This window comes from Pseudomonas sp. S44 (assembly GCF_016624805.1).
GTDB lineage: Bacteria > Pseudomonadota > Gammaproteobacteria > Pseudomonadales > Pseudomonadaceae > Aquipseudomonas > Aquipseudomonas machongensis.
Map to the genome: position 1 here is coordinate 1 of NZ_JACVTY010000008.1, position 115,343 is coordinate 115,343.

The window sequence follows — 115,343 nt, forward strand, 5'->3', positions numbered from 1 at the left end:
CTCCCGCCCCCTCGTCCTCGCCGCCCTGGCCATCCTCCTGCTGATCGCCTTGACCGGTTGGCTGCGCCTGCGCCAGGACACGCCTGCCCCACGCGCGCAAAACGCCGTGCCGGTGAGAGTGGTCAGCGTCACCCAGCAGGACGTGCCGCGCTTTGCCAGCGCCATCGGCTCGGTGCTGTCGCTGCACAGCGTCGATGTACGCCCGCAGGTCGAGGGCATCCTCACCCAGGTGCTGGTCAAGGAGGGCCAGTGGGTCAAGGAAGGCGATCTGCTCGCCACCCTCGACGACCGCGCGATCCGTGCCAGCCTCGAGCAGGCCCGCGCCCAGCTCGGCCAGAGCCAGGCCCAGTTGCAAGTGGCCGGTGTCGACCTCAAGCGCTACCGCCTGCTGAGCAGCGACGACGGCGTCTCGAAGCAGACCCTCGACCAGCAACAGGCGCTGGTAAATCAACTCCAGGCCACGGTCAAGGGCAACCAGGCGGCCATCGCCAATGCCGAAGTGCAGCTGTCGTACACCCAGATCCGCTCGCCGGTGACCGGTCGCGTCGGCATTCGCAATGTCGACCCCGGCAACCTGGTGCGCAGCAGCGACACCCAAGGTCTGTTCAGCGTCACCCAGATCGACCCGATCGCCGTCGAGTTCGCCCTGCCCCAGCAGATGCTGCCGACCCTGCAGACCCTGCTCAGAGCGCCATCGCCGGCGCTGGTCGAGGCTTACATGGACGCCGACGGCGAACGCAGCCTGCTCGGCCAGGGCCATCTGGCGCTGATCGATAACCAGATCTCGGCCAACACCGGCACCGTGCGCATCAAGGCCGAGTTCGACAACAAGGATGGCCTGCTGTGGCCCGGCCAACTGGTGACCATCCGCCTGCGCACCGCTGTCGATGAGCAGGCGCTGGTGGTGCCGCCACCGGTGGTACAGCGCGGCGTCGATGGTCATTACGTCTACCGCCTCGATGGCGACAAGGTCGCCAGCGTGCCGGTCAAGGTGCTCTACCAGGACAGCGACCTGAACATCGTCGCCGGGGTCAAGGCTGGTGATCGCCTGGTGCTCGACGGCCAGTCACGCCTCAAGCCCGGGGCACGGGTCGAGGTCGCCCCCGACGTGCCTGCCAGCCCCGAAGTGGCTGACCGCCGGAGCCAGCCATGATCACCCGCAAAGGCGTTTCGGCCTGGTGCATCGACCACCCCATCGCCACCCTGCTGCTGACCTTCGCCCTGGTGCTGCTGGGGGCCATCGCCTTCCCGCGCCTGCCAGTGGCGCCATTGCCCGAAGCAGATTTCCCGACCATCCAGGTCACCGCACAGCTTCCCGGCGCCAGCCCGGAAACCATGGCGTCCTCGGTGGCCACGCCGCTGGAGGTGCAGTTCAGCGCCATCCCCGGCATGACCCAGATGACCAGCAGCAGCGCCTTGGGCTCCACCACGCTGATCCTGCAGTTCACCCTCGACAAGTACATCGACACCGCCGCCCAGGAAGTGCAGGCTGCGATCAACACCGCCACTGCACGCCTGCCGCAGGACCTGCCCAGCCCACCGACCTGGCGCAAGGTCAACCCGGCCGACAGCCCCGTGCTGGTGCTGACCGTCAGCTCCGAGCAGATGCCTGGCAACGAGCTCAGCGACTACACCGAAACCCTGCTGGCACGCCAGCTCAGCCAGATCGACGGGGTCGGCCTGATCAACATCACCGGCCAACTGCGCCCCGCGATTCGCGTGCAGGCGCAGCCCGAGAAGCTCGCGGCCATCGGCCTGACCTTGGCCGATATCCGCCAGGCCATCCAGCAGACCAGCCTGAACCTGGCCAAGGGCGCGCTGTACGGCGAACACAGTGTCTCGACCATCGCCGCCAACGACCAGTTGTTCCACCCCGAAGACTACGCCCAGCTCATCGTCAGCTACCGCAACGGCGCCCCGGTACGCCTGCAGGACGTGGCCAAAGTGATCGAGGGCGCCGAGAACGCCTATGTCAAATCCTGGTCCGGGGACAAACCTGGGCTGAACCTGGTGATCTTCCGCCAGCCCGGTGCCAACATCGTCGACACCGTGGATCGCGTGCTCGACGCCCTGCCGCGCTTGCAGGAAATGCTGCCGGCCTCGGTGGAGGTGTCGGTACTCAACGACCGCACCCAGACCATCCGCGCCTCGCTGCATGAAGTGGAACTGACGCTGATGATCGCGGTGGTACTGGTGATTGGGGTGATGGCGCTGTTCCTGCGCCAGTGGTCGGCAACCCTGGTCGTCTCCAGCGTGCTGGGGGTATCGCTGATCGCCAGTTGTGCACTGATGTACGTGGCAGGCTTCAGTCTCAACAACCTCACGCTGGTGGCCATCGTCATCGCCGTGGGCTTCGTGGTCGACGACGCCATCGTGGTGGTGGAAAACATCCACCGTCACCTGGAGGCCGGCGATGACAGCCGCACCGCAGCGATCAAGGGCGCCGGCGAGATCGGCTTCACGGTGATCTCGATCAGCTTCTCGCTGATCGCCGCGTTCATTCCGCTGCTGTTCATGGGCGGCGTGGTCGGGCGATTGTTCAAGGAATTCGCCCTGACGGCCACCTCGACCATCCTGATTTCGGTGGTGGTATCACTGACCTTGGCCCCGACCCTCTGTGCCTTGTTCATGCGCAAACCGCCGCAGGAACACCACGACGGCTTTGGCCAGCGCCTGATGCGCTGGTACGAAAAGGGCCTGGACCGCGCCCTCGCCCACCAACGCCTGACGCTGGGTGTGTTCGGCCTGACCCTGGCGTTGGCAGTGATCGGCTATGTCGCCATCCCCAAGGGTTTCTTCCCGCTGCAGGACACCGGCTTCATCCTCGGCACCAGCGAGGCCGCAGCCGACGTGTCGTATCCGGCGATGATCGAGAAGCACAAGGCCCTGGCAAAGATCATCGAAGCCGACCCTGCGGTGCGCGCCTTCTCCCATTCCGTCGGGGTCACCGGCAGCAACCAGACCATCGCCAACGGCCGTTTCTGGATCAGTCTCAAGCCCCGCGGCGAGCGCGATGTATCGGCCAGCGAACTGATCGACCGCCTGCGCCCGAAACTCGCCCAGGTGCCCGGCATTGTCCTGTACCTGCGCGCAGGCCAGGACATCAACCTCAGCTCCGGCCCGTCGCGCACCCAGTACCAGTACGTGCTCAAGAGCAACGATGGCGTGGCCCTGAACCTGTGGACCCAGCGCCTGACCGAACGCCTGCGGGAAAACCCGGCATTGCGTGACCTGTCCAACGACCTGCAACTGGGCGCCAGCGTCACCCACATCGACATCGACCGCCAGGCCGCCGCACGCTTCGGCCTGACCACCACCGACGTCGACCAGGCGTTGTACGACGCCTTCGGCCAGCGCCAGATCAGCGAGTTCCAGACCGAGACCAACCAGTACAAGGTGATCCTCGAACTCGACGCCCGCCAGCGCGGCAAGGCCGAGAGCCTTAACTACTTCTACCTGCGCTCGCCGTTGTCGGGCGAGATGGTGCCGCTGTCGGCCCTGGCCCATGTCGCACCGCCCAGCACCGGCCCGCTGTCGATCGCCCACGACGGCCTGTTCCCGGCCGCCAACCTGTCGTTCAACCTCGCCCCCGGCGTGGCCCTGGGTGATGCGGTGCGCATCCTCGAACAGACCCAGCGCGAGCTGGGCATGCCCGACGCCATCGTCGGCAGTTTCCAGGGCGCGGCACAGGCGTTCCAGAGTTCGCTGTCGAGCCAGCCGTGGCTGATCCTCGCCGCACTGGTGGCGGTGTACATCATCCTCGGTGTGCTCTACGAGAGCTTCGTGCACCCGCTGACGATCATCTCCACCCTGCCCTCGGCGGGGCTTGGTGCCCTGATCCTGCTCTGGGCCATGGGCCAGGACTTCACCATCATGGGCCTGATCGGCATCGTGCTGCTGATCGGTATCGTCAAGAAGAATGGCATCCTGCTCATCGACTTCGCCCTCGATGCCCAGCGCACGCAGGGCATGACACCCGAGCAGGCGATCCACCAGGCCTGCCTGACGCGCTTCCGGCCGATCATCATGACCACCCTCGCTGCCCTGCTCGGCGCTGTGCCGCTGATGTTCGGCTTCGGAGCCGGTGCCGAGCTGCGCCAACCGCTGGGCATCGCGGTGGTCGGCGGCCTGCTGGTCAGCCAGGCGCTGACGCTGTTCACCACCCCCGTCATATACTTGGCCCTGGAACGTGTGTTCCACCGCCGCACGGTCGCCAACGCGGCCGCGACTGCCAGTTGAGACAAACCCATGCGTGTGCTGATCGTCGAAGACGAAGAAAAAACCGCCGACTACCTGCATCGTGGCCTGACCGAGCAGGGCTTCACCGTCGACCTGGCCCGTGATGGCATCGATGGCCTGCACCTGGCGCTCGAGGGCGACTACGCGGTGATCGTGCTCGACGTCATGCTCCCGGGCCTGGATGGCTACGGCGTGCTGCGCGCCCTGCGTGCGCGCAAGCAGACGCCGGTGATCATGCTCACCGCCCGCGAGCGGGTCGAGGACCGCATTCATGGCCTGCGCGAAGGTGCCGACGATTACCTGGGCAAGCCGTTCTCCTTCCTCGAACTGGTCGCCCGCCTGCAGGCCCTGACCCGTCGCAGCACCAGCCACGAGCCGCTGCAGATCCAGGTCGCCGACCTGTGGATCGACCTGATGGCGCGCAAGGCCAGCCGCGCGGGCCAGCGTCTGGAGCTGACCGCCAAGGAGTTCTCGCTACTCAGCGTACTGGCCCGGCGTCAGGGCGAGATCCTGTCCAAGACCGCCATTGCCGAGCTGGTCTGGGACATCAATTTCGACAGCGACGCCAATGTTGTCGAGGTCGCGATCAAGCGCCTGCGCGCCAAGCTCGATGGGCCGTTCGACAACAAGCTGCTGCACACCATTCGAGGCATGGGCTATGTCCTGGAAAACCGTGCGGGCTAACTCCCTGGCCCTGCGCCTGTCGCTGCTGTTCACGCTGGTGGCGCTGGCGGTGTTCGTGCTGATCGGCAGTGCGTTGTACCGCCAGGTCGACCGCAGCCTCGACCTGCTGCCGGCAGCGGAGCTGGATGCGCGTTTCAGCGTGCTGGAGTCCACCCTCAACCGCTTCGGCACCCTGGAACACTGGGCGAAGATCCACAACAAACTCAACCTGCTGGCCGAAGAAGACCGGCGCATCCGCTTCTGGGTGGTCAGCGATGATCCGCGCTTCGAGTACGGCCACCCCAACGAACAGTTGCGCCGCTTCGCCCAGGGCCCGGAAGGCATGCGCGACCTGCGCCTGGCCGACAACCCCTACCCGTTCAAGATCCTGGTCAGCCAACTGCCGGCACTGGGTGAACGGCCGGCGGTACGTTTCATGATCGGTATCGACACCCAAACCTTCTGGCAGGCCCAGCACAGCCTGCTGGTGGCCATTATCGGCCTGGCCGTACTCGGTGTGCTGCTGGCCTCGCTGTTGGCCTACTGGGTCGCACGCATCGGCCTGCGCCCACTGCTGGCGCTGTCAGCCGAGGCCCAGGCGCTGGCCCCACCGCGCCTGGACGGACGCCTGCGCACCCAGGACCTGCCGCCGGAGCTGGCGCAGTTTGCCGAGGCCTTCAACGCCGCGCTCGACCGGGTCAGCCAGGCCTATTCGCGGCTCGAAGCCTTCAACGCCGACGTTGCCCACGAACTGCGCTCGCCGCTGACCAACCTGATCGGACAGACCCAAGTGGCCCTGACCCGCGGGCGCAGCGCCGAGCACTACTTCGAAGTGCTGCAATCGAATCTTGAGGAACTCGAACGGTTGCGCAGCATCATCAACGACATGCTGTTTCTCGCCAGCGCCGACCAGGGCAGCAAGGCCACCGCCCTGACCCAGGCGTCACTGGCCGAGGAAGTGGCGACCACCCTCGACTACCTGGACTACATCCTCGAAGACGCACGCGTCAGCGTCGAGGTCAGCGGCGATGCCCAGGCCCCGATCGAAAAGGCGCAACTGCGCCGCGCGCTCATCAACCTGCTGAACAACGCGGTACAACACACTGCGCCCGGGCAGGTGATCCAGGTGCGAATCGACGTTGAGCAAGAGCGGGTCAGCCTCGCCGTAAGCAACCCCGGCCCGGCTATCGATGAAGCGCACCTGCCGCTACTGTTCGAACGCTTCTATCGGGTGGACGCCGCGCGCAGCAACAGCGGCGGTGGTAACCATGGGTTGGGGTTGGCGATCGTCAAGGCCATTGCGCTGATGCATGGCGGCAGTGTTTTTGTACGCAGCGAAGGGGGCGCCAATACTTTCGGCATCAACCTGCCGAGCGCTCAACTACGCGGGTTCAGGGTAAAAGTCTGAAGACCCACGCAGTCATTCTTACTTTTTGCGCAAGAGTGATTATCCTCTGCGGTGCTGTTTCAAGTGCCTCTTCAGGACTAACTTAGCCCTGTCTTCACTCACACTTGCCACGCAAGAAGGTTGTTTCAAATGTCCAACAGTATGGGTATTGCCAGCGTCTTCGTCCTGTCGTCCCTGTTGTTGTCGCCCCTGGCCATGGCTGAGGAATCGCCGGCCTTCGTCGCCCGTAACGCAGAGATCGCCGCCACCCTGCAACAGTCGCAGGACGCCTATGCCGCGCAGCACCAAGGTGCAGTAAAAGACGCGCAACAGACAGCTTCCAAAGTCACGAACGATGACAGTGCCGACAGCTGATCGGCAGCCGGAACACGCCCTGTTTTCCCCCGGCTACGCCATGGGCAGTGCCTGTGTCGATATGTTAGCCTTTTAAAGCCGCTGCGCATCAGCGGCTTTTTTTATGCGCTTTAATTATCAGCCGGTTTGTAACGTCCCTCATAAGAAACTGCAATTCCGACAATTAGAAACTGCCTCACTGTTAGACCAAAGGAGCATTTACTCGTGTCCCTCGCTTTCCGTTTCACGCCTCTGTTCGTTGCATTGGCCGCAACGATTCCCCATGCCGCCCAGGCGGACGACGAAAAAGCTGATGGTTTCATCGAGGGTTCGTCGCTGAACCTGCACTTTCGCAACGCCTACTTCAACCGCAACCAGCTCAACCAGGGTGTGCGCGACAATCGCGAGTGGGGCCAGGGCGCCGTCGCCCGCTTCGAGTCGGGCTATACGCCCGGTGTGATCGGTTTCGGTGTCGATGCCCACGCCATGCTGGGCCTGAAGCTCGATGGCGGTGGCGGCCACGCGGGCACCAGCATCCTGCCGACCCACCAGAAGAACGAAGACGAACTGGGCGCCGCGCCGCATTCGTTCTCCACCGCAGGCGCCGCGGTCAAGCTCAAGGGCTTCGACACTGAACTGAAAGCCGGTGACCTGTTCCTCACCAACCCAGTGATCGCCGGTGGCGAGACGCGCATGCTGCCGCAGACCTTCCGTGGTGTGGCACTGACCAACACCAGCGTCGAAGGGTTGCTGCTCGAAGGCGGCCAGGTGAGCTTCACCAAGCCCTACAACCAGAGCGGCCACCGCCGCATCGACACCTACTACAGCCAGCAGACCGACGACCAGCGCAGCAAGCACCTGTCGTGGGCTGGCGCCGCGTGGAACGGCACCGAGAACATCACCGCCAACCTCTATGCCGCCGAACTGAAAGACATCTGGAACCAGTATTACGCCGACTTCGACTACACCTACGCGGTCAATGATCTGGTCAGCCTCAACCCGGGCGTGCACTTCTATCACACCCAGGACACTGGCCAGTCGAAACTGGGCAAGATCGACAACAACACCTACAGCCTGCACTTCACCGTGGCGGCCGGTCATCACAGCGTCACTGCCGCCTACCAGCGGGTCAACGGCAATACGCCATTCGACTACATCAACCTGGGCGACAGCATCTACCTCGACAACTCGCGCATGTACTCGGACTTCAACGGCCCTAACGAGCGCTCCTGGAAGCTGCAGTACGACTATGACTTCGCCGGGCTCGGCATCCCGGGGCTGACCTCGTCGCTGTCGTATTCGCGCGGCAAGCTGGACCTCACCAAGGCCGATCCGAACAGCGTCGGCTATGGCCACTGGTACAGCGAGGACGGCAAGGATGCGCGCCACTGGGAACGCGACCTGGACGTGAAGTACGTGTTCCAGGAAGGCCAGTTCAAGGACCTGTCGGTGCTGCTGCGCTATGCCAGCCATCGTGGCAGCCAGGGGTACTCGGCTGTGGATAACGACAACGACGAGTTGCGTGTGATCGTCGACTATCCGCTGAACGTGTTCTGATCGGCCCTCTCTCAGCGGATGGCACCGGCGTTGCCGGTGATCGCGGGACGAGCCCGCTCCTACAGTCCTGTAGGGGCGGGCTCGTCCCGCGAACCCCTGATGCATTTCCGACGGACTAATCTTGTCCGACAATTGCCACTTCCCTAGAATATCGCCGCCGCTTTATAGCCCTACCCTCACGGAAAGAGGGGCCTATGCAGTAGCGAGCCCGATGTTGCACACCCGATCCCCGCGCCCCATCCTCCCCAGGCCTCACCCCGAGCTGATCCTCAACCTGGGCAGTTGCCTCGCCGTGCTCGCGATTGTAGGCATCGTCAGCTATCTGCTCGGCCGCGAACGGGACAGTGTCGAACAGTCCTCCATCCGCGCCTCGAGCAACATCGTCCAGCTCATCGAAAGTGACATCCTGCGCAACGCCGAACTCTATGACCAGTCGCTCAAGGGACTGATCTGGGCGGTCGGGCGCAGCGAGCTGCCGAAGGTGCCTGGCCCGTTGCGCCAACGCCTGCTGTTCAACCAGGCCTTCGTCGACCGCAGCCGCGGCGATGTGCTGTGGCTCGACGCCCAAGGCGATGTGGTGGGCGACTCCACCAGCATCATTCCACGCCAGGCGAACTTTGCAGGCACGGGGGTGTTCAAGGCCCACCAGGCCAACGCCAACCTCGGTCTGCTGGTCGGCCCACCGTTCAAGGCGCGGCTTGGCGATCTGGACTGGTGCATCAGTTTCAGCCGGCGCATCCCCGGCCCCAACGGTGAGTTCGCAGGCCTGGCCACCGGCGCCCTGCGCCTGTCATATTTCAACGAACTGTTCCAGCGGCTGGACATCGGCGAGCACAGCAGCATCAACCTGCTCAACACCAGCGGCCAGTTGCTCGCTCGCGAGCCGACCCGGCCACAAGACCCAGCGATCGGCAGCGACTTCAGCCAGCAACCCAATTTCCAGCGCATTCTCCAGGAGCACAGTGGTAGCTTCAGCGCGCACTCGAACCTGTTCGACGAGCGGCGCATGTATACGTTTGCGCGCGTGGGCGAACTGCCGCTGATCGTGCTGGTGGCGCACTCTTCTTCCGAAGTCTTCCAGGCCTGGCGGCGCACGGCGCTGATCGTCGGCCTGGCCACGGGGGTGCTGTGCCTGGGCATACTCTGGCTGACCGTGCTGCTGGGGCGCGAACTGCGTCGGCGCCACGATGCCGAGCAAGGCCTGGCCACGCTGGCAGCCACCGACAGCCTCACGGGCCTGGCAAACCGACGTCGCCTCGATCAGGTCCTGCGCCAGGAATGGGCGCGCGCGCAACGCAACCGCTCGGCGCTGGCGGTACTGATGGTGGATGTGGATCACTTCAAGGCGTTCAACCAGCGCCACGGTCATGCCGGCGGCGATCATGCCCTGCGTGAGGTGGCGCGCACCATCAATCGCTGCATTCGCAGGCCGGCCGACCTGGCAGCGCGTTATGGTGGCGAGGAGTTTCAGGTGGTGCTGCCGGAAACCGAACTGGCCGGCGCGTTGCTGCTGGCCGAACGCATTCGCCTGAGTGTCGAGGCGATGCCGCGATTCGGGGCCGATGAGCGACCGATCACGGTCAGCATTGGCATCGGCCTTTACCAACCCGGCACCCAGCACGACCTGACAGCAGTGCTGGGTGCCGCGGATGAAGCTCTTTACCGGGCCAAGGCGGGGGGCCGTAACCGGGTAGAAGGGCCTGTCACGCCTGTTGCTTAGGAGCGGGCGCGGGCAGCGTCACGCAGCACTTTCACCTGGTCGTGATTGCGCTGTACGCCTTGCAGCTGCTTCTCCACCAGCGCATAGGTTTGATCACTGGCGCCGCGGCCGAGTTTGACCAGCTTCTCGCGAGCCTCTTTGTAGGCCTTCAGCGCATGGTCCTCGCCCCGCTCCACTTCGTTGAGCACCGCTTCTTCATCCTTGCCGGTCACCATCGACTTGAGGTTGACCCAGCCACGGTGCAGATCGCCGCTGAAGCTGGTGGAGGTTTCCGGGTCGCCACCGAGACGGCGTACTTCGCTCTGCAACTCGCCTGCGGCGCTGGCGCATTCGCCGGCACGCTGGACGAAGAAGGCCTTCAGTTCAGGATTCTTGACGTCATCGGCCGACTCCTTGAAACCCTTCTCGCCATCCTTGCTGTACTCGATCAGGTTGTTCAGCACGTCGATCACGTCTTTGTTGGGGTTGCTCATGGGGTAACTCCTTGGCAGGTGATAGTCCCTATGACAGGAGCAGTCTTCATGCCAAGCCTGGAAAATATAAAAAATCCTTGAGAATCATATAGTTATTTTTTAAGCGCAACGGCAGGGAAGCGGTGTTCTGCATGATTGCCGCTTGCGCGCTCGTGCAGATTGCAGGGTGGATGCGCGCAGCGATTGCTGTATGGTCGGCGTTTTCAGCGCACCAGGTTCACCGAATGAAACCCGAATCCCTGCAACTGCTGGTCACACGGACCATGCCCTTCGGCAAATACCAAGGCCGGATCATCGCCGATCTGCCGGGCGACTACCTGGCCTGGTTCGCGCGCAAGGGGTTTCCGCCCGGAGAGCTGGGCGGGTTGCTGGCATTGATGCATGAGATCGACCACAACGGTCTGGGGGAGTTGTTGGTGCCCTTGCGGCACAAACGTTGAGATCGTTGATGGAGGCCTCGCGGGCACGCCTGCGAAGCCTCCACCATTGCCCCCAGGGCGATCACTTGGCCGGGGCCACCACCATCTCCACCCGCTCAGCCTTCTTGATCAGCGCGTACACCACCGCCGTCACCAGGCTTCCGGCCAGGATCGCCAGCAGGTACAGCAGCGCATGGTTGATCGCGTTGGGGATCAGCAGCACGAACAGGCCACCGTGCGGCGCCATCAGCTTGCAGCCGAAATACATCGACAGCGCCCCGGTCAGCGCACCGCCGGCGATGCTCGCCGGAATCACCCGCAACGGGTCCTTCGCAGCAAAGGGAATCGCGCCTTCGGAGATGAAGCAAAGCCCCAGTACCAATGCCGCCTTGCCTGCCTCGCGCTCGCTCTGCGCGAACTTGCGCCGGGCCAGGAAGGTTGCGATTCCCAGGCCGATTGGCGGCACCATGCCAGCGGCCATGGTCGCCGCCATCGGCGCGTAGCTCGACGAGGCCAGCAAGCCCACCGAGAAGGCATAGGCCGCCTTGTTGATCGGCCCGCCGAGATCGATGCACATCATCCCACCCAACAGCAATCCGAGCAGGATCGCGTTGGTGGTACCCATGCTGTCGAGAAAGCGCGTAAGCCCCTCGAGCATGGCCGCCACCGGATGACCGACCACGTAGATCATCACCAGCCCGGTGAACAGGCTGGCCAGCAGCGGAATGATCAGGATCGGCTTGAGCGCTTCGAGGCTGGCGGGCAGACGCGCCCAGCGGCTGATGGCCTTGGCGCTGTAGCCGGCAAGAAAGCCCGCGACGATACCGCCAATGAACCCCGCCCCCAGGGTGCTGGCCAGCAGGCCACCGATCATGCCTGGGGCCAGGCCCGGGCGGTCGGCGATGGACCAGGCGATATACCCCGCCAGCATCGGCACCATCAGTTTGAATGCCGCCTCGCCACCGATCTGCATCAAAGCCGCAGGCAAGGTGCCCGGTTCCTTGAACGCCTCGATGCCGAAGACGAACGACAGGGCGATCAGCAGCCCGCCCGCCACCACCATCGGCAGCATGAACGACACACCGGTCAACAGGTGCTTGTAGACCCCGGCCTTTTCACTTTTCGCGGGCGTATCGGCCGTGCCTCCGGCGCTTTCCTGCTTGCCGTCGGCCAGCGCTTTTTCGAGGGTCGCCCGCGCCTGCTTGAGGGCGATGCCGGTGCCGCATCGATAGATGCGCTTGCCCGCAAAGCGTGCCGTCGGCACCTCGATGTCGGCAGCCAGCAGCACCACGTCCGCCTGGGCGATGGCATCGGCCGACAATGGGTTGCGGGCGCCCACCGAGCCCTGGGTTTCGACATCGAAGCCGTAGCCCAGCTCCCGGGCGGCCTGCTGCAGGGCTTCGGCCGCCATGAAGGTATGGGCCACACCGGTCGGGCAGGCGGTGACCGCCACGATACGCGGCGCAGCGCTGCGACCAGGCGTATCGGCGACGCTCGCCTCGAGCACCTTGGCGTTGGCCGCGGCTTCATCGAGGAAACCTTCGCGATCAGCCAGCGCCTGGGCGGGGGTGCTTTGGTACACAGGCTTGCCGACAAAACGGCTCAGGTCTACCGAACCGGTACTGACCACCAGCACCCAGTCGGCCTCGGCGATCTGTGCAGGGCTCAGGCGCCGCTCGGGGTGCTCGGCATCCCACACCTCGACACTGGTACTCCAGCCCCGACGTTGGGCCGCGGCGGCCAGCAAGCGCGCACTCAATACACTCGACACCTGGCCATTCGGGCAGGCGGTGACGATCGCAATGTTCATCGGCGAGCCTCTTGTTGTTGTTCTGTCAGTTGCACGGCGGCTTCAAGGCGCGACAGCTGTTCGCGGTCGTCGATGCCGAAGCCCACCTGAGTCACCGCCTGGGCGGCGATGGCAGTGGCGCGGCGCAAGGTTTGCCCGGCACTCTCGGCCTGCAGCAGGCCATGAACCATGCCCGCCACCAGCGAGTCGCCCGCGCCCACGGTACTGGCGATGCACACCTTGGGCGGCTGGGCATGCAGCGCCAGGTCAGCGGCGAACCAGTTCACCCCGCGCTCGCCCTGGGACACCACCACGTGGGTGACGCCGCCGTCGAGCAAGCGCTGGGCGGCATCACGCTGCTCGGCAAAAGCCTGCACGGTGATGCCGAACAGCTCGCCTAGCTCATCGGTATTGGGCTTGACCAACCAGGGCGCACTTTGCAGACCGGCGCGCAAGGCATCGCCGCTGGTGTCCAACGCCACCTTCAGGCCCTGGGCGACCAACTGGCCCAGCAACTGGCAGAACCACTGCGCGCTGACGCCACGTGGCAAGCTACCCGCTACCACCACCACGTCATGCCCAGCCGCCCGTTGCGCCAGGTACTCGAGCAACTCGGCCTGGGCCGCGTCGTCGACCTGAGGGCCCAGGCCATTGACATCGGTGACCCGACCATCGGCCTCGACCAGCTTGATGTTGGTGCGGGTTTCGCCTGGCACGCGAACGAACCCGTCGTCGAAGCCGCGACGGGCAATCAGCGCTTCGAAAGGTTGCAGGTTATCGCGCCCCAGAAAACCGCTGACCGTCACCTGATGCCCAAGGTCAGCCAGCACCTGGGCAACGTTCAGGCCCTTGCCGGCGGCGTGGCTGCACTGTTCATGAGTGCGATTGACCTCGCCTGCGCGCAGCTGCTCGAGGGTGACCGTGAGGTCGATCGCAGGGTTGAGGGTCAGGGTGAGAATCTTGGCCATTTCAGTCACGCTCCACCAGCGCCCGTACCGCCTCGGCGCTGTCCTGTTGCAGGGCCTCGCGCGCCAGGGCGCGGGCCGTCGAGTAATCGGCCTGGCGCACCAGGGCCTTGACTTCGGCGACACTGCGCGCCGCGACGCTCAGTTCGTCCACCGCCAGCCCCAGCAGCACTGGCACAGCCTGCGGATCGGCCGCCAGCTCACCGCACACGCCCACCCACTTGCCTTCGGCATGGGCGGCGCGCACGGTCATGTCGATCAGTTGCAGCACTGCCGGGTGCAGACCATCGGCCTGGGCCGACAGGCTCGGATGGCCGCGGTCGATGGCCAGGGCGTACTGGGTCAGGTCGTTGGTACCGATGCTGAAGAAGTCCACCTCCCGGGCAAGTTGCGGGGCCAGCAGCGCAGCCGACGGCACCTCGACCATGATCCCCACCTGCAGGTCATTGACCGGGATCTCCTCACGCAGCCGCTCGACCATGGCCTTGGCCGCGCGCCACTCGTGCATCTGGCCGACCATCGGGAACATGATCCGCAGTGGCCGGTCGTCGGCCGCCCGCAGCAAGGCGCGCAACTGCTCCTCCATGACCTGCGGACGCTGCAGGGTCAGGCGCACGCCACGTACGCCGAGGAAAGGGTTGTCTTCGTCGGCGATCGGCCAGTAGGGCAAGGGTTTGTCACCGCCCACGTCGAGGGTGCGCACCACCAGCGGGCGCCCCTGCAGGCCATCGAGCACGCGGCGATACTCCGCTTCCTGGGTGGCGACATCCGGCAGTTGCGGATGGGCCATGAAGATCAGTTCGGTGCGCAACAGGCCGACACCTTCGGCGCCAAGCTCCACCACCTTGTCGATGCCACTGCTGTCACCGATGTTGGCGAAGACTTCGACGGCATGGCCATCGCGGGTCACGGCCGGCTCGTGGCGATTCGCCCAGGCGGCCTGCAAACGCTGCTCACGCTGATCGCGTTCGGCCAACGCACGCTGCAGCTCATCGGCAGCTGGCGCAACGCTGACCTTGCCGCGCTGGCCGTCAAGCAACAGCGGCGTGCCCGCCTCCACCAGCAGGATCGCCGCCCCGACACCGACGACCGCCGGAATGCCCAGGGCGCGGGCGACGATGGCACTGTGTGCGGTGGCCCCTCCTTGCGCGGTCACGATGCCAGCAACCCGCTCCGGGTCGAGACGCGCCACATCGGACGGCCCGACTTCAGCCATCACCAGCACATAGGGCTGTTGCGGCTCGGCCTGCTCGGCGACGCCACACAGCTGCGCCAGCACCCGTCGGCCAATGTCGCGCAGGTCGGCGGCACGTTCGGCGAGCAACGCATCGCGCAGCGCCTCCTGCTGGCTGGCGGCCGCCTCGATCACCGCCATCCACGCCGCTGCGGCACTTTCGCCCTGGGCCAGGCGCAGATCCACCTCATCGCCCAGTGCCGGGTCGGCGAGCATCTCCTGGTGTGTGATGAAGATCTCACCGATGGCCTTGTCGCTGCGCTGCACCAGTGTCTGCAGCTCGGCGTCGACCGCCGCCAGGGCAGCACGCAGCCTGGCACGCTCCTGTGCACAGGATTCGCCGCGCAGCGGATAGTCGATCTGGCGCTCAATGCGCACATGGGCCGGCCCGCTGGCGATGCCTGGCGCTGCACCGACGCCCTGGACCTGGCTACCGGGCAGCGGCGCTTGCAAGGTTTCGCGCACCACCTCGGCGACCGGCAGGGCAAGCGCCGGCAACGGTTCGACGTCCTCGCCCAGGCCCTGTTCGATGGCTTCCAGCAACACCGGCAGGGCATCACTGGCGATGGCCGGCTCGGCGATCAGCTCCAGCTCCTGCCCACGCCGGGCCCCTAGTGAGAGCAGGCGACTCAGGCTTTTCACCGACACGCCGGGATGGCCGCTGTCGGTCAGGCGGATGCGGATTTCGCCCTCGAAGCCCTTGGCCAGTTGGGCCAGCACCTTCGCCGGGCGGGCATGCAGGCCATGGGGGTTGGCCAGTATCACGCGCACGCTGGGCCAGTCGGGCGGCGCCTCGCCGCCCAGCACCTGCAACACATCGCGGCTGCTGGTGGCCTGGTAGAGGGTCTGCCCGCGCCCTTCGATCAGCACCTGACAGAGGCGCTCGAGCAACGCCTGGTGCGCAGCACCAAGGCTGGCCAGGCAGAACAGACCATTCAAGGGCTGATCGCGATGCCGCAGGGGCTGCTGCGGGGTCACGAACGCCAGGCCCGGCTGCAGCACCTCGCGCTCGCTGTGCAACCACCACAATCCCTCTCCCAGCGGAAGTGGCTCGGCCTGCTGCAACAGCGCTGCGAAACCACTGTCCACGCAGCCGCCACGCTGTAGCAGGCGCGCACCGCGCCAGGCCAGTTCAGCGAAGTCTTCGGCGGGCAGGTTCAGACCGATCAGTTGTGCATCCAGCGCCAGTTCGCGCGGCGCCCCCTGCAACAGCTTGAGCAGTGCGTCGGCAGAGCTGGCGCGGCGCAGCGCCTCGGCCAGGTCGGTTTCACCCAGGGCGCGCGTCAGCAGTTGCAACAGGCGCAGGTGTTCGTCAGAGCGTGCGGCGATGCCGATCGCCAGGTAGACGATATGCCCGTCGCCCCAGTCCACCCCTTCGGGAAACTGCAACAGCCGAACACCGGTGGCAAACACCAGGTCGCGGGTCTGCGGGGTACCGTGGGGGATGGCGATGCCTTGGCCGAGAAAGGTCGAGCCCTGCGCCTCGCGCGCCTCAAGGCCCTGTAGGTAACCCTCGGCGACCAGACCGTCGCTGACCAGCCGATCGGCCAGCAAGCGCAGTGCCGCCGCTTTATCGCTGGCGACCTGGCCCATGGCTATCTGCTCTCTCGCGAGCTCGAGCATGACCTTCTCCTTTTGCAGTACCCGTCGCTCGGGACTGAGGTTATTGTTGTGGGATTCAACGCGTTTTTTCACCCGCGGGCTCAGGGGCAGTTCCCGTTCAATCGGATGCTGAAACGTTTAATCTGACCAGGCGGCCACGTTACTCGATAATCTGCGTAGGAAAAAGCCCCAGTTTGTCGGAACAATTGCGACAATGGTCGCCTGCACTTGGACACAATTCTGAGTAAGACTACCCGATCAGGCGCCCCTGGCCGCCCCGGTAATAACAAGGAAAATGCGGTGAAACTCAGCGATATCGCACGTCTGGCCGGTGTTTCCGTGACCACTGCCAGCTACGTCATCAATGGCAAGGCCGAACAGCAGCGCATCAGCAACGCCACCGTCGAGCGAGTGCGCGCGGTGGTCGAGGCCCACGACTTCACGCCCAACCCCCAGGCGGCGGGCCTGCGCAGCCGGCACACACGCACCCTCGGTTTCATCCTCCCGGACCTGGAAAACCCCAGCTACGCACGCATCGCCAAGCAGCTCGAACAAGGCGCGCGCGCCCGTGGCTACCAGTTGCTGATCGCCAGCAGCGATGACCAGCCCGAAAGCGAACGCCAGCTGCAGCAGTTGTTCCGCGCTCGCCGCTGCGATGCGTTGTTCGTCGCCAGTTGCCTGCCGCCGGAAGATGACAGCTATCGCGAAATGCAGAGCAAGGGCCTGCCAGTGATTGCCATTGACCGTCGCCTCGACCCCGCGCACTTCTGCTCGGTGATCAGCGACGATCGCGAGGCCAGCCGCCAACTCACCGAAAGCCTGCTGGGCAGCAAGCCTCGCAGCATCGCCCTGATCGGTGCGCGTCCGGAGCTGTCGGTCAGCCAGGCCCGCGCCGGAGGATTCGACGAGGCCCTGCAGCGTTTTGATGGCGAAGTTCGCCGTTACGAAGGCGACGCCTTCAGCCGCGCCTGTGGCCAGCGCCTGATGGAAACGCTGATCGACGAGCTCGGCGACCTGCCCGATGCCCTGGTGACGACCTCCTATGTGTTGCTGCAAGGCGTCTTCGATGCCCTGCAAGCCCGTGCCAGCGAGCCACGCGAGCTGCAACTGGGCACCTTCGGCGACAACCAGTTGCTCGACTTCCTGCCGCTGCCGGTCAACGCCATGGCCCAACAACACGGCCAGATCGCCGCCACCGCACTGGAGCTGGCCCTGGCCGCTATCGAGCAGAAGACCTACGCCCCCGGCGTACACGCCGTGGCGCGAACCTTCAAGCAGCGCATCTCGGCCTGAACATGCGCCTGATCGACACCCACACCCACCTGGATTTCCCCGACTTCGACGCCGACCGCGAGCGCCTCCTGGCCAACGCCGCGGCGCTGGGGGTCGAGCGCATGGTGGTACTGGGGGTGGATCAGGGCAACTGGCAGCGAGTCTGGGACCTGGCCTGCAGCGACACACGCCTGCCAGCCGCCCTCGGCCTGCACCCGGTGTACCTCGAGCAGCATCAGCCCGAACACCTGGCGCAACTGCGTGCGTGGCTCGAACGCCTGCGGGGCGACCCGCGCCTGTGTGCGGTCGGCGAGTTCGGCCTGGACTATTACCTGCCCGAGCTCGACAAGGCACGCCAGCAGGCCTTGTTCGAAGCGCAATTGCAGATGGCCTGCGACTTCGAATTGCCTGCGCTGCTGCACGTACGCCGCAGCCATGCCCAGGTGATCGCCACGCTCAAGCGCTACAAGCCCGTACGCGCAGGCATCATCCACGCCTTCGCCGGCAGCTACGAAGAAGCACGCGAATACATCAAGCTCGGATTCAAATTGGGCCTGGGAGGCGCCGGCACCTGGCCGCAAGCCTTGCGCCTACGCAAGACCTTGCCGCGCTTGCCACTTGAGAGCGTGGTACTGGAAACCGACGCGCCAGACATGCCGCCGGTGATGCACCCCGGTGCGCGCAACAGCCCCGAACATCTGCCCGATATCGCCCGGGCGCTGGCCGAGATCATGGGCGTGGAGTGCACCGCGCTGGCCGCGGCCAGTACGCGCAACGCTTGTGAGCTGTTCGGCTGGTAGCCGTGCAGGCGGTCACTCTTCGAACAGGGTGCAGGCCATCACCAGGGCGTCTTCACGTCCGCCAGCGGCCGGGTAGTAATCCCGACGCCGACCGATTTCGTTGAATCCGTAGCGTTCGTACAAACGATAGGCCGACTGGTTGCTGGCACGTACTTCCAGGAAACACTCGCGCCCATTGAGCTGCCAGGCCCGCGCCATCAGGTGGTCGAGCAGCCGCAAACCCAGGCCGCGCCCCTGGTTTTCTGGCTTGACCGTGATGTTGAGCAGGTGCGCTTCGTCGATGATCACGTTGATCACGCCATGCCCGACCTGTTGCTGGCCGTCGAACATCAGCCACACTTCGTAGGACTTGAGCGCATCCTGGAAGATCCCGCGGGTCCAGGGGTGGCTGAAGGCGGCATATTCGATCTTCAGCACGCTATCCAGATCCGCCTCGGTCATCGGGCGGAAACTGATCGAGTCACTCATTCAACGCTCTTCCAGCGCGCCATCAGCTGGCGCATCGCTTTCCAGACGTCCGCCTTGCGTTGCGGCTCGTCCATCAACAGTTCAAGACCCGGCAACACCCAGACATCGCCCAGGCCATCGATCTTCAGTGCTTGGTAGTAGGCCTGGGCATCGGCGTCGCCGGCAAAACGCACCGCTGGCAGGCCGATCAGCCACAGGCAGGTGCAGGGGGCCTCTTCGAGGCGGGCCTGGATGAAACCCTGGACGAAATCACGCGCTGCCTCCGGCCCCTGCTCCATGTTGCCGCGCACGAACAGCGGCCAGCGCACCGGCTCGCCGATGATCTGCGGCGCGTCCGGCAGGCCGGCGGCGCGCAGCATGTCCTTGAGCAACAGGTAAGAAGGGTCGCGGCTCTGGAACGGCTGGCCGGTGGCGAGTTCCACCAGCAACAGGCACGTGCCGGCACGCAGCAGCTGCAGGGCGAAACGCGGCGGCGGCACCGGGGCTGGGCGTGCGGCCTTGGGGGCTTCCTCTTCGCGCTCGACCGGCTTGGCAACGGGCTTGGGTGTGCTGCCGGGGCGTGGGATCTCGATTTTCGGGCGTTCGCCGGAGCGGGCATGGGTCGGCGCCGCTTCGCCCTGCGCAGGCGCCTGGCGCACAGGCTGCGCCTCGACATCCAGATCCTCGACCGGCGCCACCGGCAACAGCAGCTCGGGGCGCGAAGGTGCGGCGAACGGCAGTTCGGCACGCGGCAGCCAGTGCACCACTTGCATGGCGGAAAGGTAGGCGCGGCGGCGGGGTTCGGTCAGCAAGGCTCGAGTATCCGGGGGTTTGGTTCAGTCGGGCATTCTAACGCTGTTGGCGGCGGCGTGCCGCAACAGGCTGGCGGAAATTTATTGCCTCTGTCGGCCTCTTCGCGGGCAAGCCCGCTCCCACGGGGCAGGCGCTGTATCTGTAGGAGCGGGCTTGCCCGCGAAGAGGCTGGCACAGATCAACGCAAATCCCGGACCAAGGGGTGAAATCCTCCCCCCCGTATGCAGTACAATCGCCCCTTTTATTTGGCAAGAGTCGACCCGCCAATGATCGAACCCAAGCGCGTCCTGCGCGCCCTAGCCGAACACTGGGCCCTGATCGAGCCGCTGTGCGAGCGCTTCGACCAGGGCACCCTGAGCCTGGTCGAGCTGCGTCAGCAACTGGCCCGCCAGCAGGTGGAGAGCACGCCGCAGGACATCACCCAGCTGCTCGACGTGTGGATTCGCCTGGATATCCTGGTCCCGGTGGCCAAGAGCCCGAACCGCTTCGAGCTCAACGCGCAGATCCACGACTTCCTCGCCTACCTGCGTCGCGAGCACCGCCTGGGCCTGTGCCTGGAGATCGAAGCCTACCTGCGCCACCTCGAGCGCCTCGCCGGGCACATCCAGGACGCCTTCGACAACCGCGACAGCGACGACCTGGCGCGCCAGTTACGCCTGCTCGACATGCGCGTGCGCGATGTGCTGAAGAAGCTCGACAACGACGAACAGGCGCTGGTCGCGGTGGCCGAACGGGCCAAGACCAGCAACCGCCAGATCCCGCTGCGCCAGCGCTACGCCGAAGTGCTGGCGACCTGGGACGAATACGTCGAGCCGATGATCCAGCTGGTCAACGCCGACGGTGCCTTCGAGCAGGGCGTACGCAAGGTCGAGACCGTGCTGCTGCGCCTGTTGGGCGAGCAGGCGCGCCTCGGCCACTTGGTCGATGACGACATGCTGCTGCGCACCCACGCGCGCATCCTCGAGATGCAGACCAGCGCACAGCTCACCCTGCGCCACGCGCGCGAGCTGCTGCTGCCACTGCGCGAGGAAGCGCGCCGGCACAACGCCGTCACCCGCGGCGCGGCACTGGCGCTGTCGGTGATCCGCAAGAAAGGCATCGATGCCGTGCCGCAGGCGGCCATGCCGATGTTCACCCGCCCGCAGAGCACCTTCCTCGGCAGCGCCAGCCAGGTCGAGGCCTATGTCTATGCCCTGGCCCGCTTCGAGCCCAAGCCTGCGCGCTTCCCCAAGGCGCACAAGACCCACAAGGGCCCGCTGCCACGCGCGCCGCGTACGGTCAAGGAAATGCTCGAGCGCTGCGAAGACGCCCTGCCGCTGCCTGACCTGATGGTCTGGCTGCTGGAGCAGGAACCCGAAGGCGCCACCGACGAGTTGCTGTACTGGTTCTCGCGCCTCTCGCGCGAGAAGCGCTTCAGCCGCGAGCGCCTGCAGCGCCAGGACTACACCACCCGCGAACACCTGGTCAGCCTGCGTTCCTTCGCCCTGACATCCAGCCGCGAACAACAACCGGCAGCCACCGAATCCACCGCGAGCCCAGCCAATGCATCTTGATCTTTCCGAACTGTCCCAGCTCGCGCCGATCTTCCGCGAGCTGTTCAAGGGCTTCCACGTCAGCCGCCGCGACCCGGAACTGTACGCCCAACTGTCGAACTTCCAGGACCAGTACCGCACCCTGTTCAAGGCGCTCGGTTTCGAGTTGGTCTGCGACACCCGTGGCTTCTACTACTTCGTCCCCGAACAGGCCGCCGCGCAGGTCAACAAGACCGCCCAGCGCCTGTCGCTGTTCACCTTCATCCTGGTCGAGCACCTGGCCGACCAGGGCCGCGACCCGATGGCCGTGCTCGACGGCGGCAGCATCGGCCGCGACGAGTTGCCCTCGCTGCTGGAGAAATACCGCGACCTGTTCCTGCAGGCCGAAGTGCAGACGGTCGAGGAGCTCGAAGAGAAGATCCTGCGCCGCATGACCCAGCTGGGCTTCGCCCATGAAGAAGGCGGCATCTACCGCTTCCTGCCGCCGATGCACCGCTTCCTCGATGTGTGCCTGTCGGTCCAGCAGGACCGCGACCTGGCCGCCACCCTGCACAGCGACCTGCCGCTGCCGGTCCCGGTGCTGGTCGAGGAAGAAACCCCGGAACAACTCAACCGCACCGACGATCCGCTCGACCTCACCCCCTTCGAGGGCGAAGAGAGCGAAGAGGACGCCCTGGCCCGGGCCATCCGCGAAGAGCAACAGGAGATTGACGCATGAGCCAGGAACGCTACGGCATTCGCCGCTTCGCACTGCTCAACACCGCCGGCTACAGCCTCGGCCTGTTCCCGCTGGAACATCCGCTGTCGGTCTATGGCGCGAACAACCTGGGTAAATCGGCATCGATCAACGCCCTGCAATTCCCGATCCTGGCGCGCATGTCGGACATGAGCTTCGGCAAGTACAGCCTGGAGCAGTCGCGGCGTTTCTACTTCGCCAGCGACACCAGCTACATCCTCTGCGAACTGAACCTGCCCCACGGCCCGCACGTGATCGGCGTGGTCGGGCGCGGCCCGGGCGGCGGCTTCGGCCACCAGTTCTTCGCCTACCAGGGTGAGCTGGACCTGGCTCACTACCAGAAAGACGACACCTGCCTGCGCCAGAAAGAGCTGTTCACCAACCTCGAGCGCAACGGCCTCAAGGCCTACGAACTCAAGCCGGACGAACTGCGCCGGCTGCTGGTCGGCGGCCACACCTCGGTGCCGCTGGACCTCACCCTGATCCCGCTGCGCTCGACCAGCGAGCAGAGCCTGAAGACCTTCCGCGCACTGTTCATCAACCTGCTGCACATGCGCGAGATCACTGCCGCCAAGCTCAAGCAGCTGTTCCTGGATGCCTTCGAGCACAGCCTGCGCTCGGGCAGCGTCGACTACATTGCGGCTTGTGAAGAAGCCTTCCGCGACGTGCGCCGCATGGAGCAGGACTACAACGCCCTGGTCGCTGCCGGCCCGCTGGTCGAAGCACTTGCCGGCGGCGTGGCCCAGCGCGACATCCTGCGCGGCAAGCTGCACCGTCTCTCCCCCCTGCTCGACAGCCTGCTCGGCACCTGGCAGGACTACGCCATAGCGCGCAAGGAAGAGCTGGTGATCCAGGCCGAGCACTACCGCGCCGAGCAGGATGGCTTGCAGAACGACCAGCGTGGCGGCACCCAGGAGCTGATGCGCCTGGAACGCGAGATCACCGGCATCCAGCGCTGGCTCGGCGAGCTGTCGGTGCTCAAGCACCGCTTCGCCCTGGTCGATGACGTCAAGGTCCTGGAGCAGCAACTGCTCGCCGCCAAGGACGCCCACGACGAGCTGGCCGGCGCCCTGGCGCAGTCGCGCCAGTTCTCCGCCGAAGACCTCGACGAGCGCGTGCGCGACCTCGAAAAACGCGTCAAAGCGGTCAAGCAGCAGCTCGAACACGCCGACAACAACAGCTACGCACGCCTGCGCGAAGAGTTCTCGCAACAGGACGTCGACCGCCTGATGCGCCTGTTCAACGGCGCGCTGTTCAGCCTGCCGCTGGGTGATCGGGGCATCGAACTGGACGACAGCGACCTGTGGGTCAAGACGCTTGAAGGCGTGCTCGACAGATTCAAGGGCGAGCGCTTCGAAGTGCCGGGCCTGTCCATCGACCTGTCGCACATCGAGCCGCCAGCGCTGCAGGCACTGGCCGACCGTGCGGCCCTGCGCGACCAGAAAGAACGCCTGGAAAAGGAGCTCAAGCAGCTCAAGACCCAGCAGGCCGTGGCCCTGGACCGCGCCGCGAGCAAGGCCCAGACCGAGGCGCTGTACCAGCAGGTGCTGGATGCGCAGAAGGCCCTTGAGGACTTCCGCCGCACGGAGACCCTGAGCGCCGAAGAGCCAGAGAAGATGGAGCAACTGGCGCAGTTCGAAGCCGCCCAGGACGAGCTCAAGCGCTCCAGCGACGCCTTCACCGAACGCGTCCAGCAGTTGTCGGCCAAGCTGCAACTGGTCGGCCGCCAGATCGCCGACATGGAAGCCAAGCAGCGCACCCTGGACGATGCCCTGCGCCGCCGCCAGCTGTTGCCGGCCGACCTGCCGTTCGGCACGCCGTTCATGGAGCCGGTCGACGACTCGATGGACAACCTGCTGCCGCTGCTCAACGACTACCAGGACAGCTGGCAGGCGCTGCAGCGCGTCGACAACCAGATCGAGGCGCTGTACGCCCAGGTGCGCCTGAAAGGTGTGGCCAAGTTCGACAGCGAAGACGACATGGAACGTCGCCTGATGCTGCTGATCAACGCCTACTCGCACCGCACCGAGGAAGCTCTCACCCTGGCCAAGGCGCGCCGCGCGGCGGTCACCGACATCGCCCGGACCCTGCGCAACATCCGCAGCGACTACGACAGCCTCGAGCACCAGCTGGCGCTGTTCAACCGCGAGATCAACAAGCGCCAGGTGTCCAACCTGGAGAGCTTCCGCGTGGTGCTGGCGCCGAACAAGGAAGCGCTCAAGCACATCGACCAGATCATCCACAGTGCCGGCCAGTACGAGGAAGGCGAAACGCTGTCGGTGTTCGATCTCACGCAGAGCGCCGAGCAGGATCACAAGAACGAAGAGGCCAAGGAGTACCTGGCGCGGCTGGTGGCGGCCAATCACAACCAGCTGGGCCTGAAAGACCTGTTCGAGCTGGCCTTCGAGATCACCAAGATCAACAGCCAGCCGGTGATCCACGCCGACATCGACGGCGCCGCATCCAACGGCACCACCATGACCATCAAGGCGCTGACCAACATGTACCTGTTGCTGCACCTGATGGACCGCGACCTGGCCGGGCGCATCCGCCTGCCCTACTACCTCGACGAAGCGGCGGACATCGACGAACGCAACCAGGCGGCGCTGCTGGAGACCAGTCAGCAACTGGGCTTCGTGCCGATTCTGGCGAGCGTGAAGCCGCAGGTGTCGGCGCGCGTGGCGATCGACCTGGAAGGCGGCAGCGGGCCGAACGGGATCTACATCGACGAGGCGGACTGGAAGTACATCAGCCGCCGGGATGAAGTGAAGGCGATCGTGCGTGAGGATCAGGCCGAAGAGCTGGCCTGAGGCAACCGCGGCCCATTCCTGTAGGAGCGGGCTTGCCCCGCGATAGGGCCCGACTTGGCAACCTCGCCGCCAGGTCGGGCCCTATCGCGGGGCAAGCCCGCTCCCACAGGGGGAGCTGCGTCGTTTATTGGGCATGCGCCCAAGGCAGGATCGGAATCGCCGTCACCGCATTCTGCGGGCTACCTTCGACTATCCGGTCGCTGTACACCAGGTACACCAGCGTATTGCGCTTCTTGTCGAGAAAACGCACCACCTGCATGGTCTTGAACACCAGCGAGGTGCGCTCCTTGAACACCTCCTCGCCATCCTTGAGCTCACCCTTGAAGTTGATCGGCCCAACCTGACGGCAGGCGATCGATGCCTCTGCGCGGTCCTCCGCCAACCCCAACCCACCCTTCACGCCGCCGGTCTTGGCTCGCGACAGGTAGCAGGTCACACCTTCGACCTTGGGATCGTCAAACGCCTCGACCACGATGCGGTCGTTGGGCCCAAGGAACTTGAACACGGTGGACACCTGGCCGATTTCCTCGGCGTCGGCCAGCATCGGCAGCATCAGCGCTGCCACGGCAAACATCCTTTTCAGCATGGGCGTCTCCTTCAGACCAGGACCAGATTGTCGCGGTGCACCAGCTCGGGCTCGGCGCTGTAGCCCAGCAGGCTTTCGATGGCGTCCGACGGCTGACCGATGATCTTCTGCGCCTCCAGGGCGCTGTAGTTGGCCAGGCCACGGGCCACTTCCAGGCCATCGGGTCCGACGCAGACCACCATCTCGCCACGGCGGAAGCTGCCCTGCACAGTCTTCACGCCGACCGGCAACAGGCTCTTGTTCGATTCGCGCAGGGCCTTCACAGCGCCAGCATCGAGCACCAGGGTGCCGCGGGTCTGCAGGTGGCCAGCCAGCCACTGCTTGCGCGCAGCGAGCATGCCGCGCTCAGGCGACAGCAAGGTGCCCAGGCGCTCGCCGGCCTTCAGGCGGTCCAGTACACGCTCGATACGGCCACCGATGATGATGGTATGGGCACCGGAGCGCGCAGCCAGGCGTGCGGCACGCAGCTTGGTCTGCATGCCACCGCGCCCCAGGGCGCCACCGGTACCGCCCGCCACGGCGTCGAGCGACGGATCGTCGGCGCGGGCTTCATAGATCAGTTGGGCTTCAGGGTTGTTGCGCGGGTCGGCGTCGAACATGCCGTCGCGGTCGGTGAGGATCACCAGCAGGTCGGCCTCGACCAGGTTGGCCACCAGCGCGGCCAGGGTGTCGTTGTCGCCGAAACGGATCTCATCGGTGACCACGGTATCGTTCTCGTTGATCACCGGCACCACGCCCAGGTCGACCAGGGTGCGCAGGGTGCTGCGGGCATTGAGGTAGCGCTTGCGGTCGGAGAGGTCGTCGTGGGTCAGGAGGATCTGCGCGGTGTGCTTGCCGTGCTCGCCGAAGCTCGACTCCCAGGCCTGCACCAGGCGCATCTGGCCGAGCGAGGCGGCCGCCTGCAGCTCGTTCATCGCACTCGGTCGCGTGGTCCAGCCCAGCTGGCTCATGCCTGCGGCCACGGCCCCGGAGGAGACCAATACCAGTTCCACGCCCGCTTCACGCAGTGCGACCATCTGCTCGACCCAGACCGCCATCGCACCACGGTCGAGGCCCTTGCCATCGGCGGTCAGCAGCGCACTGCCGATCTTCACGACCCAGCGCTTGGCGCCCGTCACCTTGCTTCGCATCTTCTCTTCCAACCTATGTCGAATCTGTAGATACCAAAACGCCGCTCATTTGAGCGGCGTACCGTGAGAGGGTGTTGAGGCCATCGCGGGACAAGCCCGCTCCCATTAAGGATCGCAGCGGACCTGTGGGAGCGGGCTCGTCCCGCGATGGGCTCAACGCCCAAGCCTGATCACGGCACACTGCTCGAAGAGCGGCGTCCAGTGTACTGCAACCGGTCAGTCGCGCACGTAAATGATTTCCGGGCCGTCCTCGTCGTCCTCGAAGTCATCCCAGTCGTCATCGTCGCCGATGTCGTGGACGCTCTTGACGCCGGTACGACGCAGGGTACGAGCGTCGTCCAGGGCCTGCAGCTGGGCACGGGCCTCGTCTTCGATGCGCTGGTCGAGTTCGTTGAGCTCGGCGGCGTAGGCCGGGTCGTTGGCCAGGCGGTCGGCGCGGTCTTCGAGGAAGCGCATCAGGTCGTGGCTGAGCTTCTCGGTGCCCTGCTTGGAGATGGCCGAGATCACGTAGACCGGGCCATCCCAGTTCAGGCGATCAACGACTTCCTTCACACGCTCGTCACGCTCGTCTTCCATCAGCATGTCGGCCTTGTTCAGCACCAGCCAGCGCTCGCGATCGACCAGCGCCGGGCTGAACTGCGCCAGCTCGTTGATGATCACTTCGGCGGCATCGGCCGGGCTGCTTTCGTCCAACGGCGCGAGGTCGACCAGGTGCAGCAGCACACGGGTACGGGCCAGGTGCTTGAGGAAGCGGATACCCAGACCGGCACCTTCGGAGGCGCCCTCGATCAAGCCGGGAATGTCGGCGATGACGAAGCTCTTCCAGCGGTCGACGCTGACCACGCCCAGGTTCGGCACCAGGGTGGTGAACGGATAGTCGGCCACCTTCGGCTTGGCGGCAGAGACGGCGCGAATGAAGGTGCTCTTGCCGGCGTTCGGCAAGCCCAGCAGGCCGACGTCGGCCAGCACTTTCAATTCCATCTTCAGGTCGCGCTGGTCGCCTGGTTTGCCAGGAGTGGTCTGACGCGGCGCACGGTTGGTACTCGACTTGAAACGGGTGTTGCCCAGGCCGTGCCAGCCGCCCTGGGCGACCATCAGCTTCTGACCCGGGGTGATCAGGTCGCCGATGACTTCCTGGGTGGAGGCATCGATCACCGTGGTGCCGACCGGCACGCGCAGGAACAGGTCCTCGCCCTTCTTGCCGGTGCAATCGGTGCTGCCGCCATTCTGGCCGCGCTGGGCCTCGTGGTGGCGGGTGTAGCGGTAGTCGACCAGGGTGTTGAGGTTCTCGTCGGCCACCATGTACACCGAGCCGCCGTCGCCACCGTCACCGCCGTTGGGACCACCGTTCTCGATGAATTTTTCGCGGCGGAAGCTCATGCAACCGTTACCGCCGTCACCGGCTTTTACCCGGATCGATACTTCGTCAACAAACTTCATTCAAAACCGCCTCTCGTCGGACGACGAGCTGAAAACCAGAAAACCCTGAGGCTCTTGCAAAAATGAGCGCGGCGGCCCCGTATCATCAGAAACCAACGCCGGCAGCCCAGACAAACAGCTTTGCAAGAGGCTCACCACAAACGAAAAAGCCCCGTCGCATGACGGGGCTTCTGGAGCGACGTCGCGATTAAGCGGCGACGATGCTCACGTAACGGCGGTTGAACTCGCCTTTCTTCTCGAACTTGATCACGCCGTCGATCTTGGCGAACAAGGTGTGATCCTTGCCCATGCCAACGCCGTAGCCAGCGTGGAATTCGGTGCCGCGCTGACGGACGATGATGTTGCCCGGCTTGATAACCTGGCCGCCATACATCTTCACGCCAAGGCGTTTCGATTCTGAGTCGCGACCGTTACGAGTACTACCACCAGCCTTCTTGTGAGCCATGGTTCAATTCTCCAAATAAATTCAGGGGACCTAGGGGATTAAGCCTGGATACCGGTGATTTTGATCTCGGTGAACCACTGGCGGTGGCCCATGCGCTTCATGTGGTGCTTACGACGACGGAACTTGATGATACGAACCTTGTCGTGGCGGCCTTGCGAAACAACTTCGGCCACTACTTTGGCGCCAGCAACGACTGGAGCACCGATGGTGACTTCTTCACCGTTGGCGACCAGCAGAACGCGATCGAAAGTCACGGATTCGCCAGTGGCGACTTCCAGTTTTTCGATCTTGAGGAATTCACCTTCAGCGACTTTGTACTGCTTGCCGCCGGTAACGATTACTGCGTAGGACATTTTGAATCTCCGATAATCCTGCTCACCCAGCGCTTTATATGATGAGTATTGGCTGGCATGGCTGCACGAGGCTGGAACGGCCCGGTGCAATTGCGTAAGGCAGGTGCTGCCCAGGAAGTTAGGGTGCGCGATTGTACGCAACCCGGTAAAGCCTTGCAAGTACCGGCCCCGCAGCGCAGGCAGTGCGCCTTGACACACCGGGACCCGCGACCTAGCATGCCGCGCAACCTCAATGGAGCAGCCGATGCAACCCCAATCCTTCTACCGCGCGGTAGCTGACGATTTCAGCGCCGTCGACGAGATCATCAAGAAGCAGCTGACCTCGCGCGTGCCGCTGGTATCGAAGATCGGCGACTATATCACATCCGCTGGTGGCAAGCGCCTGCGCCCATTGCTGGTGCTGCTGTGTGGCAAGGCCCTGGGCCGTGAAGGCGACGACCTGCGCCTGCTGGCCGCGACCATCGAATTCCTGCACACCGCCACCCTGCTGCACGACGATGTGGTCGACATGTCCGGCATGCGCCGCGGCCGCTCCACTGCCAATGCCCTGTGGGGTAACGCCCCCAGCGTGCTGGTCGGCGACTTCCTCTATTCGCGCTCGTTCGAAATGATGGTCGAACTGGGCTCGATGTCGGTCATGCAGATCCTGTCCAAGGCCACCCGGGTGATCGCCGAGGGTGAAGTGCTGCAGCTGTCGCGCGTGCGTGATGCCAGCACCACCGAAGAGGTGTACATGGACGTCATCCGCGGCAAGACCGCCATGCTCTTCGAAGCCTCGACCCACAGCGCCGCAGCGCTGGCCGGCGCCAGCGACGAACAGCGCGAGGCCCTGCGCACCTTCGGCGACCACCTGGGCGTGGCCTTCCAGCTGGTCGACGACCTGCTCGACTACAAGGGCGACTCCGAAACCCTGGGCAAGAACGTCGGCGACGACCTGGCCGAAGGCAAGCCCACCCTGCCACTGATCTACACCATGCGCGAAGGCACACCAGAGCAGGCGGCGCTGGTGCGCCAGGCCATCCAGAAGGGCGGCCTGGAAGACCTCGAGCAGATCCGCATTGCCGTCGAAGCCTCCGGCGCACTCGACTACACCGCACGGATGGCCCGCGACTACGTCGCCCGCGCCATCGCCTGCCTGGAAGTGCTGCCAGCAAGCGAATACCGTGATGCACTGGTCGAGCTGAGCGAGTTTGCGGTCGCGCGTACGCACTGATAGATCGAGTCGTCTTCATTCGCGGGCAAGCCCGCTCCCACAAAGGACCTGATGTACTTGGGTCCTGTGGGAGCGGGCTTGCCCGCGAATGCTCTGGTGCGGACAAAAAACATTTTCGCCGCAAAACCTTATACAATGTGCGCCTTTAACTCTCTGTACACCAAGGAACCGAAGTGAGCACTCTGCCGCCCTGCCCCGCCTGCAACTCCGAATACACCTACGAGGATGGCACCCAACTGATCTGCCCCGAATGCGCCCACGAGTGGTCGGCCAGCGGCGACGCCGAGACGGCCAGCGATGACGTGGTGAAAAAAGATTCGGTCGGCAACGTCCTGCAGGATGGCGACACCGTCACCGTGATCAAGGACCTCAAGGTCAAGGGCTCGTCGCTGGTGGTCAAGGTCGGCACCAAGGTCAAGAACATCCGCCTGTGCGACGGCGACCACGATATCGACTGCAAGATCGACGGCATCGGCGCGATGAAACTCAAGTCCGAGTTCGTGCGCAAGGTCTGAGGCTATTTGCAGGGCTGCCCTCGGGTGGCCCTGACAGATCCTGCAACGGGATCATCTGCACCCTTCGGCAGAATTAATCCAATAGTCACTTGCTATTTTGATAATAAGAATTATTCTCATTGGAACGCTTTCCAAGGAGAATAGCCATGACCTACCTGATCGACGCCTGGCTCGACCGCCCCCATCCCTACCTGCGCATCCTCCATCGCGAGACCGGCGAAGTCTGTGCCGTACTCGAGGAAGAAGCACTCGACGAACTGCGTGACCAGGGCGACCTGGACCTCAACGGCCTGAACTCGAGTGAGCCTGGAGTACTGAAGGAGCTGGTGAGGAATCTGTTTCTGTTCTGCTATGCGCGGGCGTTGCGCCCAGGGGGAACGGATTGGAATTGAGGCCGGCATTACCGGCCTCTTCGCGGGACCAGCCTGCTCCCAGAGGGATTGGGCTGGTCTTTAGATTTTGAACAAGACAGCCGCTCCCACCAGTAAACCTGCGCATTAGAGCCTGCAGGGCACATGTGGGAGCGGGCTGGTCCCGCGATGAAGACAACGCAGTCTTACAGAACGTCGAGCAGCTCGACGTCGAACACCAGCACGCTGTGCGGCGGGATGCTACCAACGCCTTGCGCGCCATAGGCCAGCTCGCTCGGCACGTACAGGCGCCATTTGCTGCCAGCGTTCATCAGTTGCAGCGCTTCGGTCCAACCAGCGATCACGCCACCTACCGGGAATTCGGCAGGCTGGCCGCGCTCGTATGAGCTGTCGAACACGGTGCCGTCGATCAGGGTGCCGTGGTAGTGGGTACGCACGTTGTCTTCGCGGCTCGGCTTGGCGCCGCTACCAGCGGTCAGCACTTCGAACTGCAGGCCCGAAGCCAGGGTGGTGATGCCGTCACGCTTGGCATTCTCGACCAGGAAGGCCTTGCCCTCGGCGGCAGCAGCTTCGGCTTTGGCGGCAGCTTCGGCCTGCATCACTTCGCGGATAACCTTGAAGCTGGCAGACAGGTCGGCTTCGCTGACACGGCTGTCGGCACCGTTGAAGGCGTCGGTCAGGCCAGCGAGAATCGCTTCCAGGTTCACGCCTGGTGGTGGGTTGTCGCGCAGCTGGCCGCCCAGCTGACGGCCGATGCCGTAGCTGACGCGGGATTCGTCGGTGGACAGGTTGAGTTCGGACATTGGCTTGCTCCGCTTAAGGGCGCACTGCATCCGCGCCCTTGGTCAAAAGGGCAAGCAGCCTAGCACACTGGGGCCGCGCGAAGCAGCTACCAGGCCGAACGCTGGGATATCGGGACCTTGAGGTCTTCCTCCGGGTGGCTGCCCATCCCGCACATCTCATCCTGCACCGACCAGTGCACCAGGTTCATCGACAGCATGGGCAGGGCTTGCAGGAGCAAGCGAGCATCTTCGACCGAGTGCACCCGCAGGCGCTCGCCACGGGGATCGTTCAACGGATGGGCATGACCCTTGATCCGGGCCTCGAGCAGGTAATCGCCGCCTTCGATGGCGATCAGGTTGAGTTCATCGACGTGGCCGGCCCTGGCCTCGGTATTGAGCTGATGCAGGTTCATGGATGCACCTCGCTGTGGGAAGCCCACATGAGTGCTCATTTTTTGTACAGAAGCCGGGATTAGACAAGGGGCCACTCGTCGGTCGGAAGCACGTCGCCCTTCTCGCGGGCGAACTCGCGAGAAGGGCGACACCGACTCAATGCTTGGTCAGCTTGTCCAGATAGCCCATGCAGAAGGCCGAGACCACGAAGGTCATGTGGATGATCACGTACCACATCAGGTAGTCGGTGGAGATGTTCTGCGCATCCATGAACACGCGCAGCAGGTGGATCGAGGAAATGGCCACGATTGACGCCGCAACCTTCATCTTCAGCGAAGAAGAGTCCATCTTGCCCAGCCAGTTGAGCTTCTCCTTGCTCTCGTCGATGTCCAGTTGCGAGACGAAGTTCTCGTAGCCGGAGATCATCACCATCACCAACAGGCCGCCGACCAGCGACATGTCGATCAGCGACAGGATCACCAGGATCAGGTCCGCTTCGCTCAGCGCGAAGACGTTGGGCAGGACGTGGACCACTTCCTGGAAGAACTTCAGCGCCAGCGCCAGCAAGCCCAGCGACAGGCCGAAATAGATGGGTGCGAGCAGCCAGCGAGAGGCATACATCGCGTTTTCGAGAATACGTTCCATGGAGGATAGGGACTCATGAGATGACTGGAAAAGCGTGCGCGAGTATAGCCAGCCATCAATGACAGCAAAAGTCTGCGGCGGGTTGCCGCAGAGTCCTCTTCAATTATCCGGACGGAACTGGTAGTCCCCGATATTGCGGCAACGTTCTCCGTTGATCCGCCGCAATTGCGCCTGCAGGTGCAGGCACCAGATCTGCGGGTCTTCAGCCACCTGGTAGCCGTGCAGGGTCAAGCTGTCGACAACGGCGTTCATCACCGATTCGGCCACCATCGGCCCATGAAACGGCCCTTGTGCCTTGATCGCCGAAGGCTGTTCACCGGACATGCCGGCGGCAAACAGCAAGGTCCACATGCCGTTGTCGCCGGCCAGCGGACGGATGCTGCACTCGATGCGGGTCACCAGGCCAAGGCACTGGCGGGTGAGGCTGAGGTTGCGCATGGCGGCGTCCCCTCTGAGAAGCCTTGTTCAGCCTGCAAGACAGGCTGTTTCCATCCTGAACCCTGAAAACTCCTTAAGTTCCAGCATAGATGACAGGTGGGCATTGCTGGAAAACCGGCGCTGAACGGTAGCACTTGGCCGCCAGCGCCAGTTTATTGACTCAGGCCGGCTTGGCCTGGGCCACCATCTCCTCCAGCCGTTCCTTCTCGGCCTCCTTGATCTCTTCCTCGCTGATCATCTCGGCGATGACCCGCAGACGCTCGACCACCCGCGCGTTGACGCTGCCTTCAGGGAATTCGCCCTTCTCGTCCGGCGTCCCGGCATCCTCGCCCACCAGCAGGCTCAGCGCTTCATCGGCCTGGCTCACCGCATAGACATGGAAGCGCCCGGCTTCGACCGCCTGCAGCACGCGCTCGTCGAGCATCAGCGTGGCAACGTTGGCGCGCGGGATGATCACCCCTTGCTCGCCAGTCAGGCCACGCGCTTCGCACAGGCGGAAGAAACCTTCGATCTTCTCGTTGACCCCGCCCACCGCTTGCACTTCGCCGAACTGGTTGATCGAACCGGTGATGGCGAAGCACTGCTTGAGCGGCGTGCGCGACAACGCCGAGATCAACGTACAGGCCTCGCCAAGCGAGGCACTGTCGCCATCCACATAGCCATAGGACTGTTCCAGGGCAATGCTCGCCGAGATCGCCAGGGGGAATTCCTGGGCGTAGCGGCTGCCCAGGTACCCGGTGAGGATCATCACGCCTTTGGAGTGGATCGGCTGGCCGAGGTTGACCTCACGCTCGATGTCGACGATGCCGCTACCACCCGGGTAGACCGTGGCGGAGATCCGCGCAGGCATGCCAAATGCCGAATCGCCGACCTCCAGTACCGTCAGGCCGTTGCACTTGCCGATGGCAGCGCCTTCGCTGTCGATCAGGATGATGCCGGCGAGCATGTCATCGAGCACCCGCTGCGACACCCGCCCGGTGCGGGTCGCCTTGGCCTTGAGCGCACGCTCGATGTGGCCTGCGTCGGTCATCTCGTCGTTGGCCAACTGGCGGATGAAGTCAGCCTCGCTGACCAGCTGGAACAGGTCGCCGATACGCGCCGAGAGCCGCGACTGGTTCTCTGCCAGGCGCGCGCTGAAGGTCGCCAGGCGCGCCACGGCATCGCTGGTCAGCGGCGCCATGCCCTCTTCATTGGTACGCGTACGCAGCAGCTGGGCGAACTGCTCGAGGTTCTCGTCGACCATCGGCATGTCTTCGTCGAAGTCGACCAGGACGCGGAACATCTCCTGGAAGTCCGAATCGTGGTCCTGCAGCGCGTAGTAGAGCTGACGCGAGCCGATGATCACCAGCTTGACGTTGAGCGGGATCATCTGCGGCGTCAGGGTGACGGTGGCGATGCGACCCAGCTCGCCCAGCGGCGACTCCATTTTCAGCTTGCGCGACTGCAGCGCGCGCTTGAGTGCATCCCAGACGAAGGGCTCGCCCAGCATTTTTTCCGCTTCCAGGATCAGGAAGCCGCCATTGGCGCGGTGCAATGCACCGGGACGCAGCTGGCGGTAGGAAGTGGAAAGCGCGCCCTGGTCAGTGCTGTACTCGATGCGACCGAACAGGTTGTCGTAGGTCGGGTGCGGCTCGAACACCACCGGCGCGCCGCCATTGACCGGATGCCCCACCACCAGGCTTGGCGCGTACTGCTCTTCGAGCATCTTGCGCGCCACCGCGTCGGTCTTGGCATCGTCGACCAGTTGCTCGACCACGGTGCGCAGCAGGTTCAACTGCACCGACTGCAGGTAGGCGCACACCGCAGCGTTCTCGGCGTACTTCTCCGACAGAGGGGCCAGTAGCGGTTGCAGGGCCAGGGTGATGGTTTCTTCGTTCAGTTCGCGCAGCTGATTGTTCGACTCGCGCTTCCACTGCGGCAGGCTGGACAGCTCCTCGTTGAGACGCTCCTCCAGCTCGGCGATGTCTTCGTGGAACTGCTCGCGGACCTCTTCAGGCAACTGGGCGAACTCGGCCTCATCCAGCGCCTTGCCGTCGGCCATGGGGGTGAAGGCGACATTGCTGGCGTCGCGGTACAGCGCCACGTCCTTTTCCAGCGACGCGCGTTCGATCACATCCAGGGCACGGTCGTAGCGCTGGTTGAAGGCGCGATCGATGGCGCCCTTCTTCTGCTGGTAGGACGGGTGCTCGAACACCGCCGGGAAGGTCGCCAGCAGGTTGCCGATCAAACCGTTCATATCGGCGATGAACTCGCCAGCAGTGCCTGCCGGCAACTCCAGCGCACGCGGCTCGCGGGTGTCTTCGAAATTATTGACGTAGACCCGGTCAGCCGGGGTCTGCTGGCGCTTGCCCTCGGCCTTGAGGTAGCGCTTGACGAAGGAGAAGCGGCCGGTGCCCGGCTCGCCCATCACATAGACGTTGTAGCCAGGGCGTGGCATGGCCACGCCGAACTGCAGGGCCTCGACGGCACGCTCCTGGCCCAGTACTCCGCGAAACGGCTCCAGATCATCGGTGTTGGTGAAGGCAAACTGCTCGGGGGAAAAACGCCGGGTCAGGGCTTCGGGCGCGAGACGCAGGCGCGCAGCAACAGGATCGGGCATTGGGTTTCCTTACTTCGGCGGGGCGGATACGCAGCATTCTGGCGCCGGGGGCGCGCGCCTTGCAAGGCTCCGCGGGACTTTATGTCGCAGGCGTTAAAAAGGTTTGTCCAAGATTTTTTCGCAATCAACTACGCAACTATTGGATCGTGCCTAAACTCCAAACTGCGCGGGTGGGTAAAACGCTTCCCCGTCCTGGCAGTGAACTGCCAGACAACCCTGATCATTGATACGTATCGAAAAAGAGAATAACGCTATGAAACGGATTCTTCTGGGTACCTTGTTCGCCGCGGTTTCGATCAATGCCATGGCCGAAGCGCCAGGCGGCCCGAACTGCGGTTGGGGCAACCTGCTGTTCGAAGGCCAGCGCGGCACTCCGGCGCACTTCCTGGCCTCCACCACCAACGGCACCTCCGGTAACGCCACCTTCGGCATGACCTCCGGCACCAACGGCTGCTCCACCAAGGCCGCGCTCACCTACGGCGGTAAATCGTGGCTGGCCATGAATGGCACCATGAACGAACTGTCCGAAGACATGGCCCAGGGCCAGGGCGAAGCCCTGACCACCTACGCCGTGGTACTGGGCGTCAAACCCGAAGACCGCGCGCACTTCGCCTCGGTCACCCACGACCACTTCCAGCAGATCTTCAGCAGCGCCAACGTCACTGCCGAAGATGTCCACAACAACACCATCGCGGTCCTGAAAAAAGATCCGCAACTGGCGAAATACGCTACCGAAGCGTAAGTTCGACCCTGCCCGCCCCGCTTGCGGGGCGGGTTTCGCCCGCCTCCCTTCGGCATCATTCAGAAGTAGTTGCCCGATATGCTCAAACGCTTCGCCTACCTGACGTTATGCGCCTGCGCCCCTGCCTACGCGACACCTTCATTGGATGAGGCGCGCGTGCAGCAGTTGGCCGCCGACCGCTACTGGATCGCACTGGGTCACTACGAAACCGCCAAGCTGGGCGGTTGGCGCAGTTATGTGGACGACGACAAATTCTTTCTCGCCGAGGACGGCGCCCATCATCCGGATCGCGAACTGCGGGCCACGGTCGATGCGCTGTATGCCCCGGCCAGCCTGGGCGACAAACACGCCCAATGCGTCTTTCCGGCGCGCACCCGCTGGCTGCGCGAGCAACTGCAGCTCAGCGACCTGCCGACCCCGGACTGCCAGGAATACAGCCGCTGGTACGCCGACGTCGCACCGCACAGCGCGGTGCTGATCTTCCCGGCGGCCTACCTCAACAGCCCGTCCTCGATGTTCGGCCATACCCTGCTGCGCATCGACAAGGCCGACACCCGCAGCAACGACACCACGCTGCTCAGCTACGCGATCAACTTCGGCGCCTATATCGAAGGCAGCGACAACAGCATCCTCTACGCCTGGAAAGGCCTGATGGGCGGCTACCCCGGGCTGTTCGCGATGATGCCGTACCAGGAGAAACTCTCCGAATACCGCAGCCTGGAGAACCGCGACCTGTGGGAGTACCAGCTGGACCTGACGCCTGAAGAGACCGGGCGCATGGTCGAGCACGTCTGGGAACTCAAGCAGGTGCAGTTCGACTACTTCTTCTTCGACGAGAACTGCTCCTACCGCCTGCTGGAGCTGTTGCAGGTCGCCCGCCCCGGGCTGGACCTGACCTCGCAGTTCCCGCTCACCGCCATCCCCACCGACACGGTCAAGGCCGTCAAGCAGTCGGGGCTGGTGTCCGATGTGCGCTACCGGCCATCGCGCGAACGCGAGCTGCTGGCCCGCGCCGAGCCACTGGACCATCACGAAAAACAGCAGGTATTGGCCGTCAGCGCCGACACCGCGCAATTGCAGAGCCCCGCGTTCAACGCCCTGCCCCGCGAACGCCAGGCCCTGGTACAAGATGCCGCCTATCGCCTGGAACGCTACCGCGCCACCGGCCAGGAGCGTGACCCCGAACAGGCCAGGCGCAGCTTCGAGCTGCTGCGGGCAATCAACCGCAACCCGCCGCCACCGCTGCAGATCGAACGCCCCGGCCTGCCTGAAGACGGTCACCAGTCGCGGACCTGGCAGTTGGGTGTCGGCACCCGCGAAGACCGCGCCTTCGCCGAGTATGGCTTGCGCATGGCCTACCACGACCTCAACGACAACGCCTACGGCTTCCCGCTCGGCGCACAGATCGAGATTCTCCAGCTCAAGCTGCGCCAGTACGAGGGCAACGACTGGCAGGTGCAACGCCTCGACCTGGCCACCATCCGCTCACTGACCCCGCGCAACGAGCTGCTCAAACCCTGGTCGTGGCAGGTGGCCGGCGGCCTCGAGCGGGTGCCGGGCAAGCATGACGACGAGGTGCTGGTCAGCCACGTCAACGGTGGCGGCGGTGGCACCTGGCAGCTCGCCGACGGCCTGCTGGGCTTCGCTCTCGGTACGGTGCGGGTCGAACACCACAACGACTTCGCCGAGTTCATCTCGCCGGCAGCCGGTTTCAATGGCGGCCTGCTGTGGCGCAACGGGCTGGGCAACATGACCCTGGAGGCGAAAGGCGATTACTTCACCAATGGCGAAGTGCGGCGCAGCCTGAGCCTGAACCAGCAGTGGGAGATTTCGCAGAACCTGGGCCTGCGGTTGAGCGCCAAGCGCGAGTTCAGCCACCTGGCCACCGCGCAGAACGAGGTGATGCTCGAATTGAAGTGGTATCAGTACTGATACCACTCACAGGGATTCGCATCATGACGCGCAATCCTTCGACGGCGTTTTGACATCGCCACGACAATTCGCGACCTAGACTTCCCCTATCACCCGGAGGTCCAGAGTCTATGTTGCGGTACGCGTTCGCCCTGTGGATAACCCTGCTGCTGGTCGGCTGCCAGTCCACCCACGAGCAGATGCTCGACCAGGGCTATCCACCGGCCTACGCCGATGGATTCCAGGACGGCTGCAGCAGCGGCCGCCAGGCAGCCGGGCTGATGGTCGGTGATTTTCGCAAGGACGTGCCGCGCTACCTCCACGACCGCCGCTACGAAAGCGGTTGGGACGACGGCTTTCGCCAGTGCCATGCCATGCAGAACAGCGAAGACACGCGCCAGTACCGAGAGCGCTACTGGGACGAGCGTGACCGCGACTGGCAACAGGAAAAAGACCGCGGTGCCGCGCGCGCCTATCGCCACAATTAGGTCGCAGCCAGACATTCAGGGAAACCCGACAGCCCTCACCATGGTCTCCAGAAACAAGGAGGCCGTTCATGAGCCGAGCATTCGTCAACGAAGACCAGGCCGCCGCCCAGGCCAGCCAGCCGGTGGAGCGACGGGTCAGCGACCAGCCCAACTACGTCACCGCCAGCGGGCTTGCACAGTTGCAGCAACGCGTGGCGGCGCTCATTGCCCTGCACAGCGATCTGCAAGCCCAGGGTGAGCATGCCGACAAACAGCGCCTGGCCGATACCGAGCGCGACCTGCGCTATTTCCGGGCACGCGTACAGAGCGCCCAGGTGGTGCCACCTGCAACCTCGCAGGACAAGGTGCAGATCGGTAGCCGGGTGAGGTTCGTCGATGAGCAGGATGAGGAGCACAGGGTGCAGCTGGTCGGGGAAGATCAGGCCGATGCAGCGCGGGGGCTGATCAACTGGGGCTCACCGCTGGGGCGGGCGCTGCTTGGCGCGGGGCCTGGGGATGAAGTGGTATGGCGGCGGCCTGCAGGGGATCTGTCCATCGAGGTGGTCGAGATCCTGGGAGAGGGTTAGGGGCTGCTGCGCAGCCCAATCGCGATTCCTGTACGAGCAACTGTCTTGCTCAAAATCTAAAGACCAGCCCAATCCCTGTGGGAGCGGGCTTGTCCCGCGATTGGGCCGCAAAGCGGCCCCGACGATCTCGAATCAGACCACGCCCTGCGCCAGCATGGCATCCGCCACTTTCACGAAGCCGGCGATGTTCGCGCCCTTGACGTAGTTGACCGCCCCATCGGCCTCCTCGCCATAGTGCACGCAGGCATGGTGGATCGACTGCATGATCGCATGCAGCTTGCTGTCCACCTCACCCGCCGTCCACAGCAGGCGCATGGCGTTCTGCGACATCTCAAGGCCCGACACCGCGACGCCACCGGCGTTGGACGCCTTGCCCGGTGCAAACAGGGTACCCGCCTCGATGAACACGTCCACCGCTTCCAGGGTGGTCGGCATGTTGGCGCCTTCGGCCACGCAGATGCAGCCGTTGCTCAGCAGTGTGCGGGCATCCTCGAGGTCCAGTTCGTTCTGCGTGGCGCACGGCAGGGCGATGTCGCACGGCAGGCTCCACGGGGTCTGGCCCTTGCGGAACTCCAGGCCAAAACGCTCGGCCAGCTCGCTGATGCGGCCGCGCTTGACGTTCTTGAGCTCCAACAGCGCATCCCACTGCTCGTCGTTCAGCCCGGCCTCGCAGAACAGCGTGCCCTCGGAGTCGGACAGCGAGATCACCTTGCCGCCCAGGTCCATGACCTTGCGCGCCGCATACTGGGCGACGTTGCCAGAACCGGAGATGGCCACGCGACGCCCGTCGATGCGCAGGCCCTTGCGCTTGAGCATCTCTTCGGCGAAATACACGCAGCCGTAGCCGGTGGCCTCAGGACGGATAAGGCTGCCGCCGTAGGTCATACCCTTGCCGGTCAGCACCGAGGTGAACTGGTTGGCCAGGCGCTTGTACTGGCCGAACATGAAGCCGATCTCACGGGCGCCCACACCGATATCGCCGGCCGGCACGTCGAGGTCAGCACCGATGTGGCGGTACAGCTCGCTCATGAACGCCTGACAGAAGCGCATGACTTCGGCGTCGCTCTTGCCCTTGGGGTCGAAGTCCGAGCCGCCCTTGCCGCCCCCCATGGGCAGCGAGGTCAGCGAGTTCTTGAAGACCTGCTCGAAGGCCAGGAACTTGAGCACACCCAGGTTCACCGACGGATGGAAACGCAGGCCGCCCTTGTACGGGCCGATGGCGCTGCTCATCTGGATGCGATAGCCGCGGTTGACCTGGACCTTACCCTGGTCATCGACCCACGACACACGGAACAGTACCGCACGCTCCGGCTCGACCATGCGTTCGAGAATGCCGGCCTGCAGGTAGTGGGGATTGGCTTCGAGGAATGGCCAGAGACTGCGCAGCACCTCTTCGACGGCCTGGTGGAATTCGGGTTGGGCAGGGTCACGCTGCTTCAGGCGTGCAAGGAAATGGTCGACGGATTCGATCATGGTAGACATCTCACCAAGAGGATTGGACTTATTGATTTTTCCCGGACTCTATCAAGAAGCAATCGCACTGGAACAGGGCAAAATGTCGTTTTTCTGAATTTTTTTGGTGCGTTTTATATAAATGTATACAAATTGTCACCGCGGTGTGGCAGTCGCGGGCAAGCCCGCTCCCACAGGGAAGCTTGCAGTTCCAAGCCCTTGCAGGAGCGGGCTTGCCCGCGAATGAAGCCACCACCGCTCCCAGCCAGGCACAAAAATGGGGCCCCTGAGGGCCCCATCCTTGTGCAACGAAAACCGGCTTACTGCGCCAGCTTCTTGTGCCGTACCCGATGCGGCTGGGCAGCAGCGTCGCCCAGGCGCTTCTTGCGATCGGCTTCGTACTCGGTGTAGTTGCCCTCGAAGAACACCACGTTCGAATCATCTTCGTAGGCCAGGATGTGGGTCGCCACACGGTCCAGGAACCAACGGTCGTGGGAAATCACGATGGCGGCGCCCGGGAAGTCCAGCAGGGCTTCCTCCAGCGAACGCAGGGTCTCGACGTCGAGGTCGTTGGACGGTTCGTCGAGCAGCAGGACGTTGCCGCCCTCTTTCAAGGTCAGCGCCAGGTGCAGACGGCCACGCTCACCACCGGAGAGGTCCTTGACGAACTTCTGCTGGTCGCCGCCCTTGAAGTTGAAGCGGCCCACGTAGGTACGCGACGGGATCTCGTAGTTGCCGATGCGAATCTGGTCGGAACCGTCGGAGATCTGCTGGAACACGGTCTTGCTGCCGTCCAGGTCCTCGCGGCTCTGGTCGACGCAGGCCAGTTGCACGGTTTCACCGATCTCGATGCTGCCCGAGTCCGGCTGCTCCTTGCCCATCAGCATGCGGAACAGGGTCGACTTACCGGCACCGTTACCACCGATAACGCCGACGATGGCGCCTTTTGGCATGGAGAACGACAGGTTGTCGATCAGCACGCGATCGCCATAGCCCTTGGAGACATTCTTGAACTCGATGACCTTGTCGCCCAGGCGCGGACCTGCCGGGATGTAGATCTCGTTGGTCTCGCTGCGCTTCTGGAATTCCTGCGATTGCATCTCTTCGAAACGCTGCAGACGGGCCTTGGACTTGGACTGGCGAGCCTTGGCGCCTTTGCGCACCCACTCCAGTTCCTCTTTCATGGCTTTCTCGTGGGCGCTTTGCTGCTTGGATTCCTGCGCCAGACGCTCCGACTTGGCTTCCAGCCAACCCGAGTAGTTGCCTTCGTACGGGATGCCCGCGCCGCGGTCCAGTTCCAGGATCCAGCCGGCGACGTTGTCGAGGAAGTAGCGGTCGTGGGTAATGGCCACCACGGTGCCGGGGAAGTCGTGCAGGAAGCGCTCCAGCCAGGCTACCGAGTCGGCGTCCAGGTGGTTGGTCGGTTCGTCCAGCAGCAGCATGTCGGGGGCAGACAGCAGCAGGCGGCACAGCGCCACACGGCGCTTCTCGCCACCGGACAGGTGCTCGATCTTCGCATCCCAGGCCGGCAGGCGCAGGGCATCGGCGGCGACGTCCAGCTGACGCTCCAGGTTGTGGCCGTCGGCGGCCTGCAGGATGGCTTCGAGCTTGGCCTGCTCGGCGGCCAGCTTGTCGAAGTCGGCATCCGGGTCGGCGTAGGCCGCGTAGACCTCGTCCAGGCGCGCCTGGGCGTCCTTGATCACGCTGACCGCTTCCTCGACCACTTCACGCACGGTCTTGCTCGCGTCCAGCTGGGGCTCCTGCGGCAGGTAGCCGACATTGATGTCGGGCATCGGACGGGCTTCGCCATCGAATTCCTTGTCGACACCCGCCATGATCCGCAGCAGCGTGGACTTACCGGCGCCGTTCAGGCCCAGTACGCCGATTTTGGCGCCGGGGAAGAACGACAGGGAGATGTTCTTGAGAATTTCCCGCTTCGGCGGCACGACCTTGCTCAGCCGATGCATGGTGTAGACGTATTGAGCCATTCTGAGGACCTCTTGCACAAACGTGAATAAAACTGACAACTACCTGGCCAGCTTTGCAAAATGGGCCATTGTCGAGCTTTAAGGGCGTTCAGCGCAAATTCGCTTGCTGGGTACGATGTGCCCTGTCTGAAAAGAGGTCTCATGTCGCTGGCCAAACGCCCGCGGCAGCGCTTGCGGGGCGGTCCACATAGGGTTGCGGTCGAAGGGAGAGCCACTGCGCAAGCCTGCTGCTCAACTCTCAAGGAAGAAGTGGCCATGACTGAATGGCTGAAGGACCACTTGCCAAAGGTGACCCGCGCGTTCCCGGCCCGATCACCCCCCCAGACACCGAAGCCAAGCGTTGACCAGCGCCCCGCGCCGAATCATCTCCGGCGCGGGGTGTTCTCATTGCTGTCCATTGTTGACCTTGCCGAGCTCCGCCCCGGTCAAAGGTTGCGCCTCTGGATTCGACTGAGTACGGAGTTTCATTGCCTCGACAATCTGCGCACTGGTTTCGTCGAGCTGGACACTGGCCGATCCATCGCCGCCGTCCACTGCAGGCTGGGGTTCGTCGACGTAGACCCAGTCTTGTCCCTCGTTCCACGCCCCGCGCATTTCACCGCCTTTGGACAGATTGAAGTAGGTGCGATTGAGTTCAGGGTCTCCCGGCAGCTTGCCTTGTGGAAAGTTTGGCTGGATGGCATGCAACGCCTTTTCGAACGACATCTGGTGGGCGATCTCGCGACTCATCAGGAAACCCAGCGCATCTTTGATGCCAGGATCATCGGTGACGTTGATCAGCCGTTCGTAGACAATCTTGGCGCGAGCCTCGGCGGCAATGTTCGAACGCAGGTCGGCAGTCGGTTCGCCAATGGTATCGATGTAGGCTGCGCTCCAGGGTACGCCGGCGGAATTCACCAGCGGCGCCCCAGCCCCATACAACAGGCTTGTGATGTGGGAGTCGTTGCCGGCGCCGGTCAGCGAGCGGTAAAGCTCGCCCTCGCTCTCTATGCCTTCGGCCAGGTTGCCCTTGGCCCCCTTGTTGAGCATCACCACGATCGAACCGATGATCTCCAGGTGGCTGAGTTCTTCGGTCGCAATGTCATAGAGCATGTCCTTGCGTCCTGGATCGTCCTCACTGACAGCCTGGGTGAAATAGCGCATGGCTGCAGCCAGCTCACCCTGTGGGCCTCCGAACTGTTCCAGGAGCAAATTGGCAAGGCCGGGATTGGGTTGCGCCACGCGCACGGTGTACTGCAATCGTTTGTTGTGCATGAACATAAGCGGGTCCTCATCAACGCATAAGGGCAGCTCGGCTGCCCTTGCGCTTTTCACGGATGGCTAGCGGTTGTCGTCACTCTTGCGACCGCCGCCGTGGCTATGCTGTCCACCGACACGCCCCGCTTCGGAGGCTTTCTCACGATCATTGGCGAAGTTGCCGCCCGACACCTGGCCTCCCTTATGGCCAGCTTCGGAGGCACGTTCAGGATCGTTCTTGAAGTTGCCACCGGATGCTTGTCCACCTTTGTGGCCTGCTTCGGAAGCGCGTTCCGGATCGTTCTTGAAGTTGCCCCCGGACACCTGGCCGCCTTTGTGTCCCGCTTCGGAGGCTTTTTCGCGATCGTTGGCGAAGTTGCCCGGATTGGTGTTGGCATTACCACCCTGATTGCCACGATTGTCTTGATTGTTAGCCATGATTGACACCTCATGTCGTTAGTTACACAGAACGGTCTGTGTAAATGAGTGACCGGGGGCAAACGGCTCATCGTGCAAAAGATTTTGAATGCGGGGACGAAAGGCTCTAATGAACTTGAGTCTTTAATCTTGTAGACACAAACCTGGCGAGCGGGCATATCAGCCACGCTTATCAACGGCCCGAAAGTCTTGTCCAATGACAATCAGGAATGGGTTTGGATTTATGGATTGACGACAACTTAGGTGTACAAACAAGGACTATTTGTACAAGTCTGCCGACTGTCCGATGGTGCCGTTCGAATTGGACGGAATACGCACAGGAAGTGATCTACCGCTGACAACAATGCAGAGGGTAGACACATGAAAAAAAGAGGCAAAACCTATCGACAGTGGTACGACCCGATCCTGCACCACCAAATCCATGAGGAGACACTGAACACCGGAGCCTGCCTTGAAGTGCAGGCACGCTTGTCGCGTACGGGGGCGACACAGTTGTTCATCGGTGTCTATCGCGCCGATGGCTCGGCGTTATACGAACAAGCCTATGTCCAACGCCCGGGCGAAAACATGAGCCGGGCGTTGGTATGGGGCGTCGGGTATGCCAGGCGCATCGCGATCGAGGGCCAGGCGTTCAATGACGAACGGGTAACAGATCGATAGGCCTGGCCCCGAACACCGGCTTGGCGGGTGCCAGACAGCGCAGGGGCTTTTTCGCAGGCAAGCCTCGCCACCACAAGCAGCGTGACTCAGACGTGGCGTTGCTTGCCCATGCCGCGCGGCAGGCGAGACTGCCCGCTCTGTTCGGCCAGGCGCGCGGCCCAGGCAGCCTTGGTGCTGAAACCGCCGGCACGGGCAGGGGTCTGGACCGACCTGCTCGCCGACTTGTTCACAACCTTGGCAGCGGGCTCCAAATCGGCCGTGACGACCGCCGCCGCGACAGGCTCGACAGCAACCTTGGCCGACTTGCGCAGCTCGGCCAGCGAGGGTGTCTTGCGCTGCGCAGCCGCGGCGTCGGGCTTGGTGAACGAGCGCTGGCAGGACTTGCAGGATACGTCGTCGGCCACGGCAGTGCTGACCAGGGTCTGACTGCTGCGCCCACAGGCGGAATCGAGGCCATTGGTGGAATAGTGAGTAACCAAACCGTACTTCTCCGATGCATTGACTATGAAACGGCCGGCATTCTCGCACAGGTGGAAGCGGGTTGCCGAATGCACGGTCAGCACTGGATCGGCGACATATGGACTGGCACTTTGCCATAATCCAAGGCATGCTAGGGTCAGTCTGAAAATGTGTCTGCGCGAAGGCCAGACAAGGCGAAACGGAGCGAGCAAGCCCAGTGTACTGAAGTACATGAGCATTGCTCGCTCCGTTTCAACGCAGTATGGGCGAGTGCAGATACATATGAGGTTGAACCTAGCCGCTTTCGTATGTCCGGCCTTATAGTGCGCCACGGCGGCATGCCGCGTGCATGATCTCCCCTGCCTTCGCCAGCCCAATCGCAGGACCAACGCTTGACCAACTTCACCCAACCGCCCATCCAGCGCCCTGCGCCGTCTGCTTCGTTGCGAGGCTCGCTCAAGGGTGCGCTTGCTCTGCTGGCCCTGGTCCTGCTGGGTCTGTTGTTCTGGCAACTGTTCTCGCAGTTCCGCCACACACAGGCCGACCTGCGCCAGCAAAGCGTGGCGACGAGTGCGGAACTGGCCGACCACCTCACCCTGAACATGGCGCTCAAGGCGCAGCAAGCCATGAATCTGGTGCAGCCCTACGTCAAGCCACCGTCACCGGCGGCGTTGCCGGCGCTGCTGCAGACCCTCAGGGGACGCTTGCCGGCCTTGCGCGGCCTGGCCTGGCTGGACAGCAATGGGCAGATCCGCGGCGACAGCCTGCGCGACAGCCCGGACCGTCAAACGATCGACGGCCTGGTGCGCCTGAACCAGGGTAATGCCTACTTCTATGGCAATTCGAGCGACAACCAGCTGGTCTACCTGCTGCTGCGCCAGCCCGCCGAACAGGACCGCGGCTACTGGCTGCTGCGCCTGTCCACCGACTACTACCAGGAGCTGACCAGCAAGCTCAACACGCCGATCCACCCGCTCTGGCTGCTGGAAAACAGCCGTGACGGCGCGGTGATCGAGCGCAGCGGTGTCGCCCACGCCAACCCATCGGCGCTGCACAGCGTGCTGCTGGCCTTCATCGACAACAGTACCTGGCAGGTCCGCGGCCTGTACGACCCGACCTCGGCCCGCGAGAAACTGTTGCCCGCGCTGCTGGGCAAGAGTTTGCTGGTGCTGTTCTGCGCCCTGCTGCCGGGCCTGGCGTTGATCAACATGCGCCGTCGCCAGCGTGCCTTGCAGGAAGACCGCCGGCGCTATCAGGATATCTTCGAGAGCACCGGCGTGGCCCTGTGCGTGCTCGACCTGTCGAGCCTGCCCGGCCAGCTCGATCGCTACCACCTGCGCAACCTCGCCGCACTCAAGCAAAGCCTGGCACTGGAACCGGGCCTGCGGCGCAACCTGCTGCAGGAACTGAAGATCACCGAGATCAACGAAGTTGCACGCCAGTTGCTCAACGTGACCTGCAACGAGGGTGCCTGGCAACGGCTGATCGAGGGTAGCGGCGACGGCCGCGAGAGCATCGGCATGCAGTTGCTCGACGCGCTGATCGAGCAGCGCGCACAGTTCGAGCTCGAAGTACGCCTGCCCGCGCCACTGGGTGGCGAGCTGCACCTGTGGCTGATGGCCCGCCTGCCCCAGCAGCGGCGCGACTACCAGGCCGTGATCCTCAGCATCAGCGACATCACCAGCCGCAAGCAGGTCGAACTGTCGCTGCTCGAACGTGAAAGCTTCTGGTCGGACGTCGTGCGTACCGTACCCGACCAGCTCTACGTTCAGGACGTGCACAACCGACGCATGATCTTCAGCAATCGCCACCTGGGACAAACCCTGGGCTACGACCGCTCGGAACTTGCGCAGATGGGCGATCACTTCTGGGAGCTGCTGCTGCACCCCGAGGATGCCGAGCACTACCGCAGCCTGCGCCAGCAACAGCGCGACAGCGGTCACAGCCAATCACTGCACTGCCAACTGCGCTTCCGCCACCGCGACGGCGGCTGGCGCTGCTACGACATCCGCGAGCAGGTCCTGGCCCGTGATGGCGAAGGCCAGGTCACGCGGATCATCGGTGTGGGCAAGGATGTCACGGTGCAGATCGAGGCCAGCCAGTCGCTGCGTGACAGCGAGCAGCGCTACCGGATGCTCGCCGAAAGCATCAGTGACGTGATCTTCTCCACCGACAACCAACTGCAGCTCAACTACATCAGCCCCTCGGTGCAGACGGTGCTGGGCTACTCGGTGGACTACATCTTCGACAACGGCTGGCCATCGATCATCGCCAACCCCTCCCAGCTCAGCGGCATGCAGACGCTCATGGAGCGGGTCAGCAAGGCGCTGGACGACCGCGAGCAACTGCGCCAGTTGCGCAGCCAGCTGCCGACCCAGGTGTTCCTGTTCGACTGCCTGCGTGCCGACGGTCGCAAGATACCCATCGAGCTGCGCCTGGTGCTGGTGTGGGACGACCACGAGCGCTTCGAAGGCGTCCTTGGGGTAGCGCGCGACATCAGCCAGCAACGACGCGCCGAGAAAGACCTGCGCATGGCCGCGACGGTATTCGAGCACTCGACCTCGGCGATCCTGATCACCGACCCGGCGGGCTACATCGTCCAGGTCAACGAGGCCTTCAGCCGGGTCAGCGGCTATGCGCCCGATGAAGTACTCGACCAGCGCCCGAACATGCTCACCGTCGAAGGCCAGCAGGACGCGCACCTGGGCTATGTGCTCAAGCAACTGAACCAACGCGGCACCTGGGAAGGTGAAGTGTGGCTCAAGCGCCGCAGCGGCGAGCACTATCCGGCCTGGGTCGGCATCACCGCGGTGCTTGACGATGAGCGCGACCTTGCCAGCTATGTGTGTTTCTTCACCGACATCAGCGAGCGCAAGGCCAGCGAGCAGCGCATCCACCGCCTCGCGTACTACGACGCCCTCACCCACCTGCCCAACCGCACCCTGTTCCAGGACCGTCTGCACACGGCATTGCAGCAGGCCGAGCGGCACAAGTCGTGGGTGGTGCTGATGTTCCTCGACCTTGACCGTTTCAAGCCGATCAACGACTCCCTCGGCCACGCCGCCGGCGATCGCATGCTCAAGGACATGGCCGAGCGCCTGCTGGCCTGTGTCGATGAAGACGACACCGTGGCGCGCATGGGCGGCGACGAGTTCACCCTGCTGCTGCAGTCGCGTACCAGCCGTGAAATGGCGCTGAACCGCGCCATTCACGTCGCCGAGAATATCCTCGCCAGCCTGGTGCGGCCATTCGTGCTGGAGAGTCGCGAGTTCTTCGTCACCGCCAGTATCGGCATCGCCCTCAGCCCGCAGGACGGTAACGAGCTGAGCCAGCTGATGAAGAACGCCGACACGGCGATGTACCACGCCAAGGAGCGCGGCAAGAACAACTTCCAGTTCTACCAGGCCGACATGAACGCCAGCGCCCTGGAACGCCTGGAGCTGGAAAGCGACCTGCGTCACGCCCTGGAGCAGAACGAGTTCATTCTTTACTACCAGCCGCAGTTCAGCGGCGACGGCAAGCGCCTGACCGGCGCCGAGGCGCTGCTGCGCTGGCGCCATCCACGCCGCGGCCTGGTGCCGCCGGGCGACTTCATCCCGGTGATCGAGGAACTGGGCCTGGTAGTCGACGTCGGCGACTGGGTGTTGCGCGAGGCCAGCCGCCAGCTCAAGGCCTGGCACAAGGCCAAGGTGCGGGTGCCGAAGGTGTCGGTGAACATCTCGGCCCGGCAATTCTCCGACGGCCAGCTGGGCAAGCGGATCGCCACTATTCTTGAGGAGACCGGCCTGCCGCCGGCGTGCCTGGAGCTGGAACTGACCGAGAGTATCCTGATGCGCGAGGTCAACGAGGCCATGCAGATCCTCGACAGCCTGAAGAACCTGGGGCTGAGCATCGCGGTGGACGACTTCGGCACGGGCTATTCATCGCTCAACTACCTCAAGCAGTTCCCCATCGACGTGCTGAAGATCGACCGTACCTTCGTCGACGGCCTGCCCGAAGGCGAGCAGGATGCGCAGATCGCACGGGCGATCATCGCCATGGCCCACAGCCTCAACCTGGCGGTGATCGCCGAAGGCGTGGAGACGCATGAACAGCTGGAGTTCCTGCGCGAGCACGGCTGCGACGAAGTCCAGGGCTACCTGTTCGGCCGCCCGATGCCGGCCAACCAGTTCGAGGCGCAGTTCAGCAACGAAACCTTGTTCATGTTCCAGTGATCGTGCCGCCACGCAGTCCCTGTAGGAGCGGGCTTGCCCGCGAAAAGGACACCGCGCCGCCTGGCACGGGCTACGCCCGTGTTCGCGGGTAAACCCGCTCCCACAGGGTGGACCGCCCCCAAGAAGCTGGACACCAATCCAGCCTCCACCAGGCATCGAAAAACGGACTTCGGAGTCAACTAGCGCCCTGTCTCAGCCCAGTCCCCGCGCGGCCTGCAACATGAAGCCCATTGGTCCGCGACTTGATGCCACTTCATATGCCAGCCCCGACCCAATCGGTTAGAATGCCATCCCAATTCAGCCCCGATCCTTGAGGACCGCCATGTTCAGCCGTGATTTGACCATTGCCAAGTACGACGCCGAGCTCTTCGAAGCCATGCAGCAAGAAGCCCTGCGCCAGGAAGAGCATATCGAGCTGATCGCTTCGGAAAACTACACCAGCCCAGCGGTCATGGAGGCCCAGGGCTCGGTTCTGACCAACAAATACGCCGAAGGCTACCCAGGCAAGCGCTACTACGGCGGTTGCGAGTACGTCGACGTCGTCGAGCAGCTGGCCATCGACCGCGCCAAGGAACTGTTCGGTGCCGACTACGCCAACGTCCAGCCGCACGCTGGCTCGCAAGCCAACGCTGCTGTCTACCTGGCCCTGCTGTCGGCTGGTGACACCATCCTGGGCATGAGCCTGGCCCACGGCGGTCACCTGACCCACGGCGCCAGCGTCAGCTCCTCGGGCAAGCTGTACAACGCCGTCCAGTACGGCATAGACGGCAACGGCCTGATCGACTACGACGAAGTCGAGCGCCTGGCTGTCGAGCACAAGCCAAAGATGATCGTCGCCGGCTTCTCCGCCTACTCGCAGGTCCTGGACTTCGCCCGCTTCCGCGAAATCGCCGACAAAGTCGGTGCCTACCTGTTCGTCGACATGGCCCACGTCGCAGGCCTGGTCGCCGCTGGCGTCTACCCGAACCCAGTACCATTCGCCGACGTGGTCACCACCACCACCCACAAAACCCTGCGTGGTCCACGTGGTGGCCTGATCCTGGCCCGCGCCAACGCCGACATCGAGAAGAAGCTGAACTCCGCAGTCTTCCCGGGCGCCCAGGGTGGCCCGCTGGAGCACGTCATCGCCGCCAAGGCGATCTGCTTCAAGGAAGCGCTGCAGCCTGAGTTCAAGGCCTACCAGCAGCAAGTGGTGAAGAACGCCCAGGCCATGGCCAGCGTGTTCATCGAGCGTGGCTTCGACGTCGTTTCCGGCGGCACCGAAAACCACCTGTTCCTGCTGTCGCTGATCAAGCAGGAAATCTCGGGCAAGGACGCTGACGCCGCACTGGGCAAAGCCTTCATCACCGTGAACAAGAACTCGGTCCCGAACGACCCACGTTCGCCGTTCGTCACCTCGGGCCTGCGCTTCGGCACCCCAGCCGTCACCACCCGTGGTTTCAAGGAAGCCGAGTGCCGCGAGCTGGCCGGCTGGATCTGCGACATCCTCGCTGACCTGAACAACGAAGCGGTGATCGACGCCGTTCGCGAGAAGGTCAAGGCCATCTGCAAGAAGCTGCCGGTGTACGGCAACTGATTGGCAATCGCCTGATGTGAAAAAGCCCGGCCTTGTGCCGGGCTTTTTGCTGATGTCTTGCAGCCCTGTCAGCCGGCCAAGGCGGCAAAACCCTCGCGTATGCTGTCTTGCGGCAGCTCATCACCGATGAACACCATCACGCTTTCGCGCGCCTCGCCCTCCTTCCACTCGGCATCCCAGTCAAAGCCATACAGCTTGAGCACGCCCTGGAACACCAGCCGGCGGTCCTCGCCTGCGATGTTCAGTACTCCCTTGTAGCGCAGCAATTGCTTGCCGTGCTCTTCCAGCAGCTCGTTCATGAAGTCGCTGAGCCGATCGATATCCAGCGGCTTTTCCGTGCGCAGCACAAGGGTGGAGATACGGTCCGGGGTCGCGGGCTTGAGCACCGGGCGCAGGGTCGGCCTCGGGCTCAGTCCCAAGTCCGGGTTGAGATTGAAACCGCGCACATCGAGCAGCTCGGCCAGGTCGATACGGCCATGCTCGACCACGCGAATCTGTGCACGGCCATTGATCCGTGCCAAACGCTCGCGCAGCGCGTCGACCACGTCTGCTTCGACCAGGTCCGTCTTGCTCAGCAGCAGGCGATCGGCAAACCCGACCTGGGCCTGGGCGATGGTCTGGGTCAGGTGGAACTCGGCATGCTTGGCGTCCACCAGGGTGATGATGCCGTCGAGGATATAGCGCTCGCGCAGCTCCTCGTCAATGAAGAAGGTCTGCGCCACTGGCGCCGGGTCGGCGAGGCCGGTGCACTCGATCACCAGACGATCGAAGGCGATTTCACCGGCATCCAGGCGTTCGAGCAGCAGGTACAGGGCACGGGTGAGGTCGCCATGGATGCTGCAGCACACACAACCGTTGGCCAGGGTCATCACCTGTACCGGTTCGTCGCCCAGCAGCTGGCTGTCGATGCCCGCCTCGCTGAATTCGTTCTCGATCACGGCGATCTTCAGGCCATGCTCGGCCTTGAGCATATGCTTGAGCAGGGTGGTCTTGCCAGCACCGAGAAAGCCAGTGAGCACGGTGACGGGAATGGGGGTATGCACGCGTTTGCCTCCATTGAAGCCGAAAATGACTGTGGGAGCCCGATTGCGCGGGCTCCCACAGGTTCAAGCAGGGTGCAGGTTCAACAGCACTTCGGGCCGGCTTTGCCGCCATAACGAGCTTCCTGGCGCTCCTTGAAGAAGTCCTCGTAGCTCATCACCGGCTTGTCCGGATGTTTGTTCTGCATGTGCTCGACATAGGTGTCGTAGTCGGGCATACCAACCATCAGTCGGGCAGCCTGCCCCAGATACTTACCCAGCCGACCCAGGTCGTTGAACATCGCTGCAATCCTCTCAAGCGTCAGGCAGGGCCTGGAACGGGGTTTCCTTGTCGCTGCGCTCCTTGCGACCCAAGGCGGCGATGCCGACCTTGATGGCGAAGAACAGTACGCTGAACACCACCACCAGGAACAGCACCGTGAGACCGGCGTTGGTGTAGGCGTTGAAGATCACGTGCTGCATCTGGCCGATGTCCTTGGCCGGTGCCAGGACCTGACCGGCATCCAGCGCGGCGCTGTACTTCTTGGCCAGGGCCAGGAAGCCGACCGCAGGGTTCGGGTCGAACAGCTTGATCAGGCCTGCGGTAGTGGTGCAGATCAGCAGCCACAGCGCCGGCAGCAAGGTGACCCAGATATAGCGCTCGCGCTTCATCTTGATCAATACCACGGTGCCGAGCATCAGCGCGATACCGGCCAGCATCTGGTTGGAGATACCGAACAGCGGCCACAAGGTGTTGATACCCCCCAGCGGGTCGATCACGCCCTGGTACAGCAGGTAGCCCCACAGCGCCACGCAACCGGCGGTGCCGATCAGGTTGGCCGTCCACGACTCGGTGCGCTTGAGCGCCGGCACGAAGCTGCCCAGCAGGTCCTGCAGCATGAAGCGCCCGGCACGGGTACCGGCATCCACGGCGGTCAGGATGAACAACGCCTCGAACAGAATCGCGAAGTGGTACCAGAAGGCCATGGTGTTCTCACCCGGCAGTACCTGGTGGAGGATCTGCGCGATCCCCACCGCCAGCGTCGGTGCACCACCGGCACGCGCCAGGATGGTGTGCTCGCCGATGTCACGGGCAGTAGCCTCGAGCTGCTCGGGGGTGATGGTGAAGCCCCAACTGCTGACGGTCTGCGCCACCGACACGACGTCGGCACCGACCACGGCGGCCGGGCTGTTCATGGCGAAGTACACACCCGGCTCGATCACCGAAGCAGCGACCATGGCCATGATGGCGACGAACGACTCCATCAGCATGCCGCCGTAGCCGATGTAGCGGGCGTTGGTTTCGTTGTCCAGCAGCTTGGGCGTGGTGCCCGAGCTGATCAGGGCATGGAAGCCGGACACCGCGCCGCAGGCGATGGTGATGAACAGGAACGGGAACAGGGTGCCCTTCCACACAGGCCCCGTACCGTCGGTGAACTGGGTCAGGGCCGGCATCTTCAGCTCAGGCGCAATGATCAGGATACCGATGGCCAGGCCGATGATGGTGCCGATCTTGAGGAAGGTCGAGAGGTAGTCACGCGGTGCCAGCACCAGCCACACCGGCAACACGGCGGCGACGAAGCCATAGCCGACCAGCATCCAGGTAATCTGCACGCCGGTGAAGGTGAACGCCGGGCCCCACACCGGATCGGCCGCGATCACGCCACCCAGCCAGATCGATGCCAGCAGCAGCACCACGCCGATCAGCGAAATCTCGCCAATGCGACCCGGGCGGATGAAGCGCATGTAGATGCCCATGAACATGGCGATCGGGATGGTCGCCATCACCGTGAACATGCCCCACGGGCTCTCGGCCAGGGCCTTGACCACGATCAGCGCCAGCACCGCGAGGATGATGATCATGATCAGGAAGCAGCCAAACAGGGCGATGGTGCCCGGAATGCGGCCCATTTCCTCACGCACCATGTCGCCCAGCGAACGGCCGTTACGGCGGGTGGAGAGGAACAGGACCATGAAGTCCTGCACGGCCCCTGCCAGTACAACGCCAGCAATCAGCCAGAGCGTACCGGGCAGGTAGCCCATCTGCGCGGCGAGCACCGGACCGACCAGCGGGCCGGCGCCAGCGATGGCGGCGAAATGGTGACCGAAGAGGATGTGCTTGTTGGTCGGGACGTAGTCCAGGCCATCGTTGTTGAGTACCGCCGGGGTAGCCCGGCGCGGATCGAGTTGCATCACCTTGGTGGCGATGAACAGGCTGTAGTAGCGGTAGGCGACCAGGTAGATGGCCACAGCCGCAACCACGATCCACAAGGCGTTGATGGCTTCACCGCGACGCAGGGCGACCACACCCAGCGCACAGGCTCCTATGACTGCCAGCGCCAGCCACGGAATGTGACGTAGCAGGCTGTTATTGTTATTCATGGCATGCTTCCAGCTAAGTGGTTGGAATAGACAGCTCACTGAGTCTAGGGCCTGCTTGCCAGCTTTACCATATCGAATTGCACCCTGCCCGCGCCGCCCTAGAGCGGCGCGGGCAGGGTGCGCAAAGCGACCTGATATTTCTACCAGTTGTGCCGTAGCCCTGGCCGCCCGAATATTTCGACATCGCTGATCAGACAGAGATGTCGCAATGAAGAACCGTATCCGGGCCATACAAATCGGCTTGCTCGTGCTGTTGGCGGCAGGGATTCTGTTCGCGCTGCAGGCCCGCAAGGAGCCGCTGGTCACCCCCACGCCGCGCCAGCACGCAGAACAACCCAGCACCCGGTAGGGCACGCAGGCTGAATCGCATCAGTCGCCGCCAGGCCGCAACAAGCGTGGCTGGTCTATAGTCAGATCAACTGACGAGGATCCGCCATGACCCATCCCTCTGGAACTGACGAGCGCAGGCGCTTCCAGCGCATTGACTTCGACGCCCCCACCGAACTGCGCCAGGGCGACCGGCACTGGCCAGTGAAACTGCTCGACCTGTCGCTCAAAGGCCTGCTGATCGAGCGGCCAGCGCCCTGGGACGCCGACCTGACGCAGGATTTCGATGCGCTCATCCACCTCGACAAAGAGGTCAAAGTCCGCATGCAGGTGGAATTACGCCACGAAGAACCCACTCGGCTGGGTTTCGTCTGCCTCTATATAGACGTTGACTCGATGACCCATCTGCACCGTCTTGTGGAACTGAACCTGGCCGACAGCACCGAAATGATGCGCGAGCTGCGCGAACTTATCGAAGATTGAAATCTTTTAGCTTGCTAAGAACATGACCGACCCGCATTTCCTGCCTACCTAGACAGCTTTTCACGGGCTGCCGAGCTTTTTGTACACACCCTTCTAAATCGCCTTTCCCATGTTGGAACGCTATCTGCATTGCGGTCAGAGACACCGCCCTGCCGGATCTGCGGCTGCCCAGATCAAAATATTGTATACAATTTGTCTGGCAATATTTTGTCGGAGCTGTCTACAGTATCGGCACAACAATAAACAGAGAGCCTGCTCCAATGACTACGTCCACCAGCACGTCTCCTGCCAAGCGCCCCGAGGACGAAAACCTCGGGCTTGGTGCCAACCTGGCTTATGGCCTGCAGCATGTCCTGACCATGTACGGAGGGATCGTCGCCGTGCCACTGATCCTGGGTCAGGCCGCCGGCCTGGCCCCGGCGGAGATCGGCCTGCTGATTGCCGCGTCACTGTTCGCTGGCGGGCTGGCCACGCTGTTGCAGACACTCGGACTACCCTTCTTCGGCTGCCAGTTGCCACTGGTGCAGGGCGTGTCGTTCGCTGGCGTGGCCACCATGGGCGCGATTCTCGGCAGCCAGGGCGGCGGGGGCCTGCCGGCGGTGCTGGGCGCAGTCATGGCAGCATCGCTGATCGGCTTTCTGATCACTCCGGTGTTCTCGCGGATCACCAAGTTCTTCCCGCCGCTGGTGACCGGCATCGTCATCACCACCATCGGCCTGACCCTGATGCCGGTGGCCGCACGCTGGGTGATGGGTGGCAACAGCGCCTCGCCGGAGTTCGGCAGCATGGCCAACATCGGCCTGGCGGCGCTGACCTTCGCCATTGTCCTGCTGCTGAGCAAGCTGGGCAGCGCCAGCATCTCGCGCCTGTCGATCCTCCTGGCCATGGTTGCCGGCACGCTGATCGCCTGGGCACTGGGCATGGCCGATTTCAGCAAGGTCGGCGAAGGCCCGGTGTTCGCCTTCCCTACCCCGTTTCATTTCGGCATGCCGACGTTCCACATCGCGGCGATCCTGTCGATGTGCATCGTGATCATGGTGACCCTGGTGGAGACCTCGGCGGATATCCTCGCGGTCGGTGAGATCATCGACACCAAGGTCGACTCCAAGCGCCTGGGCGACGGCCTGCGCGCCGACATGGCATCGAGCATCCTGGCGCCGATCTTCGGCTCCTTCACCCAGAGCGCGTTCGCCCAGAACGTCGGCCTGGTGGCCGTGACCGGGGTGAAGAGCCGCTACGTGGTGGCCACGGGCGGGGTGATCCTGGTGGTGCTTGGCCTGCTGCCGATCATGGGCCGGATCATCGCCGCAGTACCCACCCCGGTCCTGGGCGGCGCGGGCATCGTGCTGTTCGGCACCGTGGCGGCGAGCGGCATCCGTACCCTGTCGAAGGTGAACTACAAGAACAACGTCAACCTGATCATCGTGGCGGCCTCGCTGGGCTTCGGCATGATCCCCATCGCCGCGCCGAGCTTCTACCATCAATTCCCCAACTGGTTCGAGACCATCTTCCACTCGGGCATCAGCTCGGCGGCGATCATGGCGATCCTGCTGAACCTGATCTTCAACCACTTCAAGGCCGGCAATTCGGACCAGCAGTCGGTGTTTGCCGCGGGGTACGAGCGCACCATCCAGTATTCGGACATCTCGGTGCTGCGCGATGGCGACTACTTCAAGGATGGCAAGCTGTTCGATGCCGATGGCAATGAAGTGCCGGTGATGGACATCGATGAACATGGCGAACAGGTGCTCAGCCGCAAGGCGGTGGCGGAGCACTGACCAGGATGCAAAGCCTGTAGAAGCGGTGCAGCCATCAGGCGGCACCGCTTTCAACCGCGCGCCACGAAGTACCCGTTCAATACCTCCACATCCTTGGCATCCAGTACCCCCGCCAAGTAGCGCAACTGCACCCAGGCCCGCAGGTACTCATGCCGGGCCTGGGCCAGATCACGCCGCGCCCCGTACAGTTGCTGCTCGGCATCGAGCACATCGAGGTTGACCCGCTCTCCCCCCTGCACGCTGCGCCGAGTCGCCTCGACCAACGCACTGGCAGCATTCACCGCCATCCCGTAGGCGCGGATCTTCGCGGTGCTGCTGGCGCACAGGTTGAACTGGCGACGCAACTGATTGAGCGTGTCGCTGACCTGCGCATCGACCTGGAACTGCAAGCCATCTCGCTCCGCCTGTGCCTGGCGCACCCGCGCCGATACACCGCCACCGGCGAACAGCGGCACACTCAACTGAATCCCGACACTGTCAGTGTCATAGCGCTGGTTGTAGGTGCTTTCCGAGCTCGAACTGGAAATGCCCTTGCTCACGTAGGCACTCAAGCTCGGCAGGTGCCCCGCACGCTGACGCTCCACACCTTGGTCAGCGACATCCAGGGCATGCCGCTGGCTGGCCAGCTCGGCGTTATTCGCCACAGCCAGGTCGCGCCAGGGCTCGAAGCGCGCCGGTATCAGCGGCTGCACGGCGAGTGACGGCAACATCGGCGCAAGGTCTTCGGCGCTCATCGCCTCGCCGGTGATCGCCTGCAGGCTGCGCAGCGCCGCGTCGAGGTTGTCGCCGGCCTCGATTTCCTGGGCCTGGGCCAATTCGTAGCGGGCACGGGTCTCCAGCACGTCGGTGCGGGTGCCCTCGCCATTCTTGAGCAGGCGCTCGTTGAGCTGCAGTTGTTCGGCGTAGGTGCGCCGCTGGGCCTGGGCCAGGGCAATCTGCTCGTCGGCGAACAATGCTTCGCTGTAGGCCGAGAACACCCGCACCATCATTTCCTGGCCGCGACCGCGCAGGCGCTCGTCGGCCAGCGCAGCCTGGGCCACGCCTCGGCGATAGTCGCTCCACACGGCGTAATCGAACAACGGCTGCTGCAAGGTCAGGGTCGAGCTGTAGCTACGGTAATCGCGCTGGCTGGTGACATCACCGAGCTGGCTGCGCTGGGTCACCTCCGAGTCGTTGCGGGCACGGTTGTAGCGGTAGGAAAGATTCGGCAACAGCCCCGCGCGACCGATGGCGAGGTTCTCGACACCCGCGTCGCGCTCGGCGATTGCCGCGCGCAGGGTCGGATCGTTGCGCAGGGCCAGGGCATAGGCATCGCTCAGGTCCAGGGCTTGCGCTGGCAATACCAGGCCCGACAACACGCCCGACAATACAGTGGGCAACAACAGGCGCATCGGCTCACTCCTCGCTCAGGGCGATATGCACCCGGTCGGCCAACGGCTTCAACAGGTAGCTGAGCAGCGAGCGCTCGCCACTGCGCACGAAAGCTTCCACCGGCATACCGGGGCGAATATCCAGCCCGGCGAGCTGCCGCGCGCCCTCGTCGCTGACCTTGATGCGCACCTGGTAATACGGCTGCTGGGTCTTTTCATCGAGCAGGCGGTCCGCCGAGACCAGGCTTACCTCACCTGCCACCCGTGGCGTGGTGCTCTGGTTGAAAGCGACGAACAGCAATTCCACCGGCAAGCCCGGTCGCAAGCGATCGACCAGCTCCACCGGCGCCCGAGCATCGACCAGCAACGGCGCATCGCTGGGGACGATTTCCATCAACTGCTGACCGCGCGCGATCACCCCGCCGTTGGTGAACACACTCAAGCCCACCACGGTACCGGCGACCGGCGCACGCACCTGGGTGTGGGCCAGGTCGAACTCGGCGCTGCGCAGGCGATTGCCCAGGTCCTCGGCGCTGGCCTGGGACTCGCTCAACTGCTGGCGCACCTCGTTCTGGAATTCCTGACGGCGCTGGCTGGCACGCAGTTTCAGCTCATGGACCTGGCGCCGGGTGCGACCGATATTGCCAAGGTCTTCGGCAATCGAGCCGTTGACCTGCGCCAGCAGGCGCTCGCTGTCGAGCAGACGGTTGCGCGGAATGTAGCCGTCACGGGCCAGCTCGCGCAGGCCGCGCAGTTGCTCGTCCAGCGCCTCGCGCTGAGCCTGCTTGCTGCTCAGCGAGCCTTGCAGGCCACTGAGCGACGCCTCGGCCCCGGCGATACTCTCGCTCAAACCCGCCAATTCCAGCTCCAGCGCCTGGGCGCGGCTGCTGCGCAGTTGTCGCTGGGTCTCCAGCACAGTCGCCACCCAGGGCGTGGCGGCCTCCTCGAGCAGATCGGCGGCAAAGGTCACGCCGGGCGCTGAATCGCGCTCAGCCAGCAGCCGTGCCTCCATGGCCCGCGCATTCACGTACTGTACCTGCAACGAACCGCGCTGGGCCTGGGCCTGTGTCGGGTCGAGGCTGAGCAGCACCTGGCCTGCCTGGACCTGATCGCCGTCGCGCACTGCAAGCTGCCCGATCACTCCACCCGTGGGGTGCTGGACCGCTTGCCGACTGCCAGCCACCACCACATTGCCGCTGACCGGCACGCCCTTGTCCAGCGGCGCCAGCGCGGCCCACAACAGGAAGCCGCCAAAGCCCGCCAGCACCAGCCAGCGCCCGGCCTTCGCCGGGCCTCGCGCATCGTCGCACAGGTGATGAACCTTGTCAGACGCAGCGCCAGACGCGGGGGTAAACATCGGGTGCACACTCATGCTCAAGATCTCTGGCCGCCCTGGTTGAAGCTGTAGGTCACGCCGCTACGCGCCGCTGTTGGTGGTGGTGCGACACTGGCAGCTGCAGGACGGGCCGCAGCCTGAAGTACCCGTGCGGTCGGGCCGAACTGCTGGATCACGCCGCCGTGCAGCACCAGCAGCTTGTCCAGCCCCAGCAGCAGGCTCGACTTGTGGCTGATCATCACCAGCGTGCGCCCGCGCGCCTTGAGCTCGGCGAGCGCCGCCAGCAAGGCGCGCTCGCCGGCCTCGTCGAGGCTGGCGTTGGGTTCGTCGAGCACCACCAGCGCAGGCAAGCGATACAGCGCCCGGGCCAGGCCGATCCTTTGCCGCTGCCCACCGGACAGCCCCGCGCCACCTTCGCCCAGCAGCGTGTCGTAGCCCTGCGGCAGTTGCAGGATCAGCTCGTGCACACCGGCCAACTGCGCCGCTGCGACCACCTCCGAGGCGTCCACCGGGCCAAGCCGGGCGATGTTGTCGGCAATGCTGCCGGCAAACAGTTGCACATCCTGCGGCAGGTAGCCGATGTGCTCGCCGAGCGCCTGGCGATCCCACTGGGCCAGCGCCGCACCGTCGAGGCAGACCTTGCCCGACTCAGGGTTCGCAGCCCCTACCAACAGGCGGGCCAGGGTCGATTTTCCAGACCCCGAGGCACCGATCAGCCCCAGCGACTCACCGGCCGCCAGCTCGAAATCGATACCACTCAGGCAGACCCGCTGCCCGCCAGGCACCCGGGCATGCAACTGCTCGACCCGCAGCCGCCCCTGTGGCGCAGGCAGCGGCATCGCACTGGCCAACGGTGGATAACGGCGCAACAGCAAGCCCAGGCGTTCTGCGCTCTGGCGCGCTGAACCCCACTGGCGCCACACGCCAATCAACTGATCGATCGGCGCCAGCACCCGCGCCATGAGGATGGAACCGGCGATCATCATCCCCGGACTGATCAGGTGCTCCAGGGCCAGCCAGGCCCCCAGCCCCAACACCAGCGACTGCAATGCCAGGCGTACGCTCTTGGACACCGCGGTGATCGCCGCGCTGCGCTCGCTGCCCAGGTTCTGCCGGGCCAGGAAGCCATGGTGCAGCAGGCTCCAACGCTGGCGTACGGCACCGAGCATGCCCATGGCAGCGATCGCCTCGGCATTGCCCAAGTTGCCCGACGCCTGCTGCATCGCCTGCTGCGACAGCCGCCCGGCCTCGATGAACTCGCCATGGGTGAGGCGCTCGTTGAGCCAGGCAAGCCCGGCCAGCAGCAGCGCCCCGACCACCGCCAGCAGGCCCAGCCACGGGCTGAACAGGAAGATCACCAGCAGGTACAGCGGAAACCACGGCGCATCGAAGAAGGCGAACAACGCCTGGCCGGTGGCGAACTGGCGCAACTGGGTCAGGTCGCCCAGGGCCTGCTGGGCGCTACCTTTGTGCCCGTCGAGGCTAGCCTGGTATGCGGCATCGAACACCCGAGGGTTGAGTTGCAGGTCCATGCGCGTGCCCAGGCGGATCACTACCAGGCTGCGCAGCCATTCCAGCACGCCCATGAAGGCGAACAGGCCCAGCACCATCAGGCTGAGCATCAGCAAGGTCATCTCGTTGCCCGACGACAGCACGCGGTCGTAGACCTGCAGCATGTACAGCGCCGGCGCCAGCATCAGCACGTTGGCCACGGCGGTGAACAGGGCGATGTTGCCCAGCCCACCCCGGCAGGACTTGAGGGCCTGCCACAGTTCATCGGCGGCGGCGTTGCGCGGTGTACTCATCGCTGACCTCGAAAGGCGAGGCGGCGTCGCCATTGACCTGGCAGCCGCCACCTCGCAGAATTTCGCGGCACCCCGGCCTGGGCCCGACAAGACACGGGCCAGGGTGCATGCAACAGGGCCAATGACGGAGCGATCTGCCATTGGCCTTTTTCATGCCTGGCGTCAGGCAGCCAGGGCCAGGTCTTCAGGCAGCGCCTGGATACCCACGGCTTCGGCAGCCGCAACACTCGAAGCACCGCCACTCAGTGCCGCGGCAATGGCGTCGAAGGTGCTGTCGGTCGAAACGCCGTAGCTGGCCAGCAGGTTGTCCAGCACGCCTTCCAGCGCCGAGGTGTTGCCCTGCATCAGGCCGTAGATCACGCCCTGTACTTCGTTGCCGGCACGACCGGCACCCAGCGCGGCATCCAGGTCCAGGCCGTTGAAGCTGACCACGTAGTTGCTCAGGCTGAAATCGCTGCCGCCGCCACCGCCGAGCACTTCGCCCAGGCTGACGTTGTCCAGCGAACCCCACAGGTAGTGGTTCAGGTTGTCGCCCGGCGCCTTCAGCGGATCGAAGACGTAGTGCAGGCCGTTGGAGGTGTCGGAGTCGGCGATGAAGGCGTAGTCCGAACCGTTGGCGCCGTGGGTGGCGTACTGGTCGCCATCACGGCTGCCGTTGCTGAAGCCGCCGGTGTTGCTGTAGCCGTGACCGGCAGTGACGAAACCTGCGCTCCAGAAGGCCAGGTAGTCGTCGACGGTGGCGCTGCCGAATGCTGGATCGTAGGTGACGGAAATAGTCATGACGGTTCCTCTGTGCTGCTTGGTTTGAACGAAGGCGTCTTGCCCTCGTGTTGCCCGGAGTGGGCGAACGCGGGTGTTTCAGAATCGGTATTCGAGCATGCCGCTCAGGGTCCGGCCGCGGGCCAGGGACAGGTTGTTGACGTCGCCCATGGCGACGAAATAGGCCTCGTCGGTGGCGTTCTCCAACGACAGCGCAAGGTTCAGGCTGGGGGTCATCCAGTAGCTGGCGTACAGGTCGTAGACCTTGTATTTGGGCCACATGGCCTGGTCGATCTGGCTGTAGCCGTGGGTGTCGAGGTTCTTGCCGTTGCCCTCGCTGTAGCGCAGGCGCATGCCGACATCCAGGGTCTTGTCGAGAAAACGCATGCCCAGGGTCAGCGAGCCACGGTCGGCCGGCATATAGGAGGCGTTGCCCATGATGTCGCCGCAACTGACGCGGTTGTTCTCGGTGGCATTGGCTTCGGCGCGCGAGACCCGCACCGGCAGCATGATGATGCGGCTGCCAACCTGCACCGGGCGCAGCACGGTACCGGCACTGACCAGTTGCTGGGCGCCGCCGAGGTAGAACTGGTTGGAGCAGAAGTCGTTGCTGCCGATCATGTGGGTGTAGCTGAGCTGGCCGTAGTAATCGCCGGCGTCATAGTCCAGGCTGTATTCCACGCCACGAAACTGTGTGGTCTCGAGGTTGTTCTGGTACACCGAGCGGCCCAGGGCGATGCCCGATACGCTGGAGCCCGGCAGGCTGGCGTTGGTGTCGAGAAACGAGAAGTTGTCGATACGGGTGTCGAAGTAGGCGATCTTGGCGGCGAAGCGGTCGCCACTGCGCAGCAGCGACTCCTTGAAGATGTTCAGCCCCAGCTCCCAGTTGTGCGATTCCTCGGCCTTGAGGAAGGGGTTGGGATAGACCATCTCGTTGCCCCCGCCATGCGGGCGGCCGCTCATGTACGCCTCGGTCACCGCCGGCGGACGCCAGCCACGGCCCCAGCGGGTATAGACCTGCAGCCAGTCCAGCCCCGGCTTCACGGCGATGCCGAAGGTCGGCGAGAAGCGGCCTTCTTCGCGGTCTTCCTCGAACAGCAGGTCGGTGCGCTGACGGCGCAGGTTGGTCTCGGTGACACCCTCGGGGTACATCCAGGTCGTGACGCCGGTCTTGCCGGTCAGGCGATAGCGGTCATAGCGCAGCCCGGCATCGACCACCAGCCAGTCGTCATGTTCGTAGCTGAGGTTGCCGAACAAGCTGGCCATGACCCGCTTGCCCTTGGGATTCGCGCCCTGCACGTAAGGCAGCGACTCGGTTTCGTTGACCGCGGCGACGCGGTTGGTGCTGGGGCGGAAGGTGTCCTGGAAAGCCTCGCTGCCATAGTTGAACGTGAGGCTGTCGACCTGGAACAGATGCCAGCGCGAGGTGTTCTGCAACTGCAGGCCCCAGGTGTCGGTCTGGTAGCGATCGGTGTAGTCCTCGACACGGTTGCCGCTGTTCTCGGAGGAGGCGTTGTTGGCGTTCCAGCGATCCTGCCGGGTGGTGACGTAGTAGAGCTTGGCCTTGAAGTCGATCAGCTCGTTGGGATTGAAGCTGTAGTCCAGGGCCGCGTTCCTGGCGTTGATGTCGTTGGTGCCAGTGACGCGGTAGTAGTAGTCGTGGCTGCCGGAGTCCTTTACCGTCCAGGCGTCCTTGCTGTCGGTGTCGGTCTCGAAGTAGCTGAACTGCAGACGCTGCTCATCGGGCAGGTTCAGGCCGAGCTTGAAGATCTGCGAGCGGGTCACGCTGTCCATGCCGCCGACCTCGCCGTTGAGCCAGCTCTTCCAGGCCTGACGGTCTTCGAGCTTGCCGCGCATTTGGGTGCCTAGGTTGCCGGCGCTCTGCGTACCACTGCGGTAGTCGCCGAAATGCCGTTCGCTGTGGCCGACCAGGATGTCGCCGACTTCGTTGCCCACGGCGAACAGCGCACTGCCGTTGAAGTAGGTGCCGTTGCCCAGCTCGCCGATACCGTGCCCGGCGCGCAGGCGGCCGCCGATTTCCTTGCCAGGGGCAAGCAGGTCGCGCGCGTCGAGGGTGGCGAAGCTGGCGATCCCGCCGATCACCCCGGCGCCGCCCATGCCGGCGGAGGTGCCCTTGTCGATCTCGACGTTCTGCACGAACTCGGGGTCGATGAACATCACGCCGTTGCGCTGCTGGTGGCCATTGACGCTGAAGTTCTGGCGCATGCCATCGATGTTCATGTTGACCCGGCCATAGTCCTGCACGCCGCGAATGTTCACGGAGAGCCCGGGGTCGCGCTGGTTGACCGCGGTGTATACCCCGGCGGTCTGCTCGAGCATGTCGGCGGCGTGGCGCGGCGGGCGCTGGTCGATCTGCTTGCGCGTGACGACGCTGACCGAGCGCGGGGTCATGTAGACCCAGTCGCCGTCACGGGTCGACTCGACATGCGTAGCCCCCAGCTCCAGCGCCGGGCCATCGGCCTCCACCCGCTCCAGCCCTACCTGGCCGGCGGCACTGAAGCGATAGCGTACCGGGGTGCCCTGCAGCAGTTGGCGCAGGCCGTCTTCAGCAGCATGCGCGCCGTGCAGACCGGCGCTGTTGAGCCCGGCCAGCTTGCGGCTGTCGAAGAACACCTGCACGCCCGACTGCTCGGCGTAGGCCAGTACGGCACTGTCGAGGGCCTGGGCCGGGATGTCGAACTGGATCATCTGGCGGCTGGCGGCATTGGTCGCTGGCGCGGCGTGTGCCATGCCGATCCCCATCGGCAAGGCACAGGTGCCCAGGACCAGGCTGCTGGCCAGGGCGAGGCGACCGAAAGGTCGAAGGGTCTGTTGTCGTGGCGTGGTCACTGCGAAGGCTCGTCTGTTGTTGGCGTTTTCTAGTAATGAAAATCAATCTCAACAATCAGACGTGCGGGGATGGAAAAGTCAGTAAGGGGAAATGAAAAAAAGATTTTGCGGGGGCTGAAGGGGGCGCGCTCACTGGCATGGCTGGTGCCGTCCACCGTGGTGTTCTTTTCGCGGGCAAGCCCGCTCCTACAGAAATCAGTGGAGTACCTGTAGGAGCGGGCTTGCCCGCGAAAAGAACACCACCGAGCAAAGATCAGTAGATCAAGGTCAACCCAGGCAGCTCGAGCCGCTGCGCCTGCAGCTCATCGCTCAACACTCCGCCAACCGCCGCCAGCTGGTCAAGGCGAAACACTCCGCTTACCTCGCGCTGCGCCAACTGCGAATCCACCACCATCAAGCGCCCCGGACGATAGCGGTTGAGCCGCGCCACCACCTCGGCCAGCGGCTGACGCTCGAACACCAGCACCCCACGCTCCCAGTCGGTGGCGCGCTGCAGATTCTGCTCCGGCCAGGGCCTCACACCACTGGCGTGGTCATAACGCACGCTCTGCCCCTGCTCGACCACCTGATCGGTACGGCCACGCGCTGGCGGTGTCAGCAGATCGACGGCCACGCGGTGTTCGAGCATCCCGACCCAACCGCCCTCGCCCGCCTGCCCCACCACGAAGCGCGTGCCCAGCGCGCGAGTGGTCGCCCCGGCATACTCGACCACGAAGGGTCTGCGCTCCTGCGCCGACACCGGCGCGGCGCTGAACACCGCCTCCCCCGCCAGCAGGCGCACACGCCGCTCGCGGTCGTCGAAGGCCAGGGTGATGGCGCTGCGGCTGTCCAGGTCGACCTGGCTGCCATCAGGCAACGTCACGCGGCGAACTTCGCCGGCCGCGGTGATGTAGTCCGCACGCCAGTCCAGCAGCAACTGCGGCGCCTGCGCGACACCAAAGGCCAGCACCAGCAGTGCAGCCACGCCGGTCATCGCCCGGCGCAGGCGCGAACGGCGAGGCACTGGCCGGGCCAGCGTGGAGGGCGATGCGCGGCGCACAGGCGGCGCGATCTGCCCCAAGGCCCCCAGATCGGCCCAGGTCGTGCGGGCGAACTCATAGGCCTGGGCATGCCGCGGATCGGCGGCGCACCACTGCTCCAGCGCCCGCTGCTGCTCATCGCTCAAGGGGCCGGCACTGTCGCGCACCGCCCACTCGGCGGCCTGCTCGCGAATCGCTTGCTCGGGCTGGTTCTCGCTGCTCACACGGTTCTCTCGCGATCTGGTTATGTCTGGGCTGACGTCTGAAGGGGCAATTGTCAGTAAACCGCTCGTCATCCACCGTCCTGCAGGCACTGCATCACATAGGCCAGGGCCTTGGCCAGATGCTTCTGCACGGAGCTGTCGGAAATCCCCAGGTGGCGGGCGACCTCGGCGTGGGTCATGCCTTCCAGGCGGTTGAGGCGGAACACCTGCTGGGTGCGCTCGGGAAGCTCTTCAAGCATCGCTTGCAGGCGCCGCAGATGCTGCTCGCGCGCCGCCTGCTCCTCAAGCCCGGGGCGTTCTTCGACGATGCCTTCGAGAGCCTCGTGGGGCACCGGGTCGGTCTTGCGCCGCTGTTGCTGGCGCAGGTGGTCGATCATCAGGTTGTGCGCCGTGCGGTACAGGTAGCCCGGCGTGTTTTCGATGGTTTCCTGGCGCTGCTGTTCGGCCAGGCGCAGGAAACTTTCCTGCACCAGATCGGCAGCGAGCTGCGGATCGCGCACCTTGCGCGTCAGCAGCCCCTGCAGGGTTTTCGCATGCTTGATGAACAAGCGCTTGAGGTCGGACTCCGCCACACGCACTCCAGCTGGTGGTCGCAAGGTGGCGGAATGCTACTCGCTACTGAGAATCACTTGCAAGAAGTGCGATCACTCGAACAGTGCGTCCAGGGCCTGCTCCAGACGCGTCACCGCAATCACCTGCAAGCCTGCCGGCGGTTCCTTGGGGGCGTTGCCCTTGGGCACGATGGCGCGTTTAAAGCCATGCTTGGCCGCCTCCTTCAGGCGCTCCTGGCCGCTGGGCACCGGGCGCACCTCGCCAGAAAGACCGATCTCGCCGAACACCAGCAGGCCATGGGCCAACGGGCGGTTGCGCAGGCTCGACATTACCGCTGCCAGCAGCGCCAGGTCAGAGGCGGTCTCGAGCACCTTGACCCCGCCGACCACGTTGAGGAACACGTCCTGGTCATGGGTGGGAATGCCGCCGTGGCGGTGCAACACCGCCAGCAACATCGCCAGGCGGTTCTGGTCCAGGCCCAGGGTGACCCGTCGCGGGTTGGCCAGGTGGCTGTCGTCGACCAGCGCCTGCACCTCGACCAGCATCGGCCGGGTGCCCTCCCAGGTGGCCATCACCACACTGCCCGGCACCTCTTCCTGAGTGCGGTTGAGGAAGATCGCCGAGGGATTGGACACTTCCTTCAGGCCGCGATCGGTCATGCCGAACACACCCAGCTCGTTGACCGCGCCGAAACGGTTCTTCACCGCTCGCAGCAGGCGCAGGCGTCCGTCCGATTCGCCCTCGAAATACAGCACGGTGTCGACCATGTGCTCGAGCACCCGCGGGCCTGCCAGCGAGCCTTCCTTGGTGACGTGGCCAACCAGGAAGATCGCCGTGCCGCTCTGCTTGGCATAACGCACCAGCAGCGCCGTGCTCTCGCGCACCTGGGCCACGCCACCGGGAGCCGATTGCAGCTGCTCGGTGAAGATGGTCTGAATCGAGTCGATCACCATCACCCGCGGTTTTTCAACCCGCGCCGTGGCGATGATGGTTTCGATGCAGGTTTCGGTCATCACCTTGAGCTGGTCCTGGGGCAGGCCCAGGCGCCGGGAACGCATGGCCACCTGCTGCTGCGACTCCTCGCCGGTGACGTACAGCGCAGGCATCTGCGTGGCGATGTTGCACAGGGTCTGCAGCAGGATGGTGGACTTGCCGATACCCGGGTCACCGCCAATCAGCACCACCGAACCATCGACCAGGCCGCCGCCGAGCACACGGTCGAGTTCGGTGCTGCTGGTGGTGAAGCGCGGGATCTCCTCGACACTCACCTCGGCCAGGGTCTTGATCTGCGCCTGCTGCCCGGTCCAGCCCGCACGCCCGGCAGGCGCTGCAGCGCCGCCGCTTTCGATCATGGTCTCGACCAGGGTGTTCCAGGCGCCGCATTCGCCACACTGGCCGGCCCATTTGGGAAAGGTCGCGCCGCACTCGGTGCAGCCATACAAGCGCTTGGCCTTGGCCATCGGGTCAGTCTCCTGGGCAAAGACTGCCATGATAGCCCAAGCCCGATGTGCCTCGGGCGCTGCTGCGTGCGACAAAACTATTCGTTCTAATGGCAGTCTGTAGCCCTGAATGCAGCGCATGAAGCGTTTTAGTGGCTTACACTGCGTTTACCTCACCATTTGTTACAAAGGAATAAAACATGGGCGTGCTCAGCGAGTTCAAGGCCTTCGCGGTCAAGGGAAATGTCGTCGACATGGCGGTTGGTATCATCATCGGCGCGGCCTTCGGCAAGATCGTCTCGTCGTTCGTGGGCGACGTGATCATGCCGCCACTGGGCCTGCTGATCGGCGGGGTGGACTTCAGTGACCTGGCGATCACGCTCAAGGCTGCGCAGGGTGATATCCCGGCAGTCGTGCTGGCTTACGGCAAGTTCATCCAGACCGTCATCGACTTCGTGATCGTGGCCTTCGCCATCTTCATGGGCGTGAAGGCGATCAACCGCCTCAAGCGCGAAGAGGCCGTGGCGCCCACCACCCCGCCGGTGCCGACGCCGCAGGAAACCCTGCTGACCGAGATCCGCGACCTGCTCAAGGCGCAGAACCGCCAGCCCTGACCAAAACGTTCCGGGGCCGCGATACGGCCCCGGATAGCGTTCCTACCAGTAGTTCTCCACCGCCACCTGCCCCGGCCGCTTGCTCAGGCTCAGTTGCAGGTCGCGCGCCTTCAGCACCTTGCGTGTCTCGTCGATCATTTCAGGGTTGCCGCACAGCATGATCCTCGAATGCTCCGGCGAAAATTCAAGCCCCGCAGCCCGCTCCAGCTCGCCGTTCTCGATCAGCGTGGTGATCCGCGCATTCAGTGCGCCAGGGTGCACCTCACGCGTGACCACCGGAATGAACTGCAGCTTGCCGGCGAACTCGGCCAGGTAGTCGCGCTGTTCAAGCCCGGCGATCAGATCCACGTACGCCAACTCCTTGGCTTCACGCACCGAATACACCAGCTTGATGTTGTCGAAGCGTTCCCAGGCCTCGAAGTCCTGGAGGATCGACACGAAGGGGGCGATACCCGTGCCTGTGGCCAGCAGCCACAAGTCGCGGCCACCGACGAAGCGGTCCAGGGTCAGGTAGCCGAAGGCCTGGCGGTCGATCAGCAGGGTGTCACCCTTTCCCAGCCGGCTCAGCTCACTGGTGAACTCACCGCCCGGCACCACGATGGAAAAGAAATCAAGAAACTCGTCATGGGGCGCGCTGACCATCGAGTAGGCCCGCCACACCACACTGCCGTCGGCCTTGGCCACCCCAAGGCGCGCGAACTGCCCGGCACGGAAACGGAACCCCGCATCACGGGTTACGCGCAGGCTGAAAAGGTTCGGCGTCAGAGGTTGGACATCGAGCAGGGTTTGTGAAGTGAATTTGTCGGCACTGGCGGTCATGACGGACTCCCGAGGTGAATGCGCCAAGTGTGGCGCAAAGTGGCGCCCAGGAACACCGAGGAGCTGTAGGGTCTCGTATAGATTCGGTACAACAAAATCCACTTTTGAACATGCGCTATAGCGAAAAATTTCCAGCGCTTTGGTGGGCTTTTCCTACACTCGGATGGATGTCACCAAAATGTGGATCCACTTGGAGCAACAACATGTCGCATTGGAAGCCCGAAAATCTCCAGATATTACTGGGCGAAAGGCACCCCGAACGTATGTTCGACCACGCCATCGCACTCGTTCAGGAGATGGACATGGAGTACCTGGGGCTTGCCCTGCACCTGCATGTTCCCGCGCAACGTGCCCATGTAATTCTGTACAACAATTTTCCAAAAGAATGGAATGCCCACTACCAGGCGGATCGCAACTTCATCGAGCAAGACCCCATCGTAGCCCTCAGCCGCCGCTCCACGGTCCCGGTGCTCTGGGAAGACAAGCTCTACGACGAAGCCCCCGAATACCGCAGCCTCGCTTGCAGCCATGGCCTGCGTCATGGGTGGACGCAGTCGCTCTACGACCACATCAACCACGCCAGCCAGCTCAGCGTGGCCCGCCCCGAGCACAAGGTCTCGACGCTCGAATTCCTGACCAAGAGCGCACAATTGCTCTGGCTGCACAACGTACTGCATGAACTGATCTGCGAACATCACCGCAGACTGATGGACCCAGCCCCTGCCCTGACCGACCGTGAGCTGGAAGTCACCAAGTGGACCGCTGACGGCAAGACCGCGTCCGACATCGCCTGCATTCTCTCGTTGTCGCAGAGTACCGTGAACTTCCATATCCGCAGTGTGATCACCAAGCTCGGCGTGTCCAACAAGACCGCTGCCGCCGCAGTTGCCGCCGCCCGCGGCCTGATCTGGAAGTAACTGCCCGCTACCGGCAAAGCCCTGTAGAATCGAACGCTTTGACGCTTGCGATCATCCACCGCAGGCAAAGCCGCATCGAGCCCGTTCCCCCATGCCCCTGCTGACCAGCCCATTCGCCGAACTCGACCTGATCCGTCAACCGGAGCAGAACAACGACCCCCTGCAAGCCTTCGACGCTGCCGACGAGTACCTGCTGAGCCACTTGGCAGCCCAGGCACCGCAAACCACGTGTCGCGTGCTGATCCTCAACGACAGCTTCGGCGCCCTGGCGGCCAGTCTCACCGGCCATGTGCAGGTGACCAGCAGCGGCGACTCCCACCTGGCCCACCTGGCCCTGGAAAAAAACCTCGCGCGCAATGGCAAACCCTACGACGCCGTGCCCTTCATACCCTCCAGCGAGCATTGGCAAGGGCCGTTCGACCGTGTGCTGATTCGCGTGCCCAAGACCCTCGCATTGCTCGAGGAACAACTGATCCGCCTGCAAGGCAAGCTGGCGCCCGGCGCCGAGGTGATCGCAGGGGCGATGATCAAGCACCTGCCCCGCGCCGCCGGTGACCTGATGGAGCAGTACATCGGCCCGGTCCAGGCGTCGCTTGCGCAGAAAAAGGCACGCCTGTTGATCGCCACGGTCGGCGAGCGACCTGTCGCCACCTCGCCCTACCCCACCCGCTACCGCCTGGACAGCCCAGCGCTGGAGCTGGTCAACCATGCCAACGTGTTCTGCCGCGAAGGCCTGGACATCGGCACCCGCGCCTTCCTCCCGCACCTGCCGCGCAACCTCGGCAGCGCCCGCGTCGCCGACCTGGGATGCGGCAATGGCGTGCTGGCCATCGCCAGTGCACAGGTCAACCCGGATGCGCACTACACCCTGGTGGACGAGTCGTACATGGCCGTGCAATCGGCGCGGGAAAACTGGCGGGCGGCACTGGGTGATCGCGCGGCGGACATCCATGCTGATGATGGTCTGGCCGGGCAGCAGAAGCAGTCGCTGGATGTGGTGCTGTGCAACCCGCCATTCCACCAGCAGCAGGTGGTTGGCGACTTCCTCGCCTGGCGCATGTTCCAGCAGGCCCGGGAGGCGCTGGTGGTCGGCGGCGCGCTGTACATCGTCGGCAATCGCCACCTGGGCTATCACAGCAAGCTGTCGCGGTTATTCCGCGGTGTGGAGCAGGTCGCGGCGACGCCGAAGTTCGTGGTGCTCAAGGCGCGCAAGTGATCGTAGGGCCAACTGTCTTGTAAAAAATCCAAAGGCCAGCCCAATGCCGGGAAGGCTTAGGGTTTGAAACCAGCCAGTCTTCTGTGGGAACCAGTCTTCTGTGGGAGCGGGCTTGTCCCGCGATCACCGGCGAAGCCGGTGCCATCCACCGCAGTGTCCTTTTCGCGGGCAAGCCCGCTCCCACAAAAAATTCAGGCGCCGGATAGGACGTTTCTGAATCTGCAGCCTGCCAGCTTCAAGCAAATCTTCCTGGGAACTATCCTACGCATTTTGCGGAAGCGTCTTGATTGTCGGGGAAATGTCTCAGGGATACCGTCGCTGGGTCGTCGAGTTGGCGACCGGGCGTGAGAAACCCGAACGATATTGACCCAGGCTTGCAGTCATGGCGGCCGTGTATGGGCAGACTTCGGTCTGGCCGGGTTCCAGTATCCTCGGTTTTCTCACCCCATACGCGGCTGCCACCCTCATCTGGTGAGAAGGATGAACGGCGGTTTCATCTATCGATACTGGATATTCGCCATGAAAAAGATCGTCCCCGACCCACCCCGCTTCATCCCCAGCCCCGTAGATGCGAGGGCTCGACCATGAGTGATCACCCCAACGACTACACCACCGCAGGCGTCGCAAGCTTCCTGGACATGTTCCGCGTGCAACCCGGCCTGTCACCGGAGCGGTTGCTGGAGGAAGTCTCGGTATTAGTGGGCTGCATCCGCGACCTGAGCGACCAGGAACAGGCCGCCCCGGCCTCCATCACAGCACTGCATTACCTCAGCGCACTGGCCAAAGGCCTGCTGAACGATCTGGAAATCGCCCGCAACAGCGTTCATTAAACCGGACGTGACCTCTGTGAGAGCGGCGGTTCTGCGTCCCGACTGGTCCCGCGAAAAGGGCACTGCGGTGCCTGGCACCGGCTGCGCCGGTGATCGCGGGACCAGCCCGCTCCCACAAGGACTGGGCTGGCCTTTAGATTTTGAACCAGGAAGGTGCTCCTACCCGGCTCAATGCGTACTCAATCCCGCCGCACTCATGAACATGCGCATGCCATAGGCCACGATCCCCAGCGCCGCGACACTCAGCGCCCAGATCAGCACCAGCCAACCCAGGCGCTGCCACAGCGGTTTCTTCTCCTCGATATCCATCGCCCGGCACTCCCTAGTGGTAGCCATCGTCGTGGGTCACCTTGCCGCGGAACACGTAGTAGCTCCAGAAGGTGTACCCCAGGATGAACGGCAGGATGAACAGCGTCCCCACCAGCATGAAGCCCTGACTCTGCGCTGGCGCAGCGGCATCCCAGATCGAGATCGACGGCGGGATGATGTTCGGCCACAGGCTGATACCCAACCCGCTGTAGCCCAGGAAGATCAGCACCAACGTCAGCAGGAACGGCGTGTAGTTGGCGTTGCGCGCCACCGCCTTGAGCAACCCATAGAAGGTCACCAGCACCAACACCGGTACCGGCATGAACCAGATCAGATTGGGCATGCTGAACCAGCGATCGGCGATTTGTGGATAAGCCAGCGGCGTCCACAGGCTGACGATGCCGATCACCACCAGCAGCACCAGCGCCAGCGGCCGCGCCAGGTCATGCATCTGCTTCTGCAGCGGCCCTTCGGTCTTCATGATCAGCCAGGTGCAACCCAGCAGCGTGTACGCCACGATCAGGCCCAAGCCGCTGTAGATGCTGAACGGCGTCAGCCAGTCAAACGCGCCACCAGCGTAGTGGCGGTCGACCACCTTGAAGCCTTCGATGAAGGCCCCCAGCGCCACGCCCTGGAAGAAAGTGGCCACCAGCGAACCCCAGATGAACGCCTTGTCCCACAGGTGACGCTTGTCGTCCTTGGCCTTGAAGCGGAACTCGAAGGCCACGCCACGGAAGATCAGGCCCACCAACATCAGGATCAGCGGCAGGTACAGCGCCTCGAGCACCACCGAATAGGCCATCGGGAAAGCCCCGAACAGCCCCGCACCGCCCAGCACCAGCCAGGTCTCGTTGCCGTCCCATACCGGGGCGACGGTGTTCATCATCACATCACGGTCACGCTCGCCCTTGACGAAGGGGAAGAGCATGCCGATTCCCAGGTCGAAGCCATCCATGACCACGTACATCATCACCCCGAAGATGATGATCACGGCCCAGATCAGCGGAAGATCGATACCCATGGCTCAGTTCCCCTTGTTCAGGCTGGCAGTATCGTGGTCCGCACCACCGTCGTCGGCAGCCGACAACGGCCGCGCTGGCGTCCGTTTCTGCCCCGGACCGCCCGGCGGCTGTGCGTCACCCTCCCCGGTGTGCGGCCCTTTGCGCACCAGGCGCATCATGTAGCCAAGACCGGTACCGAACAGCGCGAAGTACACCACCACGAACATCACCAGGGTGAAGCCGAGCTGCCCGTAGCTGTGGTTCGACACCCCGTCCGCCGTGCGCATCAGCCCATACACCACCCACGGCTGACGACCGATCTCGGTGGTGAACCAGCCCGCAAGAATCGCAATCAACCCCGACGGCCCCATCCACAGCGTGAGATGGAGGAACGGCCGCGAGGTATAGAGCGTGCCGCGCTTGCGCAGCCACAGGCTCCACAGGCCGACGAAGATCATCAGGAAGCCCAGCCCGACCATGACCCGGAACGACCAGAACACGATGGTCGAATTCGGCCGGTCTTCAGGCGGAAACTCCTTCATCGCCGGCACTTGCTTGTCCAGGCTGTGGGTCAGGATCAGGCTGCCCAACGCCGGAATCTCCACCTTGAAGCGCGTGGTCTCGGCTTTCATATCGGGGATGCCGAACAGGATCAGCGGCGTCGGCTCGCCGGGCTTGTTCTCCCAGTGGCCCTCGATGGCGGCGATCTTCACCGGCTGATGCTTGAGCGTGTTCAGGCCATGGAAGTCGCCGATCACCGCCTGGATCGGCGTGACAATCAGCGCCATCCACATGGCCATCGACAGCATCTTGCGCACCGCCGGATTATCCCGCCCGCGCAGCAGATGCCAGGCCGCCGACGCACCGACGAAGAACGCCGTGGCCACGAACGCAGCGGTGGCCATGTGCATCAGGCGGTAGGGGAACGAGGGGTTGAAGATGACCATCAGCCAGTCAACCGGCACCACCCGGCCATCGATGATCTCGTGGCCCTGGGGCGTTTGCATCCAGCTGTTGGAGGCAAGGATCCAGAAGGTCGACACCAGCGTGCCGAGCGCCACCATCACCGTGGCGAAGAAGTGCAGCCCCCGCCCCACGCGGTTCCAGCCGAACAGCATGACCCCGAGGAAACCCGCTTCGAGGAAGAAGGCAGTCAGCACCTCGTAGGTCAGCAAAGGCCCGGTGACGGCACCGGCAAAATCGGAGAAACGGCTCCAGTTGGTGCCGAACTGATAGGCCATGACCAGCCCCGAGACCACCCCCATGCCGAAGTTGACGGCAAAGATCTTCGACCAGAAGTGGTAGAGGTCGCGGTAGACATTGTTGTGGGTCTTCAGCCAGAGGCCCTCGAGGACCGCCAGGTAGCTCGCCAGGCCAATGGTGATGGCCGGGAACAGGATGTGGAAGGATACGGTAAACGCAAACTGGATTCGGGCGAGCTCCAAGGCCTCTAAACCGAACATAGTGCTTCCTCTTCAGGTAATCCGGGCGTTCGGGCTCGTGACCCTCGCGCTCACTGCCCCCACGGTAATCGAGTGCGCTGTTGTCGAATTGTTCTGTTCGATCGCAGGGATTCTGGCCAGGCGGCCAACTCGTTTCATCTGGAACGATTGATCCAGATCAACGGCTGTTGGGAAGCATAGTCCCGAATGCCAGGGCAGGCTGTGTGGTTGTTTGCCGCGTGACCGGTTGCCTCACCCTCTTTACTCGCGACGGGTTTGGTGGATCGCCCGATCAACCCGATGGAACCCTTGGCCAATGGCCACAGTCCACCTTTCAGGCCCACCTTCCAGAGGCCTTCACCAGGAGACACCCATGAAAGGTACAGCGCTTTCCGCCCTCTTCGCGGCCGCCACCCTGCTGGCCTCGCCTGTATTCGCTGCCGATGACCTCTGCGCGATCAACCTGCAGAAGATCGACGACAGCATGGCCACCGCCGGCGCCACGTCCGAAGGCCTGGACAAGGCACTCACCGAGCATGTCGACAAAGCCAAGGCCGCCCAGGCCAGCGGCGACACCAAGGAGTGCATCGCCATCACCAGCAAGGTGCTTGAGCGTCTTGAGAAAACCGAGAAAGGCAGCGGCTCGGCCGGCGGCAGCGGCGCCTGAGCCGCTCTGTTGCAACGGGCGGCGGCACCAGCAGTCGACGCCGCCCGCGCAAAGGCGTATACTCGGCGGCACGTGTCGAGAGATACGTCAGCTAGAGCTGAGTGTGGGGCCGATCAGGATTCGACGCCGGTAGCGAAACTCTAGGTGCATGCCGAGTTGGTAACAGAACTCGTAAATCCACTGTTGCAACTTTCTATAGTTGCCAATGACGAAAACTACGAGGGCTACGCTCTCGCTGCGTAAGCAGCTGAGCCCGCTCTCCTGGTAGCTTCGGCTCCAGCAATCACCAGGGGATGCCTGTAAACCCGAAGTGATTGTCATACAGAACAGGATCGTCGTGTAGCACGTTGGGGGCAAAGCGACTAAAACTTACCCAACTCGTCCAAAGCACCCTGCCCGTCGGGCGGCTGCGGATTAACTCAGTAGACACGGCTAAGCATGTAGTACCGACAGCGGAGTACTGGCGGACGGGGGTTCAAATCCCCCCGGCTCCACCAAATCCGAAACAGAAGAAGACGCCCTTGGGCGTCTTTTTTTGTGCCTGGGATTTGGGGTTCAGCGCGCGGAAAATCGGATTCATCCGCTTTCGTGTAGTCCGTTTCCCAAAGATACTACCGGCGCCTGTTTTCCGTTGCGGTCGCTTTTTCAGGGTCTTAGTCTCGCCGGGTCGTTGCTCATCAACGGCATGACTTTGACAGGTCGCAACGGTAAACAACAAAACGGCTCGTCGTTATGGCGGCTGTACGTGCGGGCACGCTTGCGTGCGCCGGAACTTGTTGTTTCCGCCGGTCTGTCAACCCGCGTACAGCTGCCACCCTCTGTTTGACGGCGGAGGGTGATGGCGTTTTGAAGGGAAACAAATCATGTTGAAGATTGTTCCGGATCCGCCAGCTTTACTCGATTTCCTTGGGCGTGCGGGTGAGAGCGCTTGGCCTTCGCGCCGGCGTTGTCGCGGAAGACAGCAGCTTATGGCTCTAGGCCCCCTGATGCATTTCAATCAGGGGGGTTGATCGATGCCCACTGAAAACATCAAATGCACAGCCGGTGAAACAGTGTTTTACCAAGGTGAAAATCAAACTCACCCGCTGTTTCGTATCGAGCCCGGCATCCCCTGCGAACGCGCCAGGGAGCAGGCCTCAGAGCTGATGGGGTACGCTCGAGACCTCACCGTAGAAGGGCTAATGGAGAATAAACCAGCGTTTATCTGGGCCGGACATTATCTCTGCGCGTTGGGTAAAGCGCTGCTGGATGATGCGGAGCTGGGGATGATGCGCTGAACTCAAGTCGGGCCCAGGCTTGGCCGCTACTACACTACCTCGCTAGCGGCCATATCGTCGAAATGAGGGAAGCGCTCCTTCAATCGCTCGATAGTTGCTCTCCATTTCGGCGTCTTGGGCCGGCACACGGTGTTCTGATTCCCGAACATTCCAATCTCCCGAACCGCAAGGCTCACCGGAACGGTTTGTAGCCACTGCACCGGGACGAAATATTCGCAGTGCTCAGGGTCATCAATGAATTCGGCGTGATAGTTGGCCCGGACCGCGAGCTCCATCACCGGCCGTTCCTCGCCATCTTTCATCACCCTGAATTCATTTGCTGGAACCGCAGGGCCAAGCACACGACCAACTTCCACATAGCCTTGCTGGGGAACATTGATCCATACACGGTCCTCTGCAGACAACAGCTGCAGTGTCTTGCTGTACCACGAGCCCCCACCGCCAGATATGAAGCCGAATTCCAGCGCATCAACCCATGAGCGTGAATCGGAGCCCCCGAACGAGCAGTAAAGTTCGCCATTCCAAGGCTCGCTCTGCCCTTCACTGGCCGAGGCGGCATTCACTTGGGTCTGGACTGGATCGAGTAGCCAGGACCTGCTCAGCAATAGCTGCTCACCTACCTGAAAGACCTGGAAGCAGAGCACGTTGATCGGAATGTCTCGCTTGCTGAGGTATTGCACGATTCGCTCGCCGCTCGCATCCAACTCTGTAACGACGATTATCATATCGGGATAACGTCAGAATGAAGCGCGCCGTCAAGTGAAAGACAGATCACACCATGAGGCTATGGTCGAGTACTTCCGCGCTAATCCGAGCTACTCTGAAAGGCTGCTTGCCGAAACTCATCGCGACGGCTGCCCGGCTGAACTGACTATTCTGTTACGGCAGATGGCCGATGCTTTCGGGATGGATAACGATGACGTAGATCAGCCTGGACGTGAGACGGTCGTCCAATCGGTGCCCCCGAAATTCCGTCGGCTACATGGGAGGCATTGATGCACTTCGCACAACTAGCTGGTGCGTGATGCAGTGTTGCGTATCACTGGCAGCCCTCAAGATCACCGTCAACGGTCTTATCCTTCACCCCGAATGAGGATGTGTGCCGGCTGTGCATGGAGGCTGCAATTCATAGTGTTGACTTGCTAAATACAGGGAGAAAGGATGTCTGCATTTACGGTTCAGATAAAAAACTGCAACAGCATAGAAAGTGCTGAAATTCGGATAGCCAAGGGCACGCTGAATATAAAGTATGGCCCGAACGGACTAGGGAAAAGTTCAATAGCAAAAGCAATTCTAGCCGCCGTTAACAATGACGGAACGCTTCAAAAGCTGAAGCCTTTTAAACATCGTGCGCTTGCTGATCAGTTTGAGCCATCCGTGACTGGTGTTGAAGGTGTCAAGTCGGTTTTGGTTTTTGACGATAACTACGTCTCACAGTTTACCTTTCAGCGGGATGAAGTTCTCAAGAATAGTTTTGAGATTTTTATCAAAACAGATTCTTTTGTCGCCGCGATGCAGGAAATAGAAGCACTCTTCCAAGGAGTCAAGTCTGCTTTCGACGGAAATGAAGCCTTGGCTAATGCGATATCAGACTTAAAAGAGCTTCGTGACGCCTTCGGAGTCGGTAGCCAAAGAGTATGACTCCAAAGCTGTAGAGCATTTAAGTGCGTTGCAGGCTGTTATCGCAAGGTTAGGGAATTATTTCAATGCTGCATGTCGTGAAAGCCTGGGGAATGTTACAAAATCCAAAGTCGAGCTTTCGCCAGAGGAAGCTAATTTTTTAAGTGCTCTTCGAGGCGATGTTGAAACCCTAATTGTAAAGCTTGAAGGATTGCGCTCTATTTCGTTTTTTGCATTGCGAGATGTTGAAAAGGTTGATGAGGAAATCAATAAGCTGACAATTGACCTAGGTTTGCTAGAAAGGCTGGATTCGGCAGATACTAAATCCATCGTCGATCCGGTAAATGCCAAGCTTCAAGAATTGGCAGGGAGGGTGGGAGATCTTAAAGGGAAGATTAATAGGCATAAGAAGCTGATTGAACGGGCTGTCGAGGAAAACCAAGATGGTATAAATGGCTTTCTCAAGTCTGCTGGTTATAAGTACAGCGTGCTTATTAAGTCTGAAGCCGACTCTTACAAGATGAAGCTTGTGCATCAAGACTACAATGAGCATATTGAGGCTGCTGCGCAGCATCTTAGCTACGGAGAAAGGAACGCTTTCGCTCTTATATTGTTTATGTATCAAGTTCTGAGAGAAAAACCTGGGCTGGCGGTTTTAGATGACCCGGTCTCAAGCTTTGATAAGACGAAGAAGTTTGCAATTTTGAACGAGCTGTTTAGAGGTAAGGCAAGTCTTCGTGATACTACCGTCCTCATGCTGACTCATGATATCGAGCCTGCTATAGATGTCATACGGGGCGTAAAACGGTTGTTTCAACACCCCAAGCCAACGGCATTTTTCCTGGCTTCGAAAGCAGGTGTCGTCTCTGAGGTGGAAATTAAGGAAGAGAATATCCAAACCTTCGCACAGATATGTGGGGATAATATTCGCGATGTTGCAGATGAGGTTATTCAGTGCATATATCTAAGAAGGCATTTCGAGATTGTCAATGATTTAGGGATGGAATATAACTATTTGGCAAACCTTTTGCACTCAAGGGATGTGCCTATCCTAAAGTCTGCTACGGGCGATGTTGTGATGGATGCTCAGCAAATTGCAGGCGCGGAAGCAGGTATCAAGAAGTTTATCCCGACTTTCGATTACGCTAAGGTGCTTGCTGTTATTAAGGATAAAGTGGAGATGAAGCGTCGATTTACGGACGCTAAGGTTGGATACGACAAACTTCAGCTTTTCCGAATTATTAAGGAAGTGCACGGTTCCCCTGCTGGAGAGCAGGATGGTATTCTTCAGAAGTTTGTAAATGAGTCCTTTCATATTGAGAATGAGTATGTGATGCAGCTTAATCCTCACAAGTTCGACAACGTGCCGGAATATGTAGTCCAAGAGTGTGAGCGTGTGGTTATGGCAGGTTAAATGACCACACGATGGATACACAATGTGTATCCATCGTGCTACGCTACGTCTATGACACTCAAAAATTCCGGTATGCGTATCAGGGTGGAGAAGGAGCTGCGCGACGCGTTCGTGCAGGCTTGCCGCACCCAAGACCGACACGCTTCAGATGTGCTGCGTGACTTCATGCGAGCCTTCACTGAGAAGCAGCTACTAGGCCAGGCTGACCTATTCGCCGGACTCAAGGGAAAGCAAGAATGAATGTGCACACAGAGCAAGAGCTAGTGGCTCTTTGCCTTGCCCTTATTGAAGGGCAAGGCAGCCTGTCTTCGGGCGAGCGTAAGCTCGTGAAGACAGCGTCAGAATTGGCGTTCACACCTCGAGAAATCGATCGAATCCGCAAAGAGATAACACGTGGCGCCGATCCGCTCGGCGAAGCCTTTTCGTCGATCCGATCCGCCACCGAGCGTCGTGCGGCTGGTGCTGTCTATACGCCTGCGCCAATCGTTCGCTCGATGATGACCTGGCTAGTTAGCCAAGGAATGCCGAGCAGAATTGTCGATCCGGGTGCTGGTTCAGGTCGTTTTATCCTAGCCGCAGGTGAAGCCTTTCCGAATGCGCAGCTGGTTGCTGTGGAAATGGATCCGTTGGCCGCCTTGATGTTACGCGCGAATTTAAGCGCCCGCGGTTGGGCCGATCGGACGACCGTCTTGGTCAAGGACTACCGGGAAATTAAGCTACCGAGGTGCGCAGGTATGACTGCGTTCGTCGGTAATCCGCCTTACGTAAGGCATCACGATATTGCCGAACCTTGGAAAGCTTGGTACGCATCGAAATTTGCTGGCTTTGGCATTAAGGCCAGCGCGTTGGCCGGCTTGCATTTGCATTTTTTCCTGCAAACGCGGTTGCTCGCGAAAGCGGGCGACGTAGGCGCATTCATCACTTCATCAGAATGGATGGATGTTAACTACGGTTCCGCGCTACGCCGACTTTTGCTCGATGAGCTGGGCGGAATCGCCCTACATGTGCTTGAGCCCACGGTCGAAGCGTTCCCTGGGACGGCGACAACAGCCTCTATTACTTGCTTCCGCGTTGGCGCTACAGCTGAGCCGGTGCGAGTGCGTGCCATCGATGAGCTGAAAAGCTTAAACGGCTTGTCGAAGGGAACCGATATCGCACGCGATAGGCTGCATGCCACGCCTCGGTGGTCAATTATTGTTCGGCCGTCCCAGTCCATAACAGTTGGCGACATTGAGCTTGGCGAGCTTTTTCGGGTGCATCGCGGTCAGGTGACGGGTGCAAATAACATATGGATTGCAGGTGAGCATGCGAAAGGTCTGCCTGATAGGGTCAAACTGCCGGCGGTCACAAAGGCCAAAGACTTGATCCAGGCCGGTGCACATTTGCAGTCGTCTGAAGTTCTGCGCCGTGTCATCGACCTGCCTCCTGAGTTGGACGACTTTACTATCGAAGAGCGCCGGAGCATCAGCGCTTTCTTGGATTGGGCCAAACTCAACGGAGCAGACCAGAGCTACATAGCGCGACATCGAAAAGCTTGGTGGTCCGTGGGGCTCAAGGCTCCAGCGCCTATTTTGTGCACATACATGGCTCGCCGCCCGCCTCAGTTCACACTCAATGCATGTGATGCGCGACATATAAACATTGCGCACGGCCTCTACCCGCGTCAAGCGCTGGCCGACGGTGTAACGGATCGTCTAGTGCAATGGCTTAACAACAACATCAACACGGGAAGCGGCAGAACCTATGCCGGTGGCTTGACCAAGTTTGAGCCTAAGGAAATCGAGCGCCTGCGCATCCCAAATTTGGAAACTCTTCTTGCATGATAAGCGCACCTCCCCGTTGGACTATCGATGAGCTTGCTGAAGACTCTGCCACGTCTGCTGCGTTATTCCGAGATGAGCGTCTAGCTGTCTCTGATTCTTGGGAAACCCACTACAAACAAGCGCGAGGTAAGTTCGAGCAGCTATTCAAAAAGCTGAGCGACCTCAACCCTGGCGCGATCACTAATGACAATCTTGCCGAAGCTTACGGTTTGGGCCTAGGCGAAGCGTTGCGGTACTTGGCTGGTCCGCCGATCTCCGATGACGACCTGCGAGTAATCGCCAACGTTGATTCGATTGCACCGGGGGTTTTGAAAAAAAATCCTGAAGCACTACGTAAAGTGTTTGAGGTTATCGAGCGGGTGATCGACCCGCATCGATTCCCCTGGATGGAGGCCGGTGGTGCACCGACTCTTCAGCAGCGCGAAGCTGCGTTGTTGGCTTCGTCTGTACTCTTGGCTGCGCAACGAATTGCGACCGAGCGACGCAATGAAGGCAAAGAAAACCAAGAGACCAAGGTGAAGGACTACCTTCGCAGCCTTGGTTTTAGCGAGGCCCCGGCGGTCGCAATCAATACGATTGTGAAAGGCCCGCAACCTATGCAGTTCTGCTCTGAATGCCAGCTCGGCGAGCGTAAGGCTGATGTCGTCGTGCGCCTACACGATACACGCATCCTGGCAATCGAGTGTAAGGTGTCGAACAGCGCGACAAATAGTGTTAAGCGTTTGAATAACGACGCAGCAGTCAAAGCCGAATACTGGATTAAGCAGTTCGGTAGTGCGCAGGTCGTACCTGCTGCTGTACTGGCCGGAGTCTTCAAGGTGTTGAACCTTGAACAGGCGCAGGCCCGGGGTCTCTCTCTACTATGGTCGCATGACCTTGAGAAGCTTGGTGCGTTCATCGACTCAACTAAATAGCGCTATGCTATAGCGTATTTCATGGTGATTTCTTTCCTCTTGTCATCGACCCATCTAATTTTAAAGTACGTCCCCTGCATGAATACCATCGAGTTCGAGCAAGTCTAAAGTTGGTGTTAAAACCTTGATCCATTCTGATGAAGATAGGGCCCGCAAATTGCGGGCCTTATTTTTGCAACCCTGTAGGCTCTTTACAAAAATAGATGTCGCAAACATCACATAGAACACCCAGCGAGACCACAGCAGCATAGCTTTTCGCAAGCTAGTAGAAGCGTGTCACGATGCGACGGTTCTCTTTCAGCCAGCCAAACATGTGCTCGATGATTTTGGGCTGTCGGTATTTGGGCCGATCAAACAGTCTGGGTAAGCCAGGTTTGGCTTTGCTCTTCATTTAGAGCATCGGATTACGGGCGGCATTCGATATTGGTCGCAGTAGCGGCGTAACGCTTCGGCGTCGTACCCCTTGTCAGCAAGTAATCATTTGTAGCGTTGACGCGGGCGGCCACGTTGACTTGAGGAAATGCTGACGTTGTCCAGCAATGACCCACCATAGCTGATGTCACTGGTTTAAACGCCAGAGAGAAGGAAGCGCAGCGGTGTCCCGTTGGCATCGCAGATGCATGTGGATTTTGGTAGTCAAGGCACCGCGACTGCGACCTAGAGCGTGATCGGCAGGCTCGTTAGGCCCCCTTTTTTCCGAGCGCCGGATGAGGCTCGGGTTGCGCGTACGGCGGTTGAGTCGATCATCCAGATTTGCAGATCGCTCTGGCCTTGCTCATTCATCTCAGGTGCAAGCGTTTGAGCATCTGATCGAACGTCCCCTGATTTCGCTAGCCGCGAAACCGTTGATACACCGTTGACCCAAGAGCTGAAGCGCTCTGGCATGTCTCGCCACGCAGCGCCCCAGCAGAGAAACCAGAGCACACCATCGAGCATCAGGCGGTCGCTTAGGCGTAGTCGCCCTCGGCCATGAGTTTCGGTGAAGAGATCCGAGACTACATTCCAGGCCTCGTCCGAGAGTTAGTAACGCTTTGCCATCACAGAATTCCTTTCCGTAGATGGTCGGGAACCCTACAGAATTTCAGCTTTCGATGGGCGCCGATTGGGTTTCTCGGGACTTCGTACAGAGCCGAGAAGTCCCAACTCATGCGAATGGAGAGATCGTACGCGCAGGGGCGACAAGCACCAGCGCGACCATTTGCTCAATAGATGCTATCCAGATTTGTTGAGGGGGCGGAGCTCAAAAAGCACCGTCCATCAGAATCCACAGCACGTAGCGTGCCAACTGGTCTTCCAAGCAAGTTGACCAATAAATTATTAACTACAAAAACAGATCGATACCGACTTGTTTCAACTTACCCTGGCCCCCCTCTCGACAAACACAACCAAACTCCTCACCCTTCCCCTATCCCGCTTCGCCATCAGCCCCACATTCTGAAAAGAACATCCCATGCCCATCCCAGACTTCCAAACCATCATGCGCCCTATCCTGGCCATCGTCGCCGACCGCGCTCCGCTCACGCTCAGTGACCTACGCGAGCACGTAGCCAACGAGTTCAATCTAACCGAGGAAGAACGCACCGAACGCCTCCCCTCCGGTAAACAAACAGTCATCAACAATAGAGTCGGCTGGGCGCGCACCTACCTAAACAAAGCCGGTCTACTCGTGATCCCGGCCAAAGGCCTGGTCCAGATCACTCCACGCGGCCTTGAAGCCCTTAACAACGGCCCTGCCCGCATCACTGTCAGTTGGCTCAAGCAATTTCCAGAGTTCGCCGCATTCCACACCACGAACCCTGCCACTAACCCAGTACTGGAAGCCCAACCTGACCCCATCGAGCAATCTACCCCCGATGAACAACTGTCCACAGCCCATCAGGCACTCATGCAATCGCTGGCAGACGATCTCCTCGCCCAAGTCCGTGCCGCTTCGCCGACATTCTTCGAGCAGTTAGTCGTCGATCTCATGATCGCCATGGGCTACGGTGGTTCGCGCAAAGAGGCCGGCAGCGCAACCCAGCAAACCAACGACGATGGTATCGACGGCATCATCAAGGAAGACAAGCTCGGGCTGGATCTCATCTACCTGCAAGCCAAGCGCTGGGGTAACACGGTGCATCGGCCGGAGATCGACAAGTTCATCGGCGCGCTGACCCGTAAGCGCGCACGCAAGGGGGTGTTCATCACGACATCCGACTTTTCCACCGGAGCCCGCGACGCGGCCTTGAGCCTGGACATCAAAGTAGTGCTTATCGATGGTGCCGAACTCGCGCGCCTGATGGTCGACTACAACCTGGGCTGCAGCGTGAGGCAGGTGTACGAAGTGAAGCACCTCGATAGCGACTACTTTACCGAGGAGTGATCCAAGGCTGAACGATACGCAGAAGACGATCATTCACCGCCACTACGCAACGATCGGTGGATTTCACAAGATCCAGTCCCGGCAGCCAGTGGTTGGATTGGCGCGGCAGTTGGCCATCAGCAACTTGGCCGAGTTCAAGACTTGGCTGGAAGACTGAATGTCCGCGCGTGCCGACACTGACTGCCAACAGCGCACGAACAACCCCACCCGTACCCTCCAAAGCTGCGTATCAGCAGCCCCCTTACAACACCGCTCGACTGCCCACCAAAAGGTCCGCCCCCCGCTCCCCAATCACCACACAAGCCGCCATCGTATTCCCCACCGTGATCCGCGGCATCACCGAAGCATCCATCACTCGCAACCCGCTCACCCCATAAACCCTCAACGCTCGATCCACCACCGCCCTCTCATCCCGGCCCATCTTCGCCGTCCCGCACTGATGCCAAAAACTCACCGCCGAGTTGCGCAAGAACCGCTCCATCCCCTGCCTATCCCGCGGCCCAGGCACCACCTCCCCGCTCACCAACCCGGCAAACGCTCGATGGTTCCCCAACTCCCTGCACAACTCGACCGAAGCCAACGCAGCGGCCATGTCCTCCGGCGCGCTCAAGGTGTTCGGCTCGATCAGCATCCTGTCCAGCACCCCGGCGCCCGACAGCCGCAACTGCCCGCGGCTGACGGGCCTGGCCAAGCCGGCGAACATCGTCCAACCCTGCGCCGGCGGGGCAATGCCGACCTCGGGGGGTGAAGGTACGGCGAATTCCAGTTGGCAGTGCAGCAAGTCCGGCGCGTCGAGGCGGGCGTCGCTCTTCCAGTACAAGGTGGCCTCGCAACCTCCGCCGCCGACCGGCTGCGGCTGCGAGTACGCCCAGGTGCAGCCGAAGGCGACGTGGTCCTGGTGGTTCTGCCCCACGCCTGGCAATACGTTGAACAATGGGATGCCGTGCGCGCGTAACTCGGCTTCCGGGCCGATGCCGGACTGCATCAACACCTTGGGGGTGTTCACCGCGCCCATCGACAGGATCACTTCACCCGTCACGTAGAAACGCTGCAGTTGGCCTTCGACCACGACCTCGACACCTCTCGCCTTACGGCCATCGAACAACACGCGAGCCACCAGCGCCTGCGTGAGGATGTGCAGGTTCGGGTTGTGCAGCCGCGGCACGATATAAGCGTCGTACACCGAGTCACGCTTGCCTTCCTTGATGCGCAGGTCAGCGATGGCGACGCCGCCGGGGCCTTCCATCATCTCGCCGTTGGGGCTGTCGAAACGGGGGATACCCAGTTGGTTGGCGGCCTCCAGGGTCGCCAAGGCGAGGGGCTGGGGCGCGTAGGGTTGGGCGACGTGCACGGGGCCGGTCGAGCCGCGGCGCAGGGGGTCGGGGTGGCCTTGCCAGTTTTCGATGCGGCGGTAATAGCCGAGCACCGATTCGTATCCCCAGCCGGGGTCGCCGCTTTCCTCGGCGAAGTGGTCCCAGTCGGTGCGGTGCCCGCGTGCCCACACCATCACGTTGATGCTGGAGCCGCCACCGAGGCCCTTGCCCATGTTCAGCGCCATGCGGCGGCCGTTCAAGGCGGGGTTGGGTTGCGCCTCGAAACCCCAGTCGCGCTCGGAACCGAGGTTCGCCGGCCATTGCGCGGGGGCGGTGACCTCCGGGCCGGTGTAGGCACTGCCGGCTTCGATCAGCAGGACACGGACGCCGGGCTGGTCGGCAAGGCGAGCGGCGACCACACACCCTGAGGTGCCGGCGCCGCAGACGATAAAGTCGTAAGTGCGATCAATCAGTTGCTGCATGCGTTCAGTCCCTGAGTGCCAGTAGGAACCGAAGATTCTGCTGCGCAGCGTGCCGCGCAGGTATCGGTCGATTATCCGACCCGGTGGAGGGCCTGCAAAAACAAAGGGCGCATCATGCGCCCTTCGTTGTTTTCACGGCATCCCCAACCACTCCGGCAACGCCAGCGATATAAACGGCACATACGTCACCAACACCAGGAACAACAACAGAATCGACAGCCACGGCAACGCCGCACGAATCGTCTGCCCCAGCGTCAATCCAGTCACCGCGCTGGTCACAAACAGGTTCAACCCCACCGGCGGATGCACCAGGCCGATCTCCATGTTCACCACCATCACGATCCCCAGGTGAATCGGGTCGATGCCCAACTTCATCGCGATCGGGAAGAAGATCGGTGCCAGGATCAGGATGATCGCCGAGGGCTCCATGAAGCTCCCCGCCACCAGCAGCACCACGTTGACCATGATCAGGAAGCCGATCGGCGTCAGGCCTTCGGAGAGCACCCACTGGGTGATCTGTTGGGGAATCTGCTCGGTAGTCAGCACGTGAGCGAAGAGCATGGCGTTGGCGATGATGAACAGCAGCATGATGGTCAGGCGGCCGGACTCGAGCAGCACCTTGGGGCAGTCCCTGAAGCTCATGTCCTTGTAGACGAACAGCGCGATGAACGCCGAGTACACCGCCGCCACGGCCGCGGCTTCGGTGGGGGTGAACATGCCGCTGTAGATACCGCCGAGGATGATCACCAGCAGCAACAGGCCCCAGAACGCGCGGCGGGCGGTGCGCAGCCATTCGGCGAAGCTGGCACGCGGCTGGGCGGGGAGTTTCTTGATGCGGGCGACGATGTAGATGGTCACCATCAGGAAGATGCCCAGCAGGATGCCTGGTACCACACCGGCCATGAACAGCTTGCCGACCGAGGTTTCGGTGGCGGCCGAGTACACCACCATGACGATCGATGGCGGAATGAGGATGCCGAGGGTGCCGGCGTTGCAGATGATCCCGGCGCCGAACTCCTTCGGATAGCCCGAGCGCACCATGCCGGCCACGGCGATGGAGCCGACTGCGGCGACGGTGGCGGGCGAGGAGCCGGACAGCGCGGCGAACAGCATGCATGCCAGCACTGCGGCAATGGCCAGGCCGCCGCGGATGTGGCCGACGCAGGCGTTGGCGAAGTCGATCAGACGTTGAGCAACGCCGCCGGTGGTCATGAACGCGCCCGACAGCAGGAAGAACGGGATCGCCAGGAAGGTGTAGCTGTCGGAGGTTTCGAACAGCTTGATCGCCAGCGAGCTGAGCGAATCCTGGCTGAACAGCAGGATCGACACCGCGCCCGACAGGCCAAGGGAGATGGCGATCGGCACGCCGAGGAACATGAACACGAACAGCAGCAGGAACAGGCAGATAACGGTCATCAGTGTGACTCCTCGCCCGGATTGGCCAGTTTGCTCGCTTCCGCTGCTTCATCCGCGAGGCCGAGGCCGGTCTGGCGGTGGGTGAAGATGCGGTAGAGGATTTCCAGGTAGCGCACGATGATCAGGGCGAAGCCGAACGGCACGATCATGGCGATGTGGCCGATCTTGATGCCGTAGCGGTCGAGGTCTTCGGCACCGATACCGGCGACGAACACCGCGCTCACCCACTTGATGCTGGCGACCAGGAACAACCCGGCGTAGGCCAGGCAGCAGGCGCAGGCGATCATCGCCAGGATGCGTTGCACCGGCTTGCGCGCACGCCGCACCAGCACATCGACGCCAAGGTGGCCGGCGGTGCGTACGCCGTAGGCGATACCGAAGAAGATCAGCCAGCCGAACAGCGCCTTGGTCAGGGCGATGCTCCAGGTCATTTCCTGGGCGTAGCCCATGAGGTGGTCGCCGATGCCGAGCATCAGCTCGCTGGCGAAGCTCCAGTGGTCGCTGAGGGTGTAGAACAGGGTGTAGAGGTTGTTCAGCGCCACGTAGATGAAGGTGATCAAGGTCATGGCTGCCAGGAGGAAGGCGATCATGCCCTCCTCGAAGTGCTCCCAGACGCGTCTGATCCTGTGCATGGGCATTCTCCGGACAGAAGGAAGCCGGGCCACCTGCGCTGCAGGTGGCCATGGGTGATGGGGGCGACGATCAGGACGGCTTGTTGGCGTCGTCGGCAGCCTTGATCAGGTCGGCGCCGATCTGGTCGGAGAACTTGTCCCACACCAGGCGCATGGCTTCACGCCACTGGGCGCGCTGCTCGGCGGTGAGCGGGTCGATCTCGCTGGTCTTGGCGTCGAGGATCTTCTGCCGGGAAGCCTGGTTGAGTTCCTCGGCTTGCTTGTTCACCTCGACGGTGACCTTGTCCATGATCGTCTGCAGCTCGCCGCGCACGTCTTCAGGCAGGCTGTTCCAGAACTTGGCGTTGGTGATCACCATGTAGTCGATCAGGCCGTGGTTGGTCTCGGTGAAGAACGGCTGGACTTCGTTGACCTTCTGGCTCTCGTAGTTCGACCAGGTGTTCTCGGTGCCGTTGACGGTACCGGTCTGCAGGCCCTGGTAGACCTCGGCGAAGCTCATCTTGCGCGGGTTGGCGCGGATGGCCTTGAACTGCTCCTCGAGCACACTGGAGGCCTGCACACGGAACTTCAGGCCGCGCGCGTCCTTGGGCAGGATCACCTTCTTGTTCGCCGACAGCTGCTTGAGGCCGTTGTGCCAGTAGGCCAGGCCACGGATGCCCTTGTCTTCCATCGAGGTCAGCAGCGCCTTGCCCTGCGGGCCTTGCTGGAAGCGGTCGACGGCTTCGAGGTCGTTGAACAGGAACGGCAGGTCGAACAGTTGCACCTGCTTGTTGTAGTGCTCGAACTTGGCCAGCGACGGCGCGAGCATCTGCACATCGCCCAGCAGCAGGGCTTCCATCTCCTTGCCATCGCCGAACAGCGAGGAGTTGGGGTAGACCTCGACCTTGACCTTGCCCTTGAGCTGCGGGTCGGCCTCGACCAGTTTCTGGAACATCAGCGCGCCCTGGCCCTTGGGCGTGCTGTCGGCCACTACGTGGGCGAACTTGATGATCACAGGATCGGCAGCCTGGGCGAGCCCGGCCATGGACACGGAGGCGGCGCACAACAGCGCCTGGGTCAGCTTCAACATCGGTGTCACCTTTTATTGTTGTTGGAAGGGGTCAGCAGGGAAGCGTTGCCAAGGGTACGATGGCCCAATCGGGCGTGTTTCGAGAATCAGCTTTTGTGTAAGCCCGCGTTTGGCTGAGGTGAACGCTCCTGGATGGGTGGGGGATGGCACCGGCTATGCCGGTGTTCGCGGGCAAGCCCGCTCCTACAGATACATCAGTGGGCATGGCACCGGCTATGCCGGTATTCGCGGGCAAGCCCGCTCCTACAGGTACAGCGTTGAGCACAGAGTCAGCGCTGTAGCTGCCACTGTCTTGTTCAAAGTCTTAAACCAGCCCAGCTCCTGTGGGAGCGGGCTTGCCCGCGAAAAGGACACCGCGGTGTCGGGCACCGGCTTTGCCGGTGATCGCGGGGCAAGCCCGCTCTTACAGGGATTGGGCTGGCCTTTAGATTTTGATCAAGACAGTTGCACCCACAAATGCATCGGTGGGGACACCGCCGGTTTGCCCCGCGAAAGGCCTAGGTGCTTTCGGCCAATGCCAACAGGCGCTGCGCCCGCAACAGCACCGGCGCATCGATCATCTGCCCATCGAGCTGGAACGCCCCGGCACCCTTGGCCGCCACACTGGCGTCCACCACCCGCCGTGCCCAGGTCAGCTCTTCGCTGCTCGGCGCCAGCACGCCATGAATCAACGGCACCTGGCTGGGATGGATGCACAGCGCCCCGCCATAGCCCATGTCATAGGCATGGCGCATGGCCCGCTGCTGCCCTTGCGGGTCGCCAATCGCCGGAAACACGCCGTCCAGCGGCGGTGCCAGGTCGGCGCCGCGTGAATGCAGTTGCACCGCCATGCGCGCCTGGTCAAGAAAGCGCTGGGCCGAGGCGCTGTCGGTGTTGAGGTTCAGGTCCAGCGCCAGGTCCAGGCTGCCGAACGACAGACGCTCGACCCCCTCGGCACCGGCAATGCGCTCCAGTGCCAGCAAGCCCTTGGCCGTCTCGATGATCGGCAGCACCGGTTTGCCAGTGCGCGCAGCTACTGCGACCTGGGCGGCATTTTCCACCTTGGGCAGCAGCACAGCGCTGACACCGGACTGCTGCGCGCAGAACGCCAGGTCATCGGCATGCCCGGCATGCTCCGGGGCGTTGACCCTGACCCACACCCGCGCCTGCGGATGGGCCGTGAGAAAGGCCGCGAGATTGTCACGCGCCTGAAGCTTGAGCGGCTCCTCGACGGCATCCTCGAAATCGACGATAACGGCATCGGCGCCCGCAGCCAGGGCCTTGGCAAAACGCTCGGGACGGCTGCCCGGCACGAACAGCGCCGAACGGACGATGGTTTGCGGCATCAGCAATCACTCCTTGTCATCAAACGACACCAGCAGCCGCCAGTCGGGCCTGGTCGTCGGCCGAAAAACCCAGCTCCTCGAGGATCGCCGCGCTGTGCTGCCCCAATCCCGGCACCGGGTCCATGCGCGGGGTAAAGGCGGCGTTGCGCCCTGGCGGCAGCAGCGACGGCAGCTTGCCAGCCGGGCTGTCGACCTCGCGCCAGCAGTCCCTGGCCTTGAGCTGCGGGTGCTGCCAGACGCCCTGCATGTCGTTGACCCGGGCGTTGGCGATCTGCGCGTCTTCGAGACGTGCCACCACCTCATCCAGCGACAGTTCGGCGAAGCCGTCGATGATGATCTGGCGCAGCACCTCGCGGTTCTCCGAGCGCCGGAAGTTCGCGGAGAAACGCGCATCGCTGGCCAGCGCCGGGTCGAGCAGGACCTTTTCACAGAACAACTGCCATTCCCGCTCGTTCTGCAGCCCGAGCATGATGGTGCCGCCACCGCCGGTGGGGAACGGCCCATACGGGTAGATGGTCGAGTGCGACGCGCCCGCCCGCGGTGGTGGCGGCGCGCCGTTGTAGGCGTAGTACATCGGGTAGCCCATCCATTCCACCAGGCTCTCCAGCATCGATACGTCGATACGGCTGCCGATACCAGTCTTGTCACGCAGCAGCAGCGCCGACAGCACGCCGGTGTAGGCATACATACCGGCAGCGATATCGGCGACGGAGCATCCGGCCTTGGCCATCTGCTCGTCGCCCGGCCCGCCGGTCACCGAGAGAAAGCCGCCCTCGCTCTGGATCAGCAGGTCGTAGGCCTTCTTCTTCTCGTACGGGCCACCTTCGCCGTAGCCGGAAATATCACAGACGATCAGCCGCGGAAAACGCGCGTGCAGGGCCTCGAACGACAAGCCCATGCGCGCCGCCGCACCCGGCGCGAGGTTCTGCACCAGCACGTCGGCCTTGGCCAGCAGCGCCAGGAGAATGTCGTCGGCCTCGTCCTGCTTGAGGTCCAGGGTCAGGCTCTGCTTGGAGCGGTTGGTCCAGACGAAGTGCGAGGCCAGGCCATCGACACGCTGGTCGTAGCCGCGGGCGAAGTCGCCGCTGCCGGGGCGCTCGATCTTGATCACGCGCGCGCCCAGGTCCGCCAGTTGGCGGGTGCAGAACGGCGCGGCGATGGCATGTTCCAGGCTGACGACGGTGATGCCGTCCAGCGGGCGGGGAGCGGATTGGGTCATGGCAAATTCCTGTTCGGTGTTCAATGCAGGTCCGCCAGCGACTGCGCGTCACGCAGTTGCCAGACGCGCTCGATCAGCGCACGGCCCTCGGCCTCGCTGCGCTGCCCGGCATAGGCCAGCAGGCGCTGGAACTTGGCCTCCAGCTCCGGGCGCGACAGGGTATTGCCGGGGTCGCCCTTGGGTTCGTCGATGGCCGCGCTGAACTGCCGGCCATCGACGCAGCGCACCTCGACCCGGCCCAGCCAGCGCGCCGGGTAGGCGCCGTCCACTTCGGGGTCCAGTTGCATACGCACCTTGTCGCGGAACGCGGCGATGCGCGGGTCCGTCAGTGCCAGGTCGCGGAACTCCAGCAACTGCGCGCTGCCGTGCACGGCGATCAGGCCCAGCACCGTGCCCATGGAGAACTTGGCCTGGTGCACGGTGCTCGGCGTGGTCACCCGCCCCAACACATCGATGGCGCCCTGGTGTACGCGGGTGATCACCTCGGCGATCTGCTCATGGCCCAGCCCCTCGCGCTGCATCAGGTGCAGCAGCGCATCGGCGGCTGGGTGGGTGTGGCGGCACGAGGCGTGGAACTTGAACGAGGTTTCCGCCAGCGCCCAGCGCGTACCGAGCCGGTCGGACAGCCGCGCCGGGTCGGCGTCGGTGGACATGCCCGCAGCCATGCCCTGGTCACCTTCGAGAATGTTGCGCGCACCGCTCAGGCCATCGGCGGTGAGGTAGGCCGCAAGCAAGCCATCGGCGGCGGCCTTGGCAGTGTGCAGCTGCTTGGAATCGGCGGCGTCGCGCAGAAACTCCCACAGGCCGGCGGCCTGGGTGCCGGCGCTGCCGAGCAGGTTGATGAACTGCTCCTGATTGAAGTCCAGCAGCTTGCCCACGCCCACAGCAGCAGCCAGGGTGCCGACGGTGGCGGTGGTGTGGAAGATCCGATAGTGCGAACGGCCAAGGAATTCGCCGATGCGAATGCCGGCTTCGTAGCCAGCCACCGAGGCCAGCAGCAGGTCCTGGCCGGACTTGCCCAGGTCTTGCGCGGCCGCCAGCACGGCGGAGAACACCACGGTGGCCGGGTGCAGCACGGAGCTGTTGTGCAGGTCGTCCTGCTCGACCAGGTGCGAGGCGGCGCCGTTGACCAGCGCGGCGAAATAGGCCGAGGTGCGCCGGCCATTGGTCAGCACCCGCGCACGGCCTGACGAGGGCCCCATGCGCTCGGCGTAACGCTCGAACAGCGGGATCGGGTGCGATCCCTGGCTGGCCAGGGCCGAGCCGAGCCAGTCGAGGAACAGGTCTTCGGTGCGGTCCAGCACGCTGCTGGGGATGGCCTCGTAGCGCAGGTCGGCCAGGAAGCCGGCCAGGGCTTGGGTATCACGCATGGTCGGCTCCTCAGAAGCTGCGCGGCAGCTCGAGCAGGTGCTCGGCCACGTACGACAGGATCAGGTTGGTGGAGATCGGCGCCACCTGGTACAGGCGGGTCTCGCGGAACTTGCGCTCGACGTCGTATTCGTTGGCAAAGCCGAAGCCGCCGTGGGTCTGCAGGCAAGCGTTGGCCGCCTCCCACGAGGCCTTGGCCGCGAGGTACTTGGCCATGTTCGCCGCCGCCCCGGCGTTGGCGCCGCTGTCGTATTCGGCGCAGGCGCGCCAGCGCATCAGGTCGGCGGCCTCGATCTCGATATGGGCTTCGGCGATGGGGAACTGCACCCCCTGGTTCTGCCCGATCGGGCGACCGAACACCACGCGGTCGCGGGCGTACTGGCTGGCCTTTTCGACGAACCAGCGACCATCACCGATGCACTCGGCGGCAATCAGCGTGCGCTCGGCGTTCAGGCCGTCGAGGATGTAGCGGAAGCCTTTGCCTTCCTCGCCAATCAGGCTGCTGGCCGGGATTTCCAGGTTGTCGAAGAACAGCTCGTTGGTCTCGTGGTTGACCATGTTGGCGATCGGCTGCACGGTCAGGCCGTTGCCGATCGCTTCACGCAGGTCGACCAGGAAGATCGACATGCCTTCGGATTTCTTCTTCACCTCCGGCAGCGGCGTGGTGCGCGCCAGCAAGATCATCAGGTCAGAATGCTGCACGCGCGAGATCCACACTTTCTGCCCATTGATCACATACTTGTCGCCCTGGCGCACGGCGGTGGTCTTGATCTTGGTGGTGTCGGTGCCGGTGGTCGGCTCGGTCACGCCCATCGACTGCAGCCGCAGCTCGCCACTGGCGAGCTTGGGCAGGTAGAAGCGCTTCTGCTCGTCGCTGCCGTTTCGCAGCAAGGTGAACATGTTGTACATCTGCCCGTGGATGGTGCCGGAGTTGCCGCCGCAGCGGTTGACCTCCTCGAGAATCACCGACGCCTCGGCCAGGCCCAGGCCCGATCCGCCGTATTCCTCGGGGATCATCGCCGACAGCCAGCCGGCATCGGTCATGGCCTTGACGAAGGCTTCCGGAAAACCTTTTTCTTCATCGATCCGGCGCCAGTATTCGGCGGGGAATTCGGCGCACAGGGCGCGCACGCCCTCGCGGATGGCATTGAGGTCATCGCTGTCGTAGCTGTGCATGTGTGGACTCTCTGCGAAGGCTTGAGGAGGTCAGTCGAAGGTCACTTCGGCACTCTGTGCGGTGCCGTCGGCGTTACCGGCCCACAGGCGCGCCTTGCCAGGTGCCTCGATGCAGCCACTGACCTGGAATGCTGCAGGCAGGGTCAGCGGCCGCACACCGCGGTAGGCGAAGTGGCGCACGGGCTTGTCGGGGTGGGCCCGCACGAAGGCGCGCAGGTTGAGGGTGGCGATCATCGGGCCATGCACCACCAGGCCGGGGTAGCCTTCGGTCTCGGTGACGTAGGGGTGGTCGTAGTGGATGCGGTGGCCGTTGAAGGTGATCGCCGAGTAGCGGAACAGCAACGTCGGCGTCGGGGTGATGGTTTCGCTCCACTCACCCACCTCGCTCGGCGTGCCGCTGCCGCGCTTGGGCGGATTGGGCTCGCGGTAGACGATGTCCTGCTCCTCGCGGATGCACAGGCGGCCGTCCTGGGAGTAGTCGTGGCGCACGGTGACGAACAGCAGTGCGCCGGTGCGTCCGTGCTTTTCCTCGATGTGCAGGATGGTCGACAGGCGGTGGGCTTCACCGCCGACTTTCAGCGGCGCGATGAACTCGACCCGCCCGCCAGCCCACATGCGGTTGCGGTTGTCGGCCGGAGGCAGGAAGCCGCCACGGGCAGGATGACCGTCGCTGCCCAGTTGCGACTCTGGCAGCGGCTCCTGGAAGAAGCACCAGGTCCACAGATGCGGCAGCGCATCACCATGGCCTGGCGCGGCCTCACCGAAGGTCGCGGCAATGCGCTTGACCAGGTTGCGGCTGAGCACATCCCAGGCCTCTTCGGTGCGGCCGATCCAGGCGCTGAAGTCGGTGGGCGAAGTCGAAGCAGTCATGAGCATGGGCCTCTGCATTTGTTGTTATGGGCCGATCATGCGAGGCGCCCGGCATTCTGTGAATTTGCATTTGCGTAAACCAGCGTTCATAAATGCCGAACGCCTCTGCTACGACAGGACTCCCCCATGCACTTCGACCTGGCTGACTTGCGGCTCTTTATCCACATCGGCGAATCGCCGAGCCTCACCCAAGGTGCGCGCCGTGCGTTTCTCTCCCCCGCCGCAGCCAGCGCGCGGATCAAGGCCCTCGAGGCGCAGCTCGACACCCGCCTGCTGTACCGCGACAGCCGTGGCGTGGAGCTGACGCCCGCCGGTCAGAAACTGCTGACCCATGCGCGCCTGATCATGCGTCAGGTGGAGTACCTCAAGGCCGAGTTCACCCAGTTCGGCACCGACTCGGCCGGGCACATCCGCATCTTCGCCAACACCACTGCGGTGACCGAGTTCCTGCCCGAAGTGCTGGCCGGGTTTCTCGCCCAGCGGCCTGGAGTGACGGTCGATCTGCAGGAGCGGCTGTCACGCGATATCGTGCGCGGGGTGCTCGATGGCAGCAGCGACATGGGCATCATCGCCGGGCCCGTGGAGGCGGCCGGGCTGCAGGTGATGCGCTTCAGTACCGACCGGCTGGTGCTGATCGTGCCGGCCGGTCACGAGCTGGCGGGCCGCAAGCAGGTGACGCTCAAGCAGACCCTGGCCTACCAGCACATCGGCCTGCATGACGGCAGCACCTTGCTGACCTTCTTGCGCGATCACGTCGAGCGTATTGGCCAGAGCCTGGCGCTGCGGATCCAGATGTCGAGCTTCGAGGCGATCTGCCGGATGGTCGAGGCCGGCGTGGGGATCGGGATCATCCCCGAGTCTTCGGCGATGCGGCACAGCCACACCATGAACCTGGTGACCATCGAGCTGGACGAGCCGTGGGCGGTGCGTGAGCGCAGCATCCTGGTGCGCGAGCTGGATGCATTGCCGGGGACGGTACGGGCGTTGATCGCGACCTTGATGCCGGCCGGCCAAACGACACAGCCTGTGTAGGAGCGCAGGTCCCTGTGGGAGCGGCGGTTCGGCGCCCCGACTTGCCCGCGAAAGCAACACCGCGCTGCATGGCACCGGCTACGCCGGTGATCGCGGGACAAGTCGCAGCGGCGAACCGCCGCTCCCACCGGGATTGGGCAGTCAGGGAAGCTCACCCAACTGCCCCAGCGTGCGCCGCGCCTGGGCTGCTTCCATGCAGACATACAGCCGGTCGGTCAGCGCCTGCAGATCGACGCGCCGCCCGTCCACCACCGGCGTGCACACCCACAACTTCACCCGCAAGCCACCGGCCACTGGCCACGCATCCGGCGCCACCAGTGACTTGAAGCAGGCCGGTGCGAGCTGCGGCACACGGCTGATGGCTGCCAGCGAAAACACCAGCGTCATGCTCAGGTGACGCTGGTCGATTTCGAACCCATCGAAACAGGACAAGGGCGTCGGCGCGTGCGAGTTGGCGAACAGCACAGAGTCGTCAGTCACACTCAACACACACTTGCCATGTCGGCGGCGCAGCCCCTCGGCGAGCGCCAGCCCAGCCATGCCGGCAACCAGCAACAGCACGCCAGGCCCCCACAGCAACCAGTGCCCGGATTGCATCTGCCACTGCGCAGGCAAACTGGCCAGCCAGCCGCCGACCAACACCAGCGAAAACGCCAGCAACGCACAGGCCAGCGCCTTGCCACGCGAGGATTCGTGCAGCGCCCATGGCTTGCAGGACTCCTCCGCGTGAGCCCTGAGCCAGGCCAGCAAGGTTTCCCGGTCGGTGTCAGCCATGAACCTGCAGGGCATCCAGTTGCTGCTGTGCACAGGCGGCGTCGCGGTAGGCACCCAGCAGCGCGGCGATTTCGTCGCAGCTCAGCTTGCGCCCACCGGTCATCAGCCCGGCAGAGTGGATGCGTACATGCGGCTCGGGTTTGTTCAGCGCCATGGCCTGGTTGCCGAATACCTGCAACCTCGCCACATGGTGCGTGGGCAGATGGGCGTGAGAGTCGAGCGTGAGTTTCTGCAGGGTCAGCAGCCCTTCGTCCTTGACCAGGATGTCCTGCACCTCGGCCATTTCGATCGGCGCATCGAGCGTATCGACGAACAGCTGGCGACGGGTCAGGCGCATGAACACCTGCTTGCCCGCGTCCCGGTGCTGCCAGGTGACGAGCAGGGAAAACACGACCAGGAAGCCAGCGCATACCGTCAGCCCGGTTCGCCCCATGTTGATGGCCATCGCCAGCATGCCCAGCGATACCAGCAACATGATCGGGCCCCACAGCTTGTAGCGTCGGGAGTTGGTGAATTCGGTCTGCTCAGGAACTCGCTCGATCATCAGGCGCAGTTCGGCGATCACGCGGTCGCGCTGGGCCGCTCGGGACTGGCCGTACTCATCGGGAGAAAGGGAGGGATCAGGGTGTTGTGGCGTGGTCATGGCTTACTCGTTACGGGCATTGAGGTAATCGGTCAGGAACGCCTGGGCGTTACCCTGTTCGGACAGGGACTGCGAGTAGCCGATCTTCAGCGCCTGGGCTTCGCCCGGCAGGTACAGTTCGCTGGCGCTCCAGCTGTCCGAACCCTGGATCACCAGTGCAGCGAACTTTTGGCCGTCGATCGTGGTGTAGTAGCGGGTCAGCTTGTCGGTCTTCTCGACTTTCATCTTCTGGATGCGCATGTTCCAGTCGTGGTCGACGCCCTCGACCTGCACCAGCGCCTCGTTGGCGCTGCGCTCACCGATACGCAGGGTCCAGACCTTCACGCCCTGCTCGCCGGCATAGGCCACGACCTTTTCGGCCACCGATGGACGCTCCTCGGCCTGGGCCATGGCGCCCACAAGCGCCAGCGCTGCGACCATGCCGGCCGCCCATCTGCGATGAATCGACATACTGCTTGCTCCTCGAAATTCTGGGGCCTTGTATTGAAAGGGGCATGGGCCAGCCTGCCAACCGGCCTGGCCGCTGCGCACAACAAACAGGCCGTCGCGCACAATGGCTGACGTCCTAGGCGTGTTCGCGTTAACATTCCGCGACCCGCCACGACACCCTATGGACAGGCTTGGCAGATGGAACGCTGGACCCCTTACCTGGACATGCAGTTCAGCTTCGACCGCCCAGGCTCGCTGGCCCAGGCGGGCGTCCTCGACAGCGCCGCCAGCCACGTCATGGGCAGTGCGATCGGTCATTACCGCGCCCACACCGTGCGTGCGCACCTGCAGTACTTCGACTGCGACCTGCAATTTCCCGAGCCGCTGCGCATCCACAAAGTGTTGCCCGACAGCCTGTGCCTGGTGCACATGCTCAGCGGCCAATGGCAGCACCGGGTCGACGGCCAGCTCAACCACTACCTCACCGGCAAGACCTATGCGCTGGGCCTGAGCGAGCACATGGAAGCCTTCGACCAGTTGCCCGCCGACAGCCATGCGCGCATGGCCGGGCTGCGCGTTGGTGCCGACTACCTGCGCGAACTGGCCGAGGAAGATCCGCACCTGCAATCCTTGATCGTGTTGCTCGACGACGGCATGAAATTCACCGATTTCGAGCGCTGCCCGGCGCTGGGTCGCCTGCTGCAGCAGCTCTACCATTCGCCCTACCACGGCACGCTCAAGCGCCTGCACCAGGAAAGCCTGAGCCTGGCCGTGCTGGTGGAACTGGCCACGCACCTCGGCAACCGTCCGCTGGCGCCTGCGCCGACGGTTCGCGGCCAGCGCGACCTGGCCCATGAGGCGCGGCGCCTGCTCGACCTGAACCTGGTCGACCCGCCCGGCAGCCTGGCGCTGGCCCGACAGCTAGGGGTGGGCGAAACCACCCTGCGCCGCGCCTTCGCCAAGGTGTTCGGCCAGTCGATGCTGCAGTACCTGCGCCAGCAGCGCATGGAGCTGGCCCGCACGTTGTTGCTGCAACGCAAATGGCAGGTGGCACAGATCGCCTATCGCCTGGGCTATGCCAACCCGGCCAATTTCAGCAACGCCTACAAGGCCTACCACGGGCATCCGCCGGGTATGGAGTGATCGCCTGCGCTGTGAAAGCTGTGAGCTGTTGTGAATCGTTGTGAAGCCTCACAGTACTAGCCAATTGCCCATGCTACCGTCCGGAGCCGTCATCAAGACGACCCCTTCATTTCCGTTTCGGGAGCAGCGCCAATGTCTACCATCACCCCCGCTGGTAGCGGGTCCAATACTCCAAAAGCCTCGAGCTCGGCCTTCGACAACCGCCTGGATACCGCCAAGTCGAGCCAGGTGATCGCCGACTACATGCGCCAGACCGGCAAGTCGGCCATCACCAAGGATGAACTCGACAAGCTGGCCGACAACAAGTCAGGCAACGTGCCGGCCAATGTGTCGGATGCGGCGAAATACATGCAGCGCCACCCGGATGTGTTCACTGCCATCGAAACCCATGACGTACCCGGCGCCGACAACCTGTCCGGGGTATGGAACTTCGATTGGGCGGCCAAGGGCGGCCTGGCCGGCACCCCGACCGACGCCATCGCCAAGATGCAGGACACCTTCGACCTGGCGATCGAGAAGTCGGCAAAGATCACTGAAGTGACGACAGGCAAGAAAGCCGAGCTGGATGCGACCAAGCAGCGGCCGAGCAACTGATTCAAGGGCTTTGGTGGTTTGGCCGTTCAGTGCCACTCCAGGTTGGCGCCCAATACCCTGTGGGAGCGGCGGTTCGCCGCTGCGACTTGTCCCGCGAACACGGGCGTAGCCCGTGCCAGGCAGCGCGCTGTCTTTTTCGCGGGCAAGCCCCGCTCCCACAGGGTCAACACTGTCACCGCTGCGCACGGGTCATGTGCATCACCAGCTTGAAACGGTCGCGCGGGTAGACCGTCTCCGACACCGAGATGATCTCGCCATCCTGGTCGCGGTACTGGCGAATGATGTTCAGCCCCAGATCCCCGCTGGGCGCCTTCAGGCTCGCACTGAGCTCCGCAGTGAGCTGCACCGGGCTCACTTCCTGATCCACCGCCTCGATGCTCTTGGCAAACGCCTTGCCGATCAGGGCAGCGATCAGCTCGCCCGGATGGGCCTCGGCCTTGGCCACCACGTCGGCGAAGCGCTGCTCGGCATATACATCCGTCCAGCACAGCGGATAACGATGCTCGCCACTCTCGACCTTGATGCTCGACACGCAGAAATAATGCCCCCCTGGCGTCAGCCCAAGTCGTCTGGCCAGCGCGATGTCCGCCACGAAATGGCGCACCCCCTGGATCTCCCGCACATGCGATTCGGCCACCTGAACCAGGTCGGTGATCGAATCGATCGCTTGTGAGTAACCGCTGCGCGGCGCTGCCGCCTCGACCCGGGTGCCGACCTTCCGTCGCCTCGACACCATCCCCTGACCCTGCAACTGATCGATCGCCGCACGCACGGTGTGCCGCCCCACGCCATACAGGTCGCACAGCTCAAGCTCGGTGGGCAGCAGCGAGCCGACCGGGTGATCGCCCCGGGCAATCTTGTCGGTGAGGTCTCTGGCGATATCGGTGTAGCGGCCGCGGGTGCTCATTCAAGGCTCATGTTCACGGAAGGCGAAGGCTTGACAGTGTATCAAATGTGGCAGACCATTTTGTTCGGATGTATTAATTAAGTTCGACTTAAAACGAACAAATACCGAACAAAAAGGATCCGCCATGTCCACCACCGTCTTCGACTCCTCCCTGTTCCGCGACATGTTCGGCACCGCCGAAATGCGCGGAGTGTTCTCCGACCAGGCGCTGATCGAGCGTTACATCGAAGTCGAGGTCGCCCTGGCCCGTGCCGAGGCGCGCTGTGGCGTGATCCCCGCCGCCGCTGCCGAGCAGATCGCCGCCAAGGCCACCTACGCCTCGCTCGACCTGGCGCTGATGCAGCACGAGACCGAGATCGTCGGCTACCCGATCCTGCCTCTGGTCGAACAACTGTCGAAGACCTGCGGCGAAGCCGGGCGCTACCTGCACTGGGGCGCCACCACCCAGGACATCATGGACACCGCCGTGGTGCTGCAGGTACGCGCCGGGCTGGCCATCGTCGAGCGCGATATCCTCGCCGTGCGCGGATTGCTCGCCGAGCTCGCGCAGCGCTATCGCGACACCCCCATGGCCGGCCGCACCCACCTGCAGCATGCCTTGCCAATCACCTTCGGCTACAAGTGCGCGGTCTGGCTGAGCATGTTCGACCGCCATGCCGAACGCCTGGTCGAGCTGCGTCCACGGGTTGAAGTGGGTCAGTTCGCGGGCGCCGCAGGCACCCTCGCCTCCCTCGGCGACAAAGGCCTGGAAGTGCAGGAGGCGCTGATGGCCGAGCTTGGCCTGAACGTGCCGCAGGCCACCTGGCACGTGGCCCGCGATGGCCTGGCCGAGGCCCTTAACTTCCTGGGGTTGGTCACCGGTTCGCTGGGCAAGGTCGCGCTGGACGTGATGATGATGATGACCAGCGAGCTGGGCGAGGCCTACGAGCCCTTCGTCAAAGGGCGTGGCGCCAGCAGCACCATGCCGCAGAAGCGCAACCCGATCTCCTGCGAACTGATGTACGCCGCCGCCAAGGGTGTACGCCAGCAAGCCGGACTGATGCTCGATGCGATGATCCAGGACTTCGAACGCTCCACCGGTCCTTGGCAGGCCGAGTGGATCGCCATTCCCGAAGCGTTCGCCCTCACCGCCGCCTCGCTGGGCCAGGCGAAATTCATGCTTGCCGGCCTTGAAGTGCGCACCGAACGCATGCGCCAGAACCTCGACATGACCCGCGGCCTGATCGTTGCCGAGGCGGTAATGATGGGCCTCGCGCCGGAGCTGGGCCGCCAGGTGGCCCACGATGTGGTGTACGCCGCCTGCCGCGTGGCCAACGACGAGAACGTCAGCCTGCTCGATGCGCTGCTGCGCGATGCCGAGGTCAGCGCCCGCCTGCCGCGTGCCGAACTCGAGCGCCTGACCGATCCGGCCAATTACCTGGGCCTGGCACCGCAGATGGTCGACCGCGCCCTGGAACGCCCCGGCCGCGTGCCACGTTGATGCAAGACGCGGGCTCACCCGGGCCCGCGGGGTTTTCTCGACAACGACAACAATGAGAATTCGACCATGTCATCTGCACCCGCAAAACCGTTCTACCGCGACCTGACCTTCCAGGTCGTCGCTGCCATGCTGATCGGCATCGCCTTCGGCTTCATCGCCCCGGAGCTTGCGGCCAAGTTCAAGATCCTCGGCGACATCTTTCTCAAGCTGATCAAGACCGCCGTGGCGCCACTGGTGTTCTTCACCGTGGTCCACGGCATCGCCTCGGCCGGTGATATCCGCCGCGTCGGCAAGGTCGGCATCCGCGCGCTGATCTACTTCGAGGTGGTCTCCACCCTCGCCCTGGCCATCGGCCTTGGCTGGGGCAACCTGATCGACATCGGCTCGGGAATGCACGATGCCCACCCCAACAGCGCCACCTCGGCGGCCGCAGCGGCAGCCGTTGCCAAGGGCCACGCGCCGCAATCGACCCTGGACTTCATCTACGGCATCTTTCCTGACAACTTCGTCGGGGCCTTCGCCGGTGGCCAACTGCTGCAAGTGCTGGTGATCTCGGTGCTGTTCGGCTTCGCCCTGCTGGCCCTCAAGGCCGAGCGCCGGGCAGTGGTCGAGGACGGGCTGAATCGCGTCTCGGAGTGTTTCTTCGAGTTCATCAACCTGATCATGAAACTCGCCCCGCTGGGCGCCTTCGGCTCGGTCGCCTACGCCGTGGGCAGCAATGGCACCGCGGTGCTGATGTCGCTGGCCAACCTGGTGCTGATGTTCTACGTCGCGGTGCTGTTCTTCATCTTCGTGGTGCTGGGCGCGGTGTGCCGGATCAGCGGGTTCAGCCTGTGGCGCTTCCTCACCTACATCAAGGATGAAGTGTTCATCGTGCTGGGCACCGCCTCGTCGGAAAGCGCCCTGCCGCGCCTGCTGCAGAAGCTCGAGAAGTTCGGCTGCTCCAAGCAGAGCGTGGGGCTGGTGCTGCCCACCGGCTATGCCTTCAACCTCGATGGCACCTCGATCTACATGTCGCTGTGCGTGCTGTTCATCGCCAACGCCTATGGCGTGCCGCTGAGCTGGGAGCAGCAACTGGGCATCATCGCCATCATGCTGGTGACCTCCAAGGGCGCGGCGGCCGTGTCCGGCGGCAGCTTCGTGGTGTTCGCCGCCACCGTGACCGCCATCGGCCACTTGCCGGTCGAGGGCCTGGCGTTGCTGTTCGGCGTGTACCGCTTCATGTCCATGGCCATCGCCACCTGCAACACCATCGGCAACAGCATTGCCACCGTAGTGGTCGCCAAATGGTCGGGCGAATTCTCCGAGCAGCAGGCCCAGGGCGAGTACCAGCGAGTGCTCGGGCGCAGCGCTGCGGCGCCGCTCTGAACCATGGAGAACGACATGCAGAACGTTCGTATCGAACACGACGCCTTCGGCCCGGTGCAGATCCCCGAAGACAAGTACTGGGGTGCCCAGACCCAACGCGCCATAGGCGTGTTCGGTGCCGGCCGCGAGCAGTTCCCGCCGGTCCTGCTGCACGCCTTCGGCCAGCAGAAACTGGCCAGCGCCCGTGCCAACCGGCGCCTGGGCGCGCTGGATGCAGGGCTGGCCGAGGTGATCGAGCAGGCCGCGCAAGAACTCGCCGACGGCCACTTCGACCGCCATTTCCCGCTGACACTGTGGCAGACCGGCTCCGGCACCCAGACCAACATGAACGCCAACGAGGTGATCGCCAACCGTGCCAACCAGTTGCTCGGGCAGGCGCTAGGCACCAAGGCGCCGGTGCACCCGAACGATCACGTCAATGCTTCGCAGTCGTCCAACGACACCTTCCCGACGGTGATGCACCTGGCCACCCGCCTTGCCCTCGGTCGCGACCTGCTGCCGGCGCTTGCCCACCTGCACGCCGAGCTGCAGGCCAAGGCCCGGCAGTGGCATGACGTGCTGAAGATCGGCCGCACCCACCTGATGGACGCGGTGCCGATGACCATGGGCCAGGCCTTCGCCAGTTTCGCCGCGCAGATCGCCCACGGCATCGACCGCGTGCAAGGCTGCCTGCCACGGCTGGACAGCCTGCCCCAGGGCGGCACGGCGGTAGGGACCGGGCTCAACACGCCGCCAGGCTTTGCCGAGGCTTTTTGCGAAGAGCTGTCGCTGATCACCCAGACCCGCTTCACCGCTAACCCGTGCAAGTTCGAGGGCATGGGCACCCACGATGTGTTCGTCGAGGTATCGGGGGTGCTGAACGTGCTGGCGGTGTCGTTGACCAAGCAGGCCAATGACATCCGCCTGCTCAGCTCCGGCCCGCGCTGCGGGCTGGGTGAGCTGGTGGTGCCTGATGACGGGCTGACCTCATCGATCATGCCCGGCAAGCGCAATCCGACCATCGCCGAGGTCCTGGCCCAGGCTTGCATGCAGGTGATGGGCAACCACACCACGGTGTCGGTGGCCGGGGCTTCGAGCCTGTTCGAGTTGAACGTCGCCAAGCCGGTGATCATCCACAACGTGCTGCAGTCGATCAGCGTGCTGGCCGAGAGCGTGACGATCTTCACCGACAAGCTGCTGGCGGGGCTGGAGGTGAATCACCCGGTGCTCGCGCGCAATGTGGAGGGCTCGCTGCTACTGGCCACGGCACTGAACCCGGTGCTGGGCTATGACCAGGTGGCGCGCATTACCCGCAAGGCGGCGGACGAGGGGCTGACGCCGAAGGAAGCGGCGGTGGCGCTGGGGCTGTTGACGGCGCAGGAGTACGACGCGTACGTCAGGCCCCAGGAGATGGTGGGAGGCTGAGGTGCGGGGCAAGCCCGCCCCTACAGGGATTGGGATGCCCCCAACGCCGATCAGTGCTTGATCATCACATGCCGAATGGCCGTGTAATCCTCCAGCCCATACATCGACATGTCCTTGCCATACCCGGACAACTTCACCCCGCCATGGGGCATTTCGCTGACCAGCATGAAATGGGTGTTCACCCAGGTGCAGCCATACTGCAAGCGCGCCGCCAGGCGGTGTGCGCGACCAACGTCCTGGGTCCACACCGACGACGCCAGCCCATAGTCCGAGTCGTTGGCCCACTCCAGCGCCTGGGCCTCGTCGCTGAACTCGGTCACCGACACCACCGGCCCGAAGATCTCGCGCCGCACCACTTCATCGTCCTGCTGCGCACCCGCCAATACCGTCGGTTCGAAGAAGAACCCCGCCCGGTCGGCGCGCTTGCCGCCGGTAGTGATCTGGATATGCGGCACCTGCCGCGCCCGCTCGACGAAACCGCTGACACGCTCCAGGTGCTGCTGGGTAATCAGCGGCCCCAGCTCGGTCTCGGGATCGTTCTGCTCGCCAATACGAATGCTCGCAACCGCAGCCGTGAGCTTGTCGACGAAGGCCTGGTACACCCCCTTCTGCACATACAGCCGGCAGGCCGCCGTGCAGTCCTGCCCGGCGTTGTAGAAGCCGAACGCACGGATACCTTCGACTGCGGCATCGATGTCGGCATCGTCGAAGATGATCACCGGCGCCTTGCCGCCCAACTCCATGTGCATGCGCTTCACGGTATCGGCGGTGCCGGCGATGATGCGGCTGCCGGTGGCCACCGAGCCTGTCAGCGAGACCATGCGCACCTTGGGATGGGTGGTCAGCGGCTCGCCCACGCTCGGGCCTCGGCCGAACACCAGGTTGACCACGCCCGCCGGGAAGATGCCCGCCATCAGCTCGCCCAGGCGCAAGGCCGTCAGCGGCGTCTGCTCGGACGGCTTGAGCACCACGGTATTGCCCGCCGCCAAGGCCGGGCCAAGCTTCCAGGCGGCCATCATCAACGGGTAGTTCCATGGTGCGATCGAAGCCACGACACCCACCGGATCGCGGCGGATCATCGAGGTGTGCCCCGGCAGGTACTCACCCGCCGCCGAGCCCTGCAGCACACGGCTGGCGCCGGCGAAGAAGCGGAACACATCGGCCACTGCCGGCAGTTCGTCGTTCAGCGCAGCCTGGTAGGGTTTGCCACAGTTGTTCGACTCCAGCCGCGCCAGCTCCTCGGCGTGCGCATCGATGGCATCGGCCAGCTTGAGCAACAGCAGCGAGCGATCCTTGGGGGCGGTCTGGGACCAGCCTTCGAACGCCGCGTCGGCTGCACGCACGGCGATGTCGACCTGGGCCGGCGTGGCTTCGGCAATTTCCACCAGGGTGGTGCCGAGTGCCGGGTTGAGCACGGCGAGCGACTCGCCTTCACCGGCGACCAGTTGGCCGTTGATCAGCAGTTTGGTTTGCATGAAGCGCTCCTTTTCTCAGGTTCTTGTTCGCGTGTTCACTTGCCGCTGCCAGCAACGCCTTCGCCACCCTTGGTCAGGTAGTAGGCGCCCAGAATCGGCAGCATGGTCGCCAGCATCACCAGCATCGCCACCACGTTGGTCACCGGCACATCGCGCGGGCGACCGAGCTGGTTGAGCAGCCAGATCGGCAAGGTGCGTTCGTGGCCAGCGGTGAAGGTGGTGACGATGATCTCGTCGAACGACAGCGCGAACGCCAGCATGCCGCCAGCCAGCAGCGCCGAGCCGAGGTTGGGCAGGATCACGTAGCGGAAGGTCTGCCAGCCGTCGGCGCCCAGGTCCATCGAGGCTTCGATCAGGCTGTGCGAGGTGCGCCTGAAGCGGGCGATGACGTTGTTGTAGACGATCACCACGCAAAAGGTCGCGTGCCCGACGACGATGGTCATGAAGCCGGGCTCGATGCCCAGGGTCTTGAATGCCGACAGCAGCGCGATGCCGGTGATGATGCCGGGCAAGGCGATCGGCAGGATCAGCATCAGCGAGATGCTTTCCTTGCCGAAGAAATCACGCCGGTACAACGCAGCCGCGGCCAACGTGCCCAGCACCATGGCGATCAGCGTGGCCAGGGCGGCGATCTTCACCGATAGGGTCACGGCATCGAGCACGTCCTGGCGGGCGAAGGCGACGCTGAACCAGTGCAGGGTGAAGCCCTGCGGCGGAAAGCTGAACGCGGCCTCTTCGGTGTTGAAGGCGTACAGGAAGATGATCAGGATCGGGAAGTGCAGGAACACCAGCCCTCCCCAGGCCGCGAGCTTCAGGCCCCAGGACGCTTTTTCAGAGTGCATCGAAGGCCCCCAGGCGTTTGACGATGGACAGGTAGACGGCGATCAGCACGATCGGCACCAGGGTGAAGGCCGCAGCCATGGGCATGTTGCCGATGGCGCCCTGCTGGGCGTAGACCATGCCGCCGATGAAGTAGCCCGGCGGCCCGACCAGCGACGGCACGATGAAATCCCCGAGGGTGAGGCTGAAGGTGAAGATCGAGCCCGCGGCGATGCCGGGCACCGACAGCGGCAGGATCACCTGCATGAAGGTCTGGCGCGGTTGCGCCCCGAGGTCGGCCGAGGCCTGCAGCAGCGACGGCGGCAGGCGCTCCAGCGAGGCCTGGATCGGCAGGATCATGAACGGCAGCCAGATGTAGACGAACACCAGGAAGCGCCCCAGGTTCGAGGTCGACAAGGTATTGCCGCCCACCCCGGGCACGCCCAGCAGCAGGTTCAGCAACGGCTCCAGGCCCAGGTGCTGGACGAACCACATGGCCACCCCGCCCTTGGCCAGCAGCAGGGTCCAGGCGTAGGCCTTGACGATGTAGCTGGCCCACATCGGCAGCATCACCGCGATGTAGAAGAACGCCTTGATCTTGCCGGTGGTGTAGCGCGCCATGTAGTAGGCGATGGGAAACGCCAGCGCAGCACTGGCAATGGACACCGCCACGGCCATCAGCACGGTGCGCTGGATGATGTCGAAGTTGGCCGGGGTGAACAGCGCGGCAAAGTTGGCCCAGGTCAGGCTCGGCGTCACCGTCATGGTGAAGTCGTCGAAGGTGTAGAAGCCCTGCCACAGCAGGGTCAGCAGCGAGCCCAGGTAGATCGCGCCGAACCACAGCAGCGGCGGCACCAGCAGCAGCGACAGGTACAGCGTCGGCTTGCGGTACAGCAGGTTGGACAGCCCGCGCAGGGCACCGTGACGGGCCACCGGCGCCGTGGCATCGAGGGTCAGGCTCATCTCACACGCCCTCGCTCAGCGCCACCATGGCCTCGCGCGCCCAGCGGGCGGTGACGCGCTGGCCCGGCTGGTGGCTGGCCGGGCCGTCGCCCCACTGGCTGTTGGCCTGGCTCAGGCTCAGGTGCTGGCCATTGTCCAGGCGGATCTCGTAGCGCGTTGCGGCGCCCTGGTACTGGATATCGTGCAGCAGGCCGCTGACCTCCACTTCGCTGGCTCCCCGTTCGCCCAAGGCGAAGCGAATGTGCTCGGGGCGAATGGAGAACGGCCGGGCATCACCGACCAGTTGGCTGGCGAGTTCGCCACGCACCACGTTGGAGGTGCCGACGAATTCGGCGACAAAGGCGGTGGCCGGTTTCATGTACAGGTTGCGTGGGGTGTCGACCTGCTCGATGCGCCCTTTGTTGAATACCGCGACGCGATCAGACATCGACAGCGCTTCGCTCTGGTCGTGGGTGACGAAGATGAAGGTAATGCCCAGTTGGCGTTGCAGGCGCTTGAGTTCGCCCTGCATCTGCTCACGCAGCTTGAGGTCGAGCGCCCCCAGCGGCTCGTCGAGCAGCAGCACGCGCGGGCGGTTGACCAGCGCTCGGGCCAGGGCCACGCGCTGGCGCTGGCCGCCTGAAAGCTGCACCGGCTTGCGCGAGCCATAGCCGCCGAGGGCGACCATCTCCAGCGCCTGCTCGGCGCGCTGCAAGCGCTCGGTGCGGGCCACGCCCTTGACCTTCAGGCCATAGGCGACGTTGTCCAGCACGTTCATGTGCGGAAACAGCGCGTAGTCCTGGAACACCGTGTTGACGTCACGCTGGTAGGGCGGCAGGCCGGCGGCTTCCAGGCCATGGATGCGGATGGAGCCGGCGCTGGGCTGCTCGAAACCTGCGATCAGGCGCAGGCAGGTGGTCTTGCCCGAGCCCGAGGGGCCGAGCATGGAAAAGAATTCGCCGTCCTGGATGTCGATCGACACCTGGTCGACGGCCTTCACCTCGCCGAACTGACGGGAGACTTGGGTGAACTGGACGGCTGGGGGCATGGTGGAGGCTCCGGGGCTGGAAGTTAGCGGGGGCGGACCTTCGGGAGTGGCCTTTGTGGAGGTGGCATTTGTGAGAGCGGCTTCTGTGGGAGTGGCCTCTGTGGGAGCGGGCTTGCCCGCGAAAAGAACACTGCGGTGAATGGCACCGGCTTTGCCGGTGTTCGCGGGCAAGCCCGCTCCCACAGAGGCCACTCCCACAAAGGCCGCTCCCGGACACAACAACCGGCCCTAGCGCCCGCCCATGATCGCGATGTAGTCCTGGGTCCAGCGGCTATAGGGCACGAACTTGCCACCCTCGGCCTGCGGGGTCTTCCAGAAGGCGATCTTGTCGAACTGGTCGAAGCCGTTGGTCTTGCAGCCCTCGGCGCCCAGCAATTCGCTGGCCTTGCAGCCCTGCGGCACCGCTGGCAACGAACCGAACCAGGCCGCCACGTCACCCTGCACCTTGTCCTGCAGCGACCAGTCCATCCACTTGTAGGCGCAGTTGGGATGCTTGGCCTCGACATGCAGCATGGTGGTGTCAGCCCACCCGGTGACGCCCTCCTTCGGGAACACCGTGGCGATCGGCTGGCCCTCGGCCTTGAGCGCGTTGGCCTGGTAAGGCCAGGCACTGGACGCGGCGACACCTTCGTTCTTGAAGTCGCTCATCTGCACCGTGGTGTCGTGCCAGTAACGGTGGATCAAGGCGTGCTGCTTGCGCAGCAGGTCGAGCACGGCGGCGTACTGCTTTTCGTCGAGTTGGTACGGGTCGCTGATGCCCAGCGCGGGCTGGGTCGCCTTGAGGTAGAGCGCGGCGTCGGCAATGTAGATCGGGCCGTCGTAGGCCTGCACACGGCCCTTGTTCGGCTTGCCATCGGGCAGGTTCTCGGCCTCGAATACGGCTTTCCAGCTATCCGGTGCGGCGGGGAACACCTTGGTGTTGTACATCAGCAGGTTCGGGCCCCACTGGTAGGGCGTGCCGTAGGTCTTGCCATCGACGGTGTACCAGGGTGCGTCGTGCAGGCGCGGGTCGAGGTTCTTCCAGTTGGGGATCAATTTCGGGTCGATCGGCTGTACACGCTTGCCATAGATCAACCGCAGCGAGGCATCGCCCGAAGCGGTGACCAGGTCGTAGCCACCCTTGGCCATCAGGCTGACCATCTCGTCGGAGGTGGCAGCGGTCTTGACGTTGACCTTGCAACCCGTGTCCTGCTCGAACTTGCTGACCCAGTCATAGGCCTTGTCCGACTCGCCACGTTCGATATAACCCGGCCAGGCGACGATATCGAGCTGGCCCTCGCCCTTGCCGACTTCCTTCAGGGCTTCGGCGGCCTGGAGGCTGCCACTGGCCAGGAGCGCGGTGGCGAGCCCGCTGAGCAACGCTGTCTTGTACATCGTTCATCTCCCAAATTGTTCTTTCTATTGTCGGGGCAGTATCAAGCGAACAACGTCCCTGGCGGCGCCAGCGGATTCTTGTATCAGTCGAGCAGCTCGCCGTGACGCGCCATGATGTGGCGCACCACGCTGTAGTCCTGCAGCGAGTCGCTAGAGAGGTCCTTGCCGTAGCCGGAGCGCTTGAGCCCACCATGGGGCATCTCGCTGGCCAGCATGAAATGGGTGTTGATCCAGGTGCAGCCGTATTGCAGGCGGTTGGCGATCTGGAAGGCCTTGTCGAGGTTCTGCGTCCACACCGAGGAGGCCAGGCCGTATTCGGAGTCGTTGGCCCAGTCCAGCGCCTGGGACAGGTGTTCGAAGCGGGTCACGGTGACCACCGGCCCGAACACCTCGCGCTGGACGATCTCGTCCTGCTGGCGGCAGCCGGCCAGCAGCGTCGGCTGGTAGTAGAAGCCAGGGCCCGAATGCACGGCGGCACCGGTCACCCGCTCGATGTGCGGCTGGCCCAGGGCGCGCTCGACGAAGCTGGCCACGCGGTCGCGCTGGCGGGCGCTGATCAGCGGGCCGATCTCGTTGTCGGCGTCTTTCTTGCGGGCGAAGCGGATATTGCCCACCGCGTCGCCCAGTGCGGCCACCAGCCGGTCGTGGATGCCAGCCTGGGCGTAGATGCGGCAGGCGGCGGTGCAGTCTTGCCCGGCGTTGTAGTAACCATGGGTGCGAATGCCCTGCACCACGGCTTCCAGGTCGGCATCGTCGCAGACGATCACCGGGGCCTTGCCGCCGAGTTCCAGGTGGGTGCGCTTGAGCGTACGCGAAGCGGCCTGCAGGATCTTCTGGCCGGTGACGATATCGCCGGTCAGCGACACCATGCGCACCTTGGGGTGGCCGACCAGATGGCTGCCGACCGCCTCGCCGCCACCGCAGACGATGTTCAGTACGCCAGGCGGCAGGATATCGACCAGCAGCGGCGCCAGAGCCAGGATCGACAGCGGCGTGTGTTCGGACGGCTTGAACACCAGGGTGTTGCCTGCGGCCAGGGCGGGGGCGATCTTCCACGCCGCCATCATCAGTGGGTAGTTCCACGGCGCGATCGACGCCACCACACCCACCGGGTCGCGGCGCACCATGCTGGTGTGCCCGGCGACGTACTCGCCAGTGAGCTGGCCTTGCTGACAGCGCACAGCCCCGGCAAAGAAACGGAACACATCGGCAGTAGCGGGAATATCGTCCTGGCGCGCCAGGTGCAGGGGCTTGCCGCAGTTCAGCGCCTCGAGTCGGGCGAGCAGGTCGGCATTGGCGTCGATGGCGTCGGCAATGGCGAGCAAGGTGGCAGCGCGTTGCGCAGGGGTCGTGCGCGACCAGCCGGCAAAGGCGCGCTGGGCCGCCTGTACCGCGCGCTCAAGTTGTTCGAGGGAGGCTTCGCCGACATTCAGCAGCAACTCGCCGGTCGCCGGGTTGACGATGGGCTCGACCAGCCCTTCCCCGGCAACCAGGTGGCCATCGATCAACTGCGCGCTGTACAGCGGAAGACTGGTGGGCATTTTCGGACTTCTTCTTTTTTTCGTGTCGTCGTGCATGGCGCCTCCGCTGTGGGTCGGGCGCGTCCACTAGAAACGAGACTAGGGCCCGACAGGCAGCTTCACAAATTCTAAATATAGAAAGTCTCGTTCGATTAAAGCGATACCTTGCGCTGGCTGCCCTGCCCCCTGGCCAATGTCAGGAACGGGTCCACCAGCGGCGTGCGCGCCGTGCCCCGGCGCCAGGCCAGGCCCACGTCGAGCGTCTCGTTGAGGTCGGCCAGCGGGCGGGCTTCGATGATGTCGCCTTCCAGCGACCACGGGCGGTAGGTCATGTCGGCCTGGATCGACAGCCCAAGCCCCGCCGCCACCAGGCTGCGCACCGCTTCCACCGACGCGGTGCGCAAGGTGACCTTGGGCGTAAGCCCGGCACGGCTCCAGATGCGCTGGGTGTGCAGGCCCATTTCATCGGCGTTGAGCTGGATCAGCGGCTCGCCCGCGACATCGGCCAGGCTGATGCTGTCGCGCTCGAGCAGCGGATGGCGCGGCGGCAGCCACAGGCGGTGTGGCGAGTGGGTGAGCACTTCGGTCTGCAGGGCGTGGCGATCTTCGAGATTGGACAGGATCAGCACGCCGACATCGATCTCGCCGGCCACCAGCAGATGCTCGATGTAGGGACGCTCGTCCTCCACCACGCGGGTTTGGACATTGGGATAGGCGTGCTGGAAGCGGGTGATCAGGTCGGCCAGGTAATAGCCGGCGACCAGGCTGGTGACGCCGATGGTGAGCAGGCCATCGACCTGGTCGGTGCTCTGCTGCAGGCTGCGCTTGGCGTTTTCCACGGTGGCCAGGATCAGGTGCGCCTGGCGCAGGAACTGGTGGCCCTGGTGGGTCAGGCTCATGCCTTTGGCGTGGCGGGTGAACAGGGTCACGCCGATCTCGTCTTCCAGTTGCTGGATCGCCTGGGTGAGGGTCGACTGGGAGATGAACACCGCCTGCGCGGCGGCGGAGATCGAGCCGGTTTCGGCGACGGCGATGAAGTGGCGAATCTGACGCAGGGTCATCATGCGGAAAAACACCTGTTGTTTTTCCGCAGTATGGTTTATCGAAGGGGTGGTTGAGCGTTCTTTTTTATCGAACAGGGTTTAGGGCTGTGTTGGCCTTTTCGCGGGTAAACCCGCTCCCACAGGAGCTCACAATCCCTGTAGGAGCGGGTTTACCCGCGAAGAGGCCGGGCCTGCAGGGACTACCCGGCAGTCTTGAAGAAGCCCATGCGGCTGCCCAGCGCATCCGCCAGCTCCAGCAGCTCCTGGCTGTCCCCGGCCAGGCGCGTGGAACCTGCGTGGGCATCACGCGAGGAGGCGTGGATGCGATTGATGTCCTGGCTGAGCATGCTCGCTGCCACATCCTGCTGCGACGAAGCCGCGGCGATCTGGTTGTTCATCTGGCTGATCGCTGCCACCTCGCGACGGATCTCGTTCAGCGAACGCTGTGCGACCTGGGT

General features: G+C 63.4%; 99 protein-coding genes, 1 other RNA gene and 4 pseudogenes (1 of these 104 running past the window's edge). 44 read left to right on the forward strand and 60 right to left on the reverse strand.

The genetic code is table 11. The annotated features are described in order from the left end of the window. From IAE40_RS08545 to IAE40_RS08575, 7 genes are all read left to right on the forward strand, one after another. The coding region (locus tag IAE40_RS08545; protein ID WP_234465100.1) for an efflux RND transporter periplasmic adaptor subunit at positions 1–1,153 on the forward strand (1,153 nt) is incomplete at its 5' end. Continuing rightward, the gene (locus IAE40_RS08550; RefSeq protein ID WP_200603017.1) at positions 1,150–4,239 is read left to right on the forward strand and encodes a multidrug efflux RND transporter permease subunit; all 3,090 of its coding nucleotides are present in this window, start codon (positions 1,150–1,152) and stop codon (positions 4,237–4,239) included. The genes IAE40_RS08545 and IAE40_RS08550, both read left to right, overlap by 4 nt. A 9-nt stretch (positions 4,240–4,248) precedes the next feature. After that, positions 4,249–4,923 carry a heavy metal response regulator transcription factor gene (locus IAE40_RS08555; protein ID WP_063546106.1) on the forward strand — a complete coding sequence of 225 codons (675 nt, stop codon included), beginning with the start codon at positions 4,249–4,251 and terminating at the stop codon, positions 4,921–4,923. Then, positions 4,898–6,310, forward strand: a complete 1,413-nt coding sequence (locus tag IAE40_RS08560) for a heavy metal sensor histidine kinase (RefSeq protein ID WP_197892348.1) — start codon at positions 4,898–4,900, stop codon at positions 6,308–6,310. The genes IAE40_RS08555 and IAE40_RS08560 overlap by 26 nt, the downstream gene beginning before the upstream one ends. A 129-nt stretch (positions 6,311–6,439) precedes the next feature. Then, on the forward strand, positions 6,440–6,664 hold the full coding sequence (locus IAE40_RS08565) for a hypothetical protein (protein WP_153774715.1): 225 nt from the start codon (positions 6,440–6,442) through the stop codon (positions 6,662–6,664). Positions 6,665–6,868: 204 nt separating this feature from the next. Then, positions 6,869–8,200, forward strand: a complete 1,332-nt coding sequence (locus IAE40_RS08570) for an OprD family porin (protein ID WP_063546109.1) — start codon at positions 6,869–6,871, stop codon at positions 8,198–8,200. Positions 8,201–8,414: 214 nt separating this feature from the next. After that, positions 8,415–9,920: a sensor domain-containing diguanylate cyclase gene (locus IAE40_RS08575; RefSeq protein WP_112899619.1), complete on the forward strand. Its 1,506-nt coding sequence runs from the start codon at positions 8,415–8,417 to the stop codon at positions 9,918–9,920. Here IAE40_RS08575 and IAE40_RS08580 read toward each other — a convergent pair. Next, entirely contained in the window at positions 9,917–10,393 is a 477-nt protein-coding gene (locus IAE40_RS08580; protein WP_063546110.1) for a ferritin-like domain-containing protein, read from the reverse strand. The two genes, IAE40_RS08575 and IAE40_RS08580, sit on opposite strands and share 4 nt — an antisense overlap. A 224-nt stretch (positions 10,394–10,617) precedes the next feature. Here IAE40_RS08580 and IAE40_RS08585 point away from each other — a divergent pair, with 224 nt between their 5' ends. Further along, the gene (locus IAE40_RS08585; RefSeq protein WP_054892498.1) at positions 10,618–10,833 is read left to right on the forward strand and encodes a DUF3820 family protein; all 216 of its coding nucleotides are present in this window, start codon (positions 10,618–10,620) and stop codon (positions 10,831–10,833) included. Between the two features lie 61 nt (positions 10,834–10,894). Here IAE40_RS08585 and IAE40_RS08590 read toward each other — a convergent pair whose 3' ends face one another. From IAE40_RS08590 to ptsP, 3 genes are read right to left on the reverse strand one after another with little or no spacing between them, the layout of a single operon-like run. Continuing rightward, positions 10,895–12,622, reverse strand: coding sequence for a PTS fructose transporter subunit EIIBC (locus IAE40_RS08590; RefSeq protein ID WP_200603018.1), 1,728 nt, complete (start codon positions 12,620–12,622; stop codon positions 10,895–10,897). Continuing rightward, on the reverse strand, positions 12,619–13,569 hold the full coding sequence (gene pfkB / locus IAE40_RS08595; protein ID WP_200603019.1) for a 1-phosphofructokinase: 951 nt from the start codon (positions 13,567–13,569) through the stop codon (positions 12,619–12,621). The genes IAE40_RS08590 and pfkB overlap by 4 nt, the downstream gene beginning before the upstream one ends. Before the next feature lies 1 nt (position 13,570). Further along, on the reverse strand, positions 13,571–16,423 hold the full coding sequence (gene ptsP, locus IAE40_RS08600) for a phosphoenolpyruvate--protein phosphotransferase (protein WP_200603020.1): 2,853 nt from the start codon (positions 16,421–16,423) through the stop codon (positions 13,571–13,573). A gap of 279 nt (positions 16,424–16,702) precedes the next feature. Between ptsP and cra the strand changes: the two genes are divergently transcribed. Both cra and IAE40_RS08610 read left to right on the forward strand, forming a co-directional pair. Further along, positions 16,703–17,695 (forward strand): catabolite repressor/activator, encoded by a 993-nt coding sequence (cra, locus tag IAE40_RS08605; RefSeq protein ID WP_153774720.1) that lies wholly within the window; start codon positions 16,703–16,705, stop codon positions 17,693–17,695. 2 nt (positions 17,696–17,697) lie between these two features. Beyond that, the gene (locus IAE40_RS08610) at positions 17,698–18,474 is read left to right on the forward strand and encodes a TatD family hydrolase (RefSeq protein WP_200603021.1); all 777 of its coding nucleotides are present in this window, start codon (positions 17,698–17,700) and stop codon (positions 18,472–18,474) included. 12 nt (positions 18,475–18,486) lie between these two features. On the opposite strand, the gene rimI is transcribed toward IAE40_RS08610, so the two are convergent. Beyond that, complete coding sequence (rimI, locus tag IAE40_RS08615) at positions 18,487–18,942, reverse strand: ribosomal protein S18-alanine N-acetyltransferase (protein ID WP_153774722.1); 456 nt, start codon at positions 18,940–18,942, stop codon at positions 18,487–18,489. Further along, positions 18,939–19,733 (reverse strand): energy transducer TonB, encoded by a 795-nt coding sequence (locus IAE40_RS08620; protein WP_153774723.1) that lies wholly within the window; start codon positions 19,731–19,733, stop codon positions 18,939–18,941. Before IAE40_RS08620 ends, rimI begins: the two co-directional genes overlap by 4 nt. Before the next feature lie 267 nt (positions 19,734–20,000). Here IAE40_RS08620 and mksB point away from each other — a divergent pair, with 267 nt between their 5' ends. From mksB to mksF, 3 genes are read left to right on the forward strand one after another with little or no spacing between them, the layout of a single operon-like run. Then, positions 20,001–21,287, forward strand: coding sequence for an Mks condensin complex protein MksB (gene mksB / locus IAE40_RS08625; RefSeq protein WP_054892490.1), 1,287 nt, complete (start codon positions 20,001–20,003; stop codon positions 21,285–21,287). Beyond that, on the forward strand, positions 21,277–21,984 hold the full coding sequence (gene mksE / locus IAE40_RS08630; protein WP_054892489.1) for an Mks condensin complex protein MksE: 708 nt from the start codon (positions 21,277–21,279) through the stop codon (positions 21,982–21,984). The genes mksB and mksE overlap by 11 nt, the downstream gene beginning before the upstream one ends. Further along, on the forward strand, positions 21,981–24,812 hold the full coding sequence (mksF, locus tag IAE40_RS08635) for an Mks condensin complex protein MksF (protein WP_200603022.1): 2,832 nt from the start codon (positions 21,981–21,983) through the stop codon (positions 24,810–24,812). The genes mksE and mksF overlap by 4 nt, the downstream gene beginning before the upstream one ends. Before the next feature lie 124 nt (positions 24,813–24,936). Here the strand turns inward: mksF and IAE40_RS08640 are convergent, their stop codons facing one another. The 5 genes from IAE40_RS08640 to rplU all read right to left on the reverse strand — a co-directional run bounded on the left by IAE40_RS08640 (position 24,937) and on the right by rplU (position 28,766). Then, positions 24,937–25,398: a CreA family protein gene (locus tag IAE40_RS08640; RefSeq protein WP_200603023.1), complete on the reverse strand. Its 462-nt coding sequence runs from the start codon at positions 25,396–25,398 to the stop codon at positions 24,937–24,939. Between the two features lie 11 nt (positions 25,399–25,409). Beyond that, a complete protein-coding gene (gene proB, locus IAE40_RS08645) occupies positions 25,410–26,528 on the reverse strand; it encodes a glutamate 5-kinase (RefSeq protein ID WP_054892485.1) in 1,119 nt (372 codons plus the stop codon). A gap of 216 nt (positions 26,529–26,744) precedes the next feature. After that, complete coding sequence (gene cgtA, locus IAE40_RS08650; protein ID WP_054894071.1) at positions 26,745–27,968, reverse strand: Obg family GTPase CgtA; 1,224 nt, start codon at positions 27,966–27,968, stop codon at positions 26,745–26,747. Positions 27,969–28,155: 187 nt separating this feature from the next. Then, a complete protein-coding gene (rpmA, locus tag IAE40_RS08655; protein WP_029614211.1) occupies positions 28,156–28,413 on the reverse strand; it encodes a 50S ribosomal protein L27 in 258 nt (85 codons plus the stop codon). Positions 28,414–28,451: 38 nt separating this feature from the next. After that, entirely contained in the window at positions 28,452–28,766 is a 315-nt protein-coding gene (gene rplU, locus IAE40_RS08660) for a 50S ribosomal protein L21 (RefSeq protein WP_003247466.1), read from the reverse strand. Positions 28,767–29,010: 244 nt separating this feature from the next. Between rplU and IAE40_RS08665 the strand changes: the two genes are divergently transcribed. From IAE40_RS08665 to IAE40_RS08675, 3 genes are all read left to right on the forward strand, one after another. Beyond that, positions 29,011–29,979 carry a polyprenyl synthetase family protein gene (locus IAE40_RS08665; protein WP_200603024.1) on the forward strand — a complete coding sequence of 323 codons (969 nt, stop codon included), beginning with the start codon at positions 29,011–29,013 and terminating at the stop codon, positions 29,977–29,979. 173 nt (positions 29,980–30,152) lie between these two features. Then, the gene (locus IAE40_RS08670) at positions 30,153–30,494 is read left to right on the forward strand and encodes a zinc ribbon domain-containing protein YjdM (RefSeq protein ID WP_054894069.1); all 342 of its coding nucleotides are present in this window, start codon (positions 30,153–30,155) and stop codon (positions 30,492–30,494) included. Between the two features lie 146 nt (positions 30,495–30,640). Further along, entirely contained in the window at positions 30,641–30,886 is a 246-nt protein-coding gene (locus IAE40_RS08675; RefSeq protein ID WP_054894068.1) for a PA4570 family protein, read from the forward strand. A 164-nt stretch (positions 30,887–31,050) separates the two neighbouring features. Here the strand turns inward: IAE40_RS08675 and IAE40_RS08680 are convergent, their stop codons facing one another. The 5 genes from IAE40_RS08680 to IAE40_RS08700 form a co-directional block, all read right to left on the reverse strand. Then, positions 31,051–31,668 (reverse strand): FKBP-type peptidyl-prolyl cis-trans isomerase, encoded by a 618-nt coding sequence (locus IAE40_RS08680; protein WP_054894067.1) that lies wholly within the window; start codon positions 31,666–31,668, stop codon positions 31,051–31,053. Positions 31,669–31,754: 86 nt separating this feature from the next. Beyond that, positions 31,755–32,060, reverse strand: coding sequence for a DUF6482 family protein (locus IAE40_RS08685; RefSeq protein WP_054894066.1), 306 nt, complete (start codon positions 32,058–32,060; stop codon positions 31,755–31,757). Between the two features lie 136 nt (positions 32,061–32,196). Next, positions 32,197–32,685: a TIGR00645 family protein gene (locus IAE40_RS08690; RefSeq protein WP_003247486.1), complete on the reverse strand. Its 489-nt coding sequence runs from the start codon at positions 32,683–32,685 to the stop codon at positions 32,197–32,199. Between the two features lie 99 nt (positions 32,686–32,784). Beyond that, positions 32,785–33,123, reverse strand: a complete 339-nt coding sequence (locus IAE40_RS08695; protein ID WP_054894064.1) for a PA4575 family protein — start codon at positions 33,121–33,123, stop codon at positions 32,785–32,787. Between the two features lie 160 nt (positions 33,124–33,283). Next, positions 33,284–35,722 (reverse strand): Lon protease family protein, encoded by a 2,439-nt coding sequence (locus IAE40_RS08700; RefSeq protein ID WP_054894063.1) that lies wholly within the window; start codon positions 35,720–35,722, stop codon positions 33,284–33,286. 253 nt (positions 35,723–35,975) lie between these two features. On the opposite strand from IAE40_RS08700, the gene IAE40_RS08705 reads away from it, so the two are divergent. From IAE40_RS08705 to IAE40_RS08720, 4 genes are all read left to right on the forward strand, one after another. Continuing rightward, the gene (locus tag IAE40_RS08705; protein WP_065864072.1) at positions 35,976–36,464 is read left to right on the forward strand and encodes a DUF3015 domain-containing protein; all 489 of its coding nucleotides are present in this window, start codon (positions 35,976–35,978) and stop codon (positions 36,462–36,464) included. Between the two features lie 78 nt (positions 36,465–36,542). Then, positions 36,543–38,396, forward strand: coding sequence for an Lnb N-terminal periplasmic domain-containing protein (locus IAE40_RS08710; protein WP_200603025.1), 1,854 nt, complete (start codon positions 36,543–36,545; stop codon positions 38,394–38,396). 110 nt (positions 38,397–38,506) lie between these two features. Next, on the forward strand, positions 38,507–38,863 hold the full coding sequence (locus IAE40_RS08715) for a hypothetical protein (RefSeq protein ID WP_054894060.1): 357 nt from the start codon (positions 38,507–38,509) through the stop codon (positions 38,861–38,863). Between the two features lie 68 nt (positions 38,864–38,931). Beyond that, a complete protein-coding gene (locus IAE40_RS08720) occupies positions 38,932–39,429 on the forward strand; it encodes a GreA/GreB family elongation factor (protein ID WP_063546126.1) in 498 nt (165 codons plus the stop codon). A gap of 132 nt (positions 39,430–39,561) precedes the next feature. On the opposite strand, the gene gdhA is transcribed toward IAE40_RS08720, so the two are convergent. The 5 genes and pseudogenes from gdhA to IAE40_RS25835 all read right to left on the reverse strand — a co-directional run. Further along, positions 39,562–40,902 carry an NADP-specific glutamate dehydrogenase gene (gene gdhA, locus IAE40_RS08725; protein ID WP_200603026.1) on the reverse strand — a complete coding sequence of 447 codons (1,341 nt, stop codon included), beginning with the start codon at positions 40,900–40,902 and terminating at the stop codon, positions 39,562–39,564. Positions 40,903–41,201: 299 nt separating this feature from the next. Beyond that, complete coding sequence (gene ettA, locus IAE40_RS08730; protein WP_054894058.1) at positions 41,202–42,869, reverse strand: energy-dependent translational throttle protein EttA; 1,668 nt, start codon at positions 42,867–42,869, stop codon at positions 41,202–41,204. 384 nt (positions 42,870–43,253) lie between these two features. Continuing rightward, the gene (locus IAE40_RS08735; protein ID WP_153774747.1) at positions 43,254–44,129 is read right to left on the reverse strand and encodes a manganese catalase family protein; all 876 of its coding nucleotides are present in this window, start codon (positions 44,127–44,129) and stop codon (positions 43,254–43,256) included. 60 nt (positions 44,130–44,189) lie between these two features. After that, on the reverse strand, positions 44,190–44,297 hold the full coding sequence (locus IAE40_RS25710) for a general stress protein (RefSeq protein ID WP_231100338.1): 108 nt from the start codon (positions 44,295–44,297) through the stop codon (positions 44,190–44,192). Further along, positions 44,283–44,543 (reverse strand): annotated as a pseudogene (locus tag IAE40_RS25835) (general stress protein); the annotation flags it as partial. The pseudogene IAE40_RS25835 and the gene IAE40_RS25710, both read right to left, overlap by 15 nt. A 360-nt stretch (positions 44,544–44,903) precedes the next feature. Here IAE40_RS25835 and IAE40_RS08745 point away from each other — a divergent pair. Next, positions 44,904–45,203 (forward strand): hypothetical protein, encoded by a 300-nt coding sequence (locus IAE40_RS08745; protein WP_153774729.1) that lies wholly within the window; start codon positions 44,904–44,906, stop codon positions 45,201–45,203. Positions 45,204–45,289: 86 nt separating this feature from the next. Here IAE40_RS08745 and IAE40_RS08750 read toward each other — a convergent pair whose 3' ends face one another. Next, the gene (locus IAE40_RS08750; protein WP_063546878.1) at positions 45,290–45,682 is read right to left on the reverse strand and encodes a hypothetical protein; all 393 of its coding nucleotides are present in this window, start codon (positions 45,680–45,682) and stop codon (positions 45,290–45,292) included. A gap of 1,209 nt (positions 45,683–46,891) precedes the next feature. Here IAE40_RS08750 and IAE40_RS08755 point away from each other — a divergent pair. Together IAE40_RS08755 and glyA are read left to right on the forward strand one after the other, a co-directional pair. After that, a pseudogene (locus IAE40_RS08755) lies at positions 46,892–49,876 on the forward strand (sensor domain-containing protein); the annotation flags it as partial. A 322-nt stretch (positions 49,877–50,198) separates the two neighbouring features. After that, positions 50,199–51,452, forward strand: a complete 1,254-nt coding sequence (gene glyA / locus IAE40_RS08760; protein ID WP_054894053.1) for a serine hydroxymethyltransferase — start codon at positions 50,199–50,201, stop codon at positions 51,450–51,452. A 68-nt stretch (positions 51,453–51,520) separates the two neighbouring features. Here the strand turns inward: glyA and yjiA are convergent, their stop codons facing one another. The 3 genes from yjiA to IAE40_RS08775 form a co-directional block, all read right to left on the reverse strand. After that, on the reverse strand, positions 51,521–52,495 hold the full coding sequence (gene yjiA, locus IAE40_RS08765; RefSeq protein WP_200603027.1) for a GTPase: 975 nt from the start codon (positions 52,493–52,495) through the stop codon (positions 51,521–51,523). An 80-nt stretch (positions 52,496–52,575) separates the two neighbouring features. After that, the gene (locus IAE40_RS08770; protein ID WP_054894051.1) at positions 52,576–52,773 is read right to left on the reverse strand and encodes a YbdD/YjiX family protein; all 198 of its coding nucleotides are present in this window, start codon (positions 52,771–52,773) and stop codon (positions 52,576–52,578) included. A 13-nt stretch (positions 52,774–52,786) separates the two neighbouring features. After that, positions 52,787–54,853: a carbon starvation CstA family protein gene (locus tag IAE40_RS08775; protein ID WP_063546133.1), complete on the reverse strand. Its 2,067-nt coding sequence runs from the start codon at positions 54,851–54,853 to the stop codon at positions 52,787–52,789. A 208-nt stretch (positions 54,854–55,061) separates the two neighbouring features. On the opposite strand from IAE40_RS08775, the gene IAE40_RS08780 reads away from it, so the two are divergent. The 3 genes from IAE40_RS08780 to IAE40_RS08790 all read left to right on the forward strand — a co-directional run bounded on the left by IAE40_RS08780 (position 55,062) and on the right by IAE40_RS08790 (position 57,441). Next, a complete protein-coding gene (locus IAE40_RS08780; RefSeq protein WP_153774733.1) occupies positions 55,062–55,202 on the forward strand; it encodes a hypothetical protein in 141 nt (46 codons plus the stop codon). Positions 55,203–55,288: 86 nt separating this feature from the next. After that, positions 55,289–55,663, forward strand: coding sequence for a PilZ domain-containing protein (locus IAE40_RS08785; protein WP_197893257.1), 375 nt, complete (start codon positions 55,289–55,291; stop codon positions 55,661–55,663). A 260-nt stretch (positions 55,664–55,923) separates the two neighbouring features. Beyond that, positions 55,924–57,441, forward strand: coding sequence for a nucleobase:cation symporter-2 family protein (locus tag IAE40_RS08790; RefSeq protein ID WP_200603028.1), 1,518 nt, complete (start codon positions 55,924–55,926; stop codon positions 57,439–57,441). 50 nt (positions 57,442–57,491) lie between these two features. On the opposite strand, the gene IAE40_RS08795 is transcribed toward IAE40_RS08790, so the two are convergent. From IAE40_RS08795 to radA, 8 genes are all read right to left on the reverse strand, one after another. Next, positions 57,492–58,832, reverse strand: a complete 1,341-nt coding sequence (locus tag IAE40_RS08795) for a TolC family outer membrane protein (RefSeq protein WP_200603029.1) — start codon at positions 58,830–58,832, stop codon at positions 57,492–57,494. A 4-nt stretch (positions 58,833–58,836) separates the two neighbouring features. Next, positions 58,837–60,168, reverse strand: a complete 1,332-nt coding sequence (locus IAE40_RS08800; protein ID WP_442797524.1) for an HlyD family type I secretion periplasmic adaptor subunit — start codon at positions 60,166–60,168, stop codon at positions 58,837–58,839. 17 nt (positions 60,169–60,185) lie between these two features. Then, complete coding sequence (locus IAE40_RS08805) at positions 60,186–61,952, reverse strand: type I secretion system permease/ATPase (protein ID WP_200603031.1); 1,767 nt, start codon at positions 61,950–61,952, stop codon at positions 60,186–60,188. A 162-nt stretch (positions 61,953–62,114) separates the two neighbouring features. Beyond that, positions 62,115–62,732 carry a heme acquisition protein HasA gene (locus IAE40_RS08810; protein WP_153774738.1) on the reverse strand — a complete coding sequence of 206 codons (618 nt, stop codon included), beginning with the start codon at positions 62,730–62,732 and terminating at the stop codon, positions 62,115–62,117. 78 nt (positions 62,733–62,810) lie between these two features. Further along, a complete protein-coding gene (locus IAE40_RS08815; protein WP_200603073.1) occupies positions 62,811–65,474 on the reverse strand; it encodes a TonB-dependent receptor in 2,664 nt (887 codons plus the stop codon). A 340-nt stretch (positions 65,475–65,814) separates the two neighbouring features. Next, positions 65,815–66,804, reverse strand: coding sequence for a FecR family protein (locus IAE40_RS08820; RefSeq protein WP_200603032.1), 990 nt, complete (start codon positions 66,802–66,804; stop codon positions 65,815–65,817). 68 nt (positions 66,805–66,872) lie between these two features. Next, a complete protein-coding gene (locus IAE40_RS08825) occupies positions 66,873–67,376 on the reverse strand; it encodes an RNA polymerase sigma factor (protein ID WP_054894042.1) in 504 nt (167 codons plus the stop codon). A gap of 72 nt (positions 67,377–67,448) precedes the next feature. After that, the gene (gene radA / locus IAE40_RS08830) at positions 67,449–68,816 is read right to left on the reverse strand and encodes a DNA repair protein RadA (protein WP_054894041.1); all 1,368 of its coding nucleotides are present in this window, start codon (positions 68,814–68,816) and stop codon (positions 67,449–67,451) included. A gap of 179 nt (positions 68,817–68,995) precedes the next feature. Between radA and mscL the strand changes: the two genes are divergently transcribed. After that, positions 68,996–69,409 carry a large-conductance mechanosensitive channel protein MscL gene (gene mscL / locus IAE40_RS08835; RefSeq protein ID WP_112899179.1) on the forward strand — a complete coding sequence of 138 codons (414 nt, stop codon included), beginning with the start codon at positions 68,996–68,998 and terminating at the stop codon, positions 69,407–69,409. A 42-nt stretch (positions 69,410–69,451) separates the two neighbouring features. On the opposite strand, the gene IAE40_RS08840 is transcribed toward mscL, so the two are convergent. Continuing rightward, complete coding sequence (locus IAE40_RS08840) at positions 69,452–70,228, reverse strand: ferredoxin--NADP reductase (RefSeq protein ID WP_197893251.1); 777 nt, start codon at positions 70,226–70,228, stop codon at positions 69,452–69,454. A 203-nt stretch (positions 70,229–70,431) separates the two neighbouring features. On the opposite strand from IAE40_RS08840, the gene IAE40_RS08845 reads away from it, so the two are divergent. The 3 genes from IAE40_RS08845 (at position 70,432) to IAE40_RS08855 (ending at position 73,191) form a co-directional block, all read left to right on the forward strand. Next, the gene (locus IAE40_RS08845) at positions 70,432–71,145 is read left to right on the forward strand and encodes an autoinducer binding domain-containing protein (protein WP_200603033.1); all 714 of its coding nucleotides are present in this window, start codon (positions 70,432–70,434) and stop codon (positions 71,143–71,145) included. Positions 71,146–71,236: 91 nt separating this feature from the next. Beyond that, positions 71,237–72,361, forward strand: a complete 1,125-nt coding sequence (locus IAE40_RS08850; RefSeq protein WP_200603034.1) for a methyltransferase — start codon at positions 71,237–71,239, stop codon at positions 72,359–72,361. Between the two features lie 584 nt (positions 72,362–72,945). Then, positions 72,946–73,191, forward strand: coding sequence for a hypothetical protein (locus tag IAE40_RS08855; RefSeq protein ID WP_200603035.1), 246 nt, complete (start codon positions 72,946–72,948; stop codon positions 73,189–73,191). 168 nt (positions 73,192–73,359) lie between these two features. Here IAE40_RS08855 and IAE40_RS08860 read toward each other — a convergent pair whose 3' ends face one another. Genes IAE40_RS08860 through IAE40_RS08870 form a run of 3 tightly spaced genes read right to left on the reverse strand, consistent with a single transcriptional unit; the run spans position 73,360 to position 75,964 of the window. Beyond that, entirely contained in the window at positions 73,360–73,500 is a 141-nt protein-coding gene (locus tag IAE40_RS08860) for a DUF2474 domain-containing protein (RefSeq protein ID WP_063546145.1), read from the reverse strand. A 13-nt stretch (positions 73,501–73,513) separates the two neighbouring features. Continuing rightward, entirely contained in the window at positions 73,514–74,521 is a 1,008-nt protein-coding gene (cydB, locus tag IAE40_RS08865) for a cytochrome d ubiquinol oxidase subunit II (RefSeq protein ID WP_054894034.1), read from the reverse strand. 3 nt (positions 74,522–74,524) lie between these two features. Further along, positions 74,525–75,964 carry a cytochrome ubiquinol oxidase subunit I gene (locus tag IAE40_RS08870; protein WP_200603036.1) on the reverse strand — a complete coding sequence of 480 codons (1,440 nt, stop codon included), beginning with the start codon at positions 75,962–75,964 and terminating at the stop codon, positions 74,525–74,527. A 352-nt stretch (positions 75,965–76,316) separates the two neighbouring features. Between IAE40_RS08870 and IAE40_RS08875 the strand changes: the two genes are divergently transcribed. From IAE40_RS08875 to IAE40_RS08885, 3 genes are all read left to right on the forward strand, one after another. Further along, positions 76,317–76,610, forward strand: a complete 294-nt coding sequence (locus tag IAE40_RS08875; protein ID WP_112899183.1) for a hypothetical protein — start codon at positions 76,317–76,319, stop codon at positions 76,608–76,610. 105 nt (positions 76,611–76,715) lie between these two features. Then, positions 76,716–77,107, forward strand: a transfer-messenger RNA (tmRNA) gene (gene ssrA, locus IAE40_RS08880). A gap of 516 nt (positions 77,108–77,623) precedes the next feature. Continuing rightward, positions 77,624–77,887, forward strand: a complete 264-nt coding sequence (locus IAE40_RS08885) for a DUF3077 domain-containing protein (protein WP_200603037.1) — start codon at positions 77,624–77,626, stop codon at positions 77,885–77,887. 29 nt (positions 77,888–77,916) lie between these two features. Here the strand turns inward: IAE40_RS08885 and IAE40_RS08890 are convergent. Continuing rightward, positions 77,917–78,612: pseudogene (locus IAE40_RS08890) on the reverse strand (nuclease); the annotation flags it as partial. A gap of 436 nt (positions 78,613–79,048) precedes the next feature. Between IAE40_RS08890 and IAE40_RS08895 the strand changes: the two are divergent. The 4 genes from IAE40_RS08895 to IAE40_RS08910 all read left to right on the forward strand — a co-directional run bounded on the left by IAE40_RS08895 (position 79,049) and on the right by IAE40_RS08910 (position 83,658). Next, the gene (locus IAE40_RS08895) at positions 79,049–79,528 is read left to right on the forward strand and encodes an AAA family ATPase (RefSeq protein WP_200603038.1); all 480 of its coding nucleotides are present in this window, start codon (positions 79,049–79,051) and stop codon (positions 79,526–79,528) included. Then, positions 79,494–80,921: an AAA family ATPase gene (locus IAE40_RS08900; RefSeq protein WP_200603039.1), complete on the forward strand. Its 1,428-nt coding sequence runs from the start codon at positions 79,494–79,496 to the stop codon at positions 80,919–80,921. The genes IAE40_RS08895 and IAE40_RS08900 overlap by 35 nt, the downstream gene beginning before the upstream one ends. 236 nt (positions 80,922–81,157) lie before the next feature. Further along, on the forward strand, positions 81,158–82,744 hold the full coding sequence (locus IAE40_RS08905) for an Eco57I restriction-modification methylase domain-containing protein (protein ID WP_200603040.1): 1,587 nt from the start codon (positions 81,158–81,160) through the stop codon (positions 82,742–82,744). After that, positions 82,741–83,658, forward strand: coding sequence for a XamI family restriction endonuclease (locus tag IAE40_RS08910; RefSeq protein WP_151924309.1), 918 nt, complete (start codon positions 82,741–82,743; stop codon positions 83,656–83,658). The genes IAE40_RS08905 and IAE40_RS08910 overlap by 4 nt, the downstream gene beginning before the upstream one ends. A gap of 191 nt (positions 83,659–83,849) precedes the next feature. On the opposite strand, the pseudogene IAE40_RS08915 reads toward IAE40_RS08910, so the two are convergent. After that, positions 83,850–84,696 (reverse strand): annotated as a pseudogene (locus IAE40_RS08915) (IS5 family transposase). A gap of 412 nt (positions 84,697–85,108) precedes the next feature. Between IAE40_RS08915 and IAE40_RS08920 the strand changes: the two are divergent. Further along, positions 85,109–86,020, forward strand: a complete 912-nt coding sequence (locus IAE40_RS08920) for a restriction endonuclease (protein ID WP_151924308.1) — start codon at positions 85,109–85,111, stop codon at positions 86,018–86,020. Between the two features lie 241 nt (positions 86,021–86,261). Here the strand turns inward: IAE40_RS08920 and IAE40_RS08925 are convergent, their stop codons facing one another. From IAE40_RS08925 to IAE40_RS08965, 9 genes are all read right to left on the reverse strand, one after another. Continuing rightward, on the reverse strand, positions 86,262–87,815 hold the full coding sequence (locus tag IAE40_RS08925; protein WP_200603041.1) for a GMC family oxidoreductase: 1,554 nt from the start codon (positions 87,813–87,815) through the stop codon (positions 86,262–86,264). A 132-nt stretch (positions 87,816–87,947) separates the two neighbouring features. Beyond that, a complete protein-coding gene (dctM, locus tag IAE40_RS08930; protein WP_200603042.1) occupies positions 87,948–89,231 on the reverse strand; it encodes a C4-dicarboxylate TRAP transporter large permease protein DctM in 1,284 nt (427 codons plus the stop codon). Then, positions 89,231–89,863 (reverse strand): TRAP transporter small permease, encoded by a 633-nt coding sequence (locus IAE40_RS08935; protein WP_200603043.1) that lies wholly within the window; start codon positions 89,861–89,863, stop codon positions 89,231–89,233. Before IAE40_RS08935 ends, dctM begins: the two co-directional genes overlap by 1 nt. A gap of 70 nt (positions 89,864–89,933) precedes the next feature. Beyond that, complete coding sequence (locus tag IAE40_RS08940) at positions 89,934–90,932, reverse strand: TRAP transporter substrate-binding protein (RefSeq protein ID WP_200603044.1); 999 nt, start codon at positions 90,930–90,932, stop codon at positions 89,934–89,936. A gap of 497 nt (positions 90,933–91,429) precedes the next feature. Further along, positions 91,430–92,257: an HpcH/HpaI aldolase/citrate lyase family protein gene (locus IAE40_RS08945; RefSeq protein ID WP_200603045.1), complete on the reverse strand. Its 828-nt coding sequence runs from the start codon at positions 92,255–92,257 to the stop codon at positions 91,430–91,432. A gap of 19 nt (positions 92,258–92,276) precedes the next feature. Further along, positions 92,277–93,476 carry a CaiB/BaiF CoA transferase family protein gene (locus IAE40_RS08950; protein ID WP_054895251.1) on the reverse strand — a complete coding sequence of 400 codons (1,200 nt, stop codon included), beginning with the start codon at positions 93,474–93,476 and terminating at the stop codon, positions 92,277–92,279. A 20-nt stretch (positions 93,477–93,496) separates the two neighbouring features. Continuing rightward, positions 93,497–94,846: an MmgE/PrpD family protein gene (locus IAE40_RS08955; RefSeq protein ID WP_153774122.1), complete on the reverse strand. Its 1,350-nt coding sequence runs from the start codon at positions 94,844–94,846 to the stop codon at positions 93,497–93,499. A 10-nt stretch (positions 94,847–94,856) separates the two neighbouring features. After that, positions 94,857–96,020: an acyl-CoA dehydrogenase family protein gene (locus IAE40_RS08960; RefSeq protein WP_054895253.1), complete on the reverse strand. Its 1,164-nt coding sequence runs from the start codon at positions 96,018–96,020 to the stop codon at positions 94,857–94,859. 30 nt (positions 96,021–96,050) lie between these two features. Then, positions 96,051–96,890 (reverse strand): FAS1-like dehydratase domain-containing protein, encoded by an 840-nt coding sequence (locus IAE40_RS08965; protein ID WP_054895271.1) that lies wholly within the window; start codon positions 96,888–96,890, stop codon positions 96,051–96,053. 126 nt (positions 96,891–97,016) lie between these two features. Here IAE40_RS08965 and IAE40_RS08970 point away from each other — a divergent pair, with 126 nt between their 5' ends. Then, positions 97,017–97,922 (forward strand): LysR family transcriptional regulator, encoded by a 906-nt coding sequence (locus IAE40_RS08970; protein ID WP_197893505.1) that lies wholly within the window; start codon positions 97,017–97,019, stop codon positions 97,920–97,922. Between the two features lie 141 nt (positions 97,923–98,063). Here the strand turns inward: IAE40_RS08970 and IAE40_RS08975 are convergent, their stop codons facing one another. The 3 genes from IAE40_RS08975 to IAE40_RS08985 are packed head-to-tail and all read right to left on the reverse strand — an operon-like array spanning position 98,064 to position 99,789. Next, a complete protein-coding gene (locus IAE40_RS08975) occupies positions 98,064–98,696 on the reverse strand; it encodes a hypothetical protein (protein ID WP_200603046.1) in 633 nt (210 codons plus the stop codon). Next, positions 98,689–99,339, reverse strand: coding sequence for a hypothetical protein (locus tag IAE40_RS08980; protein ID WP_197893295.1), 651 nt, complete (start codon positions 99,337–99,339; stop codon positions 98,689–98,691). Before IAE40_RS08980 ends, IAE40_RS08975 begins: the two co-directional genes overlap by 8 nt. 3 nt (positions 99,340–99,342) lie before the next feature. Next, complete coding sequence (locus IAE40_RS08985; RefSeq protein WP_200603047.1) at positions 99,343–99,789, reverse strand: hypothetical protein; 447 nt, start codon at positions 99,787–99,789, stop codon at positions 99,343–99,345. Positions 99,790–99,966: 177 nt separating this feature from the next. Here IAE40_RS08985 and IAE40_RS08990 point away from each other — a divergent pair, with 177 nt between their 5' ends. Continuing rightward, the gene (locus IAE40_RS08990) at positions 99,967–100,911 is read left to right on the forward strand and encodes a helix-turn-helix transcriptional regulator (protein ID WP_197893293.1); all 945 of its coding nucleotides are present in this window, start codon (positions 99,967–99,969) and stop codon (positions 100,909–100,911) included. A gap of 132 nt (positions 100,912–101,043) precedes the next feature. Further along, positions 101,044–101,505, forward strand: coding sequence for a hypothetical protein (locus tag IAE40_RS08995; protein WP_054895259.1), 462 nt, complete (start codon positions 101,044–101,046; stop codon positions 101,503–101,505). A 172-nt stretch (positions 101,506–101,677) separates the two neighbouring features. Here the strand turns inward: IAE40_RS08995 and IAE40_RS09000 are convergent, their stop codons facing one another. Further along, a complete protein-coding gene (locus IAE40_RS09000; protein WP_200603048.1) occupies positions 101,678–102,412 on the reverse strand; it encodes a GntR family transcriptional regulator in 735 nt (244 codons plus the stop codon). Positions 102,413–102,536: 124 nt separating this feature from the next. Between IAE40_RS09000 and IAE40_RS09005 the strand changes: the two genes are divergently transcribed. The 3 genes from IAE40_RS09005 (at position 102,537) to IAE40_RS09015 (ending at position 106,664) form a co-directional block, all read left to right on the forward strand. Further along, positions 102,537–103,892, forward strand: a complete 1,356-nt coding sequence (locus IAE40_RS09005; RefSeq protein WP_153774125.1) for a class-II fumarase/aspartase family protein — start codon at positions 102,537–102,539, stop codon at positions 103,890–103,892. Between the two features lie 66 nt (positions 103,893–103,958). Continuing rightward, entirely contained in the window at positions 103,959–105,260 is a 1,302-nt protein-coding gene (gene dctA / locus IAE40_RS09010; protein ID WP_054895262.1) for a C4-dicarboxylate transporter DctA, read from the forward strand. A gap of 15 nt (positions 105,261–105,275) precedes the next feature. Next, positions 105,276–106,664: a class II fumarate hydratase gene (locus IAE40_RS09015; RefSeq protein ID WP_200603049.1), complete on the forward strand. Its 1,389-nt coding sequence runs from the start codon at positions 105,276–105,278 to the stop codon at positions 106,662–106,664. 50 nt (positions 106,665–106,714) lie between these two features. On the opposite strand, the gene IAE40_RS09020 is transcribed toward IAE40_RS09015, so the two are convergent. The 8 genes from IAE40_RS09020 to IAE40_RS26055 all read right to left on the reverse strand — a co-directional run. Continuing rightward, positions 106,715–108,139, reverse strand: coding sequence for a gamma-aminobutyraldehyde dehydrogenase (locus IAE40_RS09020; RefSeq protein ID WP_200603050.1), 1,425 nt, complete (start codon positions 108,137–108,139; stop codon positions 106,715–106,717). Positions 108,140–108,174: 35 nt separating this feature from the next. Next, positions 108,175–108,981, reverse strand: a complete 807-nt coding sequence (locus IAE40_RS09025; RefSeq protein ID WP_200603051.1) for an ABC transporter permease — start codon at positions 108,979–108,981, stop codon at positions 108,175–108,177. Further along, positions 108,971–109,921: an ABC transporter permease gene (locus IAE40_RS09030; protein WP_200603052.1), complete on the reverse strand. Its 951-nt coding sequence runs from the start codon at positions 109,919–109,921 to the stop codon at positions 108,971–108,973. Before IAE40_RS09030 ends, IAE40_RS09025 begins: the two co-directional genes overlap by 11 nt. A gap of 1 nt (position 109,922) precedes the next feature. Beyond that, positions 109,923–110,948, reverse strand: a complete 1,026-nt coding sequence (locus IAE40_RS09035; protein ID WP_200603053.1) for an ABC transporter ATP-binding protein — start codon at positions 110,946–110,948, stop codon at positions 109,923–109,925. 228 nt (positions 110,949–111,176) lie between these two features. Further along, the gene (ydcS, locus tag IAE40_RS09040; protein ID WP_054895268.1) at positions 111,177–112,322 is read right to left on the reverse strand and encodes a putative ABC transporter substrate-binding protein YdcS; all 1,146 of its coding nucleotides are present in this window, start codon (positions 112,320–112,322) and stop codon (positions 111,177–111,179) included. 83 nt (positions 112,323–112,405) lie between these two features. After that, complete coding sequence (locus tag IAE40_RS09045; protein ID WP_234465102.1) at positions 112,406–113,863, reverse strand: gamma-aminobutyraldehyde dehydrogenase; 1,458 nt, start codon at positions 113,861–113,863, stop codon at positions 112,406–112,408. 131 nt (positions 113,864–113,994) lie between these two features. Next, entirely contained in the window at positions 113,995–114,906 is a 912-nt protein-coding gene (locus tag IAE40_RS09050) for a LysR family transcriptional regulator (RefSeq protein WP_054895270.1), read from the reverse strand. A 179-nt stretch (positions 114,907–115,085) separates the two neighbouring features. Then, on the reverse strand, positions 115,086–115,343 hold the 3' portion of the coding sequence (locus IAE40_RS26055) for a methyl-accepting chemotaxis protein (RefSeq protein WP_371926312.1). It continues 804 nt past the right edge of the window; only the last 258 of its 1,062 coding nucleotides appear in the window; the start codon falls outside the window, past its right edge; the stop codon is at positions 115,086–115,088.

Bases quoted from the DNA above. Each gene is read 5' to 3' on its own strand.
- IAE40_RS08550 (WP_200603017.1), top strand. From the start codon at position 1,150: ATGATCACCCGCAAAGGCGTTTCGGCCTGGTGCATCGACCACCCCATC.
- IAE40_RS08555 (WP_063546106.1), top strand. From the start codon at position 4,249: ATGCGTGTGCTGATCGTCGAAGACGAAGAAAAAACCGCCGACTACCTG.
- IAE40_RS08560 (WP_197892348.1), top strand. From the start codon at position 4,898: ATGTCCTGGAAAACCGTGCGGGCTAACTCCCTGGCCCTGCGCCTGTCG.
- IAE40_RS08565 (WP_153774715.1), top strand. From the start codon at position 6,440: ATGTCCAACAGTATGGGTATTGCCAGCGTCTTCGTCCTGTCGTCCCTG.
- IAE40_RS08580 (WP_063546110.1), bottom strand. From the start codon at position 10,393: ATGAGCAACCCCAACAAAGACGTGATCGACGTGCTGAACAACCTGATC.
- IAE40_RS08585 (WP_054892498.1), top strand. From the start codon at position 10,618: ATGAAACCCGAATCCCTGCAACTGCTGGTCACACGGACCATGCCCTTC.
- IAE40_RS08590 (WP_200603018.1), bottom strand. From the start codon at position 12,622: ATGAACATTGCGATCGTCACCGCCTGCCCGAATGGCCAGGTGTCGAGT.
- pfkB (WP_200603019.1), bottom strand. From the start codon at position 13,569: ATGGCCAAGATTCTCACCCTGACCCTCAACCCTGCGATCGACCTCACG.
- ptsP (WP_200603020.1), bottom strand. From the start codon at position 16,423: ATGCTCGAGCTCGCGAGAGAGCAGATAGCCATGGGCCAGGTCGCCAGC.
- IAE40_RS08610 (WP_200603021.1), top strand. From the start codon at position 17,698: ATGCGCCTGATCGACACCCACACCCACCTGGATTTCCCCGACTTCGAC.
- rimI (WP_153774722.1), bottom strand. From the start codon at position 18,942: ATGAGTGACTCGATCAGTTTCCGCCCGATGACCGAGGCGGATCTGGAT.
- mksB (WP_054892490.1), top strand. From the start codon at position 20,001: ATGATCGAACCCAAGCGCGTCCTGCGCGCCCTAGCCGAACACTGGGCC.
- mksE (WP_054892489.1), top strand. From the start codon at position 21,277: ATGCATCTTGATCTTTCCGAACTGTCCCAGCTCGCGCCGATCTTCCGC.
- mksF (WP_200603022.1), top strand. From the start codon at position 21,981: ATGAGCCAGGAACGCTACGGCATTCGCCGCTTCGCACTGCTCAACACC.
- IAE40_RS08640 (WP_200603023.1), bottom strand. From the start codon at position 25,398: ATGCTGAAAAGGATGTTTGCCGTGGCAGCGCTGATGCTGCCGATGCTG.
- proB (WP_054892485.1), bottom strand. From the start codon at position 26,528: ATGCGAAGCAAGGTGACGGGCGCCAAGCGCTGGGTCGTGAAGATCGGC.
- cgtA (WP_054894071.1), bottom strand. From the start codon at position 27,968: ATGAAGTTTGTTGACGAAGTATCGATCCGGGTAAAAGCCGGTGACGGC.
- rpmA (WP_029614211.1), bottom strand. From the start codon at position 28,413: ATGGCTCACAAGAAGGCTGGTGGTAGTACTCGTAACGGTCGCGACTCA.
- rplU (WP_003247466.1), bottom strand. From the start codon at position 28,766: ATGTCCTACGCAGTAATCGTTACCGGCGGCAAGCAGTACAAAGTCGCT.
- IAE40_RS08665 (WP_200603024.1), top strand. From the start codon at position 29,011: ATGCAACCCCAATCCTTCTACCGCGCGGTAGCTGACGATTTCAGCGCC.
- IAE40_RS08675 (WP_054894068.1), top strand. From the start codon at position 30,641: ATGACCTACCTGATCGACGCCTGGCTCGACCGCCCCCATCCCTACCTG.
- IAE40_RS08680 (WP_054894067.1), bottom strand. From the start codon at position 31,668: ATGTCCGAACTCAACCTGTCCACCGACGAATCCCGCGTCAGCTACGGC.
- IAE40_RS08685 (WP_054894066.1), bottom strand. From the start codon at position 32,060: ATGAACCTGCATCAGCTCAATACCGAGGCCAGGGCCGGCCACGTCGAT.
- IAE40_RS08690 (WP_003247486.1), bottom strand. From the start codon at position 32,685: ATGGAACGTATTCTCGAAAACGCGATGTATGCCTCTCGCTGGCTGCTC.
- IAE40_RS08695 (WP_054894064.1), bottom strand. From the start codon at position 33,123: ATGCGCAACCTCAGCCTCACCCGCCAGTGCCTTGGCCTGGTGACCCGC.
- IAE40_RS08700 (WP_054894063.1), bottom strand. From the start codon at position 35,722: ATGCCCGATCCTGTTGCTGCGCGCCTGCGTCTCGCGCCCGAAGCCCTG.
- IAE40_RS08705 (WP_065864072.1), top strand. From the start codon at position 35,976: ATGAAACGGATTCTTCTGGGTACCTTGTTCGCCGCGGTTTCGATCAAT.
- IAE40_RS08710 (WP_200603025.1), top strand. From the start codon at position 36,543: ATGCTCAAACGCTTCGCCTACCTGACGTTATGCGCCTGCGCCCCTGCC.
- IAE40_RS08715 (WP_054894060.1), top strand. From the start codon at position 38,507: ATGTTGCGGTACGCGTTCGCCCTGTGGATAACCCTGCTGCTGGTCGGC.
- IAE40_RS08720 (WP_063546126.1), top strand. From the start codon at position 38,932: ATGAGCCGAGCATTCGTCAACGAAGACCAGGCCGCCGCCCAGGCCAGC.
- gdhA (WP_200603026.1), bottom strand. From the start codon at position 40,902: ATGATCGAATCCGTCGACCATTTCCTTGCACGCCTGAAGCAGCGTGAC.
- ettA (WP_054894058.1), bottom strand. From the start codon at position 42,869: ATGGCTCAATACGTCTACACCATGCATCGGCTGAGCAAGGTCGTGCCG.
- IAE40_RS08735 (WP_153774747.1), bottom strand. From the start codon at position 44,129: ATGTTCATGCACAACAAACGATTGCAGTACACCGTGCGCGTGGCGCAA.
- IAE40_RS08745 (WP_153774729.1), top strand. From the start codon at position 44,904: ATGAAAAAAAGAGGCAAAACCTATCGACAGTGGTACGACCCGATCCTG.
- glyA (WP_054894053.1), top strand. From the start codon at position 50,199: ATGTTCAGCCGTGATTTGACCATTGCCAAGTACGACGCCGAGCTCTTC.
- IAE40_RS08770 (WP_054894051.1), bottom strand. From the start codon at position 52,773: ATGTTCAACGACCTGGGTCGGCTGGGTAAGTATCTGGGGCAGGCTGCC.
- IAE40_RS08775 (WP_063546133.1), bottom strand. From the start codon at position 54,853: ATGAATAACAATAACAGCCTGCTACGTCACATTCCGTGGCTGGCGCTG.
- IAE40_RS08780 (WP_153774733.1), top strand. From the start codon at position 55,062: ATGAAGAACCGTATCCGGGCCATACAAATCGGCTTGCTCGTGCTGTTG.
- IAE40_RS08785 (WP_197893257.1), top strand. From the start codon at position 55,289: ATGACCCATCCCTCTGGAACTGACGAGCGCAGGCGCTTCCAGCGCATT.
- IAE40_RS08790 (WP_200603028.1), top strand. From the start codon at position 55,924: ATGACTACGTCCACCAGCACGTCTCCTGCCAAGCGCCCCGAGGACGAA.
- IAE40_RS08795 (WP_200603029.1), bottom strand. From the start codon at position 58,832: ATGCGCCTGTTGTTGCCCACTGTATTGTCGGGCGTGTTGTCGGGCCTG.
- IAE40_RS08800 (WP_442797524.1), bottom strand. From the start codon at position 60,168: ATGTTTACCCCCGCGTCTGGCGCTGCGTCTGACAAGGTTCATCACCTG.
- IAE40_RS08805 (WP_200603031.1), bottom strand. From the start codon at position 61,952: ATGAGTACACCGCGCAACGCCGCCGCCGATGAACTGTGGCAGGCCCTC.
- IAE40_RS08810 (WP_153774738.1), bottom strand. From the start codon at position 62,732: ATGACTATTTCCGTCACCTACGATCCAGCATTCGGCAGCGCCACCGTC.
- IAE40_RS08815 (WP_200603073.1), bottom strand. From the start codon at position 65,474: ATGGGGATCGGCATGGCACACGCCGCGCCAGCGACCAATGCCGCCAGC.
- radA (WP_054894041.1), bottom strand. From the start codon at position 68,816: ATGGCCAAGGCCAAGCGCTTGTATGGCTGCACCGAGTGCGGCGCGACC.
- mscL (WP_112899179.1), top strand. From the start codon at position 68,996: ATGGGCGTGCTCAGCGAGTTCAAGGCCTTCGCGGTCAAGGGAAATGTC.
- IAE40_RS08840 (WP_197893251.1), bottom strand. From the start codon at position 70,228: ATGACCGCCAGTGCCGACAAATTCACTTCACAAACCCTGCTCGATGTC.
- IAE40_RS08845 (WP_200603033.1), top strand. From the start codon at position 70,432: ATGTCGCATTGGAAGCCCGAAAATCTCCAGATATTACTGGGCGAAAGG.
- IAE40_RS08850 (WP_200603034.1), top strand. From the start codon at position 71,237: ATGCCCCTGCTGACCAGCCCATTCGCCGAACTCGACCTGATCCGTCAA.
- IAE40_RS08855 (WP_200603035.1), top strand. From the start codon at position 72,946: ATGAGTGATCACCCCAACGACTACACCACCGCAGGCGTCGCAAGCTTC.
- IAE40_RS08860 (WP_063546145.1), bottom strand. From the start codon at position 73,500: ATGGATATCGAGGAGAAGAAACCGCTGTGGCAGCGCCTGGGTTGGCTG.
- cydB (WP_054894034.1), bottom strand. From the start codon at position 74,521: ATGGGTATCGATCTTCCGCTGATCTGGGCCGTGATCATCATCTTCGGG.
- IAE40_RS08870 (WP_200603036.1), bottom strand. From the start codon at position 75,964: ATGTTCGGTTTAGAGGCCTTGGAGCTCGCCCGAATCCAGTTTGCGTTT.
- IAE40_RS08875 (WP_112899183.1), top strand. From the start codon at position 76,317: ATGAAAGGTACAGCGCTTTCCGCCCTCTTCGCGGCCGCCACCCTGCTG.
- IAE40_RS08885 (WP_200603037.1), top strand. From the start codon at position 77,624: ATGCCCACTGAAAACATCAAATGCACAGCCGGTGAAACAGTGTTTTAC.
- IAE40_RS08895 (WP_200603038.1), top strand. From the start codon at position 79,049: ATGTCTGCATTTACGGTTCAGATAAAAAACTGCAACAGCATAGAAAGT.
- IAE40_RS08905 (WP_200603040.1), top strand. From the start codon at position 81,158: ATGAATGTGCACACAGAGCAAGAGCTAGTGGCTCTTTGCCTTGCCCTT.
- IAE40_RS08910 (WP_151924309.1), top strand. From the start codon at position 82,741: ATGATAAGCGCACCTCCCCGTTGGACTATCGATGAGCTTGCTGAAGAC.
- IAE40_RS08920 (WP_151924308.1), top strand. From the start codon at position 85,109: ATGCCCATCCCAGACTTCCAAACCATCATGCGCCCTATCCTGGCCATC.
- IAE40_RS08925 (WP_200603041.1), bottom strand. From the start codon at position 87,815: ATGCAGCAACTGATTGATCGCACTTACGACTTTATCGTCTGCGGCGCC.
- dctM (WP_200603042.1), bottom strand. From the start codon at position 89,231: ATGACCGTTATCTGCCTGTTCCTGCTGCTGTTCGTGTTCATGTTCCTC.
- IAE40_RS08935 (WP_200603043.1), bottom strand. From the start codon at position 89,863: ATGCACAGGATCAGACGCGTCTGGGAGCACTTCGAGGAGGGCATGATC.
- IAE40_RS08940 (WP_200603044.1), bottom strand. From the start codon at position 90,932: ATGTTGAAGCTGACCCAGGCGCTGTTGTGCGCCGCCTCCGTGTCCATG.
- IAE40_RS08945 (WP_200603045.1), bottom strand. From the start codon at position 92,257: ATGCCGCAAACCATCGTCCGTTCGGCGCTGTTCGTGCCGGGCAGCCGT.
- IAE40_RS08950 (WP_054895251.1), bottom strand. From the start codon at position 93,476: ATGACCCAATCCGCTCCCCGCCCGCTGGACGGCATCACCGTCGTCAGC.
- IAE40_RS08955 (WP_153774122.1), bottom strand. From the start codon at position 94,846: ATGCGTGATACCCAAGCCCTGGCCGGCTTCCTGGCCGACCTGCGCTAC.
- IAE40_RS08960 (WP_054895253.1), bottom strand. From the start codon at position 96,020: ATGCACAGCTACGACAGCGATGACCTCAATGCCATCCGCGAGGGCGTG.
- IAE40_RS08965 (WP_054895271.1), bottom strand. From the start codon at position 96,890: ATGACTGCTTCGACTTCGCCCACCGACTTCAGCGCCTGGATCGGCCGC.
- IAE40_RS08970 (WP_197893505.1), top strand. From the start codon at position 97,017: ATGCACTTCGACCTGGCTGACTTGCGGCTCTTTATCCACATCGGCGAA.
- IAE40_RS08975 (WP_200603046.1), bottom strand. From the start codon at position 98,696: ATGGCTGACACCGACCGGGAAACCTTGCTGGCCTGGCTCAGGGCTCAC.
- IAE40_RS08980 (WP_197893295.1), bottom strand. From the start codon at position 99,339: ATGACCACGCCACAACACCCTGATCCCTCCCTTTCTCCCGATGAGTAC.
- IAE40_RS08985 (WP_200603047.1), bottom strand. From the start codon at position 99,789: ATGTCGATTCATCGCAGATGGGCGGCCGGCATGGTCGCAGCGCTGGCG.
- IAE40_RS08990 (WP_197893293.1), top strand. From the start codon at position 99,967: ATGGAACGCTGGACCCCTTACCTGGACATGCAGTTCAGCTTCGACCGC.
- IAE40_RS08995 (WP_054895259.1), top strand. From the start codon at position 101,044: ATGTCTACCATCACCCCCGCTGGTAGCGGGTCCAATACTCCAAAAGCC.
- IAE40_RS09000 (WP_200603048.1), bottom strand. From the start codon at position 102,412: ATGAGCACCCGCGGCCGCTACACCGATATCGCCAGAGACCTCACCGAC.
- IAE40_RS09005 (WP_153774125.1), top strand. From the start codon at position 102,537: ATGTCCACCACCGTCTTCGACTCCTCCCTGTTCCGCGACATGTTCGGC.
- dctA (WP_054895262.1), top strand. From the start codon at position 103,959: ATGTCATCTGCACCCGCAAAACCGTTCTACCGCGACCTGACCTTCCAG.
- IAE40_RS09015 (WP_200603049.1), top strand. From the start codon at position 105,276: ATGCAGAACGTTCGTATCGAACACGACGCCTTCGGCCCGGTGCAGATC.
- IAE40_RS09020 (WP_200603050.1), bottom strand. From the start codon at position 108,139: ATGCAAACCAAACTGCTGATCAACGGCCAACTGGTCGCCGGTGAAGGC.
- IAE40_RS09025 (WP_200603051.1), bottom strand. From the start codon at position 108,981: ATGCACTCTGAAAAAGCGTCCTGGGGCCTGAAGCTCGCGGCCTGGGGA.
- IAE40_RS09030 (WP_200603052.1), bottom strand. From the start codon at position 109,921: ATGAGCCTGACCCTCGATGCCACGGCGCCGGTGGCCCGTCACGGTGCC.
- IAE40_RS09035 (WP_200603053.1), bottom strand. From the start codon at position 110,948: ATGCCCCCAGCCGTCCAGTTCACCCAAGTCTCCCGTCAGTTCGGCGAG.
- ydcS (WP_054895268.1), bottom strand. From the start codon at position 112,322: ATGTACAAGACAGCGTTGCTCAGCGGGCTCGCCACCGCGCTCCTGGCC.
- IAE40_RS09045 (WP_234465102.1), bottom strand. From the start codon at position 113,863: ATGCCCACCAGTCTTCCGCTGTACAGCGCGCAGTTGATCGATGGCCAC.
- IAE40_RS09050 (WP_054895270.1), bottom strand. From the start codon at position 114,906: ATGATGACCCTGCGTCAGATTCGCCACTTCATCGCCGTCGCCGAAACC.